This is a genomic window from uncultured Haliea sp. (genome assembly GCF_963973825.1).
Lineage (GTDB): Bacteria > Pseudomonadota > Gammaproteobacteria > Pseudomonadales > Halieaceae > Haliea.
This window is the reverse complement of the sequence record NZ_CAXBAE010000006.1, coordinates 1-113,691: the sequence shown is the minus strand read 5'-3', so window position 1 is coordinate 113,691 and position 113,691 is coordinate 1. Positions and strand designations below refer to the sequence as shown.

The window sequence follows — 113,691 nt, the reverse complement described above, 5'->3', positions numbered from 1 at the left end:
GCGCGGCTCCCTGGAAGCTATTCAGACCGCCCTGCTGGACCTCGGCAACGACGAAGTACAGGTGAACATTGTGTCAGGCGGCGTCGGCGGCCTCGCGGAAACCGACATCACCCTGGCCATCACGTCGGGCGCGGTGGTGTTTGGCTTCAACGTGCGCGCCGATGCGTCCGCCCGTCGTCTGGTGGAAAACGAGGGCGTGGATCTGCGTTACTACAACGTCATCTACGACCTTATCGACGATGTGAAGCAGGCCCTCACCGGGATGCTGGCGCCGGAAATGCGCGAGGAGATCCTCGGGATTGCCGAAGTGCGCGATGTATTCCGCTCGCCGAAATTCGGTGCGATCGCCGGCTGCATGGTCATCGAGGGCACGGTCTACCGTTCACGCCCGATTCGCGTGCTGCGTGACAACGTGGTCATCTACCAGGGCGAGCTGGAGTCATTGCGTCGCTTCAAGGACGATGCCAGTGAAGTGCGCAACGGCATGGAGTGCGGTATCGGCGTCAAGAACTACAACGACGTCAAGCCCGGCGACCTGATCGAAGTGTATGAAGTCAAGGAGTTTGCCCGCACTCTGTAGGCGGCCCTGTTATGGCGAAGGAATACAGTCGGACCCAGCGGGTTGCAGATTACCTGCAGCGCGAACTGGCACAGCAGATCCAGCAGGAACTGCGCGATCCGCGGATCGGGATGGTCAGCATCACGGGCGTGGACGTGAGCCGCGACCTGGGGCACGCGAAAGTGTATTTCACGCGCCTGGGGAGCGACTGTGCCGACGAGGCGCGTGAAGCCGCGGAGGTGCTGAACAAGGCGGCGGGGTATCTGCGCAGCCAACTGTCCCGCGACAGCAATATGCGCAGCGTGCCGCAGCTGCGCTTCTATTTCGACAGCAGCGTGGGCCGCGGACGGGATATGGAAGACCTCATTCGGCGTGCGGAGCAGGCGGACCGGGCCCTGGGTCTGCGCGACGACGAGCCGGGCGACGCATCCTAGTGGGCCGTCAGCGCAAAGGTCGCCCGCTGGATGGAATACTGTTGCTGGACAAGCCTGCGGGGCTGAGCTCCAACCAGGCATTGCAGCGTGCCAAGCGCCTGTACTTCGCCGCCAAGGCGGGGCACACCGGCAGCCTGGACCCGCTGGCGACCGGGGTGCTGCCCCTGTGCTTCGGCGAGGCGACGAAGTTCTCCCAGTATCTGCTGGACGCCGACAAGGCCTATGCCAGCACGTTTGTGCTCGGTGAGCAGCGCAGTACCGGCGATGCCGAGGGCGAGGTGCTGGCCGTGGCCGACGCCAGTGCCCTCACGCGTGAGCAGGTGGAGGAGGCGCTGGGCGCCTTTCGCGGCGCGATTGAGCAGGTGCCGTCGATGTATTCGGCGTTGAAGCGCGATGGACAGCCGCTCTACAAACTGGCGCGCAAAGGCCAGGAAGTGGAGCGCGCAGCGCGGCCGGTGATGATACACCGGTTGGAATTACTGGATTTCCGCCCGGGCGAACGGGCGGAGGTCGATGTGGCCCTCGAGTGCAGTAAAGGCACCTATGTGCGCTCGATTGCCGAGGACCTGGGCACCGCCCTGGGCTGCGGTGGCTATGTGAGTGCGCTGCGGCGCACCCGGGCAGGCCCCTTCGGGCTGGACCGATGCGTCACGCTGGCCGCGCTGGAGGCATTGAAAGACGCCGAGCGCCTGGCGGACATGGACGCCTTATTGCTGCCCGCGGATACGGCGCTGGACGCATTGCCGACGGTGCGACTGACCGAGTCCGGCGGGTATTACCTGCGCCAGGGGCAACCGGTCATGGTGCCAAATGCGCCCCACAATGGTATGGTGCGCGTCGCTCTGGAAACCGGCGAGTTTCTGGGGGTAGGCGAGATATTGGACGACGGGCGCGTTGCGCCGCGTCGCCTGATAGTCACCGGGAGGTGACGCGAACCTGTCTGTAAATCTGCACGGACAGGCTCTTTTTATTGATCTCCACCGGGCTGTGTAAAAGCGGGTGGAACACGCAGATTACTTGAGAGGAAACAGACATGGCTTTAGAAGCTGCAAAAAAGGCAGAAATCGTAAAAGAGTACCAGACCAGCGAGAGTGATACCGGATCGCCCGAAGTTCAGGTCGCGTTGCTGACAGCCAATATCATCCAGCTGCAGGACCACTTCCAGGCGCACAAGCACGATCACCACTCACGCCGCGGCCTGATCCGCATGGTAAACCAGCGTCGCAAGCTGCTGGATTACCTGAAGCGCAAGGATGTGACGCGCTACGCCGAGCTGATCAAGCGACTGGGTCTGCGTCGATAAGCGGTACCACATACCGGGGCCCTCTGCCCCGGTTGTCATATTCAGCATTGGAGAAATAATGTGAATCCAGTTAGAAAGACCTTCCAGTACGGTGGCCAGACAGTCACGCTGGAAACGGGTCGTATTGCCAGGCAGGCAACCGGCGCGGTTCTGGTTACCGTCGAAAACACCTCGGTTCTGGTTACGGTTGTGGCGGAAAAAAGCGCCAAGCCCGGCCAGCCCTTCTTCCCCCTTGCCGTGCACTACACGGAAAAGGCTTACGCGGTCGGCAAGATCCCCGGCGGCTTCTTCAAGCGCGAAGCACGCCCCAGCGAAAAGGAAACCCTCACCTCACGGCTCATCGACCGGCCCATCCGGCCGCTGTTTCCCGATGGCTTCATGAATGAAGTGCAGGTGATCTGCACGGTGATGTCTGCGGACAAGCACATCGATCCGGATATCCCTGCGATGATCGGCACCTCCGCGGCGCTGGCCATTTCCGGCTGCCCGTTCAATGGCCCGATTGGCGGCGCGCGCGTCGGCTTCAACGAGAGCACCGGTTACATGCTCAACCCCACCTACGACCAGCTGAAGGATAGCAAGCTGGACATGGTGGTGGCAGGTACCGAGCATGCGGTGTTGATGGTCGAGTCTGAAGCGAAGGAGCTGTCGGAAGACCAGATGCTGGGTGCCGTGCTGTTTGCCCACCAGGAAATGCAGGTGGTGATCCAGGCCATTCGCGATCTGGCTGCCGAAGCCGGCAAGCCGCGTTGGGACTGGCAGCCGCCGGCGGTGAATGAAGAGCTCACCGCTGCCGTTGAGGCACAGGTCAAGGCGGAGCTGGGCGAGGCCTACCGTATCACCGAAAAAGCGCTGCGTTACGAGCGCGTTGCCGAAGTGCGCAAGGCCTGTGTAGCGGCCCTGGCCGTTGAGGGCGGACCGTCCGAGGACGACATCAAGGATGTTTTCAAGACCGTCGAGAAAAACCTCGTGCGCAAGCGTATCCTCGCCGGCGAACCGCGTATTGACGGTCGCGATACACGCACCGTGCGGGCCATTGCCTGCGAAACCGATATCCTGCCCAAGGTGCACGGCTCTGCGCTGTTCACCCGTGGCGAGACCCAGGCTATCGGTGCGGTTACCCTGGGCTCAACCCGCGACTCACAGATCATCGATGCGCTGGAAGGCGAGCGGCGTGATCCCTTCATGCTGCACTATAACTTCCCTCCCTACTCGGTAGGTGAAGCGGGCCGCGTGGGCTTTACCAGCCGTCGCGAAATTGGCCACGGACGCCTGGCGCGCCGCGGCCTGGCCGCGGTGCTGCCGAACAGCGAGGACTTCCCCTACACCATCCGTGTGGTGTCGGAGATTACCGAATCCAACGGCTCCAGCTCGATGGCCTCGGTGTGCGTGGGCTCCATGGCCATGATGGCGGCAGGTGTGCCGCTGAGCGCGCCGGTGGCCGGTATCGCCATGGGCCTGGTCAAGGACGGTAACCAGTTCGCCGTACTGACCGATATCCTGGGCGACGAAGATCACCTGGGCGACATGGATTTCAAGGTTGCCGGCACCGCAGCGGGTATCACCGCCCTGCAAATGGATATCAAGATCGAAGGTATCAATGAGCAGATCATGGAGATTGCCCTGCAGCAGGCGCAGCAGGCTCGCCTGCATATCCTCGGCCAGATGAACGCTGTACTGGCCGAGCCGCGTCAGGTGCTCTCGGACAACGCGCCGAGCATGCTCACCCTGAAAGTCGATTCCGACAAGATCCGCGACATCATCGGCAAGGGCGGTGCGACCATTCGCGCCATCACCGAGGCCTCGGGTGCTACCGTGGATATCGACGATGACGGTACGGTCCGCGTCTTCGGTCAGGACAAGGCAGCCCGCGACAAGGCGGTGGCCATGATTGAAGAGATCACGGCCGAGGCCGAGGTAGGTGCTGTCTACAAGGGCACCGTGGCGCGCATCGTTGATTTCGGTGCCTTCGTCAACATCCTGCCGGGCAAGGACGGTCTGGTGCACATCTCGCAGATCGCCCACCAGCGTGTCGAGAACGTGTCCGACTACCTGAAGGAAGGCCAGGAGGTGGAAGTGAAGGTGCTGGATGTCGACCAGCGCGGTCGTATCAAGCTGTCCATCAAGGAACTGCTTGAAGACGATGCTGGTTCCGATGCTGAAAGCGGCACATCCTCAGACGAGGGCTGACCCGCAATCAACCAGACAAGGGCGCTTCGGCGCCCTTTTTTGTGCCCAGCGGTTTGCCCGGCCAGGTCTACCAGAGGCTGGCGACGGCCATACAGGTCAGCACCGCCAGCACCGGTATCACGACCGTGACAACACCCATGTCGCGGTAGGCTTCGCGGTGGGTCAGCCCGGTGATGGTGAGCGTGGCGACCACGGCTCCCGAGTGGGGCAGGGAGTCGAAGCCACCGGCGGCAATCGTAGCCAGCCGGTGCAGTGTCGCCGGCTCGATGCCCATGTTCAGGTAGCCCTCTGCCATGGTGGACATGAAGATCTGCAGGCCGCCCGAGGCAGACCCTGTGATGGCTGAGATCACGCTGATAGAGGTGAACATGGACAGCAGGGGAGGTAGGCTGGCGTCCAGCATGACGCCAGTGAACTGGGCAAAGCCCTGGGTTTGCGTGACCACGCCCGCGAAACCGATCACGGCGGCGGTGTTGATGAGCGGAATGATGGAATCCTGCGTGCCCTCGCCGATACTGTGCAGGGCGTGACGGCGCACTGCCGGGAACATGAGCACGGTCAGCAGTGTCCCGGCAAATAGCGCAAGGCTGGGCCATATCACGGGCTGTGCATTGGCGAAGGCCAGCAGCGTGTAGGCGGCGCTGTCGCCTTCCCCGAGGAATGCGGTAAGCACCCGCGGAAGCAGGATTGCCCCCAGGACCAGCACCGGTGGCAGCAGTGCCAGTGTCCAGTGCGGGTAGCTCGCTTCACCGGGGTCCTCGGCGATGTGTCGGTCACGCGGCCCGGCGACAAAGCCATCGCCCTTCGCGGCGGCCCGCAGGCGCTGACTTTCCAGATACCACATGCCCAGGCCGAACATCATGGCGCTAGCCAGAATGCCGAGCCAGCCGCCGGCGAACAGGTCGGTGCCCAGTGCGACAGAGGAGATGACGTTGTGGATGGACGGGGTGCCGGGCAGGGCGGTCAGTGTGAAAGTCCCCGCGCCGAGTGCGAGGGCGGCACAGAACAGTCTCTTTGGAATATTGGCCTGCTGCAGCAGTTTGATGCCCAGTGGATACATGGCGAAGATCACGACAAACACTACCACACCGCCGTAGGTGAGCAGTGCCGTTGACAGCACCGTAATCCACAGTGCGCGGTTTGGTCCCAGTTTGCGGACCATGGCGAGGGCGATACTGGACGCTGCGTGACTGTCTCCCATGACCCGGCCGAACATGGCGCCAGCCGCGAACAGCAGGAAAAACCTGCCCGCAAAGGTAAATGCGCCCAGTGGGCCGAAGGCGAAGTATTCCCCGAGACCCTCCGCCAGCGGCAGGCCATTGCTGACAATCACTACACCCGCGCTGAGCAACGCCGCGAATACGATATTGATACCGCGCAGGGCCAGCCAGATGAGCAGTGAAAGTGCGACGAGAAGCCCGGCGTAACCGAAAGCGCTGCTGAGAGCCATGCGAGAGGTCCCTTGTTATTATCGTTCGTGTCGCAGTATATCCCCACGCCCGCGCGGGGGGGAGTGTCGGCGTCAGTGGTTCGCGCGGGTGTTCAGGGTGAGGCGAGCATGCCCCAGTCGGAGACGGGGTTCAGGGTGAGCCTGACGTTGTCGATCAGGCGTGTGGAACCCAGCCGTGCGGCCGCGAGAATGGCGATCTCTTCGGTGTTTTCGTTCACCGCACGCAGTGTGCGAGCATCGCGAATGGCGAAGTAGTCCGGTTCGAACCCGGCCTGTAACAGTTGCATGCGGGCGTGGGACTCAAGCTGCAGGAAGTTGTCGAAGCCGCAGGCAACCGCATCGCGACAGCTGACCAGCGTGGCGTGGATCAACGGCGCCAGCTTGCGCTGCTCCTCCGACAGGTAGCCATTGCGCGAGCTCTTCGCCAGGCCGTCGGTATCGCGCGCGGTGGCAACACCTTCAATCTGGATCGGCATGCACAGGTCGGTGACCATCTTGCGGATGATGGTGAGTTGCTGGAAATCCTTTTCGCCGAACACCGCCACATCGGGCTGCACGATGTTGAACAGTTTGCTGACCACGGTGGTCACGCCGGTAAAGTGCCCGGGCCGGCTGCTGCCACACAGCGTTTCCGACAGGTCCGGTACCTGCACCTGGGTCTGCAGTGCCATGCCCTCGGGATACATTTCCTCGACATCGGGCAGAAACAGGTGCTGCACGCCCTCGCTGAACAGCTTTTCCTTGTCGGCGGCCAGCGTGCGCGGGTAAGCGTCGAGGTCCTCGTTGGGGCCAAACTGCAGCGGATTGACGAAGATGCTGACCACAACGATATCGGCGAGGGTGCGCGCGCGGCGCACCAGTTCGAGGTGGCCCTCATGCAGATTGCCCATGGTGGGCACGAAGGCAATGCGCTGGCCCTGTTGGCGGCAGCTCCGCAGGGCGGATTGCAGCGGTGCTATGGCAGTGTACGTTCGCATATCTACATAACCCCCGAAACACGGTAAAGGGTGACGCAAGACCGGAACTAGCTGGTCGTTATGGGCCGCGGATGGTGACCCATCGGCGAGCGGACGGGCAGTATGCCCCAAGCGCACACACCCGGCAATGGATCGAAATCAAAAGTCTGGACGATTTTGTTACCTGGGGAAGCAGGTTGTGGCGGGGGTAACACCGCTGTTACACAGGCCTGTGTTGGTGCGGCATGGCTCAGCTGTAGCTGTGCTCTTCACGCGGGTAGGCACCGGATTTGACGGCCTGCACAAAGGCGGCGAGCGCTTCCTGTATGCTGTTGCTGCCGGCCATGAAATTCTGCACGAAGCGCGCGCTGTGGCTGGAAAGTCCGAGCATGTCGTGCATGACCAGCACCTGCGCGTCCGTGCCTGCGCCGGCTCCGATACCGATCACCGGGATATCCAGCTTGTCGCTGATGTCCGTGGCCAGGTGGGAGGGCACGCATTCCAGCACCAGCAGGCTGGCGCCGGCGTCCTGGATTTCGACCGCATCGGCGAGAATGGACTTGGCTTCCTTGGGGGTCCGCCCCTGTACGCGGAAGCCGCCCAGCGCATTGACTGACTGTGGCGTCAGCCCCAGGTGTGCACAGACCGGTATGCCGCGCTCCACCAGCATGGATATGGTGTCGGAAAGCCAGGTGCCCCCCTCCAGCTTCACCATCTGCGCGCCAGCCTGCATCAGCCGGGTCGCATTGGCCATTGCCTGCGTGGGCGTGCTGTAGCTCATGAACGGCATGTCGGCGATCACCAGTGACTCCGGCGCACCGCGCACCACACATTCCGTGTGGTAGACCATGTGATCCACGGATACCGGGATGGTGCTGTCGTGGCCCTGCAGCACCATGCCCAGTGAGTCGCCCACCAGAATGGTTTCAGCGCCCGCCTCGGATACCAGCCGGGAGAAAGTGGCATCGTACGCGGTGATGCACACAAACTTTTCCCCGGCGGCCTTCATTTTGTCGAGGGTGCTGATGGTGATCTTGCCCATGCGCTGCACTATCCAAAGAACGTGGGATTGAAGTAATGGCGGCCGCTGCGGATGTCCAGCAGGTAGTCGACCAGGTGCCGGTAATCATCCTCGCCCTGGGCGAGGTCGATCTCGCTGGCGTTGACGATAAGTAAAGGAGCTTCATCGTAATACAGAAAAAACTCACTGTACACTTCGTTCAGGCGCTCCAGGTAGTCGCGTTCGATGGCTCTTTCGTGCTCGATACCGCGCTGGTGAATGCGGTCGAGAAGGATGTCCGTGGGTGCCTGCAGGTAGATGACGAGGTCTGGTGTGGGCGGTTCGATACGCAGTTGCTCGTAGACTCGCTGGTACAGCTGGAACTCGTCACTGTCGAGATTGACCCGCGCGAACAGCGGGTCCTTCTCGATCAGGAAATCAGACACCCGGGATTCCGCGAAAATGTCCCCCTGGCGCAGGTCGTTGATTTTCTGCGCGCGCTGAAACAGGAAGAAGAGCTGGGTGGCGAGCGCAGCGTGGCGCTGGTTGCCATAGAAACGTTCGAGGAACGGGTTCTGGTGTGCCTCCTCCAGCAGCATGGGATAGCCAAAGGTTGCCGCCAGGCGGCTTGCCAGGGTGGTTTTGCCAACGCCGATCGGCCCCTCGACGGCAATGTAGCCCGGTGGCGTGCGGCCCTTCAGGTCGACGCCAGTGGTGGGGGTGTCTGTGCTCAAGATCAGGGCTCCCGTGTGTCCTGCAAATGATAGTCCAGCGTGACCGCGCTGCGCGTCAGGCCGGTGGCCGGGCACTGGGCCACCAGGGTAGCCAGCGAGCCGAGCCCGGGCACCACAAGGTCGTCCGGGTAAATATCGAGGAGAGGATAAAGGACGAAGTGACGTTCCGCCATGCCCGGGTGGGGAACCTGTAGCCTCGGCAGGCGGATCTGCCCTGCATCGTACAGCAGGATATCCAGGTCCAGGGTACGTGGTCCCCAGCGTACGCTGCGTTCGCGGCCCTGTGCCTGTTCAATGCCCTGCAGCGCATCGAGCAGGGGGAGTGGGCCCAGCGCTGTGCGCACCGCGAGTACCGCGTTCAGGTAGTCGGGCTGCTGCCCCGGGCCCACTGCGGCACTGGCGTACACGCTGGAACCCGCAGTGATGTGGGTCCCCGGCAGCCTGCGAATGGCATCGACCGCCGTTTGCAGCTGCCGCGGAGGGTTGCCGAGGTTGCTGCCCAGCGCGATACAGGCGTCGGGCATCAGGGCGAGGGCGGGCGCCGTTTGCGCGGGCGCCGCCGGCGCGTACGGCCGCCGCTGTCGTCCCCCGCGTCGCTGGGCGTTTCCAGCATCGGCAGGTTCTGGTTCTCGGGGCGCTCCTGGAATTCGGTCCAGAATTCCCCCACGCCACCGGTGTCCTCTCCGGCCTCCTCACGCAACAGCAGGAAATCGTATGCGGCGCGAAAACGGCGGTTCTGCAGCAGCTCACGTGCCTTGCGGCTGTCGCCCCGCTGCAGGCGAAGCTGGAATTCCCAGATTTCCCGCATGGGCTGGCTGAAGCGCCGCGGAATGGCAATGGTGGCTACCGCGCCGGCGATCACCTGTTGCGCGGCGCTGTGCATGGCCGGCACGGGCGGCTCACCGCGCTCGCGCAGCTGTGCCGCAAGCTGGCTGGTCACCGGCCACAGCAGGGCGGCCAGCAGGAAGGCTGGTGTGACGGGCTTGTCCGCCTTGATTCGCGTATCGGTGCTGCGCATCGCGGCCCTGACCAGCGCCATGGCGGTCGGGTCGCGTCGCAGTGCCTCATCGCTTTCGGGGAACAGATACACCAGCAGGTCGTGCTCCAGCAATGCATCAAAGGTGCGCTCGGCGTAGCCGGACAGGAACAGCTTGAGAAACTCATCGAACAGTCGTGCGGAGGGAATTTCACGCAGCAGGGAGGCGCAGCGGGGGATGGCCGCAGCCGTCTCGCTGTCTACGCCGAATTCCAGCTTGGCGGCGAACCGCGCCACCCGCAGCATCCGCACCGGGTCTTCGCGGAAGCGCTGCTCCGGGTCGCCAATGATGCACACGCTGCGCCGCTCCAGGTCCTGCATGCCGTGCACGTGATCGTAGACGGCGAAGCTGGCGGCGTCGTAGTACAGCGCGTTCACCGTCAGGTCGCGGCGCACGGCGTCCTCTTCCAGCGTGCCGAACACGTTGTCGCGCAGCAGCAGACCCTGCTCGGAGCGGTGAGACGGACCCTTGACCTTGCCTGAGCGCGCTGGTGGCTCGCCATCGTGATGGCCGCGAAACGTGGTGACTTCAATGATTTCGCGGCCCATGCGCACGTGCACGATGCGGAACCGGCGGCCGATGATGCGCGAGCCGCGGAACAGTGCATGCACTTCTTCGGGGGTTGCATCGGTGGCGACATCGAAGTCTTTCGGATGCCCGCCGAGCAGCAGGTCGCGTACGGCGCCACCCACGAGGTAGGCCTCGTGGTCTGCCTGGCGCAGCCTCGCCATGACTTTCAGGGCGCCGTCGCTGATGTTCTTGCGGGATATGCAGTGTTGGTCCCTGGGAATGACCTTCAAGCGGGAGTTGCCTTTTGCGATAGAAAAACAGCGGCCAGTTTAGCACAGGCGAAAAGCTGTGGTCTTCAGGGTTTGAGGGGGCATGCAAGCGACGGGGAAGACAGTTGTCTTCCCCATCCAGGTCACAAGCGAATCGTTATTGTTATGCGGGCGCCGTTGTTCTTATCGCGGCTTTTGAGCCTGGAAATCGAAGGGGAAGAAACCTTCCCCATCCAGGTCCACAGTGTCTCTGTTATTGTTATTGGGGCAAGGGTGTTATTGTTATTGTTGTTGCCGGGCGGAACAATGCAGATGGCGTGCCAGAAAAATAAAAGTTCAATAAAAACAGTGTGTTAATAAAATCCGAAGGAGTTCCCCGGCACACAAAAATTTGTGTTTGTTACGCATCTACTCCGCTGCATGTTACAGCGGGCGATGCGGGTAACGCTCAGGAGCCCGTTTTCCGGCGCCGGGTGGACGCTGCGCCGCTCTTCTTGCGTGGAATCTCAAAGCGCTGGCGGCGTTCCCAGAGGCATTTGCGGCTGATGCCGAGCTTCTGGGCGAGTTCGGTCTCGCTCATCGAATCCTGGTGTTCGAGCACAAAGCGCTGGAAATAGTCCTCCAGCGACAGGTCTTCAGCAGGGTCCGAGGTGATATTGCGCGGGGCATGGTAGGCGTTCTGTATCGCCTGTCCGCCCTGACCCCGAATGCGGTTGACGTTGACCAGTTCCAGGTCGATGCCCAGGGCTTCGTTGTCGATTTCCGCATCTTCTGACAGCACCACAGCGCGCTCGATGGCGTGTTCCAGTTCGCGCACATTGCCCGGCCACTGGTAGGTGGTGATGGCCTGTATCGCTCGCGGCGAGAGCGTCATGTGGCCCTTGCCAAGGCGTTCGGACTGGATTTCCAGCATCCGCTCCGCCAGTTGCAGTATGTCCTTGCCGCGCTCGCGCAGTGCGGGGAGTTGCAGGCGCAGGACATTGATGCGGTAGTAGAGATCCTGTCGGAACAAGCCCTCTGCGGACAGGGCATGCAGGTTGCGGTGCGTGGCGCAGATCAGCCGCACGTTGACCTTGCGCGAGTGTACCGAGCCAATACGGCGGATTTCGCCCTCCTGGATAAAGCGCAGCAGTCGCGCCTGGGCTTCCATGGGCAACTCGCCAATTTCATCGAGAAACAGGGTGCCGCCGTCGGCTGCTTCAATCAGGCCCATGCGGCTGGCGTTGGCCCCGGTGAAGGCGCCCTTTTCATAGCCGAACAGCTCGGATTCAATCAGCGTATCGGGAATCGCCGCACAGTTGACGCAGATAAGGGTCTTGTCGGCGCGCTGGCTGTGCTGGTGCACACTGCGCGCCACCAGTTCCTTGCCGGTTCCGGTTTCCCCCTGCACCAGCACGGTGGAATCCGTGGGGGCCACCTTGCGGATATGCTCGGACAGGGTCACCATCGCGGGGCAGTTGCCGATAATCCCCGTTACCGGGTGACTGCTGTCCGCGCTGGCTGGCGCGGCGTCACCGCGCCGTGTGGGGTGGTCGGCAATGATGCGCTCTACCGCGGCAACCATGTCGCCGTGGTCGAAGGGCTTGGCGATGTAGTCCACCGCGCCCATGCGCATGGAGTCGACCGCCGAGCGCAGGCTCGCGTAGCTGGTCATGATCAGGACAGGGACGTCGCCAGCTTTCTTGATCAGGTCGGTGCCCGGCGCGCCGGGCAGGCGCAGGTCGGAAATGATCAGGTCGAAGTCGGTCAGGGTGTGCTTGGACTCCGCCTCCTGCACCGAGGCCGCTTCGGCAACGCCGTAGCCATTGCGTTCCAGCAGGCGCCGCAATGCCGTGCGAATGACCGACTCGTCCTCTACCACCAGAATCTGTTGCATGCGTTGTTACCTCCTGAACGCAAGCTACACAACATACCCTTGCCGCCTACTTTTTTCCAGTCGGTTCAGGCGCTTGGGTTGTCACCGCGTGTTACACCCTCGTGGGTATCGTAGTGCCCGCGAGGCAGTTGCAGGGTGAATCGTGTGCCCGGCCGCTCGGCGGGCCCGACCGGGCTCTGGATGTGAACAGAGCCCTGCATGTCTTCCATGATGCTGTAGACCAGGGCCAGCCCCAACCCGGTGCCTTCGCCGGGCTCCTTGGTGGTGAAGAAGGGCTCGAAGACCTGGCTCTGCAGAGACGCCGGGATACCGCTGCCCTCGTCCTCGACAGTGATCGCCACGCGCTCCGCCTGCGCAAGGGCGCTGACGGTGACCCTGGCGTCCGCCGGGCTTGCATCACGGGCATTCCCCAGCAGATTCACAAAGACCTGCAGCAGGCGCTGGGCATCGGCGTGCACCAGAATTTCGCGGTGACAGTGGTTCTCGAAGCGCATGGGCCTGGCCTGGTGGTCCAGTTGCAGCAGATGGATGGCCTCGTCCACGCAATCGGCGAGGTTGCAGGGCTCCAGGTGCAGATCGCCGGCGCCGGAACCAACGTGGGAGAAATTGACCAGGGAGTCGACGATACGGCTGATGCGGTCGGTCTGCCGCAGAATGTCCCGCGCCGCACTGCGGACCTCTGCGGGGTCATCCTCGTAGGCGAGATTCTGTGCCAGGCAGGCAATGCCGGTGACCGGATTGCCGATCTCGTGCGCGACGCCGGCGGCCAGGCGCCCGATCGAGGCCAGTCGCTCGCTGTGCAGCAGTTCCTGCTCCAGTCGCTCGTAGTCGGAAATGTCCTCGATCAACACCAGTTGGTCACCGTTGTGTGCACCGCCCGCGCTGGCCTTGTGCAGGCTGACCCAGCGCGTCGCGCCATCTTCCAGCACCACCTCGCGCTTCAACACCGTGTCGGCACCCTCGCTGAGAAATTGCCCGATGACCTGCCCCCAGGGGGGTGGCAGTGACTCCAGCAGAGAGCCGAGCACCGCGCTGGAAGCGATGCCGGTGATGCTTTGCATGCTGCGGTTCCAGAGCAGCAGCTCGCGGTCCGGTGCCAGCGAGCAGACTCCGATAGGCAGGTTGTCCAGTGTTTTCCGGTAGTGCAGGCGCAGGTTGTCGAGCTCTGCGGCGAGGCCTGTGAACTGCCCCCCCGCCCGGTCCAGCCGGCGTTCGATGAGGAACAGGTCCTCGCTGCTGCCGCCGGGGTTGTTGTCGAAGGGGATGCAGCGGCTGACGATGGAATGGGCCACGGCCGGCCCCAGCAGGCCCGACAGGTTGGCTTCGATGCGACCGCGCAGACGGCGCAGCGCGTAGGGCCTTGATTCGTTGTGATCAAACTGCAGCTCGCGCAGGGCCCGTGACACCTCCAGCTGCGCCGTTGCCTCACCCAGTGCCAGCGCAAGCTGCTCGGTGAATTCCTGCGCACTGCGCAGCGTCAGCGTGCGCCGCGGTGAGCGGCTCAACACATCCATGGAGCAGATTTCCGCAGCCACCCGCTCCTCATCCGAGGGTTGGCTGAGCAGTGATACCAGCACGAACAGCGCCACGTTGACGCCGAGTGCGGCAAGGCTCGCTGCGGCCCAGGCGGTGTCGGTGCCTGCAAACCAGCGCTCGGCCAGGGCAGCCATCCAGGCGGGCTGGTCGATCCCCAGCACGGGCAGCAGCAACAGGATGAACCACAGCAGCAGGCCGCCGGCGAGACCGCACACCAGCCCCTTGCGATTGGCGCCGGCCCAGTAGGGCGTGGCGACGATCCCGGGCAGGAAATGCAGCGTGCCGGAGAACGCCACCAGGCCCAGCTGCGCCAGGCTGTGCTTGCCATTGACGGCGACGAAGAAGCCGTAGCCGGCGAGGATCAGCAGCGCAATCAGCGAGCGGCGCAACCATTTCAGCTGGTCGTACAGCGACTGGTCGGTGCGAATCTGCAGCAGTTGCCGGGGCAGAATCAGGTGGTTCAGGCACATGTTGGCGAGTGCCAGTGTGGCGACAATGATCGCGGTACTGGCGGCAGACAGCCCCGCCACGAACGCCAGCGCGGCAAACCCTGGCGACTGCAGGCCGATGCCGATAGCGAGCCCGGTGTAGCCCGCTGGCAGGTCATGCGGCAGCCGCATGCCGGCCCAGGCCAGCGGCAGCACGGGCAGTGCGAGCAACAGCAGGTACAGGGGCAGGCCCCAGCTCGCGGCCCGCAGGTCCTGTGATTCCTTGTTCTCGGCAAAGGCCATGTGGAACAGGTGAGGCATGCACACGGCGCCGGCGAAGAACACCAGCAGCAGCACCCGCGCCGCGTCTCCGGCGACGGGCTGTTGGATCACCGCCTGCGCTGCCGGCGTGGCCGCGAGCCAGGCCTCCAGTCCTGCGAATCCGCCAAACACCTCCTTCACCGCAATGGCCATCATCAGCAGCATGGCGGCCAGCTTCACCAGCGACTCGAAGGCCACCGCGGTCACCAGGCCGATATTGCGCCGCTGCGAGGTGAGGTTGCGGGTGCCGAACAGGATGGCGAAGATGATAATGATGAGGCAGAACATCAGCGCCAGCGTGTCCTGTCGCTGGGCCGCAGGCATCAGCCGGTCCGGTGCGCCGGCAAGGATGTGTATGCTGTCGGCCACGGCCTGTATCTGCAGCGCGAGCAGGGGCATCAGGGTCAGGCACATCGCCAGCGTTACCGCGCCGCCCACGCGGTGACTGCGGAAGCGGAAGGTCAGCACGTCGGCCAGCGAGGCCAGCTGGTACACCCGGCACAGGCGCAGCAGCGGCAGCAGCAGGAGGGTCGCCATGAGAAACATCAGCACCACGCCCGTGTAGTAAAGAAGGAAGCCGTAACCGAAGCGGTAGGCGAGCTCGAAGATGGCATTGCTGGCGATGGCGCAGGCGATCACCGCCAGTGACAGGACATAGGTGGCCGGGTGGTGGGTGATGCGGCGCGGCAGGATGCCGCGGTCCGCGAGGTGCGCCACAAGGAACAGCACCAACAGGTAGCCGACAATGGCGAGCAAAATCTCCGGGAGGCTAAAGCTCATCGGTGTGGCGTCGGAACTGGTTGGACCAGGCGGCAACAATCGCCGCGAGCCAGAGCAGGAACGGCCGGTACCAGCCGGCATCCGCGGCCCACAGCCACTGCTCTATGGCAGGCATGAAGATGAAGGCCAGCCCCATGAGCAGGAGCAGGGCGCGGTTGATGTACATGTAAAGGCCCCGTCGTCGCCGTGGTCATGGATACTACGCAAGCTGCATCGCACGGTAAAGCGCGTGTCAGTGCGTGGCAGCTGCCGACACCACAGGCTGTGCGGGCACCGCCGCAGGTTCCCAGTGTGCCAGGGCAAACGCGAGCAGCGCCTCGACACTGGAGGCATGTGCCGGCGGCGTTGCCTGGCCGAGGGCGGCGAGGGCGGCACGCAGGTTGTGAGCCGGTGCCGTGGCCTCGAGTGCCGGGGCCAGGTTCTGCTTGCTCAGCTTCTGTCCGCTGCGGTCCGTGAGCACCGGGATGTGCGCGTAGCGCGGGGATGCGTAGCCCAGCAGCTGTTGCAGCAAGCGCTGCCGGGGCGTGGAATCGATCAGGTCGGCGCCGCGTACCACGTCGGTAATGCCCTGGGCCGCATCGTCAACGACCACGGCGAGCTGGTAGGCATAGAGCCCGTCCTTGCGTCGCACAACAAAGTCGTGCAGCGTCGCGCCCAGTGGCCAGTCCTGCATTCCTTGCCAGGTGTCCTGCCAGTGAGCCGAGAATGTGGCGGGTACCGCGACGCGCAGGGCATACGGTGAGGCGGGTCTTTCCGGCGCGCCCCCCCGCTGACGGCAGCCCCGCTGATGGCAGCCCCGCCTACAGTCACCCATGGGTCCGAGTTCACGGCGGCTGCAGGCGCAGGCGAACAGGTGTCCGTCCGCCTGCAGCGCGGCGAGCGCGCTGTCGTAGGCGGCACTGCGCTGGCTCTGCCAGAGCACGCTGTCGTCCCAGTGCAGTCCGTGGCGCTGCAGGCAGTGCAGTATCGCATCGGCCGCCCCCGCCTGTTCGCGTGGCGGGTCAATATCTTCAATGCGTAGCAACCAGCGGCCCCCGGCGTGACGCGCCTCCAGCCAGCTGGCGAGGGCGGCGAGCAGCGATCCCAGGTGCAGGGGGCCGGTAGGGGAGGGGGCGAAGCGGCCGCGGTAGGCGCTGTGGCCGGCGGTGGACATGAACTGGATGAAGCGTCGTCAGCGCAGGACGGCCGCTGGCGGCCCGCCTGCTGCGAGCCGCGCGGTGCCTGCGTTCGGGCTGTTAACCCTTTTCCTGCCTTTCCTTGATTTCATCAAGGGTCTTGCAGTCAATGCACAAGGTTGCCGTGGGCCGGGCCTCCAGCCGCTTGATGCCGATTTCCACACCGCAGGCATCGCAGAAGCCGTAGTCATCCTGGTTGATGCGCTCGATCGTGCTGTCGATTTTCTTGATCAGCTTGCGCTCGCGGTCCCGGGTGCGCAGTTCAAGGCTGAATTCCTCTTCCTGCGTGGCGCGGTCAGCGGGGTCCGGGAAGTTGGCGGCCTCGTCTTTCATGTGGCTGACGGTACGATCCACTTCCTGCATCAACTCCGACTTCCAGTTGAGCAGGATGCTGCGAAAATGCTCCAGCTGCTTGTCGCTCATGTACTCTTCGCCGCGCTTCGGCTTGTAGGGCTCGAAGTTCTTGAACTCCGTGCTCGCTGAGGTACTCGCGCTGGCGGTTTTTGCCGGCGCTTTCTTTGCTGCTTTGGGCATGGCTGGGTCCCCATATGGATCGGGTGGTTCGAAAACCCACCGGAGTGGGCACGTCGACGCGGGGCGCCGGCGATTAAGCGCCGAGAAACTACCAGATATCACCTCGCTTCGCCACAAAATTCGCAGCTGCGGGGCGCGTCTGCAGGTGCGACATTCCCGGCGCTAACACCGCGCGCCCGGCGTTGCTAGAATGGGGTCTTTGCCCAGCGTGGGGAGCCAATGACAACACCTTCCAGGGAATTTCGTTTCGCCGATCGCATAGCCGATATCGAGCCATTCCGTGTCGTGGAGGTACTCACACGCGCCTCCGAACTTGCCGCCGCCGGGCGCGACATCGTGCATCTGGCGGCGGGGGCACCGGATTTTGTGACCGCCGCACCCATCGTCGAGGCCGGTCGCCGGGCACTTGCCGATGGGCACACCCATTACTCGCCGTCGGGCGGTTTACCCGCGCTGCGGGAGGCGCTGTCCGCACACTATGCCCGTGACTACGGCCTCGATATCGACCCCCGGCGCATCATGGTGACGCCGGGCGCCTCGGGCGCACTGTTGCTGCTGAGTGCGCTGCTGCTCAACCCCGGTGACGGCATGCTGTTGACCGACCCCGGCTATCCCTGCAACCGGCATTTCATGCGTCTGGTCGAAGGGCGCGGACAGCTGGTGCCGGTGGATGCGACAACCCGGTTTCAACTCACCGGGGCCCTCGCCGCAGCACACTGGCGTGAGAACACCGTGGGCGCGATGGTCGCCTCGCCTGCCAACCCCACCGGCACTTCGCTTTCGCTGGCAGAGCTGGCGGACCTGTCTGCCGCGGTGCGCGCGCGCAACGGCCATCTGATTGTGGATGAGATCTACCACGGTCTGGGCTACGACGGCCCCACGCGCTCGGTGCTGGAGGTGGATCCGGACGCGTTCGTAGTCAACAGCTTTTCCAAGTACTTCGGCATGACCGGGTGGCGGTTGGGATGGCTGGTGGCGCCCGAAGCCGCTGTGCCCGGCCTGGAAAAGCTGGCCCAGAACCTGTTCATTTCCATGTCCACCATGGCCCAGCACGCGGCGCTGGCCTGTTTCCAGCCGGCTACCCGGGAAATTCTCGAGGCGCGGCGGGATATCTTCCGGCAGCGCCGCGACTTTCTGCTGCCTGCGCTGGAGAACCTGGGGCTCACCGTGCCCTGCCGACCTGACGGCGCCTTCTATATTTACGCCGATGCCGCGCGGTTTACCGACGACAGCGAAGCGTTCTGCTGGCGCCTGCTGGAAGAACACGGTATCGCGCTGACGCCGGGTGTCGATTTTGGCCACGTCCGGGCGCGGGAGCATATCCGGTTCTCCTACGCCACCAGCATGGAGCGTCTTGAAGAGGCGGTCGGCCGCCTGTCCCGGGTACTCGGCTAGTGCAGTTTCCGCCGTTGCTGCAGGGCCGCCTGCTGCGGCGCTACAAGCGCTTTCTGGCCGACGTTGAGCTGCCCTCGGGCGAGGTCCTCACCGCACACTGCCCGAACACCGGCGCCATGACCGGTTGCGCGGAGCCGGGTGCGCGGGTCTGGCTGTCGCAATCATCCAATGGCAAGCGCAAGTACCCGCACACCTGGGAACTGGTGGAGACGTCGCGTGGGTTGGCCTGTATTCATTCGGCGCTGGCCAACCGGGTGGTGAGGGCGGCACTGGAGGCCGGGGTTGTGCCCGGCTTCGAGGGCTACCCGGATATCGCGGCGGAAGTGCCCTACGCCGGTGGCAGCCGCGCCGATCTGTTGCTCAGCGGCCCCGCGGGGCGCGTCTTCGTCGAAGTGAAAGCCGTGACCCTGTGTGTCGAGGGTGGGCAGGGCCTGTTTCCCGACGCTGTCAGCGCACGCGGCCGCAAGCACCTCGATGCCCTGCGCGAGGTACTCGACCCGCGCACCCGCAGCGTGCTGCTGTTCTGCGTGTTGCACAGCGGCGTTGTCCGTGTGAGCAGCGCGGGCACTATTGATCCCGGCTACCGCGACGCGCTGCGGGACGCCGTGGCCGCCGGCGTGGAGGTGTTGGCCTGGCAGGCGGATGTATCCCCCCGGGGGCTGGCGCTGGCACGCCCGCTGCCGTTTTCGCTGGACCCACCGGGGTCGCCGCCATGCTGAGTATTGCCCAACTGACCGGTCGCGACGACAGCCATCTGGTCGAGGTCGACAGCGGACACCGGCTGCAGCCTGACGCGGCGGCCGCTTTCCAGCGCCTGCGGGTCGCGGCCCGCGCAGCGGGTTTTGAACTCGCCATTGCCAGCAGCTATCGCTCCTACGCGCGCCAGAGCCTGATCTGGAATGGCAAGGCCCGGGGGGAGCGCCCGGTCCACGATGAGGCGGGCGCCCCGCTCGATATTCGCAACCTGTCGGCGGCGGCGCGTCTGCACGCCATCCTGCGCTTCTCCGCCCTGCCTGGCACCTCGCGTCATCACTGGGGTACGGATCTCGATGTGTACGACGCGAAGGCCGTGCCGGCCGGGTACAGCGTGCAGCTGACGCCGGCCGAAGTGGCACCCGGTGGTCCCTTTGATGCGCTGCATCGCTGGCTCGATGAACGCATGGCCGCGCATGCCTCGGAGGGCTTCTACCGTCCCTACGCACGAGACCGCGGGGGGGTGGCGCCGGAACGCTGGCACCTGAGTTTCGCGCCGCTGTCACGTGAGCTGGCCGGGCGCGTTACCGCCGCGACCCTCTGTGAGTGCTGGGATTGCGCCGCCGAGCCACTGGCCCTGCGCGATGAGGTTGAAGCTGCATTGCCGGCGCTGTTGGCGCGCTATGTTGCCGTCGCGGACAACTGGTGTGAGTGAACCTGGTGTGCCGGGTTAGCGTCTGGCAGGCCGGGGCGCGGCACAGGGCCGGCCCCGGTGATCGCAATGGGATCAGCGGTCGATCTGGCTGGTCTCGTCGAAGTTGCGCACGGCATCGACGATCGCCTTGCGCGCCTCGTCGGCGGTGCCCCAGCCTTCGATCTTCACCCATTTGCCCTGTTCCAGATCCTTGTAGTGCTCGAAGAAATGCTGGATTTGCTGGATCAGCAGCGGGGGCAGATCCGTCGCTTCCTTGATGTCCTTGTAAGCCTTGCTGAGCTTGTCGGTCGGCACCGCAATCAGCTTGGCGTCGCCGCCGGCTTCGTCGGACATGTGCAGGATACCCACGGGGCGGCAGGGGATCACGCAGCCGCTGATCACGGTGTGCGGCGTGTGGACCAGCACGTCCAGCGGGTCGCCATCGTCTGCCAGCGTGTTCGGGATGTAGCCGTAGTTGCAGGGGTAGAACATCGCAGCGGTCATGAAGCGGTCCACCATGATGGCGCCACTGTCGTGGTCAACCTCGTATTTGACCGGGTCTGAATGTGCGGGGACTTCGATGATGACGTTGATTTCATCGGGAATGTTCTTCCCGGCGGGCACGAGGTGCAGGCTCATGGGCTTTCCTGTAGTGAGTGGTTGCTAATTGGGCTGCGGAGTATAGCAGGCTGTGTCTAAACCTTGAACGCCGACTTCAGCTTGCGTGGCACCGGCGTCAGGCGCAGCCGCACATAACGCGGCAAGCCGTTGCGGTAGTCCGGGTAGGCCTCGCCGGCGATCAGGGGCGCGAGGTAGGCCCGCGCCTCGTCGGTAATGCCGAAGCCGTCGCGACTGATGTAGCTTCGGGGCATTTTCTTTTCCCGATTGGCGACCGCCTCCAAGGGTGCTTCGCCGATGTGCCAGCTGTACTTCTTTCCCTTGCCACGCACGATGGCGGGCATGACGGCGTTGCGGCCCTGCAGGGCCAGTTCAACAGCGGCCCGGCCGACGGCGTACGCCTGGTCGAGATCGGTTTGTGAGGCGATGTGGCGGGCGGAGCGCTGCAGGTAGTCGGCGACCGCCCAGTGGTATTTGTAGCCCAGCTCCTGCTTGATCATGTCAGCGAGGGAGGGCGCCAGTCCGCCCAGCTGGCTGTGACCGAAGGCATCGGTGAGCCCCGACTCGGCAAGGAAGCGGCCCTCACGATCCTGCGTGCCTTCCGAGGCGACGATAACGCAGTGACCCCAGCGCTTGACCGTGCGCTGCACCCGCGCGAGGAACTTTGCACGGTCGAACGCCACCTCCGGGAACAGGATGATATGCGGGGCATCGCCCTCCTGCTCCGCGGCCAGGCCCGCGGCGGCGGCGATCCAGCCCGCGTGGCGGCCCATAACCTCCAGAATGAACACCTTGGTCGAGGTTGCACACATGGACGCCACGTCCAGCGCCGCTTCCCGCGTGGAGATGGCGACGTACTTGGCTACCGAGCCAAACCCGGGGCAGGTATCGGTCAGGGGCAGGTCGTTGTCGATGGTCTTGGGAATGTGAATCGCCTGCAGCGGATAGCCCATGGACTGGCTGAGCTGTGACACCTTGAGGCAGGTATCCGCGGAGTCACCGCCGCCGTTATAGAAGAAGTAGCCGATGTTGTGCGCTCGGAACACCTCGATCAGGCGCTCGTACTCGGCGCGGTTTTCTTCCAGGCTCTTGAGTTTGTGTCGACAGGAGCCGAAGGCGCCGGCTGGCGTGCTCAGCAGGCCGCGAATGGCTGTCGGCGTCTCCTTGCTGGTGTCAATCAGGTCCTCGCGCAGTGCGCCGATAATGCCATTGCGGCCAGCGTACACCTTGCCAATCTGTTTGCGGTTTGCCCGCGCGGTTTCGATAACGCCGCAGGCAGAGGCATTGATAACGGCGGTAACACCGCCAGACTGGGCGTAGAAGGCATTTTTGACAGGCATAGTGTGTCCGTAGTGTGGCGCGGGAAGTATCATTTTTTCGTCAGGTCGCGATGATACGGGAAACTGGCGCGCTTGTAGACCGTGCCTGTGACAGTTCCTGACGATGACTGCTGCGGCTGCCGGCTGCGTGCTAAACTGCGCCGCTTTACCAAAGGGAGCAGCGCTTGAGCGGGCACATTCATATTCTGGGTATTTGCGGCACGTTCATGGGGGGTATCGCCTTGTTGGCGCGGGAGCTCGGCTATCGGGTCACCGGTTCCGATGCCAACGTGTATCCGCCGATGAGCACACAGCTGCAGGCCGCGGGCATTGAACTCATGGAGGGCTACGCCCCCGAGCACCTGCAGCCGGCCCCCGACACCGTTGTCGTCGGGAATGCGATGCGTCGCGGCAACCCGGCGGTCGAGTACCTGCTGAACGCAGGGCTGAGCTACACCTCGGGGCCGCAGTGGCTGGCAGAGCACGTGCTGCAGGGGAAATGGGTGCTGGCGGTATCCGGCACCCACGGCAAAACCACCACCAGCAGCCTGCTGGCCTGGATTCTCGAAGACGCCGGCCTGGCCCCGGGCTTTCTCATCGGCGGCGTACCGGCGAACTTCGGCCAGTCGGCGCGCGGCACCGCCGGCAATTTCTTTGTGGTGGAGGCGGATGAATACGACACCGCGTTCTTCGACAAACGCTCCAAGTTCGTTCACTACCGGCCCCGCACGCTGACCATCAACAATCTCGAGTACGATCACGCCGATATCTTTCCCGACCTCGCGGCTATCCAGCGCCAGTTCCATCACCTGCTGCGCTGTGTGCCGGGTGAGGGCCTGGTGATTCACCCCCAGGGCGTGGGCGCGGTCGATGAAACGCTGGCAATGGGGTGTTGGACGCCGACCCAGGCGTTTGCCCTGGCCGAGTCGCCGGACTGGGCAGCGACGCTGCTGGCGGCCGATGGATCGCGTTTCTCGGTGCGCGACCCGTCCGGGGCGACAGAGGAGATTGCCTGGGGATTCCTTGGGCGACACAATGTGGAGAACGCGCTGGCGGCGCTGGCGGCGGCGCGTCATGTCGGTGTGCCGCTGCAGCAGGGTGCGCGGGCAGTATCCGCATTTCGCGGCGTTAAACGCCGGCTGGAACTGCTCGGCGAAGTGGGTGGCGTGACGGTCTACGACGATTTCGCCCACCACCCCACGGCGATTGCGACCACGCTGCAGGGGGTGCGGGCCAGCGCCACCGGGCGCGTGATTGCTGTGGTTGAACCGCGCTCGAATACCATGCGTATCGGTCAACACAGGGACGCCCTGGTCGCATGCACCCGCGATGCCGATGCCGTGTACTGGTTTCAGCCCCCGGGCATGGACTGGTCGCTTGACGCCCTTGCTGCCGAAAGTCCCGTGCCCGCTGCGGTGTCCAGTGATGTGGGCGAACTGGCCAGGCGGGTCGCCCGGGACACGCGACCGGGTGACCGGGTGGTGATAATGAGTAACGGCGGCTTTGGTGGCATCCACCAGCTTCTCCTCGACGAATTAAAGGCGGCAACCTCCTGATGCGCTCACACCCTCTGCTTCACGCCTACGATGCGCTGGTTCTGCGCAGGCCCTGGTTCTCCCTGGGCATGGTAGCACTGCTGCTGGCGCTCAGCGCTTCCCAGCTGGGCAAAATCAAGCTCGATGCCTCCGCCGATTCCTTGATGTTGCAGGGCGATCCGGCACTGGATTTCTTTCGCGAGGTCTCCGCCGAATATGGAGCCGAAGACTTCCTGCTGCTGACCTGGCAACCGGAGGCACCGCTGCTCAGCGACGCTTCGCTGGACCCGCTGCGGCGGATGGCGGACGAGCTGCGGGCGCTGCCGCGCGTGTCCTCGGTGGTGACGGTGTGGGATGTGCCCCTGCTGGAGAGTCCGCCGGTCAGCCTCTCGGACATCACCTCGGGTGACCCCCTGCCCAGTCTCAACGACCCGGCTGTGGATCGCGCGATGGCGCTGGAGGAGTTCACCACCAGCCCCATTTACGCCGAGTTGCTGGCCAGTCGCGCCGGGGACCTGACTGCGGTGCAGGTCAACCTGCAGCGCGACACGCGGTACTTCGACCTGCTGCAGCAGCGTGATGCCCTGCGCGCCAAGGCGGAGGCAGGCACCCTGAGCGCTGCCGAGCAGGAGGCCCTGCACGCCGTTGAGGTCGACTTCAAGGCGCATACGGCGCAAGCACTGGAGCAGCAGAGCGCGTTGGTGCAGTCGGTGCGCAGCATCGCCGACGGGTATCGGCAGCATGCCCGGATCTTCGTCGGCGGGGTGCCGATGATCACCGCGGACATGGTCAGTTTTGTGCGCAGCGACCTGGTGCTGTTCGGCAGCGCGATACTCGGGGTGATGCTGGTTGTGCTGGCTCTGATTTTCCGCCGCGTCCGCTGGACCGTGATTCCGCTGGCCACCTGTATCGCATCAGTGACCGTGATGCTGGGTCTGCTGGGCTGGCTGGACTGGCGCATGACGGTTATCTCGTCGAACTTCGTCGCCGTGTTGCTCATCATCAGCCTGGCGATTGCGATACACCTGGTGGTGCGCTACCGGGAGTTGCACGCGGAGGACCCGGAGGGGGATCTGCACGATCGCGTGCTGCAGACTGTGGCCCTGATGGCGGTGCCCTGCGTTTACACGGGCATCACCACCATTGTGGCGTTCATGTCGCTGGTGGTGTCCGGCATCCAGCCGGTGATCGACTTCGGCTGGATGATGACGGTGGGCATCCTGGTGGCCCTGTTCCTGGCTTTCGTTATGGTGCCCTGCCTGATCGAAGTGTGGCCCAGGGGACGTCCGTTCCGCTTTCGTCAGGAGGGCGAACCCCTGACCCTGCACTTTGCCCGGGCCACGGAGCACTTTGGCAAGACCATCCTGGTGGCCACCGCCGTGGTAATCGGCCTGACTGCCCTCGGCATCTCCCGCCTGCAGGTGGAGAACCGCTTCATCGATTATTTCAAGGAGACCACCGAGATCTACCAGGGCATGGAGCTGCTGGACTCCCGGCTCGGTGGCACCATTCCGCTGGATATCATTTTTTCCGGTCCGGAAGCCGGCGCCCCGCTGCCCGGCCTGGAGGATATGCAGCCGGCTCCCGAGCCGCCGGCGGAGGACGATCCGTTCCTCGATGACGAGATGGCAGATTTCGAGGCGGCCGGCGACCCGGGCGTCGACGAGTGGGGCGATGAGTTTGGCGGCGGCTTCGATGAGTTCAGTGGTGGCGGCGAAAGCTTCACCCCCAGCTACTGGTTCAGCCTGGAAGGCATGCGCCTGCTGGATGCCGCGCACCAGCATGTCGCCCGTCAGGAGGAGACCGGCAAGGTGCTTTCCCTCTCCACGACCTTCGCGGTGGTCAAGGACCTGCTGGGAGAGGATATCGGTAGCGTGGAGCTGGCGCTGGTGCAGAAAAGCCTGCCGGCGGATGTGGCCGAACTGATGGTCGACCCCTACTTTTCCGAAGCGAAGGAGCAGGCGCGGATTACGGTGCGGGTGAAGGAGACCAGTGAGGAACTGCGTCGGGATGCCTTCCTGTCGCGCCTGCACAGCGAACTGGTGGAGGTGACCGGCATGGCGCCGGAGCGCATCCGTTTCACCGGTATGCTGGTGCTCTACAACAACGTGTTGCAGAGCCTGTTCCAGTCACAGATTCTCACCCTCGGTGCGGTCTTTATTGCGATCATGCTGATGTTCCTGCTGCTGTTCCGCTCCCTGTCCCTCGCCTTTATCGCCCTGGCGCCCAATATCGTGGCGGCCGGCATGGTGCTCGGTGTGATGGGGCTTGCCGGCATTCCGCTGGATATCATGACCATTACCATCGCCGCCATCGTGGTGGGCATCGGCGTTGACGACTGCATCCACTATGTACACCGGTTCCAGCGTGAGTTCCCGTTAGACCGCAACTATGTAGCAGCCATGTACCGGTGCCACCGCAGCATCGGCCGTGCCATGTACTACACCACGGTCACCGTGGTGATCGGCTTCTCGATGCTGACGCTGTCCAATTTCAACCCGAGCATCTATTTCGGGCTGCTGACGGTGCTGGCCATGACCGTCGCGGTGATTGGCGCACTGCTGCTGCTGCCGAAACTGATTCTGCTGATGCGCCCGCTGGGGCCCGAGGCCGACACAGCGCCGGTGCCGGGGGGCGGCTGATGCAGTGTCGAGCCGGCTGCGGCGCCTGCTGTGTGGCGCCCTCCATCGTCACCCCGTTTTGGGGCATGCCCCGGGGTAAGCCTGCGGGGGTGGCCTGCGTCCATCTCACGCCGGAGCGTCTCTGCGCGTTGTTCGGGGACCCGAGGCGGCCTGACGTATGCAGCGCCTTTCAGGCCGACATCGCGGTGTGTGGTGACAGCCGTGCGGCCGCGCTGGCCAACCTGGAGCAGCTGGAAATCCTCAGCCGCCCTGACTGAACAGGAGTTCCTGATGTCCGCAACTGAACTGCCCCTCTTTCCGCTCTCCGCGGTGTTGTTGCCCTACGGCAAAATGCCCCTGCAGATTTTCGAGCAGCGCTATCTGGACCTGATTCGAGACTGTATGAAGAGCGGCACCGGCTTTGGTGTGGTCTGGCTGCGCCGGGGCGAGGAGGTGGCGCCCAAGGGGTCCCGCCAGCAGTTGGGCGACCTCGGTACGCTGGCCCGTATCGTTGACTTCGATCAGCTGCCCAACGGCTTGCTCGGGGTGACGATTGAGGGACGTGAGCGCTTTCACCTCAGCGGCACGCGGGTGGCCGCCAATGGCCTGGTGCTGGGTAATGTCGTGTTTGAGCCCATGCCGGAGCCGGCGGCACTCGATCAGGCCTGGCTGTCCCTGAGCGAAATCCTGGAGAACCTGAAGCAGCATCCACATGTGCGCCGGATGGGCCTGGAGATCGACTTCGAAGACGCCTGGCAGGTCGGCTATACCCTCGCCCAGCTGCTGCCGCTGGAGGAGTCGCTCAAGTACGCATTGCTCAACGCCGGCGATATAGCGGCGTTGATGGATCAGCTCGACCTGATCCTGAGCGACATCAGCGGCGAGGGTTGAACCGCGGTCTCTGTTCAGTCCGCTGACAGCTTGCTGAGCAGGGCCTCCGCCTCGGCCTTGCGAGTGGCATCGGCCGCGTCCCTGCCGGGCCGTGGCGCTGCGTTCAACACCCGCTGCAGGTGCGCCTTCGCGCGCTCGGTTTCGCCCTCGCTGACGAGAAACTCGGCGAGAAAGAAATTGCTGTCGATGCCCTCGGGGTTGGCCTCAAGGCCCGCTTCCAGGTATTGCAGGGCTTTTTTGCTGTTGCCAAAACCCACCGGCCAGCCGGGCACGCGGGCGTACAGGGTTCCCAGGCTGACCAGTGCGGCGCCTTCACTCACCGTTGGCTCGATTGCCACAGCGCGCTCAAAATCATCCCGCGCGGCCTTGGCGTAGCCCAGTGCGTCCAGACCACCGATTACACCAGCAAACGATGAGCGCACGATGCCACACCAGGTGAGTGCCTGCGGGTCATCCGGCTGTGCCGCCAGCAGCGTGTCGCAGCGCTCCAGCAGCTCGCCATAGGCGGCTTCCTGCTCCTGTGCGGCCAGCTCGAAGTTGACGTGCTCCCACTGTGTGCGCAGAGCCGCCACTTCCGCCTCCACCGAGCCAAGGCTCGGCAGTGCGGTGACGGCGAGAGCAAGAGCGCCGAACAGTGCGGTGCAGTGTTGTCGGATGTTCATGGCAGTGTGTCTCCATAGTCAGTAGCACTACTATACGAAGAAAACCTTAGCTTAGCCTTAGGGGTTTGCTGTCGGAGGGTTGCGGGGGCAGCGTGTCAATGCGCCAACTCGAGGCCGATGTGGGCCAGTGCCGTCCCCACGCACACCTGGAGCAGCCACAGGCTGGCGATGGCGGCCAGTAGTCCGGCGAGGTAGGTCGGGCGGTGGGGAGCCGCATTCAGCGCCCGTATGCGGTCCCGCGCAGCGTCAGCGGTGTTTTCTGCGCGTCCGTGATTGCCAGTCGCGGCGGGTTTTCCTTCGAGCCGGGCAATGACCCTCGCGACCAGGGTGGCATCGCCGCTGACCTGCAGCGCGGCCCTGTCGCAGGCCATCTCGGTGGCCGTGTGATAGTCGTGCAGCAACTGCTGTCGGAGACTCCCGGGCCAGAGGACAGTGGCGATGGCCAGGGCAGCGCGGCGCAGGTTATCCCTGCGCCGTTGGTGTGCGTATTCATGTGCCAGCACAACCCGCAGCTCCCGGGCGGAAAGGTCGTCCAGCATGCTGCGGGAGACGTACACCTGCGGTCGCCACCAGCCGACGCACCAGGCTGCGGGGGCCGCCCCGTCGATCACCTGGAAGCGTTGCGTGGCGGCGGCCCGTGACAGGGAAAACAAAGTTCTCAAGCGCCGCTGCACACGCCACGCCAGCAGCGCTACGGCGCCACACAGGGCCAGGGCAAGACCGCCGGTCACCGCCGCCACGCCGACGCGCAGGGCAGGGTGTGCCTCCGGCAGTGGTGGATGCGGCGCGCAGTTCAGGCCGTGACAGTGTACGGGTATCAGTGGCGCAGAAAGTGCGGGGTTAAGGACCAGCCAGGTCACCGCGCCTGCCGCAAGCGCTGGCAGTAGCCCCCACAGCAGGCGCAGGTCCGCCGCGCTAGCGGCGGAGACTGCTGCACTACGCCGCTGCAGCGGGGGATAGAGCAGGGCGTGCGTGATCGATGAAAGCGTGAACACGCCGCACCAGATCAGCACCGCGTCCGCCACTGGAGGCAGCAGTTCAGTCATCATCTGCAGCGTTTCCGTCGCCGCCACGCAGTGCCGCAATCGCCGATGCGGTCGCGGCGTCGTCGTCGGCAACATAGCGGGCAAAGCCGGCTATCACGGGTAGCAGGTCGCCACCGGCAATATCCTGCGTGATGTCGCGCAGCAGAATACGGATCAGTTCCTCGCGGTCGATGGTGTGGCGGTAAACGAAGGCGCGCGCCTCTTTCCTGCGGCTCACCAAACCCTTGCGGTGCAGCCGCTCCAGGGTGCTTTGCACGGTGCTCAGCCCAATGTCCGCGGCGGCCATGGCATCCAGTAGCTGCGCCGCCGACAGGCTTTTTCCGTGCCACAGCAGGCTCATCACGGCCAGTTCACGCTCCCCGAGGTGGGGTGCGCGACGCGGGCGAATGCCAAGGTGATGCAGCAGGCTGCGTTTCTGTTCGGTCATGAAAACCGACCTGTTATCGGTGTTGGGGGGCTGTGTTACACAATGCCACTGAATCAGGAAGGAGTGTAGCGTGATCGGGAGCATGACGGAATCCACAGGGTGGCGGGGGCGGGCCAGAGGTGCTGTGCGCTCGGCGGGGGTGCTGCCGGCGCTTCTGCTGGGCCTCAGTCCGGCTGCAGTGGGGCAGACACTGGAGACCGTGACCGTGGAGGGGCGGCGCGTCAGCCTGGTGGGCGAGGCGATAACGGCGTCGGAGGGCATTATCGGCCGCCAGGAGATTGCCCTGCGGCCGCTGCTGCGCACGGGCGAGGTGCTGGAGCTGGTGCCCGGCATGGTGGTCACGCAGCACAGCGGCACAGGCAAGGCGAACCAGTATTTCCTGCGGGGTTTCAACCTTGACCACGGCACTGACTTTGCCACCTTCATCGACGGCATGCCGCTGAACCTGCGTTCCCACGGTCACGGCCAGGGTTATACGGACCTGAATCCGGTGATTCCCGAGGCGCTTGCCACGATTGCCTACAAGAAAGGCCCCTATTACGCGGACGTCGGCGACTTCAGTGGCGCCGGCAGTGCAGACATGCGCACCGTGGACCGGGTGGACGAGGGACTCGCGGAAATCACCTGGGGTGAGGGCGGCTACCAGCGGCTGGTACTGGTGGACAGCCAGCGCGCCGCCGGTGGCGACTGGCTGTATGCCCTGGAGGGCAATCGCTACGACGGCCCCTGGCGAGGCATCGACGAGGACCTGTCGCGTGTGAATCTACTGATTAAGCATACGCGCGAGCTGGCCGGCGGCAGCCTCAGCCTGGCGGCGATGGCCTATGACAACAGCTGGAACAGTGCCGACCAGATTCCGGCCAGAGCTGTCACCCAGGGCATCATTGATGACCTCGGCGTCATCGACGACACCGTCGGCGGAGAATCCAGCCGCTACAGCCTGAGCGCCGGCTGGCGCAGTGCTGCCTGGCAGGCCGAGGCGTGGCTGGTGCGTTACGACCTGAACCTGTGGTCAAACTTTACCTATTTCCTCGATGACCCGGAGCGCGGCGACCAGTTTGAACAGGTCGACGAGCGTCTGCTCTACGGCGGTCGCTTGCGCTACAACCATGCCGCCACCCTTGCCGGGTTGCCCATGACACAAACGTTCGGCGTCGAACTGCGCGTGGATGACATCGATGAGGTGGGCCTCTATCGCAGCGTTGCGCGACAGCGCATCGGGCCAGTGCGCAGCGATGCCGTGGAGGAGTCCAGCCTTGGCCTGTTCTGGGAGCAAAAGCTGCAGTGGACCCAGCGCCTGCGCTCTGTCGTCGGGCTGCGGTACGATCACTTCGACTTCGATGTCAGCAGTGCCATTGAGCGCAACGTCAACGGCGTCGACCTGTCGGCGAATGGCGGCCACGCCAACGATGAGCTCTGGTCGCTCAAGGGCAGCCTGGTGTTCAGCGTGAACGACGCGTGGGAGACCTATGTGTCCGCCGGGCAGGGCTTTCACTCCAATGATGCCCGCGGTACCACCGCGCGTATCGATCCCGCCGATGGCTCAGCCATTGCTGCGGTTGACCCGCTGGTGCGCTCTCTGGGCTACGAGGCCGGAGTGCGGGGTTTCTGGCGCGAGCGCCTGAATACCTCGCTGGCCGTCTGGTACCTGGAGCTGGACAGTGAATTGCTGTTCGTGGGGGACGCGGGCAACACCGAGGCCAGCGGGCGCTCCGAGCGCAACGGGGTGGAACTCACTGCCTACTACGCGCTCTCGGAGGCCTGGACGCTGGATCTTGAATACGCCTGGACCGATGCGCGTTTCGCAGACGCGCCACCCGGAGAGCGGGCCATTCCCGGCGCGGTCGAGCATGTTGCACAGGCGGGCATCAGCCTGGACGATGGTGAGGACTGGTTCGGCAGCCTGCGCCTGCGCTACTTTGGCGAGCGGCCACTGGTGGAGGATGCGAGTGCCACGTCCGATGCCACCTTCTCGGTCAATCTCGGGCTGGGGCGACGCCTGGGTGACTGGACCCTGCGCGCCGATGTGCTGAACCTGCTGGATAGCGATGACCATGACATCGATTACTTCTACGCTTCACGACTGCCCGGGGAAGCGGAGGGTGGCGTCGAGGACCAGCATTACCACGTGCTGGAGCCACGTACTGTGCGTTTGACTGCTGCCTATCGCTTCTAGCGGCCGGTGCGGCCCCGGCGGCCGGCATCCGGCTCATCTTCCAGGGCGGCGCGCAGGGGTTCGAGCCACCGCTCGTAGTGGCGCCAACGCGCCTGTGCGCTGCGGAACAGCGGTTGTCGCACCTGCTCGGAGCTGGGTGTGCGCACCGCCCGGTCCGTGTCGTAGTAGCGCAGGCAGGCCGCTTCGAATTCCAGCCCGAGGAAGTCGAGCATACGTCGAATCTGGCCCTCGAGGTCGTCGAGCACATCCTCGTGCTGGACGCGCAGTACCTTGCCGGGCAGCACGCGGTCCCAGTGATCCATGAGCGCGACATAGTCCCGGTAGTACCTTCCCACATCCGTCAGATCGTAGGTGAATTCCTGGCCAGAGGCGAAGAGCTGGCGGTAATTGCCAAAACAGCAGTCCATGGGGTCGCGACGGGCATCGATGATGCGGGCGTTGGGCAATATGAGGTGAATTAGCCCGATATGGCGGAAATTGTTGGGCATCTTGTCGATGAAAAAGGGTGCGCCCTGGCGATGGATGCGGGTGGCGGCCAGAAATTGCTCGCCGTAATCGCGCAAGGTGGCCCCATCGAGGTTAGCCAGGCGTTCCGGATAGCCGTCGCCCTCGGCACGTGTGCCGTGCCCGTCCAGCCGCTGCGCCAGCGCCGGGATATGATTCAATTCCATGGTGCCATCAATGGCAGAGTGAGAGGACAGTATCTGCTCCAGCAGGGTGGAGCCGGCGCGCGGCATGCCCACAATGAAAATGGGGTCCGGGGCCGGGTGCCCACCACCGCCGCAGGCATCGAGACGTTCCCGGGTGAAGAACGCCTGTTGGCGCCGCAGGCGCCGCGCCATGCGTTCCGGCTGGTAGCCCAGCGTGGCATGCCGCAGGCGGTTGCCCCGCTCGTAGTAAGTCCAGGAGGCATCGTAGTCTGCGCGGTCCTCGCAGGCCTTGCCCAGGGCGAAACAGAGGTGAATCCGGTCTTCCTGCGCCGTGTTGGGCGCCGCCTCGCACGCCATCATCAACTCTCGGTCAGCGTCTGCAAAGCGGAAGGTCTTCAGGTTTGCCAGGCTCCACCAGGCGTCGCCGAAGTCCGGTCGCAGCTGCATGGCGGCGCGATAGGCGGCGATCGCCTGCTCCGCATCGCCGACGGTTTTCAGTGCATGTCCCAGTGTGAGTAGCAGTGACGGTTGGCCGGGGCTTTTTTCGAGCAGCCCGCGCAGGCGCGCGATGCCCTCGTCAAAACGGCCCACGGCGATGAGCTGATTGGCCAGGGTAGCTTCTATGGACGGGTTGCCCGGGAGTTTTTCCTGCAGCGCCTCGGCTGCGGCAAGCGCCTCCGTGAAACGTTGCTGCCGGTAGAGGACATTTACATGGTCCAGGCGCACCAGCAGGTTGGCCGGATTGAACTCGGCGGCGCTTTCCAGCAGAAATGCCGCCTCCTCCAGTTGGCCGTGCTGGACGGCAATGGCGGCGAGCAGGCGCATGCCTTCGGTATGCTGCGGATTGCGTCGCAAAAAGTGGCGGCACAGTGCTTCCGCGCGCTCCAGTCGGCCTTCATGCAGCATACTCTGGCCACTGAGTATCTCGGGCGGGAGTTGTGACAGTGCCCGCACCTGGATGTCGGCCTCACGTGCCAGCTCGCGCCAGGCCGGGTCGGTGCGGGTCAGCCTCGCGATGGCTTTCCAGCTGGCCAGCAGTGCCGGGTTGCGTGACACTGCGTCCCGATAGGCAGACAGCGCCGGCGCTTCATGCTGCAACGCCAGCAGGTTGTGGCCACGCTCCTGATAGAGGCGCGCGTGCCCGGCGTCGATACGCTGCAGCGCTTCCAGCGTTGACAACGCTTCGGTGTGCCTGTGCAGGTAGCGACGCGCCGTGGCCTGCAGATACAGCGCCTCGCTCGACGCGCCAGCGGCAAGTGCTGCGGTGGCAGCCTGCTCCGCGGCAGCAAACTCACCGCGTTGCAGGCAGGCCCTGGCAGCCTCGATGCTCACCTCAGAACAGGTCGTAGGCGAAACGCACACCAAACTCCAGCGGGCGGTTGGTCAGGATCTTGCGAGAGCCATCCTGCGTATTGATGTGTAACTGTGCGCGCTCATCCGTCAGGTTGTTGACGAAAAGCTCTGCACTCCAGGTGTCCTGCCGATAGCCCAGGGTGGCATCGGTGATGACGTAGTCGTCCTGCAGCTCGCGGCGTTGCGGTACATCGATGATCGAGCTGTAGGCCTCGTCGGAGTAGCGTGTGGCCAGCTGCACGTGCGCGGTGCCCTGCAGAACGTCCCACTCATAGCGCCCGCGCAGGCTGAACTGGAACTCCGGTGCCAGCGGCAACTGCGAGCCCACATCGGTCACCGCGAAGGCAAACGCGGGATTCAGGTCGACGATTTCCGTGTCGTTCCAGGAAAAAGCACCGAAGAGACTGAGATTGGCCGTGGCGAGCCACGAGACGTCACCCTCCAGGCCGCGTATCTCTGCATCACCGGCATTGTCCACGATGGTCAGGAAATCGATGTTCTGCGAGTCGATGTGGCCCACCTGCATGCCATCCCACTCGATATAGTAGGCCGCACCGTTGAAGCGCAGACGTCGATCCATGAACTCGCCCTTCCAGCCCAGTTCATAGTTGACCAGTTCGTCCGAGGCATAAATCAGCGGGATGCAGTACTCCGGAGTGCGCGAAACCTTGCAGGGTGCGCTGCCGTCTGCCTGCGGCTGTACCTCGCTGCCTGCCACTGCGCGATTGAAGCCCTGCGGCCGGAAGCCCTCGGACCAGGTCGCGTAGAACATCAGGTCATCGGACTGGCGCCAGCTCAGGGTCAGCCGGTGAATGGTGTCGTCAACCGAGGCGGGCTGGAAATCACCGATGTTCACCACGTAGTCGCGACCACCCGTGACATCGGGGCGCGTCACCACGTCCGGGTTGTTGGCGGCATTGCCGTTTGCGAGGTTTGGTACTGGCCGGTTGCCATATTTGAAGATGGAGAAGCCCTCAAAGCCGGCTTCCAGATCGTAGTAGCGGAAGCCGTAGGCGAGGGTGAAGTCCTGCAGGAAGTCGAAGGCCAGTTCGCCGAACACGGCAATCTGTTCCTCGGGGCGCGTGATGTCGTTGGAGAACTGGGTGGTGGCGCTGCGTTCGTTGGGATCGTTGGCGACCAGCGGGCCGCTGCCGCCATTGAGCTGCCCGGGGTCGGGGGCGTTCCAGTCCGGGTTGCCGTAATTGAAGTCGCCAACGTGCTGCAGCTCGACGTCCTCATAGAACACGCCCCCCTGGAAGCGTATCCAGCGCGCCGGATCGGTGTTGAAGCGCAATTCATGTGTGGTGCGCTCCATCTCGTTGCTGATGGCGGCGAAACCGGCACCGCTGTTGGAGCATTCAATGACGTCGGGGTCGCCAGAAAGCGTGGGGTCGAAGGTGTAACCCACGCCACCGCCGCCATGGTAGCCCGGGGTGTTGTACTCACACATGTAGCCGGCGATGTAGAAGCCCGTGTTGGCGTAGTTGGAATAGTCGATGATCTGGTCGGTTTCGCGTTTCAGGTAGGCGCCCGTGTAGAGAAGCTCCAGTTCCCCGAGCCGCCCCTGCAGGGTCCAGGCCGTCTGCGAGAAGTCTTCGGTGAGGCGGTCCGGGTGATAGCGCTCTACTTCCAGGTCGCCCACTTCCGGGTCGTAATCGAACACGCCATCAGCGTCCAGCTGCTGTTGGTGATGGGTGAGCAGAAGGTCCCAGTCGTGGTTGATCAGGTATTTGACCCCCGCACGGAAGCCCTGGTAGGTGGCGTCGTTGAAGTCCTCCTCGGCCAGCGCATCGTTGTTGCGGGATTCGTACTGCACCCCGTAGGCGCGCCCGGGCTCGGCATAGCTGCCGTCCGCGAACTGGTGCCCGGTGGGATCGCCCCCGCCGGGGGTAAAGACCACGCCGTCGGCAGAGGGCAGTGCGGGGTTGCGCGACGGATCCGGTGTGAACGTGCCGCGCACATTGTCGATGTAGCCGCCCTGGCGATCATTGAAGACCACGACCCGGGCGGCCAGACGGTTCTCGATCAGCGGAAAGTTGAACACGGCACTGGCATTGGCGCTGGGGTCGCCTTCGGGCATGAATGAGGTGCCGGCCTTGAAGGACGCCGAGAATTCGTCGATCACGGGCTTGTTGGTGATCAGGCGAACGGTGCCCGCCTGCGAGCTCGACCCGAAAACGGTACCCTGTGGTCCCGGCAGGACCTCGATACGCTCCATGTCGGCGATATAAACATCCAGATTGCGGCCCCCGGCGGTGACCGGCTGCTCATCCAGATACAGTGCGACGTTGGGGGCACTGCCGTTGGCTTCCTGTATGGTGGTGTTCATGGCCTGAATGGCCGCGCCGCGAATATAGATCTCGTTCTGTCCTGGACCGCGGCCACCGGCGGTGACGTTGGGTAGTGAGGCGATGTAGTCCGCAAAGTCAGTGATGCCCTGTTCTGCGATGGATTGCTCCGTGATGGCGGATACGGCGACCGGAACATCCTGCATGCTGGCGGTGCGCTTGGTGGCGGTTACCACCACCTCCTCAAGTTGCTGCGCCTGCGCCCCTGTCGCGGCGAGTGCTCCGCTCGTGACCGCGGTCATGACCGCTCGGGCCAGCGTGCGGAGTGGTGTGGCTGGCCTGGTGCGGATAGGTGTTGAATGCTGCATGCTGTTCTCCATTGCTGCCGACTTCCCCCTGTGAAAGTATTTAGACAAGTTATATTTAGACAACTAACTATAATACCGGCTTTACGGGGTCGCTTTGAAGTGGGCATTGTTCACATTGTGCGGCCGCAACGCTAAAATCTCCGCAAATACAAAGGTATTTCCATTAATCCAGCGAACCCGCACCGACTGGCAGCGGCGAGCTCTCACCTTGACAAGGTAGCGAATCATTACACAACAAAGTAATAGTCGGAGGCGCCGCGGCGTTCTGGACGTGGATGCCTGGGTATTCTGGCCCTCGCTGTTGCTGCTGGCCGCGCTGGTGGCCACAGCGGCTTTTGCGCCGCAGGCGAGCAGTGACGTGTTTCAGCAACTGCAGGACGCCATCATTCGCTATGCGAGCTGGTATTACGTGCTGGTGGTGGCGGTTATTCTGCTCAGTATCGTGATCCTCAGTGTCACGCGGTTCGGCGACATCAAGCTGGGGCCAGACCACTCTGTGCCGGATTATTCGTTGCCCTCCTGGTTTGCCATGCTGTTTGCTGCCGGCATGGGCATTGGCCTGATGTTCTTCGGGGTTGCCGAGCCGGTGATGCACTTTCTGCAGCCGCCACTGGGCGAGGGGGGCACAGTCGCCGCGGCCCGCCAGGCGATGCAGCTCACTTTCTTCCACTGGGGGCTGCACGCCTGGGGGATCTATGCGATCGTGGCGCTGGTATTGGCTTACTTTGCGTTTCGTCACGCACTGCCGCTGACGCTGCGTTCGGCGTTCTATCCCCTTGTCGGTGAGCGTATCCACGGGCCGTTTGGCGCCGCTGTCGATGTGTTCGCGATCCTCTGTACCAGCTGCGGTATCGCCACCAGCCTGGGTTATGGCGTCCTGCAGATCAACGGTGGCCTCGCCTACCTGACGGACATCGAGGTCAGCAGCGGTGTCCAGGTGGCGCTGATCTGCGGCATCATGGTGTTGGCCGGGATATCCGTGGCACTGGGTCTGGATACGGGCATTCGCCGCCTCTCCGAGTTGAATCTGCTGTTGGCGTTGTTGCTGCTCGGCGGAGTGTTGTTTGCCGGCCCGACCGTGACGCTGCTGCAGTCGAGCATCCAGAGCCTTGGCGTGTATGTGGGTGACCTGGTTGCCAAGACTTTCAATCTCTATGCCTATGAACCCACTGACTGGCTGGGGGGGTGGACCATTTTCTACTGGGGCTGGTGGTTGAGCTGGTCGCCGTTTGTCGGCCTGTTCATTGCGCGTATCTCCCGCGGTCGTACCATCAGGGAGTTTGTGCTCGGTGCCATGATCGTGCCCTGTGGTTTCACCCTGCTATGGATGGGGATCTTTGGCAACAGTGCCATCGAGCTGATTCTCCACGAGGGCCAGGCGGCGCTCGGCGAGGGCGTTTTGGCGAGCCAGTCCCAGGCCCTGTTCCAGTTCCTGGAGTATTTGCCGGGATCCCGCGTGCTGATCATCATGTCGCTGGTGATGGTGGTGGTGTTTTTCGTGACCTCGGCAGACAGTGGGGCGATGGTGCTGAATATGCTCAGCGCCCACGGTCGTGATGATACGCCGGTATTGCAGCGCCTGATCTGGGCAGCCGTCATCGGCGTGATCGCTATCGTATTGCTGCTGGCAGGCGGTCTCGCGGCCTTGCAGACGGCGGCGATTGCGAGTGCATTGCCGTTTTCCGTAGCGTTGCTGGGTGGTATCTGGGGGCTGGCGCGGGCGCTGCGACTGGATGTCGCACAGCGCGACCTGCACAACGTGGTTCCTGTCGTCCAGGAGCCGGGCAGTTGGCGTGGGCGCCTGAACGCACTGCTGGCCCAGCCCGGTGACGCGGAAGTGAATCGTTTTCAGCGCGACATTGTTGCACCGGCACTGCAGCAGTTCGCCGAGGCATTGCGCGAGCGCGGCGTCGGTGCGCGGGTCGATGCAGCCACCGGTGAGCGTGGCCGGGTGGGGTTGACCATTGCCGTTGCGGGTGAGCCCGAGTTTCGCTACGAAGTGGTATGCCGTCCACATGTGTCGTCGTCGGCTACGGTTGGTCAGGAGGCGGACAGGGTGTTTCATCGGGCCGAGGTGCACCTGCACCAGGGCGGGCAGGATTACGACGTCATGGGCTGGTCCCGCGAGCAGATCATTCACGACGCGCTGGGTCATTTCGAGCGCCATCAGCAGTTTTACCGCGCCCTGCACTAGGCCGTTGCTCGGCGTCGAACGCAGCGTTGGTGCATAATGGCCAACCCTGTATTGCCCCGTGCGGAGACCATGGTCCATGTTCGTGAATGATGTTCCCGTGATTGACCTCGCCGCTCCGCGCGGCGCGGTTGTTGCCCAGCTGGCGCAGGCCGCTGCAGATCCGGGATTCTTCCACGTGGTCAACAGCGGCCCGATCGCTGCATTGAAGCTCGATACCCTGGCCAGGGCGGCGGCCTTTTTCGCCTGCGACCCTGCGGTGAAGCGCGCCGTCTCACGCACGCGGGAGAATCCTTTCGGTTATTACGACCGGGAGCTCACCAAAAACCTGCGTGATCGCAAAGAGATTTTCGATTTCGCGCCGGGTGAGGAAACGCCCTGGCCGGTGGAGATGCCCGGCCTGCGCCCTGCACTGACGGCTTTCGCTGCGGAATGTCACTCACTGGCACTGCGCCTCACGGCCCTGCTCTGTGAAGGCTTGGGTCTGTCCCCCGACAGCATGCTGCAGCAACTCGAGCCGGACCACAGCAGCTTTCTGCGTCTGAACCACTACCCGGTTGACGACCTGCTGGCGGGGCAGGGTGTCCCGCCGGGGCCGCTCGGCATCAGTCCGCACACGGACGCCGGTGTGTTGACCGTGCTCCTGCAGGACAGCGTGGCCGGGCTGCAGATGCAGCAGAACGGTGTCTGGGTGGATGTGGTGCCGGTCGCGGACGCGTTGACGATCAACATCGGCGACATGCTGCAGGTGGCGGCCAACGACCGGTACCGGGCGCCGCTGCACCGGGTGCGTGCCAGTGAGGGCCAGTCGCGGCTGAGCATCGCCTACTTCCTCAACCCGGGCTATCACGCGCTGATCGAGCCGCTGCCCGGCCTGGTGTCGCCGGTCTCGCCGGCCTGCTATCGCGCCATCCCGTGGCAGGAGTTTCGCGGGTTGCGTGCGCTGGGCGATTTCGGGGATTACGGTGAGGAAGTGCAGATCAGCCACTACCGGTGTGACGGGGCACCGGCGGTGACGGCGGCGGAACATCCATGATGGATACCTTCACCCGCCGTTATGTGATGTTACTGCTCGCGCTGCTGGCCGCCGTGGCGGTGGCCTGGTGGCTGAACCGTGACGGGCGCGTGGCCGAGATTAATGCGTGGCTCGCCGCAGACCCGGAGTTGGCGGCCTACCCCTATCAGTTTACCGTCCGGGACATTAACAACGGAGTGGCGTTTGTCAGCAGCCCGCGCTCGGCGCAGGTGCCGGTCATGCGTTTCCTGCACAGTGCTTTTCCCGCCCTGCAGGGCAAGGATGTGCAGCACGCGGACATGATGGCGGCCCAGGACAGGCTGGTGGCGCTGCAGTCGCGGGCGGCGGAGCTGGTGCAGACCCATCCGGAGGTCAGTGCGGTGCGCTGGGTGCTGGACGAACGCTGGTTCGACGAGCGAGGTATCAACGTGGCGCCGTGAGGCGCCTGCCCTGACTGGGCGCGCAATGACAATATTGCGGCTGCCGCTTGCAGCCGAAGCAGGCCTTATGCTGTAATGCGAATCATTCGTATTATCAATTAAGGTGTGTTTCTATGTTTCGCCCACGCAATACCCTCGTCCTCGCCACCAGCGGAATCCTCTCATTCGCCGCGCCTGCCGCGCTTGCCGACAGCGAGCCAGCGCTGGAGACCGTGATTGTCACCGGTAAACTGTCGACCTTTGGGGCCACCAAGTCGAATATCCCCATTCTGGAAACCGCACGTTCGGTCGCCGTCATTCCCGCGGAGGAGTTTCTCGAGCGCGGCGCGCTGACGCTGGACGATACCCTCAACTATACCGCCGGCGTGGTGGGCGATACGTTCGGTTTCTCCACCCGGGGAGATTTCCCGCGTGTGCGCGGCCTGGATGTGCCCGAGTACCTGGATAACATCCAGGTACTGTTTGGCAACTACAACAACGCCCGCTCGGACATCTACACCCTGGAGCAGGTGGAAGTGCTGAAAGGGCCGGCGTCCGTGCTGTACGGGCAGGGCTCACCCGGCGGCGTCCTCAATACGGTGAGCAAGCGTGCCGGCCGGGATGCCATGGAGCGGGAACTGGTGCTGGACTACGGCAGCCATGATCGTATACAGGGCGCCGCCGACATCGGCGTGCGCCTCAGCGAGAGCGGTGACTGGAACGGGCGCCTGGTGGCTGTCTACCGCGACAGCGGCACCCAGCTGGATGTGGTGGATGACGACGCCCTGGTGCTGGCGCCGTCCATCACCTACGAGAATGACCGCGCGCGCTACAGTCTGCTGCTGAACTACACCGAGCGCGAGGGTGACACGGCGCACCAGTTCCTGCCGCTGTCGGTCAGCGGCTGCGCAAGTGGCAACGTGAGTATCTCGGAGCCGAATATCTGCGCGGGCAGTACCGGTGAAGAGGTACCCGCTTCGCGCTATGTCGGCGAGCCCGGGTTCAACCGCTATGACACCGAGTCGCTGTCGGTAACGCTGTTTGGCGAGCAGCGCATGAACGACTGGCTGGCACTCGAGGGCACCGCCCGCTACCGCGATAACGAGGCAGACTACCGGCAGACCTGGGTGTCTTTCCTGGGCGCGGGCAATCCGCGCACGGGGCCGGACGGCACGGCGCTGCAGCGCAGCTGGTACGATGCACCCGCGTCCTCCGAGCAGTTCGCGCTGGATGCCCGCGCGCGCCTCGACCTGCAGACCGGCCCTGTCGACCACGAGGTGCTGGTGGGTGTGAACTACCAGGATGTGAGCACCCTGCAGGAAGCCGCGTTTCTCTCCCGACCAACGACGTTCAATGTGCTGCGCCCCGTCTACGGTGCTGACCCGCTGCCTTCAGCCGCTGAGCTGGACGCGGCGCGCAGCCGGCGGAGCAGCGACATCGAGGCCATCGGCTATTACCTGAACACGCAATCCAGCGTGGGTAACTGGGTGTTTACCGCGGGGCTGCGCTACGACGATGTCGATACCGGTAATGGCGCCGTCACCCAGCGCGACGATGCCACCTCCTATGCGGTGGGTGCACTGTACAAGACGGCACTGGGGCTGAACCCGTATATCAGCTATGCGGAATCCTTCCAGCCTGTGGTGGGTACCGACGCGTTGACCAGCGCGCCCCTGCAGCCGCAGGAAGGCGAGCAGACGGAGCTCGGTATCAAGTTCCAGCCGCCGGGTACTCGCAGCTACCTGACTGCGGCCTATTTCGACATCGAGCAGTCGAACCTGCCCAATCCCGCCGCCCTGCCCAATGCCAGTACCCAGCAGGAGGGCGTCGCCACCATCACCGGCTTTGAGGTGCAGGCGCAGACTGTGGTCGGTGATGTGTATCTGGATCTGAGCTACAGCGTGCTGGACACCGAAAGCCCTGACGGAGCGCGATTCCCCAGCATACCGGAGGAGCAGGGTTCGGTCTGGGCCACCTGGCGCCCGGCTGCCGGCGCCCTGAGCGGGTTCAGTGTCGGTGCCGGCCTGCGCATGGCGGGCGGTAATGAGAGCAGTGGCACGGCATTCCTTGCCGCCAACGCGTTCGCACCCACCCCCGTGGTGGTCAGGACCGACGGCTACACGCTGGTGGATGCGATGCTGGCCTACGAATTCGCCCGCGCGTCGGTGTCCCTGAACCTGCGCAACCTGTTGCAGGAGGAGTACTACGGTACCTGCCTGGCCCGCGGCGACTGCTTCCCGGGTGAAGAGCGCACTGTGGTGGCGCGTGTGACTTACCGCTTCTGAGGCTGGCACAGGTGTTGCCCGACGTGCGTCCGGTGATGGGCGCTGCGCGGCAGGCAGCGAGCATTCAGCTGTAGCTGGGCATCCAGCCGCCGCAGTCTTTCCAGCGATTGACGATCTCGCAGAACAGGTCGGCGGTGCGCTCCGCATCGTAGGCCGCGGAGTGCGCTTCGGCGTTGTCGAAGGCGATGCCGGCTTCCTTGCAGGCCTTGGCCAGCACGGTCTGGCCGTAGGCGAGGCCCGCCAGGGTGGCGGTGTCGAAAAACGAGAAGGGGTGAAAGGGATTGCGCTTGATGCTGCAGCGCTCTACGGCCGCATTGACGAACCCGGCGTCGAAGTGTGCGTTGTGACCGACCAGGATGGCGCGGTTGCAGCCCTGGTCGCGAATCTCCTTGCGCACAATGCGGAACAATTCACCGAAGGCGTCCTCTTCGCTCATGGCCTCGCGAAACGGGTGCCAGGGGTCGATGCCGGTGAAGTCCAGTGCGGCCTGTTCGATGTTGGCGCCTTCAAAGGGTTTTACGTTGAAGCTCCAGGTGCGGTGTACCCCGAGGTTGCCGTCCTCATCCATGCGTACAATGGTTGCGGCGATTTCCAGCACGGCATCGGTGGCGGCGACGAAGCCGCCGGTCTCCACATCCACCACCACCGGTAGAAAGCCGCGGAAACGGTCGCAAATGCGATGTTCTCCCTCGTCGCTCAACGGCCTGTGGCCTCGCTGCACACCTGCCACTGTACCGATTCGCCTGCGCGCAGTGGGGTCAGGTGGGTGTCGGCGAGGGGAAGCTGGGTGGGTACGGTCCAGGCGGCCTTGCGCAGGGTGATGCGGTCCGTGTTGCGGGGCAGGCGGTAGAAGTCCGCGCCGAAGTGGCTGGCAAATCCCTCCAGCCGGTCCAGCGCGCCGGCGGCGTCGAAGGCCTCGGCATACAGTTCCAGGGCGGCGTGCGCCGTATAGCAGCCGGCGCAGCCACAGGCGGTTTCTTTGCGCCCGGTGGCGTGGGGCGCCGAGTCGGTGCCGAGAAAGAAGCGTGGGCTGCCGGAGGTGGCGGCGCGCAACAGGGCTTCCTGGTGCGTGTTGCGTTTCAGCACCGGCAGGCAGTAGTAGTGCGGGCGAATGCCGCCCACCAGCATGTCGTTGCGGTTGAGCAGCAGATGGTGCGCGGTGATGGTTGCCGCGACATTGCCCGGTGCCGAGCTGACAAAGTCGACTGCATCGGCGGTGGTGATGTGTTCCAGTACCACGCGCAGGCCTGGGAAGCGCTGCACAATCGGCGCCAGGTGACGATCGATGAACACCTTTTCCCGATCGAAGATATCCACGCTGTGGTCGGTGACCTCGCCGTGGATAAGCAGTGGCAGGTCTGCGTCCTGCATGGCTTCCAGCGTCGGGTACAGGGCGTCCAGTTCAGCGACGCCGGCCTCCGAGTTGGTGGTGGCACCGGCGGGGTACAGTTTTACCGCGTGTACGAAGTCGCTGTCTGCGGCGCGGCGAATTCCCCCAGCGTCCGTGGCATCGGTCAGGTAGAGGGTCATCAGCGGCTCGAAGCGGCGCGGCAGGTCGGCCATGGCGGCGAGGATGCGCTCCCGATAAGCGCTGGCGGCGGCCACCGTGGTCACCGGCGGGGTGAGGTTGGGCATCACGATAGCGCGGCCGAAATAGCGTGCCATGTCGGCACAGGTATGCGCCAGGGCGCTGTCGTCGCGCAGGTGGACGTGCCAGTCATCGGGGCGGAGAAGAGAGAGTTCAGTCACGGCAAACCACGGCAGGAAATGTCAGCGGAGATGGTAACGTAAAGGGCAGGCCACGGGAATACGGGCTGGGAATCCCGCCCTGCCACGCGTAAAATAGGCGTTTTGGCGCCTCAAAGCGGAGCAGTTTATGTCAGATGTGAAAAAGGTGGTTCTGGCCTATTCCGGCGGCCTCGACACTTCGGTGATCGTGCGCTGGCTGCAGGATCACTACGGTTGTGAGGTGGTCACGTTCACCGCCGATATCGGTCAGGGCGAGGAAGTCGCCCCCGCCCGTGCCAAGGCCGAGGCCCTGGGGGTCAAGGAAATCTACATCGACGACCTGCGTGAAGAGTTCGTGCGTGATTTTGTGTTTCCCATGTTCCGCGCCAATACCGTCTACGAAGGTGAGTACCTGCTCGGCACTTCCATCGCGCGCCCCCTGATCGCCAAGCGGTTGATCGAGATTGCCAATGAGACCGGCGCCGATGCCATTTCCCACGGCGCCACCGGCAAGGGCAATGACCAGGTGCGCTTTGAACTGGGTGCCTACGCGCTGAAGCCCGGCATCAAGGTGATTGCGCCCTGGCGGGAGTGGGATCTCACCTCCCGCGAAACGCTCATGGCCTATTGCGAAGAGCGAAATATCCCGGTGGATTACAGCAAGAGCAAAAAGAAGTCGCCCTACTCAATGGACGCCAACCTACTGCATATCTCCTACGAGGGCGGCATTCTGGAAGACCCCTGGTCCGAAGCGGAAGAGGACATGTGGCGCTGGAGCGTGAGCCCGGAAGCGGCGCCGGATACCCCCACCTATATCGAGCTGGATTTTGAGGGCGGCGATATTGTGGCCATCGACGGCGAGCGCCTGAGCCCGGCGACGGTGCTGGAGCGCCTGAATGTTGTCGGCGGCGCGAACGGGATCGGTCGCCTGGACCTGGTGGAAAACCGCTACGTGGGCATGAAGTCCCGCGGCTGCTACGAAACGCCCGGCGGCACCATCATTCTCAAGGCGCACCGTGCCATCGAGTCCCTGACGCTGGACCGCGAGGTCGCGCATCTCAAGGACGACCTGATGCCACGTTATGCCGAAATGATCTACAACGGCTACTGGTGGTCCCCCGAGCGGCGCATGCTGCAGGCCGCGATCGACCAGACCCAGGCCGTTGTGAACGGCAAGGTGCGCCTCAAGCTCTACAAGGGCAACGTGATCCTCGCCGGGCGTCAGTCGGCGGACAGTCTGTTCGACGCCAGCATTGCCACCTTTGAAGACGACGCCGGTGCCTACAACCAGAAAGACGCGGAGGGCTTTATCAAGCTCAACGCGCTGCGCATGCGCATCGCGGCCAACAAGGGGCGCAACCCGGCGTGAGTCCCGTGCGGGGAGAGTTCGTCGCATTGTTGCCGGACACCGACCTCGGCGGCGCTACCCGTCTGGCGGAGTAGTTGCGCGCGCCTGTTTGACTCTGGTGCTCGCCGCAACTCCGGGTTATAAAGCCAGGGGTATCTACCCGCCCTGTGCGGGTGTCTATCTGTCGCGGGTGCCGGTATGCGTGTTTTGCTGTTTTTCCTGATGTCTATGCTGTCCACCACTACGGCCTGGGCCGATGCCGATGCCGGTAGCAGTGGGGCCGCTTATTCGTCCGAGGTGTTCTTGCATGAGGCCGCGCGTGACGATGGCGTCATGACCGCGTCTGTGGTGCTGGATGGTGAAACCCTGTTCCGTGTGCGGGGCATCTCCGCGGCACCGGCGTCTGACCGGGCAGCGAGTATCCGTGAGGCGATAATCAATCTGGCGGATGATCCGACGCTGGACGCCCATGCAGGCGAGGTGGTGAGCGGCGGAGACAGGGTGGTCATCCGCATCGCAGGCCAGCGTATTGCAACGCTGTACCCGGCCGATGCCGCACTCGAGCAGGCCCCACTGGGCGTGCTGGCTGAGGCCAGCATGAACCGGATTGCGAATGCCGTCGTCCGTTACCGCGAAGAGCGCAGTCACCCGCGGCTGCTGGCCAGCACCGGCCTGCTACTGGTCATCACGCTGGCCGCCGGTGTATTGCTGTACGCCGTCAAAGCACTGTTCGGCTGGTTCAACCGCCTGATTGAAAAGGCCGTCAAGAAGCGTATCCAGGACATTGAGCGCGCGTCGCACCGGATTATCGACGCGGCACAGCTCTGGAGCTGGCTGGGTGGCGTGGTGCGCGGTACGCGCGCGCTGGCGCTGGTGGCCATCGTACTCGGCTGGCTGAATGCGTCGCTGGGGTTGTATCCGTGGACGCGCCCCTTCGCCAGCAATCTGTTCCATCTTATTCTCAACCCGCTGCAGAAAATGGGTACAGGGCTGCTGCAGTCGCTACCGGACCTCGTTTTCCTGGTGCTCCTGGTTATCGTGGTTCGTGCCGTGCTGCGCGCCACCAAGGTGTTCTTCGAGCGCGTTGATCGGGGCCGCATTCGCCTCGAGAATTTCGATCGCGACTGGGCCATGCCCACGTATCGCATCATGCGCATTCTGGTTATCGCCTTTGCGCTGGTGGTGGCCTACCCCTACATTCCCGGCTCGGACTCCGAGGCCTTCAAGGGCGTGAGTATATTTCTTGGTGTGGTGTTCTCCATCGGCTCGTCGTCGTTTATCGCCAACATGATTGCTGGCTACAGCCTGACCTATCGCGGCGCATTTCGCGAAGGCGACCGGGTGCGTATCGGTGACCACATGGGCGAAGTGGTGAACGTGCGGGCGCTGAGCACGCAGTTGCGGTCCCCCAAGAACGAGGACGTGAACATTCCCAACTCTGAAGTGCTTGGCTCCACCGTGGTCAACTACAGCAGTTTTGCCCGCGAGAAGGGCGTTATCCTGCACACCGATGTCGGCATCGGTTACGACGCACCCTGGCGGCAGGTGGAGGCCATGTTACTGATGGCGGCGGCGCGCACCGGCGGACTCGAAGCCGACCCCGCGCCCTTCGTGCTGCAAACGCAGATGGGCGATTTCACCGTCATCTACCAGCTCAATGCGTACTGCCGGGATGCCACGCGCATGCTGCAAACCTACAGCGACTTGCACGCGAACATCCAGGACGTGTTCAACGAGCACGGGGTGCAGATCATGTCGCCACACTACGAGCGGGACCCGGAAGTGCCCAAGGTGGTGGCCCCGGAAGACTGGTATCCGGCACCCGCGAGGGCACCGGAGCAGAGCTGAGGCGGGCCATGCCGGCCCGTCGGATCAGCGCAGGCTATAGCGCACCGGCATGGACTTGAGGCCGCCGACGAAAATGGCCTTGACCCACTCGGGTTCGCCGTTGAACTGCATGTCTTTCAGTCGCGGCAGTAACTCCCGGAAGAAACAGCTCACTTCCAGTGCGGCCAGGTGCTGCCCCAGGCACATGTGGGAGCCGTAGCCGAAGGCGAGTTGCTGCTTGGGGTCGCGCAACAGGTCGAGGCGGTTCGGGTGATCAAAGGCTTCCGGGTCGCGGTTGGCGGCCGGGTACCAGAGGGCGATGTTGTCACCGGCGTTGATCTGCTTGCCGTGCAACTCCAGCGACTCGGTAGCAGTGCGTACCATGTGCCGCACCGGTGATACCCAGCGGATAATCTCCTTGGCGGCGCCGATGTCCAGCTCCGGCTGTTCGCGCCACAGTTCAAGCTGGTCGGGATGTTCCAGCAGTGCCTTCATGCCGCCGCCGATCGCCGCGGACGTGGTGTCGTGGCCGGCCGTCGCGGTGATAATGAAGTAGCTGGCCTGGTCGAGCACGTTCATCGGCTCGCCATCCACCTGGGCGTTGGCGAGCACCGTCGCCAGGTCGTCTCGGGGGTTCTTCTTGCGGTCCTCGATGACCTCGCTGAAATAGGCGCCGAAATCGTTCAGCACGTCCAGCCCCGCGGTCTGGCTGTCAGCGCGCTGCAGGGACGGGTCCTGGCTGCCGAACATTTCCTGCGTCAGCTTGAGCATGGTGGCCTCGGACTCGCGTGGCAGGCCGAGGATGGAGAGGATGATGCGCAGCGGAAACAGCAGGGCGATGTCGCGGACGAAGTCGCATTCGCTCCCCATCTCCTGCATCTTGTCGACGAACTCTTTCGACAGCGCTTGCACTTCGGCACGCAGTGATTCGATGCTGCGGGGCAGGAACCACTCCCGGGTGACCTTGCGCAGCTTGAGGTGCTTGGGCCGATCCATGTGAATCAGCGTTTCCAGGCCGTTGCGCGTTCCAAAGCGGTCCAGCAGGGCCTCTTCAAACACCGTTGGAATCAGTACCGTGCGCGGCGCACTGAGGAAGCGGTCGTTCTCGCTGCCGATGCGCTTGATGTCGTCATAGCGCGACAGCGACCAGAAGGGAAGATAGTCGGGGTGTTCCACACGGGCCACGGGGTCGTTGGCCCGCAGATAATCGAACAGCGCGTACATGCTGCGCTCGTCGCCCATGATATGGGCATTGAGTACGTCGGCAGGCTTGAAGGGGGGCATTTGCTGCTGGCTGGCACCGGTCACGTTGAGCTCCTGTTGTTAGCGCAGTTGATGTTTGTGGATGTTGCCGCCTTTCATCACCAGGCCCACATCCAGCAGGCTCCTGATGTCCTCCAGTGGCGAGGCGGTGAGGGCGCGCGCGAATGCGGTTGGCATACAGTGCATGCGGGTGCTCTCCTGTGATGATTTGAAATTCAATGCGCGGCAGTATGCCAAAACACGGGGGGTTCGGAAGGGTCATTTATGGCCACAATACGGTTTGTCGGCCAAATGCACCGTTTACCCCGCGCACGCATGACAGCGGCCGGTGCGCTTGTCACAATCGAACACGAAAAACCTGCTGACGAGCGAGGTCGCGGGCCATGGCCGCATACAGTTCAAGCGTTGCACCAGGTCACTCGGCAATTGCCTGGTTGCCGCGGTGAGGGGGAATGATGGGGTGTTGACGCGCCTGTTCATTTCCCACGGTGGAGGGCCGCTGCCCTTACTCGGCGACCCCGGGCACGCAGAGCTGGTGCTTACCCTGCAGCGCATTGCCCGCGAGTTGCCGCGCCCGCGCGCGATCATTGTTGCAAGTGCGCACTGGGAAGCCGCGCAGCCTGCGGTGACGACAGCCGCTGCCCCCGACCTGTTCTACGATTACTACGGCTTTCCACCGGAATCCTACGCCATTGAGTACCCGGCCCCCGGGCATCCGGCGCTGGCGCAGGAGGTTCTGGCCGCGCTGCAAGGGGCGGGGCTGGTGGCGCGAGGGGATGCCAGCCGTGGTTTTGATCACGGCCTGTTCGTGCCGCTGAAAATCCTCTACCCGGACGCCGATATTCCCTGCATTCAGCTCTCCCTGCTGGCGTCGATGGACCCGGAAGCGCATTTGCGCATGGGGCGAGCGCTGGCGGCGCTGGACGGCGAAGGCGTGCTGCTGATTGGTTCAGGCTCGTCATTTCACAACGTGCAGGCCTTCTTCGGCCAGAGGGAGCCGGCACTCTACACCCGCAACCGTGCCTTTGAAGACTGGCTGGTCGACACACTGGCCGAGGCCCCGCTGGACGATGCGGAGCGCGAGGCGCGCCTGCTGCAGTGGGACAGTGCACCCCACGCCCGTTTCTGCCACCCGCGGGAAGAGCATCTGTTGCCGCTGCTGGTGTGTGCCGGGGTGGCGCCGGGGCCGGCGACGCGGGTCTGGCGATTCGGCGCCATGGGCATGCAGGGCAGTTGTTTTGCCTGGTAGTGTGGGGCAGGGGCAGGTAGGCACGGGGAGGCCGGTATGGTAACGCCTGAGGATATCCTCGCGTTCTGGTTTCAGGAGCTGGAGCCGCGTCAGTGGTGGGCGGTGGATGCCGCGCTGGACACCCGCATCGGCGAACGTTTTCTGCCGACGCTGGAGCAGGCCGCGCGCTGTGAGCTGGCGCCCTGGCGGGCCAGTGCAGCTGGGCGCCTTGCCGAGGTGATTGTGCTGGACCAGTTCTCCCGCAATATCTTTCGCAATACACCGGGTGCCTTTGCGCAGGATCCGCTCGCGCTGGGCCTGGCGCAGGAGGCAGTGGCCGGCGGCGCACTGGCACTGCTCGAGCCGGACCAGCGCAGTTTTCTCCTCATGCCCTACATGCACAGCGAATCACGACTGATCCACGAGGCCGCAGAGCCACTGTTCAAGGCCTGGGCGCCGGCCAACAACCACCACTTCGAGCTGCGGCACAAGGAGATCATCGACCGTTTCGGTCGCTACCCGCACCGCAATGCCATTCTGGGCCGCGAGTCCACGGCCGAGGAGCGGGAGTTCCTCACCCAACCCGGCTCCAGTTTCTAGCGCCCCGCAGGTGCGCTGCCAGCCTTTGTGCAGCGCGCGGCTCAATGGAAGTCACGGGATTGTGTGGGCAGCGACGCCAGCGCACTGCTGTGGTCCTCCAGCGCACCGGCGATGATGTGGGTGACACCGTCCCGGTGTTCCAGCGTGCCTTTTACCAGTAGCAGCCTGCCGTTCATCAGCGCCGCGCGAAAATGCGCCTGGGTGCGCGGCCACACCACGATATTGCTGTTACCGGTTTCATCCTCCAGCGTCAGGAACAACACACCAGAGGCAGTGCCTGGACGCTGGCGGCAGGTGACCAGGCCGGCAATCCGCACAAACCCCCGGTGACTGATGCGGCCCAGGTCCGCATAACGGCTGCAGCGATCAAAGGGCGGCTGCTGCCGCAACAGCGCCAGGGGGTGGGCGCGCAGGGTGAGGCCGGTGGCGCGGTAGTCCGCCAGTACCTCTTCCGCCACCCCTGGCGCGGCCAGCTGCACACCGTCATTGAACCAGGTGCCCGGCTGCCGCTGCTCCTCCTGCAGCAAGGGCCGGGGCTGCTCCAGCGCCATGATCTGCCACTGCGACTGGTGGCGGTTGCCGCTGAGCGAGGCCAGCGCATCGGCATCCGCCAGTGCCTCCATGTCCCCGCGCGTCAGCGCGGCCCGCTGGCGCAGCTGGCTGACCTGCTGAAACGGCGCCGGTCGGCGCGCCTCCATTACGCGCTGGGCAGCGTCACGGCTCAGACCCTTGACCAGCCGCAGCCCCAGCCGTATGGCCGGTTGGCTGCTGCCATCGCTGTCCAGCAGGCGGTGATCCCAGCTGCTGTGGTTTACATCGGCGGGCAACACCGTCACCCCGTGGCGTCGCGCATCCTGCACCAGCTGGGAGGGGGAGTAGAACCCCATCGGCTGGCTGTTCAGCAGGCCGACATAAAACGCAGCGGGGTGGTGGCATTTGAGCCAGGCCGACACCCACGCCAGCAGGGCAAAGCTCGCCGAGTGCGATTCCGGAAAGCCATAGCCGCCAAAGCCCTTGATCTGCTCAAACAGACGGTGAGCAAAATCCTGCGCGTAACCGCGGGCAATCATGCCCTGCACCAGCTTGTGCTCGAAGGTGAGCAACTGGCTGTTCTTGCCCCAGTTGGTGATGGCACGGCGCAGCTGGTCGGCCTCGCCACCTGAGAAGCCGGCGGCGACCATTGCCAGCCGAATCACCTGTTCCTGGAAGATGGGAACCCCCAGTGTGCGGTCCAGCACAGCGCGAATGGCTTCACTGGGGTAAGTGACCGCTTCCAGACCCTGCCGCCTGCGCAAATAGGGGTGCACCATGTCGCCCTGGATGGGGCCTGGGCGCACGATGGCGATCTGGATCACCAAGTCGTAAAAGCTCGCCGGCTTGAGCCGCGGCAGCATGGTCATCTGGGCGCGGGATTCTATCTGGAACACGCCGATGGAATCCGCCTGCTGCAACATGCGCCAGGTGGCTGCATCGTCGCGTGGTATATCGGCGACCCCGCGGATGTGGGGGTGATCGCGTGCGACCAGCGCCAGGCTTTTGCGAATCGCCGAGAGCATGCCCAGGGCGAGGATATCCACCTTCAACAGCCCGAGTGATTCAATGTCCTCTTTGTCCCACTGGATGACCGTGCGCTCCGCCATACTGGCGTTTTCCACCGGCACCATCTGGGAGATGGGCCCTCGACTGATCACAAAGCCGCCCACGTGCTGTGACAGGTGGCGTGGGAAGCCGAGGATCTGCTGCACCAGCGACTGAAACAGCGTCGCCACCTCGCCGTGACTGGCAACGCCCTGCTCCTGGAAGCGCTTGTGCAGGTCGGCGCTGCGGTCCCACCAGGCGAGGGACTTTGCCAGGTCCTCAACGAACACCGCATCCAGGCCCAGTGCCTTGCCCACATCGCGCACCGCGCTGCGTGCGCGATAGGTGATGACCGTAGCGGCGAGTGCTGCACGGCGCCTGCCGTACTTGCTGTAGATGTACTGGATAACCTCCTCACGGCGCTCGTGTTCGAAATCGACGTCGATATCCGGTGGCTCATCCCGTTCGCGAGAAATGAAGCGCTCAAACAGCAGTGACACCGCCTCTGGCGATACCTCGGTAATGAACAGGCAGTAGCACACCACCGAGTTGGCTGCCGAGCCGCGCCCCTGGCACAGAATGCCGCGTTCCCGGGCGAAGCGCACAATGTCGTACACGGTGAGGAAGTAGTACTCGTAGGACAGCTCATCAATAAGCTGCAATTCGTAGTCGATGCGCTGCTGTATGTCCGTGGGTACCCCTCTGGGCCAGCGCAGCGTGCAACCCGCCTCGACCAGCTGGCGCAGGTAGCTGCCCGCACTCTGCCCGGGTGGCACCACTTCCTCCGGATACTCATAGCGCAGCTCGTCCAGGCTGAACTGGCAGCGGCCGGCGATATCCAGCGTGGCGGCGAGCAGGGCGGGCGGGTACAGCTTGGCCAGTTGTTGCGGCCGGCGCAGGTGCTGCTGGCTGTTGGCCAGCCGCCGTCGGCCCAGCTGTGCCACGCTGGTGTTGTGGTAAAGCGCTGTGAACACATCGTGCAGCGGCTTGCGCGACGCAACGTGCATCCGCACCGCGCCGCAGGCAACCATCGGCAGGTTCAGCGTGTGAGCCAACGCGTGCAGACGGCTATAGCGGGCAACCTCGTCGTTGCCCAGCACGTGGGTGACTCCGAGCCAGACCCGCCCCCGGCACAGCCGCGCCAGCTGCTGCCCGTAGCCGAGCTCCGCCGTCGAGGGGTTGCTGCCTGTATCGTCCACGGCGGCGCCTGTGGGCTTCCAGATGATCAGGCAGCGCTTGAGGTGAAAAATGACATCCCGCAGCGCCACCCGGTACTCACCTTTCGGGCTGCGCCGCCGGGCCAGGCTGATCAGGCCGGACAGCTCGCTGTAGGCCGCACGGGAAGGTGCCAGCGCTACCAGCTGCAGCCCCTCCACCAGGTTCAGTTCACTGCCGATAATGAGCTGGATGCCCGCCTGCCTGGCAGCGATGTGAGCCTTTACTACCCCTGCGAGCGAGCATTCATCGGTGATGGCTATGGCCCGATACCCCAGTTCTGCCGCGCGCTCAACCAACTCCTGCGGGTGCGATGCCCCGCGCAGGAAACTGTAACAGGTGAGGGTGTGGAGTTCGGCGTAGGGCATGGGTTACGGACCATCCAGGGGGCTGACCACGCCCATGGCGCCTCGCCGAATCACATGGGTGTAGATCTCGGTGGTACGGACGTCACTGTGACCCAGCAACTTCTGGATGGTACGCAAGTCGTAGCCCTGCTGGAGCAGACGCGTAGCGAAGCTGTGCCGGAAGGTGTGGCATTTGATGGGCTTGTTGATACCCGAAGCTCGCCTGGCCTTACAGAGGGCCTTACGCAATGCGGATTCATGCAGGTGGTGACGCCGCAGGACCCCGGTTCGAGGGTCTTTGCCTATGCCTGTTGAAGGGAACAGGTATTGCCAGGCAAGCTCTTTGGCTGCATTCGGATACTTGCGGGCCAGCGCGTAAGGCATGTAGACATCGCCATAGCCCTCCCTCAGATCCTGCTCGTGTTGACAGGCTACACGCGTGATTTGTTCCTCCAGCAGTGGCTTCAACTGATCCGGGAGTATGGTGGTGCGATCCTTGTCGCCCTTTCCCGCGCGCACGGTGATTGTAGACAGCTCGAAATCAACATCCTTGATGCGCAGCGACAGCATTTCATTGAGCCGCATGCCGGTACCGTAAAGCAGCGCGACCATGGTGCGGTGCAAGCCATGAAGGTGCTCGATAACCAGCATGGCTTCCTGATGACTCAGCACTACAGGTAACCGAGGCTGGACCTTCGCCCGGGAGAAGCTCAGGGCATCAACAGGCACACCCATGAATTTCTTGTAGAAATAGACCAATGCGTTCAGCGCGATATGCTGTGTTGAAGGTGAGCAAGACCTTTCGTTGGCCAATGTGCTAAGAAATTGACTGATATGGGCGTCTGACAGACTGGCAGGGTGCTGCTTGCCGTGGAACAGAATATAGCGCCTGATCCAGTGGATGTAGGTCTTTTCGGTCTTCCAGGCATAACCGGCATCCCGCATGTGACGGCGGACCTGGTCGAGTAGCCTGGGCGGGTTGGCAGAGATGGCGGGTCTGATGTCATCCATGGGTTTTGCGGTCTAATACTGTATGTATATACAGTAGTCGGATGAGGGCGGATTGCAAGGGGCTTTTCACCGGAAGGGCGTGAGGTGGGTGAGGTGATTCTCTGTAACGCCCTGAATATTAATGAATATTTCTTGGCGTGATCGGGCGGATATGATGTCTTGCTAACTTCCAAATGGTCCGCCTAACAGGCGAGGTCAGTGAGGCAGGTATGCCAAGTTGTTGAATTTATGAGCGACGTCACTACCGGCGCCGCACGGCGTGCTGGAGTTAGCAAGCGGGGTGTTATACGGTCCGGTCTTTCTAATAAGCTGTTAAGTGAACAAGGAGATATACCCATGAAGAAAATTATTTCAATTGCATTTGTGATTTCAGTAGCTGCTTTCGCAGGGGAACAAAAAAGCACGGAGTCTGCTATTGAATGGCTTAATCTTATTGATTCAGGGAGCTACGAAAAAAGCTGGAATCAATCTGCGCCATTATTACAAAGTCAGGTAACGAAGGAGCAATGGATTCAAGCAATGAATCAAGTCAGGGCGCCACTTGGTGAAGCAATGTCTCGCGAAGTCAATAGCGCAGATGAGCATACATCGCTTCCGAATGTTCCGGATGGCGATTATGTAGTGATTACGCTGGTCACTAATTTTGAAAACAAGAAAGCGTCAATTGAAACGATTACAGTGAGTAAAATTGGCAATGAATGGAAGGCAGTGGGTTACTTTATTAAATAGTCCACTTAACAAGTCAATGGTGCATCGCCCAGCAAGCTGGGCTGGACAGCCTACGCGTTGCTTCGGCTGCCGCACATTGAGGCGTTATGTGTCCAAGTTACCCATGAAAAGTGGTAAGCAGCGAAAAGCTGAAATAAAAAAATCTAGATTAGAACGAATTGCAAAACGTGATAGCAAGGTAAATCCTTTCAAGGGACCGATACCTGAATGGGCGATTCCGGTTAATCCGGCGGAAGTAGTTCACCATTCAATGTTTCTTGATATACCACTGTTCTATATTGACAAAGAATTTGAGTGCAAAGATTGTGGCACTACCGAAGTTTGGACTGCTCGGCAACAAAAATGGTGGTACGAAATTGCAAAGGGCTACTTTGAAACCACCGCCGTAAGGTGTCGTTCATGTAGAGATCAACGCAAGAACGAAAAAGAAGCTCAAAGAAAGCATATGGAAGAAATGGCAAATAAGAAGCCATATCCAAATGAAGCATTTTTTAAAAACACATAACAAACCAAGCCAGCAGAAAGCGTGGGCAATGGCCTTGAAAAGCAGGCCATTAAGACGCCCACTTTTCTGCTGCTTGGAGCGTTAGGTGGCCTTGCATGGGTGCCAAAGAAGTAGTCGCGTTAGTGGTGCTACTGTTTTCCCTGCTAGCGTTCTCGGTGGGGTCAGCCGCTTTTCACGGTGCGCTTGCATTGACGATTTTTTCGACACCAATTGCGTTGGTTACGCTAATGTTGGGCGCCTGGCGGCTTTCTAGCTTAGCGATATATTTCGGCGGAATGGCCTGGTTAAGCTTGCCCCTTTCAAATCATTTGCAGTGGCGCATTGACTACATATTGTTATTCTCTTTTTTGGTTGGTTGTGTCCTAGGGGCAATATTCTATGCAAATTACCGCCGCACTGTATCGGCCACCTAACAAGTCGCCCAAGTTTGCTCCGGCCCTGCGGGCCTCTGCGGGACGGCGATACAGCGGCCGCCCCTTGGCTTGGCGTTATGCGCTCTGAGGCCTAGGAGAAGTCATGGAAGAAGAAAAATACATTGGCTACATCAAGTACGAGGGCGAGCTTGTTGACGACGGTTTGATGGATGCTCGTCGTCAAGCAAAGTCTCTCTTAGCTTTTGACTCTGCTCTCCGCTATTTCATCACTAAGCAGGCGCCAGATTTTCGAAACCTAGATTTTGAAATTCCTGTGCGCATACGGAAAGGTTCCTGGGAAGCGCTAATTCCAGAAACAGTTGCAGGTTGGGTCCAAGCTGGCCTGGGCGTTGTAGCTACGGCCTACTTCACCAAGGCCGCTCAGAAGATGGCGGAAAAGGACTTTGCAGATTTCGGCATAACCGATCTATTCAAAACCGCGATTGAATCTATCAAATGGTTCGCGCGCATCGGTAAACACATGGGTGATGTTGCCATCCGACAATTCAAAGATGTTCAGTTCTCAGATGACCGAGCGCTGGTCGGAATCGCTAATGCCGAAGGAAAAATCCTCTTTGTACCCAAAGACATCCTTGACCTATATGTTGCAACAAACCCTAGACTTCTAGAAGACCTCGCAGCAAACGTGCAGGCAGGCAGGACGTTGGCAATCGGTTCAGTAAAGAATGGAGAAATTGACGAAGAGATAGTCGGTCCAAATGAGAAAAACATATTCTGTGACGATGATGAAGAAATTGATGATGATGTTCTGTTCCCAGAACTTGTACACGGCGATTATGTTGTACTTGATGGTGAGGTAACTAGAGAAAACAAGACATCAAACTCAATGGGCTTCAAATATAATGAGCACATCCTCACATCTTATCCAGAAACAGGAAGTATTGTTCGATACAAGCCACTGTTATTTCTCAAGTGCAGACTCTTCGGCACTGTCGATCGAATCGACGAGAAAGGACGGATTGGAGCTAGGAGGCCAAAACTGTATTTTTCGAGCCTTGAACCTTTAGAAGACGATACTGGCAACGAGGAACTATTTGAGTGAATGCGCATAACAATTCAAGCCACGCGGACGTCAAAACCGCTGCGCGGTTTCGCCGCCCCTGCTTGAGGCGTTATATTTCGCTATGAGTATTCTGCTAGCAATTGCAGTTATGCTCTATGCCAGCCCTAGTCTGGCTAGTAGCATGATTGATATTTGGGAAATCCCTCAAACTAAAGTTTCCTACGAGATTAATGTACCTGCCCCTTTCGGTCTAACTAGAATCGAAATTGTATATGATGGAAGTGTTGATCAGTATATAGAGGTTGTGAAGGTAGTTTACGATGGTGAAACTTATCAAATCGGTAAAGATCAGTTGTCGTTTGGATTCTCTGCTGGTCTCGATGACAATAGATTTTACTACCGGAAGGGCGATATAGAGAGCGGCAAGCTAACGGAGTTCAATTTTACACTCCATTACGGCGCCCCAATAAAAGTTGAGTGCGGAATTGGTAACTTTGAATACGTTAGGCGGCATAAAAGAATTATAGTACGGCCTCGTTCGGAACTGCAGGTAGCCGATACTAACTGGTATATTAAATCTTGCGAAAAATACACCAAAGCTGAAAAACAGCAGGGAGAAAAATATTAACTTTGACGTGCGGCGAAAATATAACGAGGCGCTGTTGCCGCCATGCCTCGCATGGCTGGGACCAGCTTACGCTGGCCCCAAAGCTAGGCGTTAGCTGACAAGAAGCGATGGCATTCTCCGAAGCCAACTACTACCGTGAGTTCAAGCGAGTTCGAAACCGTTTTCGTCGGCACGCTCCGGTAGACCTAGTACTTCGAGCGATTCGATACGCCAATGGTGGCGAAAATAAATTAGAAAACTGCCGACGTGCCCCGTGGCTGATGATGCTCATGATCAAGTGGGTACTGACGGACGAAAATTTCGGGCATTGTGGACGTCCGAATGCAACAAACCAGCAAACGGACACGTTGTTCCAGGAGGCCTATGAGCTTTCCCGGTGGACGCGAATGCCCAATGAATATGAAAACCTTCACCTATTTATGCGGTCTGTTGCACATCAGCAGTTCATGTTCCAGAAGGACTTTTCATATGCCGACTTCGCTCGGCAGTTTGTGCTGTTCGCTGATCTGGACGATGGGCACCGGCTTAGTCGAGCTTTTTCTGATGCATACGGCCTGGAAATAGAGCAATTTCTGACTCTATCGCTCGGGCTTGTGGGCAAATATCTACGCGGAAATTTCGAACCCGTCAGGCAGCATTGGTTTTCTACTCTGGCAATTCCGGACGCTGCGCGGATTGTGCCTGTCTTTTTCAGCGCCCTCTCGGCAACGCCCGAACAGATGAGGGAATTCCTACTCGAAAACGGAACGAGGCAACGTGCGGCGGATGAATATGTCGAGCAGACCCCACTTACGGCCAAGCCATTTCTCCAAGTTGGCGAAGAATATTGGCCAGTTCACGTCGCCGTGCTGTTTCGAGCGCTTGAACATTACGTATACGACCAATTGAGGGCAATAGACCCTGAGTGGTTTATGCAGTCCTTTGGAAAAATCTTTGAACGGTACGTACACGAAGTTTTGGCACCTATCCACGCTCGCATATACATCGAGGACGAGCTGAAGCGCCTGCGCACTACCCCTGGCAAGGTGGTGGACTTCCTAGCCGATGAGGAGGGCGCAAATATCTTCATCGATGCCAAAGGAGTTGCCGGCACGCACGAAGCTATGGTTACTCACGCGTCTAGAACCCTGCGTAACAGAACCAAAGCCGCTGCATTGAAGGCAGTGGTTCAAGCAAACGAACTTCTTGGCGCAATGGTTGCCGGCGAAATGGCTGAGGGCGGACCTCCGCTGAAGGACCGAAACATTCTATTGGTAGTCACCTACAAAGACCTGCACCTCGGCAACGGAACGACCTTCGAGAAGGCAGTGGCACCTGCTGACATCGCAGAGATATATCAGGGGCGGTCAGCCGCCTCATCCATCCCATTGGATAACATCTACTTTATGGCAATCGATTCCTTTGAAGCGCTTTGCGGTGCCGTAATGTACGGTGAGCTGACTTTCTCGGATGCCATTGCCCAAGCACAGGCCGCAGATAGCGATGCTGCGACTAAAAAGTTTGACTTCCGCCAACATCTACAAGAAATGCAAGTAGCACAAAGGATTCCAGCGGTCGTTCGTGATCGGGTCGAGGAGGCCATGAACAGTTTGGCTGAGGGCTTAGGTGCAGATGTCAGCTAACAAATCGCTGCAGGTGACGTTTGACCCGCCACCCAGTTTTGCTATCGCAAAAACGGGCGTCGCCTCAAACGCACCTGATCTCAGGCGTTACATGCCATTCTGACCTTCGTGCCAATCTATGAGGAAAGGAGGTTCTGAGATGCCATATAGACCGATGCCAAGCTTGCGTCGCAATATTCGAGGAGTCATTTATCCACTTACTGAGGCCATTCGACGACTTTATGGCTGTCGTTCATCTGATGGAGCCTACCCCTTAGGTGCATTTTATCCAGTTAATGTTAGTACTTCCGTTTGGAGTGCTGCCGGAGGAATTTGGTATATACCAGAATCCGAATTCGACCTTAATGAAAGAAACCCGCGGGAAGAATCTGTCTTAGCATTTATGCAGAGCATTTTTACCGGAGAGCCAGTAGAGCTACCAAAGGGCGTTTTAGTCACTTGGGAAAACATTCCAGCATCGGCGGCGGGCTCCCTTCCGCCGGCTCAGGCATGAGTGGGCATGTAACAAGACAGGACTACGGACGCGCTAACAGCGCGCGCCGCAGCCTGCGGCGTTCGGCGTCAAGGAGGCCACGGTGAAGAAGGGGCTTTTTAAGGAAGGTGGACCTCTGGAGGTCAAGAACCTCGGCAATGACCAGTACCATCTGACAATTACGATTCCAAAGGACCGAGACGGCCGCATCGCTCGAGAATGTCCGAATAGCGAATGCTCGCCGGCCTACTTCAAGGTCACGCCGGGCACAGGGATTACCGGCGGACAAGATTCAGCCTTTTGCCCCTACTGTCGGCACGAGGCAGAGCCAAATGATTTCACTACGCAGGAACAGATTCGATACGCCAAGGACATGGCAATACGAGAAGCTCATGGCGGCGTTAACGAGATGGTAAAAGACGCGCTTGGGCTAGATTCACGCGGGAAGAGAAAATTCGGTGGCGGACTTCTTTCCATCGAAATGGATCTCAAACCTAGCCAACCTAAGCCGGTAAGACGACCGTTCGAAGATGAGGTGCGGAGGGATGTTGTTTGTCCACATTGCACCCTCGATCAAACTGTTTTCGGCTTGGCTGCATGGTGCTCTGATTGTGGTGAGGACATATTTCTAACCCACGTATCAGCCGAAATCGCAGTGATCCGCAGGATGCTCAATGATATTGGGCGTCGTGAGCAAGATTTAGGGCGGCGCGTGTCGGCTAAAGACCTCGAAAACTGCCTTGAGGACTCGGTTTCCTTGTTTGAAGCCGCATCAAAAGCCGTGACACGTCGCGCGTTAAAGCAACGTGGGGATGACTCCGAGGCCGTCGAGGTCAATCTCAAGAAAGTTGGCAATTCGTTTCAAAATGTAGATCGATCTAGGGAACAACTAAAGAAGCTGTTTGGCTACGAGCCGACTAATCGTGCAATCTGGGACCGGCTGGGAAGTTCTTTCGAGAAGCGACATCCCGTCACTCACAATCTCGGTGTTGTAGACAAAAAATACTTGGAACGTGCTCAGCAGGCTGAACGTGAGGGCCGCGAAGTCCGAATCACTGAAGCCGAGATTGAATCGTTGCTAAAAGATATTTTCCAGGTCATATCTGAATTGCATTCCGAGATCATTGGCAATGTCAGGTGAGTTGACGCCGAACAAATCGCTGCAGCGGACGTTTAACCCGCCGCCCATTTTTGCTTCCGCAAAAACGGGGGTCGCCTCAAACGCCTCTGAACTCAGGCGTTATGGGGCATCGTTACCCGGATGAGCTTTACTGCTAAGTTTATGTTCCTGGTGGTCATCACCGCGAGTATCGCCTGGGCTAAACCGGATGTTTTTCTGAAAACGAAAATGTACTTACCGTTTCTCCGATTTTCAGCATTGTACCCAATGGAAGCGGCGCGGAACCAGATAAGCGGATTCTGTACCTTGCAGTTCGATGTCGCGGAGAGTGGCGGTGTTGAGAATCCACAGGTTCTGGCTTGCAGCCCGGAAGGATACTTTGAAAGACCATCGATTGAAGCACTTTCCAGGTTCAGGTATCAGCCCTCGAGCTATAGAGTCGCTGGTGTAGTTGAAGCCTTTTGGTTCTCCGCCGAAATCAATTCAGAGTACAGCCACTGGAAAAACCTGGGCGTCTACAACAGGGTCAAGTGCAGAGAAGCCGTTCACGAGTGTCATGCAGTCTTGGCGGCCCCATAACAAGCAAAGGCAGCAAGGGCGCTTCGCGCCGGGACGCGCTAACGCGCGCCCCTGCTTGCGGCGTTAATTGCCCTCCTGAGCGTCAAAACGCTATAGCGCTATAATGTCTTAACGCTGTCTGGAGGTCATTATGAGTAATTTATCAAAGCGTTCAACTATCTATTTTGAGCCAGATATCCACCAAGCCCTGAAAGTACGGGCTGCTTCATCACATTTGTCCATGTCAGAGCTTGTTGACGAGGCAGTCCGCCTTCTTATGAATGAAGACCAAGAAGATTTGGCCGCATTTTCTGAGCGAGAGGGCGAAAAAGAGATCAGCTATGACGCCTTGCTTAATGATCTAAAGAAGCATGGCAAAATTTAAACTTACCTTTAAGAAGTCTGTTGCCAAAGACTTACGGAGCATCCCGTCAGCTGACGTTCAGCGCTTTCTACAGAGAGTCGAAATGCTGGCGGAGAACCCCAGAGGGGAAGGGTGCGTCAAGCTTTCAGTCCAGGAACGGTATAGGGTGCGCCAAGGCGTTTACCGTGTTGTCTACGAAATCCGTGACGAATCTCTCATTGTTTTGGTGGTAAAAGTTGCGCACCGTTCAGCCGTTTACAATGGCAATTAACAAGGCCATATTGCGGACAAATTCCAGTTGCCGCAAATGGCGGCGTTATGCAGTCGGGCGCGTCGCCTAATGCAAGAGATAAATTTCAGTATTGAAGTGAAAGAGCTCCTGGAATCCTATGGGCTTCCCGTAGCCGATATCCCAGGGAATGACCAAATTCGGCTTTTTGGTATTAAAGCGGATGGGGCGCTTACCGCAGTCGTTGGTATAGAGGTTTATGAGGAATATGCCTTAGTTCGGTCGCTTGCCGTTAAGCAGCAATTCCGGGGGAGCGGGATTGGACGAAACCTGATCGCTTCATTGGAGGACTGGGCGAGAACAAAGCGTGTGGCCAGGCTGTTTCTATTGACCGAAACAGCGGGCCGCTTCTTTGGGTATCAGGGATACAGGCCTATTCCGCGTTCCGAAACACCGCAAGTGATAAAAGATACATCTGAGTTCTCAGGTATATGCCCTGGTTCTGCGGAGCTAATGATCAAAGAGTTGATTGCTAGCAATGAGTCCACCGCGTACCAGGACAAAGCCGGCGCCAGTTAATTCGAGCGTTATGTGCCATTAAAGCTTCGGGGGCATCTTGAGTAAGATTCTGGTTTTTGGAAACTCTGGTTCTGGTAAGTCCACGTTTTCCAAGCAGATTGCACGGAAACTCGGTTTGGCTCACTTAGATTTGGATGTCTTGGCATGGCTTCCGACAGAGCCACCCAAAAGAATGCCTATTGAAGAATCCAAAGAAAAAATTAATGATTTCATAGCCGAGCATGAAAGTTGGGTGGTTGAGGGGTGCTATACCGATTTATTGGAACTCCTGAAACATGAGGCATCGGAAGTTGTATTTATGGATCTAACTGTTGAGCAATGTATCGCCAATGCCAAGAGTCGTCCATGGGAGCCGCATAAATACACGTCCAAAGAAGCGCAGGATGCCAACTTGGATATGCTGATAGATTGGATTAAGGACTATACATTCAGATCAGACTCATTTTCTTATGAATCGCATCGTAGATTGTATGAATCGTTCCATGGAAAAAAGATTGCTTATACGGAGAATCAAGCCCACACATGACGATGCGCTGTAGATCGAGGGCCAACTTCGTGCACTTTATGCGCTGTCGGTTAGCTCCGAATTTCGCGCACAAAGTTAACCGCGCCTAAGCGCGGCGTTAGGTGTAACCGGTGACCGCCGGTGAGAGTTGTCTCCACAGTTCGCAGAGGTTACGGAGTACTTCGACACCCACCTGGCGGGATCGGTCTTCGGCTTCGTATAGGATCCACGTTCCCGGTCAACTCTGCCTTGTCTATCAATCAACAGAGATAGGCGAAAGAGAAGGCTAGTTTGGCGTCGACCACGCGCAGTAGTCTAACGATCACGATCCAATATCGAGAGACAGAGGGACCAGATGATAACCGCCTACCAAATAGCCATCGTATCCGCCGGTGTATTCTTCCTCAACGGCCTGGTGACGGGTGTCTGGAAGTATTTGCAGATAGCCGCGAGCGACAACGCTCAGGCACATCCCTATGTGGATATCGCCCACAGGGCCTCATTGATGTACAGCTTCGCCACGATCCTGATTGCCGTGTTCGTGGACATCAGCCAGCTTCCAAACATGGTCGAGATTATGGCAACGCTTGCGCTCATTGTGTACTTCGCGCTGGCAATCGCCATCTACATGATCCACGGCTATCTCGGCGACACTGACAATCAGTTGCGCGAGATTAACGCTGTGACCCGCTGGTTCATGTGGACGCTAATAGCCGCCGAACTCGGCGGGTTTCTGATCTTGTTCTACGGCGTTCTGGTGGCCCTTTAAATCCGATTGATCGGCTGGTGATATCGCTCAATGCCGTAGGCGATGTTAATCTGCCCGCAGGCGATTGGCGGTTTCGGTACTACCTGATGAGACCAAAGGGAATGAATACAATTCAGAGACTGATGCGTTCGCTCTTGCTTGCCTCTGTCGCACTGAACATCAGTGCATGCGATCAAGTCTTCACTGAACCGCTCTTTGAAGCGGATGGCAAGCTTACCGTCGCCGAGCTGGACTATTTTCTCGGGGGAATGAAAGAAGCGGCCAACCTCAGTGAAGAGATGGACAGCTGTATCAAGGCGCAGGCAGAGCGTCGCGCGGAGATTGCGGGTGACCCGCAGACCATCGATCCAGAATCGCTGTCGCTGCCAGAGGAAAGTTGGGTGCCTTTGGGAAAGTCGGATAAGCGCATCATTCTGGCTCAGCTAGTCGTGACGGAGGCCAGTGTCTTCTGTTCGACAGGGCAAGAAATGTGAGTGCCTGGCAGCAGGACAAGCTGGCAGTGGACTAGCATCACTTTGATGGGCCATCGAATCACGGCGCTTTTTGGCTCTCGCCAGCTCACCTCAGAGTCCGCTGCAGGGCCTCAAAGGGAGATCCGCTCTTGACCTATCAAGCACTTGCCGATGCCGTTCTTCTGCTGCACTTCGGCATTGTCCTCTTTGTCGTGTTGGGGCTCCCCGCCGTCATCATCGGCAACCGGGCGGGGTGGGCCTGGGTAAATCAGTTCGCGTGGCGCCTGGCTCATCTTGTCGCTATCGTGGTGGTCGCTCTACAGGCCTGGCTTGGACAGTACTGCCCGCTCACGATTCTGGAGTCATGGCTTCGCGTTCAGGCGGGGGGCGCGGGCTACACTGGCAGCTTTATCGAGCACTGGCTGCAAAGCGTGCTGTATTACGAGGCACCTCTGTGGGTTTTTGCGACTATCTATACTGCCTTCGGCCTCATGGTGGCATGGGCGTGGTGGCGTTACCCACCTCGGTCGAGCAAATAGAAGGATCATCAAGCTTAGTTATGCGAACGTGACCGACAGCGTGTGTGGAACCCTTATCATTTTCAGACTATGAGTAGCGAACGCGTATGATGCCGTAATGATGCGGCGCTTCCTGGTTTGGCAAGCGTCCCGGAGACTCCCTGTGAAATTCGACATATCGAGTAATCTCAGAATCAGCCCCGAGGATATTTCCGGGCTGTTCACCATGGAGGGCGTGAACCGGGAGTTGCGTCCGCTCATCCGCATGACCGTCCCACGGGCGTGGGCCGGCAAGCCCATCGCCGAGTGGCCCACCGGCAGAGTGCTTTTCTCCAGTTGGATACTCCTGTTCGGAGTGCTTCCCGTCGATCGTCACACGTTCTTTTTCCAGCGCATCCACCCGCAGCAGGGCTTTGTCGAGGCATCGAGCTCTCTCGCCAACGCGGTGTGGCGGCACCAGCGGGAAATCACCTGGAGTGGCGCATTCTGCAGAGTCAAGGACACATTGGAGTTCCAGCCCAGATTGCCGTTCCTGGGCCGGGTTTTGGCACCGGTTTATCGATTCGTTTTCAGACACCGCCATCAGGTGCTAAGGTCGCACTATGACGTGGGCGACGGCTGATTCAGCCAATCGCCAGCGCGACGTTGCGGCAGTTCGACCGATGCGCCCCCGGACGTCATTTCCATATCAGAAGGTGGCGGGTGTTGAGTACACAGAATCAGGTTTCGCTCCGGGAGATTACGGCGGAAACGGTCCGGGCCGTGATGCAACTCGCAGTATCTGACGATCAGAACCGGTTTGTTGCACCGAATGCCTGGTCGCTGGGGCAGGCCTTGTTCTCACCGGAGGCGTGGTATCGGGCGATATATTGCGAAGAGGAGCCTGTGGGTTTCGTGATGCTTTCGGACCAGTCTCGGGTGGTTCCGGTACTTGAGGACCCGAAGGTGGAGGTGTGGCGATTCATGGTCGATGCGAAGCACCAGCACAAGGGTATTGGGCGGGCCGCGATGCGTCTGGTCATCGAGCATGTGCGACGCGCAGGTCTGTTCAGGGAATTGGGGATTTCCTATGTACCGGGTGAGGGAAGCCCCGAACAGTTCTACCGCTCCCTGGGCTTCAGGCCCACGGGCGAGGTGGAGGACGGGGAAATTGTCATGATGCTGTCACTCGGGAATGACGATGACTGAGCACGCCGGGTCTTGCCTGTGTGGCGCCGCGAAGTTCGTGGTGCACGGGGATTTCGACAGCTTTTACCTCTGTCACTGCCAGCGCTGCCAGAAGGACACGGGGTCTGCCCACGGGGCAAACCTCTTTTCGCAGTCAGCCACATTGACCTGGCTGGCCGGTGTGGATCAGGTGACGTCCTTCACCCTCCCCGGCACTCGACACAGCAGAAGCTTTTGCAGCCGCTGTGGTTCGGCTTTACCGGGCGTTCAGTCGGCGGGGTTGCTCGTCGTTCCGGCAGGGTGTCTGGACACGCCGCACCCGCTGTGGCCAACGGCGCACATCTTCACCTCCAGCAAAGCCGCCTGGGATAGCCTGTGCGATGACGTCCCCGCATTTGAAGGGCTCCCAACCCGTGTTTAGAGGCCAGGGGCTGACCAGGCCACGATGCATATCGTTACTCGGTGCGCCGGTGTTCGCCGTTGTGGTTGCACTCGGATCACATCTCTCTCCGGTGCTGGGCTATGTGTTTGCCCTGCTGGCGCTTGTCATGATTGTGGTTGCATTACACATGGAGTCTGTATGGCCCACACAATCGCGACAGGAGCATGCTCTGGTCTTCACGCTATTCTGGGGAACAATGCTCGGGGGTGTGGTACCGTTTATCGTGGCAGCCTTTCGGGAAGGCGGTTTGTCTGCGGTGATGAGCATCTTCACCTCATAGGCGCCACACCCACGGTGCTACGGAGAACACAATGAAGCAACAGGCGCTGCGAATCTGGCCGCTGCTCACGGGCACGCACCGTTATGAGAAGGTTGTATCGACCCGCAACCGGGGCCACGGCCAGTTCATCACCGCGCCCATTCTGGCCTACCTGATCGAGACTCCGAATGGCCGCATTCTGTACGATGTGGGCTGTGATTATCAGAAAATTGCCACCCCTGAACTGCGCTCGAAATACTACGACCCGATGCGTGATTTCTTCGACCCACCGGTGATGGACGACAGCCAGCGCATACCCAGCTACCTGCGGCGGCTCGGCCTGACCGCCCGGGATATCGACCTCGTGTTTCTCGGCCATCTGCACTTCGACCACGCGGGTGGTCTGTGTGATCTGCCGGGCTGTGAGGTTCACGTACATGCTGACGAGGTGCAGGCGGCCGCGACGCGGCTGGACAGCGGTGTTTTCGCCGACGAGGTGGCCGGCGCCAGTGGGTGGAACCTGCAGAGCGCGGAATACGAGGTTGCTCCCGGCGTCCATGCCCTGTGCACGCCGGGGCACACCGCCGGCCATATGTCGCTGTTTATCGAACTGCCCAAGGGTCGGCCGGTGATTTTGTGTGGCGACGCGGCGGACCTGACCGAAAACCTTATCGACGAGATTGCACCGGGCTATTGCTGGCAGGACAACGAGGCACTGGCCATCAGCAGTATCAGGCGCATGAAGTCGATCGCCGAGCATGAAGACGCGGAGCTGTGGCCAAATCACGATTTCGAGTTTTACCGCGGCCTGCCGGCGTTTCCTGCCTGGCGAGAGTAGGGGCAACGGCGCAACCCTGCGGGTGCCAAGCCGAAGATGCTGTTTCTGCGTATACCGATGACCCGTTGCCAAGCCTGGGGTAGGATAGGCGCACGGAGCAGGCGACAGGCCGGAACGGAACAGATTCCAGAACCTATACGGAGAATACACGATGCTGAATCATGTGATGATTGGCTCTGACGATATCGAAAAATCCAAGCGCTTCTACACTGCCGTCCTGGGTGTGCTTGGCGCAGGCGCACCCATTGAGCACAAGAACGACACCGGGCAGACGCGTCTGTTTTTCATGCACGATGGCTCCACCTTCAGTGTGAGCGAGCCCATCAACGGCAAGCCGGTCACCACCGCCAACGGCTCAACCATCGGCTTCGTCTGCAATTCGCCGGAACAACTCCAGAAGTTCCACGATGTCGCCGTTGCCAATGGCGGCACCAGTGTGGAGGATCCACCTGGTCCCCGCGAAAGCACCATGGGCGTTATGTATCTGTGCTACTTCCTGGACCCGGACGGCCACAAGATCTGTGGTATCCACCGGCCCAGCTGAACCCTTTCCAACAGCCATTCCCGGGAGGTGAGCATGGTAGAGCCCTGCGATGAAGGCGTTCTGGAAGCCTCGCTGGCGGCGCTTAACAAGCAGGCGTCGGCGGCATGGTGTCTGCAAGACGGCAAGCTGCACCGGGAATTCAAGTTTCCCGATTTCGTCTCGGCCTTTGCTTTCATGACACGGGTGGCACTGCTTGCCGAGCGGGCGAATCATCATCCCGAATGGTCCAACGTCTACAACACGGTTGTGATCGACCTGACCACGCACGATGCGGGCGGTATCTCCCCGAAAGATTTCGACCTGGCGCGCGAGATCTCGCTTGCTGTCTGAAGAGGAGACATCGCGCGTTATCGAGATGGCCTGGGAAGACCGCACGCCATTCGAGGCGATCGAGTCGCAATTCGGGTTGAACGAAGCCGGCGTGATTGCACTGATGCGCGTGAGCCTCAAGCCGGGCAGTTTCCGGCTTTGGCGAGCGCGTGTAACCGGCCGGGTGACCAAGCATGCCAGGTTGCGAGCGCCCGGTGTCTCTCGGGGGTACTGCCCTACGCAGTACAAGCCCCGGTAGTTGCTGCGGCGTCGGTGGTTTCACCGGTTCGCGGCCTGTACCATAGGCGATACCGCTTCCCGGGTGACGGCTCTTGACGACGACCAGACAGCAACCCAATAACCCACTGCATGGGATCACCCTTGAAAAGGCGCTGACCCGGCTCGTGGAGCATTACGGTTGGGACGGCCTCGCGCTGAGGATCGACGTGAACTGTTTCAAGAGCGATCCCTCTATCAGGTCATCGTTGAAGTTCCTGCGCAAGACCGAGTGGGCCCGCAACAAGGTTGAGCGCCTCTACGTTTCGACCTTCGATTCGCAATCTCCCTGGGGGCATTCCCAGCGCTGAAAGCAGGAGCCGTGTACTTATGAGGTTTATCACTACCTTGGCAGTGCTGGCGCTGTTGGCCGCTTGCAGTCATGAACAGATTTACTCCGCGGTACAGCAGAACCAGCAACTCGAGTGTGCCAAACTGCCGCAGAACGCGTACGAAGAATGCATGCGCGAAACCGGAACGTCCTACAGTGAGTACGAGCGCAAACGCCAGGAGCTACTCAAGGATGACTAACCCCCCGCCGACGCCGTCCGGCTGTTGAGCGCCGTCTATGGTGTCGAAAGCCAAGCTCTACGCCCAATTGGACCGTTTGGAGGACGAGCTGGAGGAGCGGCTGGTCGTGCATCTGGAGGCGGCAGCAACGGGTGCCAACGACTTTGCCTTCTGTGCAACGGATTTCAGGGCAGCCTCGCGACCCAACGATCGCATCGACGCGGAGGCCGACGCCCTGGTGCATCTCGGCCGACGTATCCTGACCCTGAGAGAGAAGCTGGGTGAGTCATCGGCGGGCACCCCGGCAGAACGTCTCTGCTGGTATTGCCGCAAATGGGGTGAGGCGGGAGATGACGGGCGGACAGCCGCGCGGGAACTCGCGAGCGATTTTCTGCAGGAGATCGGCCAGCGCCAGGCAGGCGAAGACTGAGTGCGGGTCGCAACGCGCAAGTGTGCACGCGCTGCGCAGTGGCTGCGACAGGGGTTCCGCCGTTCTACATGCTGCATATAGCGCTGCACTTTCTGGTTCCCCTGCTGGTGGCACGGCTGTTCTTCCGCCGCCGGTGGCAAACTGCGTTCCTGGTGATGGTCGCCACCATGCTGGTTGACCTCGATCATCTGCTGGCACAACCTATCTACGACCCCGGCCGCTGCAGTATCGGCTTTCATCCATTGCATCAGCTGTGGCTGATTGCTGTGTATGTGCTGCTCAGCCTGTTTCCCGCCAGCCGCCTGGTGGGCCTGGGTTTGTCGGTGCACATGCTGCTGGATGCAGCGGATTGTCAGGTGACCAGCGGGGTTTGGGTCCACCCGGGATGATCTCCCTGGGCCGTCCTCGTTGTCCGCCGCGGTCTGTCTGGTCTATTCTCTCCCTTTCGTTGGATGGATGTCGCACAGGGGCAGGGTATGGATTGGCGCGGCAGGCGGCGCAGTAGCAACGTGGAGGATCGGCGCGGTCAGCCGGTCCGCGCCGGCGGCGTGCCGGGCGCTATGCTCTTGCTGCGTATTCTGCCCTGGCTGCTGCGCAGTAAGGCCGGGCGCATCATGCTTGGGTTGGGTGTGGTCGCGTTTGTTGGTGCCCGGATGCTGGGTATTGACGTGTTGCAGGTTGCGCCAGACTCGGGCCCGGCGGCCACAGCGGCGCCCATCAGCGCACAGGAGCAGGAGCTGGCCGAGTTTGTTGCGGTTGTGCTGGCAGATACCGAAGCCACCTGGCAGGCAATATTCGACGCATCCGGCGCCACCTATGAAGAGCCGGTGCTGGTGCTCTTTCGCCAGCGGGTTGCCTCTGCCTGCGGTTCGGCCAGCGCCGCCGTCGGCCCTTTCTATTGCCCCGCGGATCGCAAGGTCTACCTGGATCTGAGTTTCTTCCGCGACCTCGATCGCCAGCTGGGGGCGCCCGGCGACTTCGCCCAGGCCTACGTGATTGCCCATGAGGTGGGGCATCACGTGCAGACCCTGCTGGGCATCAGCCAGCGGGTGCGCGCCAGTGGGCAGGGCAGGCCCGCCGCCGACGTGAATGCGCTGTCGGTGCGGCAGGAGCTGCAGGCGGATTGCTTTGCCGGAGTCTGGGGCTATGCGGCGCAGCAGTTCCGGCAGATGCTGGAGCCGGGTGACCTTGAGGAGGCGCTGCGCGCCGCGTCCGCCATTGGCGACGACCGTTTACAGCGCCGCAGCGGTGGTGACATTGTTCCCGACAGCTTCACCCACGGTACGTCGGCGCAACGGGTAGCGTGGTTCCGCCGCGGTTTCGAGACTGGCGATATGGTGCAGTGCGATACCTTTGCCGGCCCCGTGTAGCTGCGTCTACGCGATCATTCACGCATCAGGAGGGCCGGATGTCGGCTTTGCACCAACAGCACATAGACTGCCCGTATTGTGGCGAGTCCATCGAGGTGCTGATCGACGAAAGCGAGGCAGGCCAGCAGTATATCGAAGACTGCCAGGTCTGCTGTCGCCCGATTCTGTTCCACGTTGCCATGACCATGGATGGCGAGCTGTCGGTCTCAGTCCACGACGAGAACGAAGCGCTCTGAGCGCGTTGGTGTGTGGTGTGGTTAACCGCGTTATGATGGCCGGCCAGGCCGCAGGAGTGCGGCCGACTTGAGCGGTGCGGCTGCCCCTAAGGATCATTATGTTTGAAATTCTGCTGACGGAAGAGATTCAGGCCCCCCCTGAGGTGGTTTGGGAGGTGATCACGAATACCGCGGCCTACCCGCAGTGGAACACCTTTGTCGTTGCCTGCGAGTCCACGTTCCAGGTGGGAGACCCGATCCACATGAAGGTCCGGGTCCTGCCGTTCATGGTGCAGCCGCAAACGGAAACGATCTGGCGCAATGAGCCGGGCCGCTTGCTGGATTACGGTATCAAGGCTCCGCTCGGCGCACTCGCGAGTACCCGTCAGCATCGCCTGTCAGCAACACCCTCGGGGGGCACGCATTACGAGTCCCTGTTCCGGCTGGAGGGGTGGTTCTCGCCCGTGGTGGGGTTGCTCTTTGGCGCCCAGCTGCGCCGCGGCTTTGGTGAGATGACCCGCGGCATTGCGAACCGCGCAATGGACGTCAATGCCGCGGTCCGGGCCTGACGCTCAGGTGAAGAAAACACTGTGCAGCAGGCGCCCCGGCAGGGCGATCGCGCCAATCGCGGCGCCCACCGTACCCAGGTAGGCGCCGACGGCAAAACCGCGGTGGCGCCTGATGTTGCCGCGCCGAACCGCGATGACGGACACCACCACGCACACCAGCACCCAGATGGACAGCAGATGGATGGGCCCGTAGCCCATGAACAGGTTGCTGGGGCTGGTCAACCAGAATGATGAGAGGGCTGCGACGACCATCGCCAGCATCCAGGACCAGCCGATCCAGCGGTGGGTTGGCGTGCCTTTCGCAGAGGCCAGTTGCAGGCCCCCGACCGCCAGCACCCAGAGTGCCGCCGCAAGGTGTATGTAGACACTCATGGCGCGGCGGGAGTGCTTCCCGTTCTGTTGTGAACACGCATGATCTACGCCTCCTGATGATACGGTGAACTGCATGGTAGAGTGCGCGCGCCGACGCGGCAATGGCCTTGCTTGCGACCACCGAGCACCTCCCGCACAATGCAGGGCATTACGCTGCAACCCGATACCGCATCGCCGTGGCCACTGACGGAATTCTCTACATTGTTGTGCTGACCTTCGCCGCGGGCCTCTGCATGCCGTTGGGCGGCTGGATCGCCAGTTTCGAACGCATCCAGCGGCGCTGGCTGGAAAAGGAGGTGCGCCACTTTCTGATTGCCCTGGGTGGTGGCCTCTTGCTGGGTGCGGTGTACGAGGTGCTGCTGCCGGAGGGCCTGGCCCGGTTTGGCAATTCCGTTTCTGCGGTGCTGCTGTTTGTCGCGGGTGGCCTCGTGGTGTTTTTGCTGGAGCGGCTGCTGGCCGCGCGACGCCGCGAGGCGCCTCAGCTACTGGGTATGTTGCTGGACTATGTGCCGGAATCCATCGCACTCGGGGGGTTGATTGCGACTGATCCGTCGCTCGCACTGGTCCTGGCCATTGTGATCGGCCTGCAGAACCTGCCCGAGGGTTTCAATGCCTATCGGGAGCTTGCGGCGGCGGGGCGCGACTCCTCTGCGAAAGTGCTGAGCCTGATGTGCCTGTTGACCCTGCTGGGTCCTTTGGCCGGGCTTTCCGCGTATGTCTTTCTGGCCGATCTGCCGGCGGTGCTGGGGGCCATCATGCTGTCATCGGCCGGGGGTATCGTCTATCTGATGTTTCAGGACATCGCACCCCAGGCGCACCTGAACCGCCATTGGGCTCCACCGCTGGGCGCGGTGTTGGGGTTTGCGTTTACACTGTTAACGTCCCTCTGGTTGGGGCACGGTTAAGAGGTGATGCCATGTATCGTTTCCTGAGTTGTATGTCGCTGCTGCTTGTCACTACGGCCTGCACCGGTGCAGACAGCCCCGTGCCGTCAATGGCACTGTGCTCCGATGGCTGGGCACAGGGCGTCGAGTCGCAGTTGCAGACTGGCGATGGGCAGGGCCACGGGCCGGATATCGGCTCTGACGAGTGGCAGTCCGTTGTTGAGTTCCGGCTGGGTATACGCGATCTGCCCGGGCTGCCGGAGCGCGGCTCAGCGGCATGGTGTGCCTATGTCGACGCGCTGGCGATCAACAAGTCGCCGGTAATTTTCGTCTGTGAAGACGCAGCGGCGACGAAACTGGCCGTGCACTTCTTGCCCACCGAGCCGCGCACGCTAGTTGCCCGGAGCGGTGATCGCCTGGCATTGATGACACAGCAACGCAGTGCGAGCGGTGCGCAGTATGCGGGTGACGGTGCGGCACTCTGGGAGCATCACGGTGAGGCCACGGTAACCTGGGGAGCGGATGCGCCGGAGATGCGCTGTCAGGTGGTACGGTGATTTCGGGTGGCCGCTGTGCAGGTGTGAAGACCGCCTTCGCTAACCACCGTCCACCGCTTGGCGCACTGCTACGTGCGATGGCGCTCACGGTTCTGGGCCTGTTGACCGCCTGCAGCAACTACCCTGTGGGTAATCCGCAGGCGGACGTATCCTTTGACCGCTCCGGGGGCGCGCTGCCGCTCTCCCCGGTGCCCCTGTTCCCCGTGGTGGAAGTCACCGTCAACGGGGTGCCGGGTTTCCGCTTTATCGTCGATACCGGTGCAACGCCCACGGCCATATTCCTGCACCAGGGGACTCGTCGCCTGGGCCTGCGGGGCACGGAAACCATCGGTGTGGGCGGTTCCGGCGGTGATGCGGAGAGAGCCCAGGCCTTTCTGGCCACCGATGTCGACCTCGAGATCGGCCCCGTCGCCTTGCGGGGCATGACCGTCGCCGTCCTGCCCGCCGCCACCCTGCCGCCCCTGGGTACCGATGCCGATTTCGCAGTTGATGGCGTTATCGGCTACGACCTGTTCTCGCGCTTTGCGATCGAGGTGGATACCGCGGCCGGAACCCTGCGTTTCCTCGACTCCAGCGATGTGCAACGCCCGCCCTCCGCAGTTGAGCTGCCTTTGGCGGTTCGCGACTATGACGCCTACGTGCAACTCCCTGTTGTGCTGGAGAATCAGCAGGAGGAGGTGCTGTCTGACCTGCATCTGGATACCGGTATGACCGGCTGGATGTCGTTGATCCCGGATAGCACACCCGCCCTGAAGCGGCCCGAATCGGGTTGGCTGAACACCGGGCGCGGCGTACAGGGCGATATTCAGAGCCTGCAGCAGTTTGGCAATGCGGTTCGCGTCGGGGACAAGGTGCTTGGCCCGTTCCTCACCAGCTACTCCGATGATGGCACCAGCATGGGCCGCCAGGGCCGCCTCGGCTCGCGCCTGCTATCCCGTTTCACCTATACGGTGGATTATCCCGGTGAGCGTCTGCTACTCGTTCCGCGTGCCGACAGCTTTCGTGAACCAGAGCGCGGCTACCTTGGCCTCTGGGGTGTGCCGCACCAGGGCGGTATGCGGGTGTGGGTAGTGCAGCCCGGCTCCCCGGCAGACCTCGCCGGCATGCAGCCCGGACATTACCTCACTGTGAACGGCGAACCCTTTGCCGGAATGAGCTGGCCGGCGATGCATGACGCGCTGAACGGTGCACCGGACACGGTGGTCGAGCTTTGCCGAGCCACAGCTGCGGCGCCGGATTGCCGCACGGCGGTGTTGGCCGACGCGGCGGTGCCTCCGCCGCTGCTGCCCCGGCAGGCCACCGTCGTCCTGAGCGGCGTGTCGGTGCTGAAGTTCAGCGCGGAGGGGGCAGCGCTGGCGGCGGATCAGTCAGTGGTGATTGCCGCAGGCAAGATTCTGGCGGTCGGCGCTACGGGCAGTGTTGAGGTACCCCCGGGAGCGCAAGAGATCGCTGCCAACGGGCAGGTGCTGATGCCCGGGCTGGTCGATATGCACGTGCATGTGTGGGACGAGGCCGAATTGCCCGCCTATCTCGCCTATGGGGTCACCACCGTGCGCAATGCCTCGGGTATGCCCTTTCTGCTGGACCTGGCTGCCGCGGTGACGGTGGGTCGTCTCGCGGGGCCCGACATTGTGACAACCGGGCCGATTCTCAACGGCAGTGGCCCCAATGCGCAGCTCAATCACGTGATCGTGGAAACAGCGGCGGATGCGCGTGCCGCGGTGCTGCGCCAGCATGCACAGGGGTATCGGCATCTGAAGGTGTACTCCAATCTCGCCCCGGACGCCTACGCAGCCATCCTTGCCGCTGCGGCGGAGCTGGGCATGAGCGTCATGGGCCATACGCCCGAGGGGCCACGCCTCGACGGCATACCGGCACAGCGCCCTTTCGTGATTCCCTTCGCATCGGTGCTCGATGACGAGCTGGCCAGCATTGAGCATGTGGAAAGCATTGTCTGGCACGGACTCGGCGAGCGACTTGACGAAACCGCGATGTGTCAGCTTGCGGAAGACATCGCTACTGCCGGTGTACCCGTGACCCCGACGCTGGTGGCTCACCATAATCTCCTGCAGGTTGCACGCAGTGATGGCGCCTATCTGCAGCGTGAGGGTGCAGATACCCTGAACCCGTTCATCGCGCAGATGGAACAGCCGGTGTATCAGTTCTGGAGCGCCCAGCCTGCGGATTACCGGGTAGAACAGGATGCGTTTTACCTGCGGGCGACGAACTGCCTTTATCAGGCGGGTGTGACCCTGCTGGCGGGCTCCGACGCGGGTATTTTTGTCAACGTGCCGGGCCTGTCGCTGCTGGATGAACTGGAACTCCTGCAGGCATCCGGCCTGCCGCCGGCCGCGGTGCTGCGCACTGTCACGGTGAATCCCGCACTGGTGCTGGGTCGCGCCGACAGTCATGGCCGCGTGGCGGCCGGGTTCGAGGCCGATCTGCTGCTTTTGCCCGGCGACCCGTTGCAGGACCTGTCGGTGTTGCGCCAGCCGGTGGCTGTGATCAGCGATGGGCGTTGGTATGATCGCGATGCGCGCGCGCGTCTGCTGCAACACGCTGCGGCAGCGCGTTCCCTGCAGCGCAGCGAACAGCGTGTTCTGCAGGCGATGGCCGAGCAGGGCACATCACTGGAAGGTGTACCAATGCCATGAGTAATCTGCCGGCCTGCCCCGAATGCCATTCCCCCTACGCCTACGAACAGGGCGCCTTTCTCGTGTGCCCGGAATGCGGACATGAGTGGCATCCCGCCGACACCGCTGACCCGGCGGATGAGCCGCAGGTTGTCTGCGATGCCAACGGCAACCCGCTGGCGGATGGCGATACGGTTACGGTCATCAAAGACCTCAAGGTAAAAGGCTCTTCGCTGGTGGTGAAAGTCGGGACGCGAGTGAAGAATATTCGCCTGGTGGCGGGCGACCACGACATCGACTGTAAAATTGACGGAATAGGTGCAATGAAGCTGAAATCCGACTTCGTGAAGAAAGCATGACGGCCCCGGCTGATGCGGAGCGCTTCATGCGCCGCGCGCTTGAACTCGGTCGTCACGCGGCGGATACCGGGGAGGGCGGCCCTTTTGGCGCGGTGATCGTGCGTGACGGGGAGATCGTGGGCGAGGGCTGGAACCGGGTGATTGCGTCCAGCGACCCCACGGCTCACGGTGAGGTCATGGCCATTCGCGACGCCTGTGCACAAGCGGGCCTGTTCAGCCTGGAAGGCTGTGATATCTACACCAGCGGCGAACCCTGCCCGATGTGCCTTGGCGCCATTTACTGGGCCCGGCTGCGTCATGTGTATTTCGGATTTTCCATTGAGGACGCGGAACGCGTGGGTTTCGACGACAGGCGTTTCTACGCCGAGCTGGCACTGCCGCCTGCGCGGCGTGCTGTGGGCCAGACGCAGATTCTCGGCGAGGAGGCCTGCGAGGTACTGGACGCCTATCTGGGCCAGCCTGATCGCGCGCGCTATTGAGGGAACAGCCTGTGTCAGAACTTATCCTGCATCACTACGCACTGTCGCCCTTCAGCCAGAAGATTCGCAGCATGCTGGGTTACACCGGGCTGGCATGGCAGTCCGCCCTGACGCGAGAGATGCCACCGCGCCCCGGGCTGGCGCGCCTGGCGGGCGGCTACCGCAAGATTCCGGTGGCGCAATGTGGCGCCGATGTATTCTGCGATTCGCGGACCATCGCAGCTGAAATTGCCACACTGGCAGGCAACCCGGCACTGGCGCTGGAAAACCTCGATGAGGAAGCCGCGGCCTGGGCGGTGCGGGCAGATGGCGAGCTGTTTTTCCCCTGCGTGCTGACCGGCGGCACCCGAGCACTGCAACGCAAGGTGCGGGAGCAGATGTCCTGGCTGGATATCGGGCGCTTCATGCTCGATCGACTCTCCATGGGCCGCAAGGCGGCGGTCAGGATGCCCGGGCGCGGCGAAGCCCGGACGCTGGTGATGCAACACCTCGCCGCCATCGAGGCGCAGCTGCAGTCGCACTTCCTGTTCGGTGCCGAGCCCAATCACGCCGACTTTTCCACTTACCACGGCCTGTGGTTCATGCGGGAACTCGGTGAGTCGCCGTTGCTGGAGGACTTCCCGCGGACCCTTGCGTGGATGGCACGCATGGGGTGTTTCGGCGTTGGCAGCCCTCACGAGATTACCGTGGATGAGGCCCTGCTGGCTGCCGCAGCGGCGGAGCCGCGTCCGATCCCGGCGGCACAGCGGCGCGGCGCGGATGTGGGCAAGCCGGTGCGCATTGCGCCGCAGGATTACGGCCAGACGCCAACGGATGGCGTTCTGGTGGGTGTTGCGGCCCAGCGCTGGATTCTGGCGCGCGAGGTGCCTGGCCTCGGCACTTTGCATGTACACTTTCCACGACAGGGTTATACCCTCACCCGCGTGTAAGCACGGACAGACGAGCAGGCAATGGATGACAGGAATACAACCCGGCTGAAGCACAGCCGCGCCTACGCCCGCGCCAGCCGTCGGGCGCGGGTCGTTATGGAGCAGCCGGGTGGGTTGTCGGCGCTGGCGGCGTCCGCGGGCAAGAAAGCGGCGGCCCGCAGCGGTGCGCTTGCCGGGATCTGGCAGTCGGTTCAGGATGCCCTGCGGCTGGTGCGCGCCTATGCCAGCGGCACTTACCGGGAGATACCGTGGCAGTCACTGCTGATGCTGGTAGCCGCTGTGGTGTACTTCGTCATGCCGGTGGATGCCGTGCCCGACATACTGCTGGGCTTTGGTTTGCTGGATGATGCGGCGATCCTGGGCTGGACACTGCGCACGCTGGACGGTGACCTCAAACGCTTTCGCGCCTGGGAGGCACGCAACGAACCCGCGACGTCCGCTCCCGGCGCCGACCCAGGTGCGGCGGGGGATATCGATACCTGAAGCGCAGGCACGGTCGCGTGCTGCCAATCTATTGAACCAGCCGCCGGTGATGCGCCAGCCTGCGCGACATATTTGATCGCTGCTGGCTACCATGGGGGCTTCACGCCGACAGGACTCCACTATGACACTGGCCATGCTCCGCCCCGTTCGCCTCGGGGCGATAGACCTGAAAAACCGCATCCTCATGGCGCCCATGACCCGTGCTCGTGCGCCCTCCCGCGTGCCCACGCCGTCAATGGTCGAGTACTACCGCCAGCGAGCTGGCGCGGGCCTGATTATCACCGAGGCGACGCAGATCTCACAACAGGGCACGGGTACCCTGGCCACACCGGGGATTCACACGTCGGAGCAGATTGCCGGTTGGCGCGCGGTCACAGAGGCGGTGCATGGCGCTGGCGGCCGCATTGTCTGTCAGATATGGCACTGCGGGCGCGTGTCCCACAGCGTATTCCAGGAAGGGGGCGCAGCACCCGTGGCGCCCTCTGCGGTACGGGGAGCCATTCGCACCTTCACGGAAGAAGGTTTTGTGCCGACATCGCAACCGCGCGCGCTCTCACTGGATGAAATCCCTGCCGTGGTGAACGACTTTCGCCAGGCCGCTCGCAATGCCCTGGACGCAGGCTTTGATGGCGTACAGATCCACGGCGCCAACGGCTATCTCATCGACCAGTTTCTGCGCGATGGGGTTAACCAGCGCGAGGATCGTTACGGTGGCAGTATCGAGAACCGTTGCCGGTTTCTGCTGGAGGTCACGGACGCGGTCATCGACGAGGTGGGCGCGGACCGCACCGCGGTGCGCCTGTCGCCCTTCTCGACCACCTGGGATTGCCATGACAGCCAGCCGGCACCGCTGTTCCAGCATGCCATCGCGCAGCTTGGGCCGCGCGGTCTGGCGTTTCTGGAAATTGTTGAGCGTGTCTATGAATCCTCCGTCAGCGGCAGCGCTGTAGAAGCACAGGAGGGTTTCGGCATTGATGACCTGCGGGCGGGCTATCGCGGCCCGCTGGTGCTGAACGGTGGCTACAACCGCGAACGCAGCGAGGCGGTGCTGGCGGCGGGCGGTGCGGCGGCGGTGTCCATTGCGCGGCCCTATATGTTCACGCCCGACCTGGTGCAGCGCTTTGCGATCGACGCGCCGCTTAATCCCCCGGGGGACGACGCCGCGGTTTACGGCGGCGGCGATGCGGGTTATATCGATTTTCCGACCCTGCAGGGCTGAGTGCGGCCCTGTGGGCTCTGTCGCTACAGGGTGACCGTCGTTTGCGCTGGCGCGGCGCAGGGGAGCTGAATGGCAGCGGTGTTTGAGGTGTTCTGGCGCTTTCTGCTGCTCGGCTGTGTCAGCTTTGGCGGGCCGGCGGCGCACATCGGCTATTTCCAGCAGGTTTTTGTCCAGCGCCTACACTGGCTGAGCGCCGCTGATTACGCGCAGCTGGTCGCCCTGAGCCAGTTCCTGCCCGGCCCGGGGTCCAGCCAGGTTGGCTTTGCCCTGGGTCACCGGCGCGCCGGATTGCCGGGCGCACTGGCGGCATTCGTCGGATTCACGCTGCCGTCGTTTTTGCTCATGCTGAGTCTGGCGCTGTTTGCGGCGCAGTCTGCCGAAGCGCACTGGCTGGATGGCCTGGTGCGGGGCCTGAAGCTCCTGGCCGCGGTGGTGGTGGCGGAGGCGGTGCGCAGTATGGCGTTGATGTTCTGCCGTCACTGGCTGGGGGCCGCGCTCGCGGTTGCCACCGCGCTGTTGCTGCTGTGGAGTGCGGCGGGGTGGTTGCCGTATCTGGCGCTGCTGGTGGCAGCCCTGTTGGGGGCCGCAGTGCTGCCTGCGCAGGTCGACCCAACGGCGCCGGCACCCTCAACTGCAGGGCCGCGTTGGTCACCGCTGGTCGTGTTTTGCCTGCTCTTCGGGCTGCTGCCCGTGCTGGCCGATGTCAGCGCGGAGTGGCGGCTGTCCAGTCAGTTCTATCACAGCGGTAGCCTGGTGTTCGGCGGTGGCCACGTGGTGTTGCCCCTGCTGCAGCAGCAGGTGGGTGACGCGCTGGGCGAAGACCGCTTTCTGCTGGGGTATGCCGCAGCGCAGGCAGTGCCCGGGCCGATGTTTTCCCTGGCGGCATTCCTCGGCGCTGAGCTGCTCCCTGCGAGGCCGGTATGGGGTGCCCTGTTGGCCACCCTGGCGATTTTCCTGCCGGGATTTCTGCTGGTGTTGGGTTTGCAGACGGCCTGGCGCGCGGTGGCGGCACGCCCGCGCGTGCTGGGCCTGGTCGCGGGGGTCAATGCGGCAGTGGTGGGCCTGCTTGCTGCCGCCTGGGTGAACCCGATTGCCGGCAGTGCCCTGCACGGCTGGCTGGATGTGCTGCTGGTCACGGTGGGTTGGGCAGTGCTGCTGCGCTGGCGCCCGCCGATACTGGTGCTGGTGGCGGGGTTTGCCGCTATCGGTCTGCTGATGGGGGCCGCATGAGCCGCTGTCGCAAGCCGTGCTTTGGCACCGGCAACGTCCCGCGTTACACTGGCTGAATACGGTTGTAAGCAGCGTTTGCTGTTGTCTTTAACTTTACGGGAAGCCCATTATGTCCAACGAAGGTTATCACGAACCCATTGCTGAACTGAGCGACGAGACCCGCGATATGCACCGCGCCATTGTGTCCCTGATGGAAGAGCTGGAGGCGGTGGATTGGTACAACCAGCGTATGGACGCCTGCAAGGATCCAGAGCTCAAGGCAATACTGCGACACAATCGCGATGAGGAAAAAGAGCACGCGGCCATGGTGCTGGAGTGGATTCGCCGGCGTGACCCGGTCATGGATAAAGAGCTCAAAGACTACCTGTTTACCGACAAGACCATCGCGCACGAGTAAGCCGGCAGCGTCCCTGGCTGCCGGCGCGGCGGTCAGGGCATTGAAATGCCCATCAGCTGCCATTCACCCGCCTGGTCATCGTGTTCCGTGTAGCGGTACTTGACCTTCGCGCCATCGGGCGCGTTTTCGATCATGGCGTTTTTGGGTTCCTTGAACTGGATGCGGCTGCGGCGCTCAAGCTGGCACTTGCTGCCGGATTCAGCCCGTTGCGACGAATGGAACGCCACATAGACGTCGCGCCCCATCTGCTCGGCCTTTTTCTTGTCCACGGTCCCTTCCAGGATGCAGTCCTGTGTCACTTCCGCAACGCTGACTGCGGAAAACAGGGGCAGGCTGGCGATGATCAGTGCCTTGCTGATGAACCTCATGGTGTACCTCCTTGCGGCGTTTCCCAACGCCGTTGTTATAGTGGCAGGCAGTTGTGCTGCAACCTGCGTAATCTTGTCCTCAGCTTAGAGCGAATACTGCCTGCTCATCTATCGCTGTCACCTCAATGTCACAATAAATTCACATTTGTAGTGTAGGCGGTATTGCGCGGACGCGGGGGGGGTCAGGCAAACAGGCCGTGCAGGTACCAGCAGCGCTGGCGGCGGTCGTGGAAAAGCCAGTAATACTGGCCGCCATGGCCCCGTGCAATGTAGTAGTCGCGGCTGACAGGCTGCTGCCACCAGAGGTCCTCGATGCGCTCGGGGCCCCCCACCAGCTGCAGTCGCCCGCCCCAGTACAGTTCGCCGCCATTGCGGCGTGGCAGGGGCTGCGGTTCGGGCAGCAGCCAGAAAGGCCGGTGTGCACCCGTGGGTGCTGTTGTGGGCGCCTCGCCGGGTTCGGTGCCCACATGCAGGGCGCGTTCCGGCAGGTGTTCATCGCGACAGCCAATGGCGCATATCGCCTGCAGGCCCAGTCGGCTGCGCAATCGGTCCAGCAGGGCATGCAGGGGCTCGCGCTGGTTGCGCGGGCTGAACAGGTCGATGTCTGAGCTGTGCCCGGCGAGCAGCTCATGGCACTCCAGTACCAGCCCTTCGATGCCGGTGCGCAACGTGAGGGTGTCCAGCTGCAGGCGGGTGAGCTGGTACCAGGTGCTCCAATCGCTGTGGCGACTGCTGCTGCGCACTTGCAGGCTCCGGGACTGGCGGTCCACGGCCACCAGCCGCCAGTCGATGCACCCACTTTGCAGCTGTGTCTGGCGCAGGAAACCGCACAGTGCATGCAGTAACTGCTCCACGGCAGGCAGCAGTTCCGCCGTGGTTTTTACCTCATAGCCGAACCAGTACTGGTCGCTGAACTGCTGTGGCGGCTGATAATCCGGCTCAAGGTCGTTTTCCCGGCCGGTTAGCTGACGCAGGTAGTGTACGAATGGCTGCCCGCAGCGGCGCGTGAGCGCTGCCTCGGGCAGGGCCAGTATGTCGGCGAAACGGCGCAGCCCGGCGCGTTCCAGTGCTGCGACAGCTTTCGGGAATTCGTCCAGCAGGCCCAGGGGCAGGTGGCCGATGCGTTCCTGCCAGGCCTCGGTGTGGCGCGTGTCACAGCCTTCCTCATGAAACGATAGCAGCCAGGCGGCCTTGGGTGTGGGCGCGAGCCCGGCCTCGACCTGGTAGCCTCGGGCCTGCAGGGCGCGCTGTACCTCCTGCAGCAGGTTGTTCAGGCCACGGTGCAGGGTGAGGCAACTGCCAATTTCCAGTTGCAGGCAGTCGTCTCGCCAGATGTACAGGTGCGGGCTGACGCTGTAAGCCCAGCAGCACAGTTGTTGCAGGCAGTCCTGCTCAAGGGCACGGTTGCGGGTCAGGAGCTGCACAGGCAGGTCCTGCGCCAGTGCGCGCACGCTGGCGGTTGCCATACCGGCCCGCACACCCAGGCTGCTGGCGCAGTCGTTGGCGCGCAGCACACGCTGCTGCTCCAGCACCACGACGGGCTGTGTTTCGTCCAGTGTCTGGCACTGCAGCGGCAGCTGTGGAAAGCGCAGGCACAGCCAGAGGCTCACAGGGCCTCCGGGCGCAGGTGCAGAAACGGGAGGGGCAGATACCCCAGACTAATACTGTACATATATACAGTATTACGCCCCCCCGGGCCCCTGTCCAGCCCGAAGTATGTTTGGCCTTGGCGGCCATTTCCGTCATCATGGCGCCCATTTTCCGCACCCGGCGGGTCGCGGGAATCCCTTTTCACCATTATTGAGGTTGCAATGACACTACAGAAATACAAGCTAGCCGTGCTGCCCATGGCGCTTTCCACACTGTTGCTGGCCTGCTCGCGCGATGAGGCGCCTGAGCAGGCCGCCGCGCCGGAGGTTGCCGACGTCGCCGCCGCGACACAGGACGCCGTGCCCAAAGCCGCCGAGACGGCCGCATTTCGCACCTACCTTGAGGAAAACTATGCGGTGGATATGGCGCGCCTGCCGTATACCGCCAGCTACCGGGGAATCAAGACCAACCACGACCAGTGGGATCCCGTATCCGAGGAGTTTCTCGATGAAACCCTGGCGATCAACGAGGCCCGGTTGCAGCAGCTGGCTGACTTCGACCGCGCAGCGCTGTCACCCGCGGAGCAGATCTCCTACGACCTCTACAAGCTTGACCTGGAACGGCGCATTGCCGCGGATCGCTTCCGTCACCACCAGTTTGTGATTGACCAGTACCGCGGCCCCCATACCGAGGCGGCGAGCAGGTTGGTGAATATTCATCGCGTAGGTGACCTGGCGGACGCCGAAGCCTATATCGGGCGCCTGAATAACATCGCAGTCTGGTTTGACCAGGTGATCGAGCAGATGGCTATCCGCACCGAGAAGCAGCTGTTACTGGCCGACTGGCAGTATCCCCAGATCATTGAGGCAGCGCGCAATGTGATTCAGGGGGCGCCCTTTACCGAAGAAGGGGGTGACTCCACGCTGTGGGCCGACTTTCAGGGCAAGGTCAATGCGCTGGACATCACCCCGGAGCAGCGCGCGCGCCTGCTGGCCGAGGCACGCAAGGCCCTGCTGGAGTCAGTGCAGCCGGCCTACGAGCGCCTGATTGCTGCGGTCGAAGCGCAATCCGCACTGGCCAGCGGTGACGACGGGGTGTGGAAGTTCGATGAAGGCGAAGCCTTCTATGCGGAACGCCTGCGCTGGTTTACCACGACTGAGCTCAGCGCCGAGCAGGTGCACGCCATTGGCCTGCAGGAAGTTGCCCGCATTCATGACGCCATGCGCGAGGTGATGCAGGCGGTGGCGTTCGATGGCGACCTGCGGGCGTTCTTCGAGTTCATGCGCAATGACCCGCAGTTCTACTACCCGAACACAGAAGAGGGGCGCGCACAGTACCTGGCGCAGGCCGAGGCGGCGATTGATGCCATGTACAAGCGCCTACCGGAGCAGTTTGGCCTGCTGCCCCGGGCGGAGCTGGTGGTCAAGCGTGTGGAGGCCTTTCGCGAACGCTCGGCAGGCAAGGCTTTCTACAATGGCCCACCGGCTGATGGCTCGCGCCCCGGCATCTATTACGCCAATCTGTATGACATGAACAGCATGCCGATCTACCAGCTGGAGGCCTTGGCCTATCACGAAGGCGTGCCGGGCCACCACATGCAGCGCGCCCTGTCGGCTGAGCTGGAAAACCTGCCGGAATTCCAGCGTTATGCCAGCTTCACGGCCTTCACGGAAGGCTGGGCGCTGTACACGGAGGAGCTGGCCAGCGACATGAACATGTACTCGGATGCCTATTCCGAGTTTGGTCATCTGGCCATGGAGCTCTGGCGCGCCTGCCGCCTGGTCGTGGACACCGGCCTGCACAGCAAGCGCTGGACGCGGGAAGAGGCCATTGAGTATCTCGTTGAGAACACGCCGAATTCGCGTTACGACTCCACCAAGGCGATTGAGCGTTATATCGCCATGCCGGGCCAGGCCACGGCGTATATGATTGGCAAGCTGCGGATTCTGGAGCTACGGGAGAAAGCCCGTGCGGCGCTGGGTGAGCAGTTTGATATCCGCGCGTTTCATGACGAGGTGCTCAGGCATGGTCCGGTGTCCCTGTCCATTCTGGAGCAGAACATAGAGCGTCTGGTGGCCGATACGCTGGCCGCAAAAGCCTGATGCAGGCACCGTGTTCGCCGGCGTCGCTCAGACGCCGGCGTTCTCCAGCAGCCAGGTGATGATGACCTTGATCAGGAAGCCAAAGATTCCCATCGCCAGCCCCACGTACAGCATGATGGTGCCGAATTTGCCGGCGTTACTGCGTTTCGCCAGATCCCAGACGATAAAAACCATGAATGCGATGAGCGCGCCAACGCCCAGAGTGACGCCGTAGTCACTTAGCCACTGGTCCACGCCGGGCTACTCGCTGTGCACAACAGGCAAGCGTTCAGCGGCGCTGTTCAAGCGGCTGTGTCGACGCTGGCGTGCAAGTGCATGTTGCTGTTCAGGGAGTTGCTCACCAGGCAGTTGGCTTCCGCTTTTTCCAGCAGCTGTTTGGCCCGTTCGGCGTCGGTGCCCACGGGCACGGTGAGCTGTGCGGTGACGGTAATGTCGGTAAAGCGTGTGACGCGGTCAACCCGGTCCAGTGTGCCTTCGGCGCTGCACTGCAGTGCCACCCAATCCAGCTTGGACGCACGGGCAATGGCGCGAAACGTGAAAATAAAGCAGTCGGTCACGGCGCCGACCAGCAGGGCCTCCGGAGACCAGTTGCCACCCGGCCCACCAAACTCCTTGGGTGGCGCGGTGTCCAGCGCCGGGATGTCTTCGCCGGACAGTGTGACGCTGCCTTCAGCTGTGGCCGTAGCGGCAACCCGGTAGTGGTGAGGGAATTCCTGCATGCGCGTTCTCCGTGACAAGGCTGTACCAAGATGACCTCCCAAGGGCAGTTCATCCGCAGGACCCTATGCTAGCGGTCAGCCAGTCGGGAAACAATTGACCTGCCTCAACCGGCACTCATTGCGCTGCTGCCCGCCACGGTGGCCGGCCAGGCCGGCAATTCCCACAGCTGTGGCTGGTGCGGCAGTTCGTCGCTGGGTGACAGGTTCACATCCACCTGCTGCTGGCCGCCGCGCTGCTTGAGGATATGCACCTTGCGGTATTCGCGCATTTGCAGGCGCAGACCCACGGGCGAGCTTTCCGCAGCGGCCTGCTGTGAACGAAACAGTACACACAGGGTGTCGCTGTCCGCTGCGGCCAGCTGCAGTTTGCGCAGCTCGCTGTAGCGGTACTGGCTGTTGCCCAGCCAGCTGAAAACTGCGCTGCAGGTGCTGCTGCGCAAGGCCTGCTCAATGCTCCAGAGCAGATCCTCGCGGCTGCGGGGATGCACCAGCAGCACCTGCTGTGTGTCAATACCGCGAGCGGCCAGCAGGGGCGCATAGGGCGTCCAGGGGGGGGCGATAAACGCCTGCCAGCGCCCCTGCGCGCTGAGCCGCTCCATGGCGGGCAGGAACAGGCCCATGGCGCCCATGCCGGAGCTGTCGCTAAGCACTTCGACGGCAGTGGCTTCCGGCCACCCGCCCTGCAGCAGTGCAGCATCCAGCGCCCGGTAGCCTGTTTCCAGGCCACCGCTGTGGGCATCGCTGTTGGCGGAGTGTGGTAGCCCGCCGAAGTGGCCGCTGCGTCCGCGCCAGGTATCGCGGCGGAGAATAATCTGTTTCAGTGCTTCGTTCATGATGGCTTGCCTCCGAAGATTTTCATACTGTATGCATGTACAGTAGTTGCCCTCCGAAGGGAATGCAAGTGAATCTGCTGGCTGGTGACAGGGGGCAGCCTGAACCTGCCTGTCTGGGCGACAGGTCGACACGCTGTACTACTGTCTTCGCCAGACGGATGGCGACAGGCCAAACCAGCGGCGGAAGGCGCGGCCGAAATTGGCCTGTTCCCGGTAGCCCAGTATGTCTGCCACATCGGCCACACTGTAGCGCGCATCGCGCAACAGTTCTGCGGCGCAGTTCTGGCGCAGCTGTTCCAGAATGTCGCGATAGCTCGCCCCGTCCTGTTGCAGGTGGCGGATCAGGGTGCGTGGCGTGAGGTGCAGTTGGTCTGCCAGCTGCTCCAGTGTCGGCGGCGGGGCAGGCTGCAGGCGACTGGCCTCGAAGTGGCTGCGCAGCAGCATCTGTACGCGCTGTGACGCACCCATCTGGCTGGACCTGCCCGCCAGGGTATCCTGGCAGCGCGCGAGGTTACTGCGGTATACCGCTTCGTCGTACAGGGGCGAGGGCAGGGGCAACCAGGTGGCGGGCACCGACAACGAGGCGACGGGCGCAGCAAACTGCACCCGGGCCGCATAACAGGCCGCCAGCGCCTGTGGATCCCGTGGCGCTGCGCCGCTGAACGCCAGTATCACGTTGTCCCCCACCGGGTGACCGAGGATGGCGCTGAGCAATGACTCCAGCACTTTGAACACAATGGCCTCGATCCAGTGGGCAAACAGCGGGTCACCGGTTTCATCCTGCATCGTGAGCAGAAAGCGGTCTGCCTGTGTTGCGGTGGCCACTGTGACCGTGGTGATGCGCACGGCGGTGTAGCGCGCCATGACATCCAGCGCCGCACCCAGCGTCGGCGCGCTCAATGCGGCGAAGCCCAGTGGCCCGTGTGCCGCCATGCTGAACTGTTCGCCGAGTTCGGCAGGCCAAGCAGGTTGCGCCTGCTGGCGGGCGAAGTTGCGAAACAGGCGCGCCAGCAGGCGCCAGTCGATGTAGTCCTCACCTGCCAGCCGCGCTGCATTCAGGCCAGTGCCCTCCAGCAGCAGCGGCAGCGGGCAGCGGTCCGAGTGCAGCAGCAGGCGAGCGTAGGTGGCGGATACGTCCAGCGTGCGGGTCACAGGGCACCAGATGTCATTAAATGACTAATGATATGTCATTTAATGAAAGTCTGCCCGGGCCGCTCCCGTACTACACTGCGTGCAAATAACAGTAAGGATAGAGCAATGAGTGTCACCTACCGGCTGCAACACCCCGAGCAGGGGTTGATTGAATACACCGACCACAAGCGCTACCTGTGGATGTCGTCCCTCTTCATGCCGCTGTTCCCCCTGTTGGGCGTTGGCCTGTATTTTTACTGGGGCGCCGAATGGCTGCTGCTGGTGCCGCTGCTGTTCTCCTACCTGGTGATTCCCGTGCTGGATTACGCCCTCGGTTCCGACACCAACAACCCGCCCGAGGAGATCGTGCCGCAGCTGGAGGACGATCGCTATTACCGGCTGCTCACCTGGTTCACGGTGCCCATGCACTTTGTGGTACTCATCGTCATTGCCTGGTTCGTGGGCACCCAGCCACTCAGTGCCTGGTCGGTGATTGTGATGGCAATCACCGCCGGCAGTTACAGTGGCCTCGGCATCAACACTGCCCATGAGCTGGGGCACAAGAAGCCGGAACTGGAGCGGCTGCTGGCCAAGATTGTGCTGGCGGTGCCGGCCTATGGCCACTTCTGCATTGAGCACAACCGCGGCCATCACCGCGATGTGGCGACGCCTGAAGACCCTGCCAGCGCGCGCATGGGGGAATCCATCTACCGGTTTGTCTGGCGCGAGATCCCCGGTGCTTTCCGGCGCGGCTGGGCGGTTGAGAGCGAGCGCCTGCAACGCCTCGGCAAAAGCCCCTGGAGCCTGCACAACGATATCCTGCAGTCCTTCGCCATCAGCCTGGTGCTGCAGGGTGGACTGTTACTGGCCTTCGGCTGGGTGATGCTGCCGTTCCTGGCGGTACACAATGTCTGGGCCTGGTTTCAGCTGACCAGCGCCAACTACATCGAACACTACGGCCTGTTGCGCCAGCGGGAGGCCAATGGCCGCTACGAGCGCTGCCAGCCGCACCACAGCTGGAACGCGAATTACATCTTCAGCAATATTGTGCTGTTTCACCTCGAGCGCCACTCGGATCATCACGCGAATCCCACCCGGCGCTACCAGAGTCTGCGCAATTTCGCTGATATTCCCGAGTTGCCCAACGGCTATTACGGCATGTATCTGCTGGCCTACATTCCGTGGCTCTGGTACCGGGTCATGGACCCTCGCCTGCTGGCCCTGCCGCATATCCGCGGCGACCTGAGCAAGGTCAATATCGATCCTCGCCACCGGGCGGCTATCGAAGCCCGTTACGGCGATGCCTCCGCGGCGGTGGAGGTAGCCTCCGCGGGCTGAGCCTCCTGCAGCACATTGACTGTGCGGTCAGCCAGCCCGATGCCGGCCTGGTTCATGGTGAGGTAGGTGTGCGTCGCCCCGGCGTCGGTGATGCGCTCGACGTGATCTTCGTGCAGCGCGTGGGAGATGATTGGCCCGGTGAATCCCTTGGCGCGCAGGCTGCGCGCCGCCACCACCTTGGAGCCGATGTCATCCATGGCCAGTACCGCGGCCTTGATCTGGCTGATATCCACACCGCGCCAGAAGTTGCTGTCCTCGGCATCGGCAAACACCACGTTGCGGCCGGCCTCCGCGTGTGCCCGCGCCTTGTAGGTATCGCCATCCAGCCCGGCGGGTTGCAGCCCCTGTTTTTTCAGCTGGTCATAGGCGGCGGTGCCCGTGCGGCCCATGCCGAAAATCAACACGTCCGCGTCCCCCAGGCTGGTGGGTTGCTCGTCGGGGTGTATGGTGATGCGCTCAAAGGGCTGCAGACGGGGTTCCAGACGCGCGTAAAGGCGATGAGCCGTGCGGTTCAACGGCGCCGCGATGACAAAGGAGACCGACACGGCTATGGCCAGCGGCACGATCCACTCGGGCAGCAGTATCCCGGCGACGATGAGGCCGAACTCACTGTAGGCAGTCAGGCTGATGGCGGCGAGGAAGGAGGTGCGCGCGCGCAGGCGGAACGCCGTGAGCAACAGGAAGAACAGCAGGCCCTTCAGCGGCAGCATCAGGCCCACGCCCAGCGCAAACAGCAGCGCATCGACATCCGGCAGGCCAGACATGCCGATCTGCAGGAAGAAGCCGACGAGAAACACCTCGCGCAACCCCCACAGTGATTCGGCCAGTTCCTGTGAGCGGCGGTGGTTGGAGAGCAGGACACCCATCACCAGCGCACCGATCTCGGAGCTGAGGCCCATGGCGGTGAAGCCCATGCCGCCGATGACCAGTGCCAGCAGCATGCCCATCAGCACCAGCAATTCATCGTGGCCGGCGAAATCCAGCAGCCAGTACAGGAAAGGGCGTACGAAAGGCAGCAGGAAGATACCCAGTGCCCAGATATTGGGGCTCTGCCCGCTGAATACGGCGAGCACCACCAGTGCGATAATATCCTGCACAATGAGAATGCCGATGGCGGTTCGGCCGTGAAACACCGCCAGTTCCCGACGCGATTCGAGCAGCTTGGCGGCCAGTACCGTCGATGAAAAGGACAGCGCAATGCCCAGCAGCAGGGACGTCTGCCAGTCGGTTGCCAGCAGCAGGTGCAGGCCCGGGGTGAAAACCGCAACGCTGATACCGAAGTGCAGCAAGGCACCGCCGAGTACCTGGGGCTGGGCGATCTGGCGCAGCTTCAGCTTCAGGCCCACAGTGAACAGCAGGATCAGTACACCCAGGTGGGCAACGTGGTTGAGAATGTCGCCGCTTTTGCTCGGCATGCCGAGGCCGGGCCCCAGCAGGTTGATGGCAAAGCCGGCCGCGAGGAAGCCGACCAGCGGCGGCAGCCCCACCTGGCGCACGGCGAGGCCGAAAAAGAAGGCAAAGGAAATACAGACGACTTCGAACACGCAGTGGCCCCGGCGGCACTCTTCCGATGGTGAAGCCGATACTACCGCACTTTCAACAGCCCGTGTTCCTCCAGCTCCAGCATCAAGAGCTGCTGCACGATAAAGTCACGACTGCTGTCGGGGTGCATGAGATGGATGCGTTCCAGCCAGGGCCGCGCGGCCTCCTTGTCGCCGCGGTGCAGCAGCGCGCGCAGGACTTCCCGCAGGAATGTCGCCGGCTCATCGCTGAGGGCCTTGATGCGCCGCAGGCTGGCGCTCAGGGTGAGCTCCTCCGGGGTGAGGTCGGTGCCGAAGGGGTAGGCGGGCAGGCGTCCATCTGCGATGTGTGAACTGAGGGCCTTGGCGATGCGGTAGGGCGTGTTGTTGCGGGCGGCAGCCGGGACCTCGTAGTCTGCGGGCAGTTTGCCCTGTTCGATGGCCCAGTCGGCCAGTTCCTGCTGGAAACGGCTGTCGGCAATGGCGATCAGGCGTCGAATGACCTCGGCATCCGTCTGGCCACGCAGGTCTGCAATGCCGTACTCGGTGACGATGATGTCGCGCAGGTGACGGGGGATGGTGGTGTGCCCGTAGTGCGTCACAATGTTCGAGCGCAGTGCCTTGCCCTTGCCCCGGGTGCTGCGTATGCACAGCACCGAGCGTGCGCCGGGCAGGTCGTGGGCCATGGCAACAAAGTTGTACTGGCCGCCCACACCGCTGATCACGGTACCGTTCTCCAGCGCGTCGGAGGTGACGGCGCCGCTCAGGCTGACCATCATCCCGGTATTGATGAAGCGGGCGTGGCGCCTCTGGGCACAGTACAGCGGGTAGTCCAGCAACAGCTGGTTGGTGCGCAGTACGCTGGTCATGCAGATGCGTTCCTGTCCGGCGTCATCCAGGTCGCGCAGTTTCTGGTAGAAATCCCGCGGCCCGAGGAAGAAACCGCCGTGCAGCACCCGGCCGTGACGCAAGCGCCGCCCCTCACCGGCTTTCACGAGGGCGGCCCGCGTAGCCGGATCCTCCATGCTATTGGCCAGGGTAGCGCCCTCCAGTGACAGTCCGCCCTCGGCCAGTTCCAGTGTGTCTGGCAGAATGCCCCAGTACTGCAGGGTTTGCAGGCATTCGGGCGTCAGTTGTTCGGGCAGCACATTGCAGCGGCGCAGATAGTCCAGCAGGCGGGCATCGATCGCTTCTGAAATCAGCCCGTCATTCAGACCCTGTTGCAGCGCGAGCAGGTCGTAGACCCGGCGCTTCACGACCCCGGCCTCCATCAGGTGCAGCATGCCGTTGACGAACATCTCCGTGGAGACGTAGAGGCCCTGCTCGAACGGGCCGTGTTCGGTTTGGCAGCCGCTGTCGATACGGGTCAGCCTGTCGACCGCGTCCTGCCAGGCGGCGGGCTCTTGCTGGCGCAGGATAAGCGCATGGGCGACCGCATCGCCCAGGGCGCCGATACCGATTTGCAGGGTGCCGCCGTCCACCACCAGCGTGCTGGCATGTAGCGCGGTGGCGTAGTCGGCGGCGGGTACAGCGGCGTTGGGCACGGCAAACAGGGTGCGCTGGTACGCCGGGTTTTCTACAACGCCGTCAAACAGGGTGGCGGGCACTTCCGCGTCATGGCGCATGAAGGGGAGATCCCGGTGAACCTGGGCAAAGCAGAGGAAATCGTTCTGCCCTTGTGCGCGCTTGCTGCGAATGACATCCAGCGCCACGTCCGGGTTGCAGGACAGGCTGAGTGACAGCCCGTGGTCCGTATCGCGCGCGGCCACCAGTTGCAGCAGCACGTTCACCCCGGCGGCCATCATGTCGCGGGCAATGTGCGTGTAATTGCTGGAGATGTACTGCTGCTGCGCTGCGGGCATGTTTTTCATTGATCCGGCTTTGAAGTACAGCTCGCTCACCTGGATGTTGGGCGGCAGCCCGCCAGCGCGCTGGGCCTCCATATACGCCAGCGGTTCATAGTCGCCAAAAATACGCTCCACAATGGGGCCGGCCAGCTCCGCCTCAATGTGACTGGCGGGCTTGGGCACCTCCAGCGACAGAGCGGTGTAGATGTGCAGCTCAATGTCCGGATCCTGCTCGGCACGCCGGAAAAACGCATTGATCAGCTGCACCGGTTTGCCCAGGCCGAGTGGGGCACCCAGTCGAATTGTCTTACCCAGCCTGGCGATTGTGTAATCGACGCAGGCTTCCGCTGTTGCAAACCGCTCTGTCATGGTCATCTCGCTCTTTGCCAGTTTTTTTGGTGCAGGAACAAGACTATCAAAGCACAGGCGCCAGGGGGGTATCTTGATCTGGCGCAAGGCCGGCAGCCGCCGGGTGGCCGGAAGGGGAGATCAGCCGGCGAGGGTCAGCAGGAGGCGGTCCAGGCGATCCCAGGGGTTACCGTCGGCATAGCCCTTGACGCTGCCATCGACCTGCAATGCATCCTGCAGCAGAGCGCCCAGAGTGCGACTGCTGTGGCGTCGCAGGGCGCGGGTGACGGCAGCTTCGCGGCTCTTCCAGACCCGGTGACTGTTGAGCACGGTGCCCAGCGGCTGGCATGCCTCGACCTCGAGCTGCAGCGCATACAGCGTACGAATTTCCCGTGCCACCGCCCACAGCAGCGGCACGACATCGGTGCCCTCGGCCCGCAGGCCGTGCAGCATGCGCAAGGTCGCTTCGGGTTTGCCGGCCAGCGCGGTATCGACCATGGTGAAGAGGTTGTAGCGCGCGTTGTCCAGCACAGCGGTAGTGACTGTCTGCAGGGTGACGTTATCCCCGCCGGCCAGCAGTTTCAGCTTTTCGACTTCCTGTACGGCTGCATACAGATTGCCCTCGAGACGTTCGGCGAGCAGTTCCAGTGCATCCTCATCAATGCCCAGACCCGCCTGGCCCAGTCTCTGGCGCAGCCAGCGGGGCATGTCGCGCGCGGTTACGGGCCACACCTGGACCACGGCGCCGACTTTGTCCAGCGCCTTGAACCACTTGCTGTTCTGGGACTGGCGGTCGATTTTGCCGCTGATGACGAGGAGTACGTCGTCGCCGCTGGCCTGCTCCAGGTAGGCACAGAGCGCCTTGCTGCCCTCGGCGCCCGGCTTGCCGTCCGGGAGACGCAGCTCAATCACCTTGCGCTCCCCGAACAGGGACAATTCCGCGGCGCTGTGCAGCAGTGCTTCCCAGCTGAAGTCTTTGGGTGCTGTATCCAGCACCTCGCGCTCCGTGCATCCGGCGGCGCGAGCCGCGCTGCGTACGAGGTCGGCACACTCCTGCAGCAGCAGCGGCTCATCGCCCGTCAACAGGTAAACCGGCAGGCACTGGTCCTGCAGGTGTTTGGCGAGTTGCTCCGCCTTGAGCTGCATTATTGGGCTGCGGCGTGGAATCCGATCCGGCGCAGAATCTGTTGCGCCAGTTCGCCGCGCATCTCCGCCTGCAGGATGCGAATCTCTTCCGCTTTGCCCACCACATTGCTGGGATCGTTTTCCATCTGCTTGGTGACGACGGCCTCCGAGGGTTCCATAGCGATCGACCCGTCCGGTGCGCGTACCGTGAAGCGGGTTTGCAGGGTGAGTTCGAATTCCGCTGCCCGCGCCTCACTGGTGAGCGACAGGTTGCGCTGGCTGAAGCGCTCGGGCTCGAGCTGCAGGATATAGGCGGCGTCCTTGCGATCCACCCATTCGATACCGTTGGCAGAGAAACGGGAGCGCAGTTCCCGGGTGAATTCGCTGTTCGGGCTGCCGGTTTCCAGGTGCAGTTGCCGCCACTCGGCGGGGAGTCCGGTGGAGCTGGCAGCGCCCCGCAGCTGGAAGCCGCAGGCGCTCAGCAGGATGGCCAGAAACAGGGTCGATGCTATGCGTACCATGGGTAACGTCCCGGCCATCAGTTAGCCACTATGTTAACGAGTTTCCCCGGCACCACAATCACCTTGCGCACAGTCACCCCCTCCAGGAACCGCTGCACATTGTCCTGGGCCATGGCTTCTGCCTGCACGGCTGACTTGTCCGCATCTGCCGGCACGGAAATCTGCGCGCGCACCTTGCCATTGACCTGTACCGCCATGTCAATGCTGTCGCGCACCAGCGCTGACTCATCCACGGCGGGCCAGGGTGCGTCCAGCAGCGGGCCGGTGCCGTCCAGCAGCGGCCAGAGGTGGTGGCAGATATGCGGCACAATGGGGCTGAGCATCAGCACCACGGCCTGCAGGGCCTCGCGCACGACGCTGCGCGCCTCGGCGTGTGACTGGTCGAGTCGCGCGATGTCGTTGCACAGTTCCATGATGGCGGCGATCGCCGTGTTGAAAGTCTGTCTGCGACCGTAGTCATCGCTCACCTTGGCGATGGTTTCGTGGGTCTTGCGACGCAGCTGGCGCTCCGCGTCGCCGGAGGCCGCTGCGGGCTGCCCCGCTGCCGGGCCGGCTTCCAGGTGCGCATGCACCAGCTTCCACAGTTTGCGCAGAAAGCGGCTCGCGCCTTCGACACCGGCATCGTGCCACTCCAGTGTTTGCTCCGGCGGTGCAGCAAACATGGTGAACAGGCGTACCGTGTCCGCGCCGAAGGTCTCAACCGCGGAGTGCGGGTCGATACCATTGTTCTTGGACTTCGACATCTTGGTCACGCCACCGGAGATCACGGCCTCGCCGGTGTTGCGTTCAACGGCACGCACCACGCGCCCGCGGTCGTCGCGCTCCACGTCGACATCCGTCGGTGCCACCCAGACCCGGCTACCACCGGGGCCCTCCCGGTAAAACGATTCCGCCAGCACCATGCCCTGGCAGAGCAGGCGTTCAAAGGGCTCGCTCGAGGTGACCAGGCCTTCGTCACGCATCAGCTTGTGGAAGAACCGGGCATACAGCAGATGCAGAATGGCGTGTTCAATGCCGCCGACATACTGGTCAACCGGAAGCCAGTAATTGGCCAGCTCCGGGTCCAGCATGCCATCTTCGAAATCGGGGCAGGTATAGCGGGCGTAGTACCAGCTGGACTCCATGAAGGTGTCGAAGGTATCGGTTTCACGCTCCACGGGCCTGCCGTCGAGCTCGTCCTGACGCCATGCCGGGTCGGCCTTGATCGGTGAGATAACGCCGTCCATCTGCACGTCTTCGGGCAGCAATACCGGTAATTTATGCGCTGGTACCGGAATTTCCCCGCCCTCGGGCAGGTTGAGCATCGGGATGGGCGCGCCCCAGTACCGCTGTCGGGAGACGCCCCAGTCACGTAACCGGTAATTCGTGGTGACCCGACCGCGCCCGGCTTGTTCCAGCCGGTCGGCGATGGCGGTAAACGCTTCCTCCGACGTCAGACCGTCAAACGCGCCGGAGTTGATCAAGGTGCCCTTGACGGTGGCCGCGGCCTGGCTGAGGTCGGCTTCGGCGCCGTCTTCTGCGGCTATCACGGGCCGTATCGGCAGCTTGTAGGTGCGGGCAAACTCCCAGTCGCGCTGGTCGTGCGCCGGTACCGCCATGATCGCACCCGAGCCATAGTCCATCAGCACGTAGTTGGCCACCCACACGGGCACCTGCTCACCGTTGAGCGGGTTGATGGCGCGCAGCCCCGTATCCAGTCCGCGCTTTTCCATGGTGGCCATATCGGCCTCTGCCGAGGACTGGGTCTTGCAGGCTTCGATAAAGGCCTGTAACTGCGGATTGTTCTCTGCCAGGGCGCGGGTGACCGGGTGCTCGGCGGCGAGGCACATGTAGGTGACGCCGAACAGCGTGTCGGGCCGCGTGGTGTATACCTCGATGCGTTCCATGCCGGCGACCGGGGTGGTGAGGTCAAAGCCCAGGTCAACCCCGCGGCTCTTGCCGATCCAGTTGCGCTGCATGGTACGGACCTGTTCCGGCCAGTGCGGCAGCTGCTCAAGGTCCGCCAGCAGTTCCTCGGCGTAGGCGGTGATGCGAATGAACCACTGGGGAATTTCCCGGCGCTCCACCAGCGCGCCGGAGCGCCACCCGCGGCCGTCGATCACCTGCTCGTTGGCGAGCACGGTCTGGTCCACCGGGTCCCAGTTGACCGTGGCCATTTTCTTGTACACCAGCCCTTTTTCGTAGAGCCGGGTGAAGAACCATTGCTCCCAGCGGTAGTAGGCTGGCTGGCAGGTGGCGAGCTCGCGCGACCAGTCGAAGCCGAATCCCAGGCTCTGCAGCTGGCCCTTCATGTAGGCGATGTTCTTGTAGGTCCAGGCGGCGGGAGCCGTCTTGTTCTGCACGGCCGCATTTTCGGCCGGCAGCCCGAAGGCATCCCAGCCCATCGGGTGTAGTACGTTCTTGCCGAGCATGCGCTGGTAGCGGGAAATGACATCGGTGATGGTGTAGTTGCGCACATGGCCCATGTGCAGTTTGCCACTGGGGTAGGGGAACATGGCGAGACAGTAGAATTTCTCCCGGCTGTCGTCCTTGTGCACGGCAAAACTCTGCTCGGTCTGCCAGTATTCCTGGGCCGCCTGTTCGAGGATTTTGGGCTGGTAATGGGGGTCCATTGCTTCGGTGTACTCAACTGGTCCGGGCACGGACCTCTGGCAACCGACATGCGGCGGCTGCGGGTCCGGTGCAAAAAAACGCGATTCTATCAGTATTCAGTGCGGGCGGCGAAGGCCGCGGTGCGGGGTGTGCAGCCCGCGCCGCACATCAGGCGAGGTGCAGCAGTGGCAGTCGGTCGCGCAGTGCAGCCCCATCGCCGACAAGATCAGCGAGACTTGTATCATCAAGCTCCCGGTAGAACGCCTCCACGCCCCGGTGGAAAAGCCCCGTTAACTTGCAGGCTCCTGCCAGCGGGCAGCTGTTGGTGGCGGGGTTGAAGCACTCTACAAAGTCGCCGCTGTCCTCGAGTTTCCGCACCACCTCGCCAACTCGTATCCGCTCCGGGGCCATCCCCAGTTGAATGCCACCATGTCGTCCGCGCATGGTCGACAGGTAGCCCAGTTGCCCCAGATGCCGTGCGGACTTCAGCAGATGGGCTCTGGAGATATCGAAGGCGGCTGCGATGTCGGCGATGCGCACCAGCCGCCCTGGGTGGCTGGCACAATACATGAGAATGCGCAGGGAATAGTTGGTGTAGGCAGTGAGGCGGATAGCGGCGACTCCTGAAAAATTTATATTAGTGGTTGCTTATATCGGCCGAATTATAAATACTATATTAGATATCACTTAATGCCGAAGCAAGGGGTTAACCGTGTTTGAATTTTTCGACGCATCGATGCTTGCGCGAATCCAGTTTGCCTTTACTGTGTCTTTTCACATCATTTTTCCTTCGTTTTCCATTGGCCTTGCCAGCTATCTGCTGGTGCTGGAGGCCCTGTGGTTGAAGACGGACAACCCCGTGTATCTGAACCTGTACAAATACTGGCTGCGGATATTTGCCGTGGCATTTGGCATGGGCGTGGTGTCCGGTCTGGTGATGTCCTACCAGTTCGGGACCAACTGGAGTGTATTTTCTGACAAGGCAGGGCCGGTCATTGGCCCGCTGCTTGCCTATGAAGTGCTGACAGCGTTTTTCCTTGAGGCGGGATTTCTGGGCATCATGCTGTTTGGCATGGAGCGCGTAGGTCGGCGGCTGCATTTCCTCGCCACAGCCATGGTCGCGTTTGGCACGCTGTTGTCAGCAACCTGGATCCTGTCGGTCAACAGCTGGATGCAAACGCCCACGGGCCATGCCATGAATGCGCTCGGGCAGTTTGTGCCCGAAGACTGGCTGGCGATAATCTTCAATCCCAGCTTTCCGTATCGCCTGGTCCACATGACGCTGGCTTCGTACCTGACCGTCTCGTTCGTGGTGGGTGGTGTTGGGGCGTGGCACCTGTTGCGGGACACGGCTAACCCGGAGGCGCGCAAGATGTTCTCAATGGCCATGTGGATGGCGACTTTCGTCGCACCGATGCAGATTTTTGCCGGCGACCTGCACGGTCTCAACACACTTGAGCATCAGCCCATCAAGGTAGCCGCCATGGAAGGGCATTGGCAGCGACAGACCGGTGCACCGTTTCTCCTGCTGGCCTGGCCTGATGCGGCGGCAGAGGAAAACACGTTTGAGCTCGGCATTCCCTACGCGTCTGCACTGGTGCTCACCCACGATATCAACGGTGAGACTCCGGGCCTGACTGACGTACCGGCAGCGGACAGGCCTCCGATCGGGATGGTGTTCTGGTCTTTCAGGGTCATGCTGTTGATTGGCACGCTGATGGCACTGATCGGCGTGTATTCCGCCTGGCTGCGCTTGCGTGGCCGACTGTACGACACGCGGTGGTTGCAGCGCGCTGCCGTGTGGATGGGCCCTTCCGGCTTTGTCGCTGTGTTGGCGGGTTGGATTGTAACTGAGGTCGGGCGGCAGCCCTTCACCGTGTATGGGCTTCTGCGCACCAGCGAATCCCTCGCACCTGTGGATGCACCTGCGGTAGCGGCCTCGCTGTTGGCCTTCATCGTCGTGTATTTCGCCCTGTTCGGGGCCGGTACCTATTACATTATTCGCATGATGCATGCACCGCCTGATGGTCAGGGGCCCGAGGCGGGGGCTCCGCTGCGTGCTGCGGGCACAACCCCCGTGGCCTCCCTGAAAACAGCTGCCAGCAAAGGAGGCGCCTGATATGTTGGATTTACCCGTGATCTGGGCCGGGCTGCTGGCCCTGGGCATCTTTATCTACGTGGCGCTGGATGGTTTCGATCTGGGAATTGGTCTGCTATTTCCATTCCTTGCCACGGACCAGGACCGGGATACTGCGATGAACACGGTTGCGCCGGTCTGGGACGGGAATGAGACCTGGCTGATCCTTGGCGGTGGCGGCCTGTTTGCCGCGTTCCCACTGGCCTACGCGGTTGTCATGCCCGCGTTGTACGCGCCATTTATCGTCATGTTGCTGGCACTGGTGTTTCGCGGCGTGGCGTTCGAATACCGCTGGCGCGACAAGGCGCATGAGCGGATATGGGACGCCAGCTTTGTCTTCGGTTCCGTCGTCGCAACCTTTATGCAGGGTGTTGTTCTGGGCGCATTTGTCCAGGGCATTGAAGTTGAAGGGCGCGCCTATGCCGGCGGCTGGTGGGACTGGTTGACCCCCTTTACACTCACGGTTGGTGTGGCGCTGTGTGCGGGTTACGCCCTTCTGGGGGCTGGCTGGCTGGTGTTGAAAACGGATGGAGCGCTGCGCCAGCAGGCGTACCGTCTGGTTAAAAGAGCCGCCATGGGCACGTTCTTCTTTGTCGGCGTGGTCAGTCTGTGGACGCCGTTTCTGTCTCCTGACATCTTTGCGCGCTGGTTCACATTGCCCCATTTTTATTGGTTGGCACCCGTGCCATTGCTCACGATCGGCATCGCGGGCCTCGTGGCCTGGGGCATCCAGCGGCAGCGGGATGCGGTGATCTACCCGGCGACCCTGGGGCTTCTGGGGCTGTGTTTTATCGGCCTCGGTGTAGGCTTCACACCCTATATTGTGCCCCGCGCGATTACCGTCCACGAAGCCGCTGCACCTGATTCCAGCCTGCTCTTCATGCTGGTGGGCGCAGTGATCATGTTGCCGCTCATACTCGGTTACACCGCGTATTCCTACTGGATTTTCCGCGGCAAAGTGCGTCATGGCGACGGAGGCTATCACTGATGCGCGACATTGAAACGCGGCCTGAAGAGGGCAGCCTGGGCAGAAAATGGGCCTGGTTTATAGGCCTCTGGCTCTGCGGTGTGCTGGTGGTGGGCACTGTATCGGCTCTGTTACGCTGGATTTTGCTGCCGTGAGCACACGGAAGAAGGAGGCAATGTGAATATGAGGCTTTGCGTGATGGTGTTTCTGGGTGCCTGCGTCGTACCCCTGGCAAGCGCTGCACAGAACACTGTGGAGGTCGCCGGGCGGTCGGCCGACGCGGCGCTGGATCAGGCCCGACTAACAGCGGGCTTTCAGGCGCTGGAGTCAGCGTGCTTCAGTTGTCATAGCCCTGATGCGTCTGCGGGAAACCGCGTGGCGCCGCCCATGGCGGCGATCAAGAAGCATTACATTCAGCCGGGAACCTCCTACGAGGCTTTCCGGGATCGTCTGGTGAGTTTCGTGCAGGATCCCTCCGCGGAGAATGCGCGCATGCCCGGTGCCATCGACCGGTTTGGCCTGATGCCCAAGATGCCTTTTGACCAGGTGATGGTGGAGGAGATTGCCTACTACATCTACCACAGTGCGTTGGAGGCCCCGGGCTGGTTCGAACAGCATTTTCAGGCCGAACAGCAGCAGCGTCGGCGCCTGGGGCAACCGACGCTGGTGACAGACGCGGATTACCTGCGCCGCGGCAGAGAGGTTGCGATGAGCGCCAAGTCGACTCTCGGCAGTAACCTCCAGCAGGCCATCAGCGCCGGCGGTCCGGTCGCGGCCATCGATTTCTGTCACGACAGTGCGATTCCGCTGACCGAGGGGGCTGCGGCGGAACAGGGCGTTGCGGTTCGACGCGTCAGTGATCGCCCACGCAACCCCGCGAATGCGGCCACTGCCGCGGAGCTGGCCTACATGGCAACGGCGCGGTCTGCGCTTGCGGCAGGCACCGAACCGGCACCCGCCGTGCAGCGAGTGAAGCAGGAGGTTGTGGCGTATTATCCAATCGTCACCAACGGCCTGTGTCTGCAATGTCACGGTAGGCCGGGAGTGGAGTTGCAGGCCGAGACACAGGCCGCGCTGCGGGCGCGTTACCCCGACGATCAGGCAGTCGGTTACGGGGTCAACGAGTTGCGCGGTATTTTTGTCGTGTCCATGCCAGCGCAGTAGCTAGGGGCGGGAATCGCGGGTGGCCTGGCCACCCGCAGGGGCTGCCGGTCTCAGTGCGTGTAGGCTCGGGGCAGCGATGTGGCGGTTGGCAGGTAGCGATCGCGCAGCTCCGTCTGCCGGCTGCGCATTGGCTGCAGGCGGCCGCCGAGGATCACCTGCTCGGCCGATTCCACCAGCTCCAGCGGGTCTCCACTCCAGAGTACCAGGTCGGCCGGGGCGCCGCGTTCGAGGCGGCCGCCGGGAAACCCGAATATCTCCGCCGGATTGCGTGTCAGTGCGGCCAGCGCGGCTTCGGGCCCGAGGCCATTGGCCGCGGCAACGCCGGCCAGCTGTCGCTGCTTGCGCGCATGGTGGGTGCCGGCGCCGGAAAAGCTGACTGTCACCCCAGCTGCGTGCAGCCTTGCGGCGTTGTCCAGCCGTGCGCCCAGCATGTCGAAACTGTCGGGCAGATTCTGCAGGGGATCCAGCAGCACCGGCACCTGCGCCTCGGCCAGGGCGTCTGCCACCATCCAGGCTTCGGCACCGCCTTCAATGACGGCGCGCAAACCGTGGCGCTCGGCAAACGCGATGACCTGCAGAATATCGCTGGCGCGATGTGCGCTGAACACCACGGTCCCGCTGCGCTGGAATGCGTGCAGCGCGGCGCGGCCTTCTCGGGTCAGCAGCGTGTGGTCGCCGTGACGCGGCGTCGATTCGCTCTCGGCGATGGCCTGTTCCAGCACCATCCATTGCGCGGCGCGTGAACCGCCAGCGAGAGTGGACGCGCTTTCGCCCAGCGCGATGAAGAGCACGGGCTCGCCAACGAAGCTCCGGTAGCCGCCGTCCAGAACCACGGTGCGTCCCTGGCCGCCGATGATCGACCCACCGGCCATTGCGCCGAGGAGGCTGTAGCCGAAGCCCTCGATGCGGGTAATCGGAATCGGGCTGGAGTGCGGGTTGTAGGCACTGACCACGTTGAATTCGGGGCGCATGGGTGGTGAGCCCACCTGAGTGACCGCGGAGTCTACAGAGGGCCAGACCATATCGATTTCGTTCAGCCCCAGCGCCGTGATGCCGGCAAACAGGGCGGGGGTCACTGGTCGTCCGGCGGCGTCGAGCTCGGTGCTGTCTGCGGGCGCCCGCAGATGATTGCCAAGTTCCGCAATGCGCCCGTCGCGAATCAGGATGTCCGTAGCGGGCAGCGTACCGGCATCGGTCATCGTGTGTACCAGGGCATTGCGAATCAGTAAGGTGTTGCCGGCGGCCGCGGCCTGGCAGCAGAGCAGCAGTGTGGCGACGATCCATTTGAATCCATTCATGGCTGCACCTCCTGCAGCTGCCCCAACTCAAAGTCGGACACCGGTTGCCGGGCGGGGTCCTTGCGGTCATACAGCAGGGCCCCATCGATGAACACCAGGTCTGCCTTGCTGTAGATACTGAAAGGGTTGTCGCTCCACACAACCACATCGGCCATCTTTCCCGGGGTCAGGCTGCCGGTCATGTGCTCAATACCCAGTGAGCGTGCGGCGTTGGAGGTGATCCAGGCAATCGCGTGTTCAGGAGCGATATCCATGCCGGCGCGGCGGCCCTTGCCCATGGCCTTGGCCGCCTCCTGGTTAAGCCGCTGGATACCTTCAGGAGAATCCGAGTGCACGATCGCGCACCCCCCCGGCGGGCGGTCCACCAGGGCGATGTTCTCCTGAATGCCGTCATAGGCTTCCATCTTGAAGCCCCACCAGTCGGCCCAGAGCGCGCCGCAGACCTGCTGCTGTGCCAGTTCGTCGGCAATCTTGTAGGCTTCGACAGCGTGGTGGAAGGTGCCGATGCGGTACTCGAACTCCTCGGCCAGGGCCAGGATGGTCATCATTTCATCCGCGCGGTAGCAGTGCATGTGGACAATGATCTCGCCCTGCAGCACCCCGGCCAGGGTTTCCAACTTGAGGTCGCGCAATGGTGCGGTCGCTTCCTCGTCACCGGCGGCGAGCTGCGCTTCGTAGCGAGCCCAACGATCGATATAGTCCTGCGCGGCGATCCACTCGGTGCGGTAGTGGGCGACGTTGCCCATGCGGGTGGAGGGCAGCTTGTTGCGCTGCCCATACACGCGTTTGGGGTTTTCGCCGCAGGCCATCTTCAGGCCATGGGGTGCCCCGGGGAACTTCATGCCCTGGTAGCTGGTGCTGTAGACATTCTTCAGCGTGACGCCCCGGCCGCCGAACAGGTTGGCCGAACCGGGAAGGATTTGCAGGGCAGTGACCCCGCCGGCGAGAGCCTTGCCGAAACCCGGGTCCTGCGGCCAGATACTGTGTTCGGCCCAGATGTTCGCGGTCACGGGGTCGCTCATTTCGTTGCCGTCCTGGTGTGCATCGACAGAGGGGCTGGGATAAACACCGAGGTGGGAATGCACGTCAATCAGCCCCGGTGTGATCCAGCGCCCAGAGGCATCGATTTCCCGGGTGCCGGGTGGGACATCACCGTTGCCTACCCAGGCGATTCTGCCGTTCTCGAGCAACAGATCGGTCTGTTCGAGCCGCTGCCCATCACCCGTGAGCAGGGTGGCGTTACGCAGTAGCGTGGGAGCTGAGATGAGCGGGGTGTAGGTGGAAGGGAAAGCGCTTTCTGCCTGCAGGGTGCCGCTGGCACCGAGCAAAAGCAGCGCTGCACAGGCCTGTTTCAGCATGCAGTGGGCTCCGGTTTGGCGAAAAGGTGCGCTTTTTACCAAACCGAAGACGAATATTCCAGTGTCAGTGGCGCTTTCTGTCTGCGGTGTTCAGTCCCGCTCGCGCCACACCGTGTGGTACACAACCAGCATCAACAACAACAGCAGCACGCAACCGCCAAGCACGGGTCGCGGACCGTAGATGGCTGCCGGCGTGCTGCCCAGCATGATGTGGGCCTCGCCGCTGAGCAGCGCTTCCTCAAACTGGGGGCTGCGCTGCAGGACCCTGCCCTGATGATCGATAATGGCGGACACACCGTTGTTGGTGCCGCGCAGCAGGTAGCGCCCGCTCTCCAGTGCACGCATGCGCGCCATCTGCAGGTGCTGCAGCGGGCCGATGGAGGCGCCGAACCAGCTGTCGTTGCTGATCGTCACCAGTACGTCCGCATTGCGTGCGCCCCGAGCGACGAGCCCTGGGTAGACGATTTCGTAGCAGATAAAGGGCGCCACCCGCACGCCATCCGCCAACAGCAGGCTCTGTCCCGGTGGCCCGGCGGAAAAACTCGACATGGGCATGTCGAAGAAGGCGATCAGGCCGCGCAGCCAGTGCTCCAGCGGCACGTATTCGCCGAAGGGCACCAGGCGCTGCTTGTGATAGACGCCGCTGCCGGCACCGAGTGCGACGATGCTGTTGAAGTAGTCTGTACTGCCCGGCTCCCGCCAGGGAATGCCGGTGATCAGGGTACTGTTGCGGCTGGCAAAGCCCGCGGCTACCGGATCCAGGTAGTCGCGGGCCTGCTGGTAGAAGCGTGGCAGTGCAGATTCCGGCCAGACCACAATGTCGTGGTCGGCCTGCGCCGCAATAGCGCTGCTGTACTGCTCCAGAATGCGCGGGTAATAACCCGGCTGCCACTTCAGCGCCTGCGGGATATTGGGCTGGTACAGCGCGACGCGCAGGGGTTGTTCGGTGGCGGGAACCACCCACTCCACACTGCCCAGCGTGCGCCCGCCGAGCCACAGGATGGCCACCACGGTGAGGTAGGTGAGCAGGCCTGCAGGCTTCGGGTTGCGCCAGGCCAGGAACAGGCAGGAACCGCTCACCGCCACCGCGAAGGACAGACCGTACACGCCCACCGCGGGCGCCCAGCCTGCCAGCCAGGTATCGATATGGCCGTAGCCCAGGTAAAGCCAGGGGAAGCCCGTCAGCAGCCAGCTGCGCAAGCCCTCGAACAGCACCCACAGCGCGCCGAAGCCGGCCAGCATGCCGCCGGGCAGGGGGCGCACCCAGCGCACGTAGCACCAGGCAAAGAGGCTGTGCAAAAGCGCGAGCCCGGCACAGAACAGCACCGTGAGAAAGACAGCGAGCGGTACGCTGGCATAACCGTAGACGTGAATGCTGACGTAAACCCAGGACACACCGCTGCCGAACAGGCCCAGGCCGAACAGCCAGCCGCGCCACAGGGCCTGGCGTGGCGTGCAGGTGCTGAGCAGGTAGCAGTAGAGCGCGCAACTGGCGATGCCCGCAGGCCACAGGTTGAAGGGGGCAAATGAGAGGGTGACGAGGCCGCCGGCCAGCAGTGTCAGCAGGGCTATCCAGGCCGGGCGCAGGCCGTGTTCAGGCATGGTTCAACTGCTCAGTGGCCGCATGCGCAGGCTGTGGATCTTGCGCTGGTCCGCGTTGATCACCTTGAATTCGAAGTTTTCGATGCAGGTGACCTCATTGCGCGCCGGCATGTGCCCGAACGCCTGTATCACCAGGCCGCCGATGGTGTCGAACTCTTCATCGCTGAAGGTCGTGCGGAAATGTTCGTTGAATTCCTCGATCGGGGTCAGCGCCTTGATGAAGTAGTCGCCGTCGTCGATGGTGCGAATGAAGTGGTCCTCGTCGACATCGGTTTCATCCTCGATATCGCCGACGATCTCCTCCAGCACGTCCTCAATGGTGACCAGGCCCGCAACGCCGCCGTACTCGTCGATCACGATAGCCATATGGTTGCGGTTCTCCCGGAACTCCCGCAGCAGCACGTTCAGTCGCTTGCTTTCCGGCACCACAACCGTGGGGCGCAGCAGCGTTTCCATGCGGAACTCGCTGTGATCCTTGTTGAGGATTTCCGGCAGCAGGTCCTTGGCCAGCAGTATGCCCTGGATGTCATCGGGGCTCTCGCCCACAACCGGGTAGCGTGAGTGGGCAGAGCGGATGATCTGCGGCAGGATCTCTTCCAGCGTCGAGTCTGCCTTGATCACCACCATCTGGGCGCGCGGAATCATGATGTCGCGGGCCTGCATGTCGCTGACCTTCATGGCGCCTTCCATGATGCTGCGCGCGTCCTGGTCGATCACTTCGTTTTCGGCGGCGATCGCAAGAACGCCCTCCAGATCGCGGCGATTGTGCGGCTCTGACGAGAACAGCAAGGCTATTTTCTCGAGCCAGGAGCGGTCTCCTGACTCGCTGCCAAATCGATCTTCGCTCATGGGGTTACGGGCTCCTCGGAGACGGTGTCTGGGTAGGGGCAGGGAAATCCAAGCGTGGCCAGGATGGCAGTTTCAAGGGCTTCCATTTCGGCGGCCTCGGCCGCTGCAATGTGGTCGTAGCCCAACAGGTGCAGCGCCCCATGTACCGCCATATGGGCCCAGTGCGCCTGCAGGGACTTGCCCTGCGCGGCGGCCTCCCGGGCTACCACCGGGGCACAGATCACGATGTCTCCGAGCAGTGCCAACCCCAACCCTTCCGGCAGGTCAGCGGGAAAGGAAAGCACGTTGGTCGGGCCCTGCTTGCCACGGTAGCTCTGGTTCAGGTGGGCCATTTCGTCTTCGCCCACCAGGCGCAGGCAAAGCTCCGGTGATGGGCTGGGCGCGCGGCCCTGGAGGGTGGTGTGCAGCCAGTTCCTTAAGTCGTCTTCCTCGGGAACCGGCTCGCTACAGGCCGTCTGGATGTCGATGTGGCTGTTCATGGCCGGGTCTTGTCGAGGGTGGTCGCCCTGTCCTCAAACGCGTCATAGGCCTCGACAATGCGCTGCACCATGGGGTGGCGCACCACGTCCTTGTTGCCGAACCAGGTGAAGCCGATGCCTTCGACCTCGGCGAGAATATTGCCCGCGTGGGTGAGTCCGGACTGGATGCCCTTGGGCAGGTCGATCTGCGTGGCATCGCCCGTAATCACGGCCGTGGAACCGAAGCCGATGCGGGTGAGGAACATCTTCATCTGTTCGCGGGTGGTGTTCTGCGCCTCGTCGAGAATGATGAAGGAGTTGTTCAGCGTGCGCCCGCGCATGAAGGCCAGCGGGGCCACTTCGATGATGTTGCGCTCGATAAACTTGTTGACGGTTTCGAAACCCAGCATCTCGTACAGGGCATCGTACAGGGGGCGCAGGTACGGATCGATCTTCTGGCTCAGGTCGCCGGGCAGAAAGCCGAGCTTCTCGCCGGCCTCTACGGCAGGGCGCACCAGCAGGATACGCCGCACACGCTCCTCCAGCAGGGCCTCCACAGCGCAGGCCACGGCGAGATAGGTCTTGCCGGTGCCCGCGGGGCCGATGCCGAAATTGATGTCGTGCTGCTTGATAGTGCGCACGTAACCCTGCTGGTTCTTGCCGCGGGGCTTCACCGATGCGCGCTTGGTGCGGATCACCTGAATGGCTTCGACGGGGGCACCACCGGGCTCTTCGCTGAGCACTTCAATGCCCGCCTGCTGCAATTGCAGGTGCAGTGACTCCGGACTCAGGCCCACGCCCTGGCAGAGCTCGGCGTAGAGGCTTTGCAGCAGTCGCTCGCCCGCGGTCACGGCGGCCGCTGGGCCGCTGAGCAGGAACTGGTTGCCGCGCGCGGCGATGCTGATGCCGAGACGGGACTCGATCTGGCGCAGATGGCCGTCGAACTGGCCGCAGAGCATGGCCAGATGGCGGGTGTCATTCGGTTCCAGGGTGAGGCTTGACTGTGTCGACTCGGGGGTCGGAGATTCGCTGTTCAAATCGCTCGCGGGCCGCTAGGGCATGTGATCATGGGGTTAAGGATATACGCCTTGGCCGACTAGTCAACCGCACGCATCCGGGGTGATTGTGCCAGCTGGCCGCGCAGGGAATTGGGCAAAGCATCGACAATCTCCAAATCGGCGAATTCGCCGATCAGGCTCTGGTCGGTGCAGTGGAAGTTCACAACACGGTTGTTTTCGGTGCGACCCTGCAGTTCACCGGGGTCTTTCTTCGAGACGCCCGTGACCAGAACCCGCTGCACTGTGCCGACCATGCGGCGGCTGATCGCCTGTGCTTCCTGCAGGATGCGCGCCTGCAGGATCTGCAGGCGCTGCTTCTTGACGCTTTCATCCGTGGTGTCCGGCAGCTCCGCCGCGGGGGTGCCGGGGCGCGCGCTGTAGACAAAACTGAACGAGGTATCGAACCCGATCTCCTCCACCAGCTTCATGGTGGCCGCAAAGTCGGTATCCGTCTCGCCGGGGAAGCCGATAATGAAGTCGGAAGAGATACTGATGTTCGGGCGTATGCGGCGCAAACGCCGAATCTTCGATTTGTACTCCAGCGCCGTGTGCCCGCGCTTCATGGCCATCAGGATGCGGTCCGAGCCACTTTGTACCGGCAGGTGCAGGTGGTCGACCAGCTGCGGGATCTCGGCATAGGCATCGATCAGGGCGTCGCTGAATTCCACCGGGTGTGAGGTGGTGTAGCGGATACGGTCGATCCCCGGAATGCGCGCCACCAGGTGCAGGAGTTCGGCGAAGTCCACGATCTCACCGAGGTGGTTGGCGCCCCGGTAGGCGTTCACATTCTGCCCCAGCAGGTTGACTTCGCGCACGCCCTCTCCCGCCAGGTGCGCCACTTCAGCGATCACGTCATCCACCGGGCGTGAGACTTCTTCCCCGCGGGTGTAGGGCACAACACAGAAGGTGCAGTACTTGCTGCAGCCTTCCATCACGGAAACAAAGGCCGTGGGCCCCTCGACACTGGGTTCCGGCAATCGATCGAATTTCTCGATTTCCGGGAAGCTGACGTCGACCACCAGCGTACCCCCCGGGCCGCGCTGCTCCATCATCTCCGGCAGGCGGTGCAGGGTCTGTGGCCCGAAGACCAGGTCGACATAGGGTGCGCGTTTGCCGATTTCGGCCCCTTCCTGACTGGCGACACAGCCACCCACCCCGATGATCAGGTCGGGGTTCTTCTGCTTCAGGTGTTTCCAGCGGCCGAGCTGGTGGAAGACCTTTTCCTGGGCTTTTTCACGGATCGAGCAGGTGTTGAGCAGCAGAACATCGGCGTCCTCGGGGTTGTCCGTCGGGGTCAGCCCATGGCTGGCCTGCAACAGATCGCGCATGCGCGCCGAGTCGTACTCGTTCATCTGGCAGCCGTGGGTCTTGATGTACAGCTTTTTGCTCACTGGGCCTCGTCGGCGCACCGCAGTGGGTGCCTCGCCGGTTGCTGGAAAAAGGGTGGGAATTATACAGAGTTGGCCGCGGGAAACATAGCATTGCGCGGATCCCGGTAGTGGTAATTTATGATGGGAGTGTTAACATTGCGCCCCCCCGGATTCCGCGCAACCCCAGCGGGACCGCCCGGCGCAACGCCCCACGAGGACAGCATGGCCAACCAACCGGTGTACAAGGTGATATTCCACAACGCCAACCAGGTGTTCGAGGTGTTCGCGCGCCAGATCTACCAGAGCGATATGTGGGGTTTCATCGAGATCGAGGAATTCGTCTTCGGCGAACGCTCGCAGATACTCGTAGACCCCGGCGAGGAGAAGCTCAAGCACGAGTTCAGCGGGGTCAAGCGCAGCTATATTCCGTTGCAGGCGATCATCCGCATCGATGAAGTCGACAAGGAAGGGACCGGCAAGATTTCCGAGGCCACGCCCGGCTCGCGCAGCAACGTGGCCACATTCCCCGTGCCCGGTATGCAGCCGCACCACAGCAGCGACGACTGACCTCGCCGGCGGGCGCGGAGCCCGCTGCTGCGGGCCCCCGCCGCCTTTCTTCAGCTATCCAGCCGCTGCTTGATCGAGGCGATTTTCACGCACAACACAAACACGTCCACGCTCGCCTGCACATCGTCCAGTGCCGGGAAACTCGGTGACAGACGGATATTGCTGTCTTCCGGGTCCTTGCCGTAGGGGAAGGTGGCGCCGGCCGGTGTCAGCTTGACTCCCACGTTGGCCGCAAGTTCGACGATTTTGGACGCAAGCCCCGGCAAAGTGTTGAACGATACGAAGTAGCCGCCCTGTGGCGTCGTCCAGTGGCCCATGCCACTGGCTCCCAGTTCGCGCTGCAGGGTGTCGAGCACCGCGTCAAAGCGTGGCTTGAGAATTGCCGCGTGCCCGGCCATGTGCGTGTGCAGCGTGGCCTCGTCCTGCAGGAAGCGCACATGACGCAACTGGTTCACTTTGTCGGGGCCGATGGTCTGGAAAGCCAGGTGTGCCTTGAAGGTGTTGAGATTGCGCTCGCTGGTGCCAAGGAATGCGACACCTGCACCGGCGAAGGTGATCTTGGACGTGGAGCCGAACTGGAAGATACCGTCCATGGTGCCGAACGCCCGCGCGTGGGTCGTGATGCTGTCCAGCGCAGGTGCGTCATCCTGCAGGGTGTGGACCGCATAGGCGTTGTCCCACATCACGACAAAGTCGTCTGACGCGGTTTGCGGCAGCCGTGCCAGACGTTTGACAGTGTCCGGGCTGTAGACGCAGCCGGTGGGGTTTGAGAAGCGGGGCACGCACCAGATGCCCTTGATGTCCGCATCAGTGCTGACCAGCGCCTCTACCTGGTCCATGTCCGGGCCGGAGTCCAGCAGGGGCACGGGGATCATCTCGATGCCCAGGTATTCACAGACGGAAAAGTGGCGATCGTAACCTGGTACCGGGCACAGGAACTTCACCTGGGCACGGTTGCCCCAGGCTGATTCGGCGCCTCGCAGACCCTCGCGCAGGGCAAAATCCATCACCTGGTACATCAGCGTCAGGCTGCTGTTGCCGCCGACCAGAGTCTCTTGCGGTGCTGTCCCCAGAACGTCGGCGAACAGCGCGCGCGCTTCGGGCAGGCCCTCCAGACCACCGTAGTTGCGGGCATCGGTGCCGTCCGCGGCCCGATAATTGCCCTGCAGAATGCCGTCCAGAGCGTCGGACAGTGCGACTTGCGCGGCGCTGGGTTTGCCCCGGGTCAGGTCGAGGTTCAGTTTCTTCGCTGCCAGTGCATCATACTGTTCATGCAGGTCGGCAAGCGCGGCGCGCAGTTCGGCTTCAGTGGCCTTTTCAATATGCACTGTGGACTCCTGTGTCGGACGTGCGGTAGACGGGTCGGGCTCAGCCGCCAAGTATACTCCGCGTGCCGGTCACTGAAAAATGCTGCGGGGTCAATCTCTTGAAATACGCGCCCGCGCGCCCATATCTGGCGGATACCCACAGCATTGGACACAGGCAGCCATGAGCAAGCCCCAGCAATTTGCCGAGGATGAGCGCGACGCGAACGCGTCGGGCAACCAGGCCCCGGCGGTGGCAAACGATATTCTCCCGGATACACTGTACGTGATTCCGGTACCGCAGCGACCCTTCTTTCCCGGGCAGATACAGCCGGTCGCGATCAATCCGCAGGAATGGGCCCCGACACTGGAGGCGATTGCCGCCGAGGGCCACGGGTTGGTGGGCCTCAGTTATGTTGACCAGCAGGGCCCGGACAGCGTGGGGCCCCGCCAGTTCCCCGAGATCGGCTGCGTCGCACGCCTGCACAGGCCGCCGGGCACCACCGGCCCCGGTCAGTTCCTGGTGCAGGGCGTGAAGCGCTTTCGCATCCTGCGCTGGCTCACCGACAAGGCGCCCTACCGGGTTCAGGTTGAATACCCGCGCAGCACGGGAGACCGCGACAGCGACGAAGTGAAGGCCTACGCGATGGCTCTGATCCAGCAGATCAAGGAGCTGTTGCCGCTCAACCCGCTGTACAGCGAAGAGCTTAAGCACTACATGGCAAACTTCAGTCCCAACCAGCCCAGCCTGCTGGCGGACTTCTCGGCTGCGCTCACGACGGCCAAGGGTGACCAGTTGCAGGAAATCCTCGACACGCTGCCCTTGCTGGCCCGCATGGAGAAGGTTCTGCTGCTGCTGCGCAAAGAGCGCGAAGTGGCCGAGATGCAGACCCGCATCACCAGCCAGGTCAATGAAAAAGTCTCCGAGCAGCAGCGGCAGTTCTTCCTGCGCGAGCAGCTGAAAGTCATCCAGAAGGAGCTTGGGTTGTCCAAGGACGACCGCAGCACCGACCTTGAGCTGTTCGAGGAGCGCATGGCGGCCCTCAAGCCACCAGAGCCCGTGCGTGCGCGCATCGCCGAGGAAATACACAAGCTATCGGTGCTGGAGACGGGGTCACCTGAATACGGCGTGACGCGCAATTACCTCGACTGGGCTACACAACTGCCCTGGGGTATCACCTCGGCGGACAAGCTGGAGCTTGCCCATGCTCGGGAGACACTGGACGCGCATCACGACGGGCTGGACGACGTGAAGCGGCGCATACTCGAGTTTCTCGCCGTCGGGGCATTCAAGGGCGAGATCAGCGGGTCCATTCTACTGCTGGTAGGGCCGCCCGGGGTGGGCAAAACCAGCATCGGGCGCTCCGTGGCAGACGCACTGGGGCGCGAATTCTACCGTTTCAGCCTGGGTGGCATGCGCGACGAAGCGGAAATCAAGGGCCACCGCCGCACCTATATCGGCGCCATGCCCGGCAAGTTTGTGCAGGCGCTGAAGGATGTGAAGGTGGCCAACCCGGTGATCATGCTCGACGAAATCGACAAGATCGGATCGTCGTTCCGGGGCGACCCCGCTTCGGCACTGCTCGAGGTGCTGGACCCGGAGCAGAACGCGGAGTTTCTGGACCATTACCTGGATATGCGGGTAGACCTGTCCAAGGTCCTGTTCATCTGCACCGCCAACCAGCTGGACAGCATTCCCGGGCCGCTGCTGGACCGGATGGAGGTGCTGCGGCTCGCGGGGTACATCGCCGAGGAGAAGCTGGCCATCGCGCGCAACCACCTGTGGCCGCGGCTGTTGCAGCGTCACGGTGTCAGCGCTGACCAGCTCAAGATCAACGACGCCGCGCTCAAGACCGTAATCGAGAGTTATTGCCGGGAGGCCGGTGTGCGCAACCTGGAAAAGCAGCTGGCGCGTATCATCCGCAAGTCCATCGTCAATCTGCTGGAGGGCGGTGAACAGCGCCTGCGCATCGGCAAGAAGGATATCGAAACACTGCTTGGCCAACCGGTGTTCCACAGCGAGAAGCTGCTGCGCGGCCCCGGTGTGGCTACCGGGCTGGCCTGGACCGCGATGGGCGGTGCAACCCTGGCGATTGAATCCTCCAAGGTGCACACCCTGAACAGGGGGTTCAAGCTCACCGGACGCCTGGGGGAGACCATGCGGGAATCCGCGGAGATTGCCTACAGCTATGTGGTGTCGCACCTGCGTGATTTCGACTGTGACTACGATTTCTTCGACACCAGCCTTGTGCATCTACACGTGCCGGAGGGTGCCACACCCAAGGATGGCCCCAGTGCGGGTATCACCATGGCGACGGCACTGATTTCCCTGGCGCGCGATGAGCGGATCAAGCGCCCGCTGGCGATGACCGGTGAGCTGACCCTGACGGGCCAGGTGCTGCCGGTGGGTGGCATCCGCGAGAAGGTGATTGCGGCGCGGCGCATGAAGATTCCGGAGTTGATTCTGCCCGCGGCCAACCGGCGTGATTTCGACGAGTTGCCGGCCTATTTGCGGGAAGGGCTGGAGGTGCGCTTTGCGCGCAACTACCGGGAGGTCTTTGAGTATGTGTTTCATGAGCATCGGTTAGAGAAGGCGTTGCATTGAGCACAGGGCTGGGCTGTGCTCTGGCTTCCGGGCTTCCGGGCTTCCGGGCTTCCGGGCTTCCGGGCTTCCGGGCTTCCGG

113 protein-coding genes (1 of these 113 only partly in view) are annotated in these 113,691 nt (G+C 62.3%); 68 read left to right on the top strand and 45 right to left on the bottom strand.

What is annotated here, in order from left to right; genetic code table 11:
- From infB to pnp, 5 genes are all read left to right on the top strand, one after another.
- Nucleotides 1–580, top strand: partial view of a translation initiation factor IF-2 gene (gene infB / locus AACZ17_RS09230; protein WP_290737779.1) — the 3' end only. The gene continues 2,102 nt to the left of window position 1, outside the view; the window shows 580 of its 2,682 coding nt (coding positions 2,103–2,682); the start codon falls outside the window, past its left edge; the stop codon is at nt 578–580.
- Nucleotides 581–591: 11 nt separating this feature from the next.
- Nucleotides 592–993 carry a 30S ribosome-binding factor RbfA gene (rbfA, locus tag AACZ17_RS09225; RefSeq protein WP_290737776.1) on the top strand — a complete coding sequence of 134 codons (402 nt, stop codon included), beginning with the start codon at nt 592–594 and terminating at the stop codon, nt 991–993.
- On the top strand, nt 993–1,922 hold the full coding sequence (truB, locus tag AACZ17_RS09220; protein WP_290737773.1) for a tRNA pseudouridine(55) synthase TruB: 930 nt from the start codon (nt 993–995) through the stop codon (nt 1,920–1,922). The genes rbfA and truB overlap by 1 nt, the downstream gene beginning before the upstream one ends.
- Before the next feature lie 104 nt (nt 1,923–2,026).
- Nucleotides 2,027–2,296 carry a 30S ribosomal protein S15 gene (gene rpsO, locus AACZ17_RS09215; RefSeq protein WP_027950504.1) on the top strand — a complete coding sequence of 90 codons (270 nt, stop codon included), beginning with the start codon at nt 2,027–2,029 and terminating at the stop codon, nt 2,294–2,296.
- A 60-nt stretch (nt 2,297–2,356) separates the two neighbouring features.
- Complete coding sequence (pnp, locus tag AACZ17_RS09210; RefSeq protein WP_290737767.1) at nt 2,357–4,486, top strand: polyribonucleotide nucleotidyltransferase; 2,130 nt, start codon at nt 2,357–2,359, stop codon at nt 4,484–4,486.
- A 67-nt stretch (nt 4,487–4,553) separates the two neighbouring features.
- Here pnp and AACZ17_RS09205 read toward each other — a convergent pair whose 3' ends face one another.
- The 11 genes from AACZ17_RS09205 to dksA all read right to left on the bottom strand — a co-directional run bounded on the left by AACZ17_RS09205 (nt 4,554) and on the right by dksA (nt 17,092).
- On the bottom strand, nt 4,554–5,936 hold the full coding sequence (locus AACZ17_RS09205) for a GntP family permease (protein ID WP_290737765.1): 1,383 nt from the start codon (nt 5,934–5,936) through the stop codon (nt 4,554–4,556).
- 92 nt (nt 5,937–6,028) lie between these two features.
- A complete protein-coding gene (gene panC, locus AACZ17_RS09200; RefSeq protein WP_290737763.1) occupies nt 6,029–6,913 on the bottom strand; it encodes a pantoate--beta-alanine ligase in 885 nt (294 codons plus the stop codon).
- A gap of 229 nt (nt 6,914–7,142) precedes the next feature.
- Entirely contained in the window at nt 7,143–7,934 is a 792-nt protein-coding gene (gene panB / locus AACZ17_RS09195; protein WP_290737760.1) for a 3-methyl-2-oxobutanoate hydroxymethyltransferase, read from the bottom strand.
- Nucleotides 7,935–7,942: 8 nt separating this feature from the next.
- The gene (locus AACZ17_RS09190) at nt 7,943–8,626 is read right to left on the bottom strand and encodes a deoxynucleoside kinase (protein WP_290737757.1); all 684 of its coding nucleotides are present in this window, start codon (nt 8,624–8,626) and stop codon (nt 7,943–7,945) included.
- Nucleotides 8,627–8,628: 2 nt separating this feature from the next.
- The gene (gene folK / locus AACZ17_RS09185; RefSeq protein WP_290737754.1) at nt 8,629–9,150 is read right to left on the bottom strand and encodes a 2-amino-4-hydroxy-6-hydroxymethyldihydropteridine diphosphokinase; all 522 of its coding nucleotides are present in this window, start codon (nt 9,148–9,150) and stop codon (nt 8,629–8,631) included.
- On the bottom strand, nt 9,150–10,463 hold the full coding sequence (pcnB, locus tag AACZ17_RS09180; RefSeq protein WP_290737752.1) for a polynucleotide adenylyltransferase PcnB: 1,314 nt from the start codon (nt 10,461–10,463) through the stop codon (nt 9,150–9,152). The genes folK and pcnB overlap by 1 nt, the downstream gene beginning before the upstream one ends.
- A 427-nt stretch (nt 10,464–10,890) precedes the next feature.
- Nucleotides 10,891–12,318 carry a sigma-54 dependent transcriptional regulator gene (locus AACZ17_RS09175; RefSeq protein ID WP_290737749.1) on the bottom strand — a complete coding sequence of 476 codons (1,428 nt, stop codon included), beginning with the start codon at nt 12,316–12,318 and terminating at the stop codon, nt 10,891–10,893.
- 65 nt (nt 12,319–12,383) lie between these two features.
- A complete protein-coding gene (locus AACZ17_RS09170) occupies nt 12,384–15,383 on the bottom strand; it encodes an ATP-binding protein (RefSeq protein ID WP_290737746.1) in 3,000 nt (999 codons plus the stop codon).
- Nucleotides 15,373–15,549: a hypothetical protein gene (locus AACZ17_RS09165; RefSeq protein ID WP_290737743.1), complete on the bottom strand. Its 177-nt coding sequence runs from the start codon at nt 15,547–15,549 to the stop codon at nt 15,373–15,375. Before AACZ17_RS09165 ends, AACZ17_RS09170 begins: the two co-directional genes overlap by 11 nt.
- Before the next feature lie 66 nt (nt 15,550–15,615).
- On the bottom strand, nt 15,616–16,536 hold the full coding sequence (gene gluQRS, locus AACZ17_RS09160) for a tRNA glutamyl-Q(34) synthetase GluQRS (RefSeq protein WP_290737740.1): 921 nt from the start codon (nt 16,534–16,536) through the stop codon (nt 15,616–15,618).
- Between the two features lie 82 nt (nt 16,537–16,618).
- Nucleotides 16,619–17,092, bottom strand: coding sequence for an RNA polymerase-binding protein DksA (gene dksA, locus AACZ17_RS09155; RefSeq protein ID WP_290737737.1), 474 nt, complete (start codon nt 17,090–17,092; stop codon nt 16,619–16,621).
- Nucleotides 17,093–17,311: 219 nt separating this feature from the next.
- On the opposite strand from dksA, the gene AACZ17_RS09150 reads away from it, so the two are divergent.
- From AACZ17_RS09150 to AACZ17_RS09140, 3 genes are read left to right on the top strand one after another with little or no spacing between them, the layout of a single operon-like run.
- On the top strand, nt 17,312–18,487 hold the full coding sequence (locus AACZ17_RS09150; RefSeq protein WP_290737734.1) for a pyridoxal phosphate-dependent aminotransferase: 1,176 nt from the start codon (nt 17,312–17,314) through the stop codon (nt 18,485–18,487).
- A complete protein-coding gene (gene sfsA, locus AACZ17_RS09145) occupies nt 18,487–19,206 on the top strand; it encodes a DNA/RNA nuclease SfsA (RefSeq protein ID WP_290737731.1) in 720 nt (239 codons plus the stop codon). Before AACZ17_RS09150 ends, sfsA begins: the two co-directional genes overlap by 1 nt.
- Nucleotides 19,200–19,895 (top strand): M15 family metallopeptidase, encoded by a 696-nt coding sequence (locus tag AACZ17_RS09140; RefSeq protein ID WP_290737728.1) that lies wholly within the window; start codon nt 19,200–19,202, stop codon nt 19,893–19,895. Before sfsA ends, AACZ17_RS09140 begins: the two co-directional genes overlap by 7 nt.
- Before the next feature lie 72 nt (nt 19,896–19,967).
- Here AACZ17_RS09140 and ppa read toward each other — a convergent pair whose 3' ends face one another.
- Together ppa and AACZ17_RS09130 are read right to left on the bottom strand one after the other, a co-directional pair.
- Complete coding sequence (gene ppa / locus AACZ17_RS09135; protein ID WP_290737725.1) at nt 19,968–20,513, bottom strand: inorganic diphosphatase; 546 nt, start codon at nt 20,511–20,513, stop codon at nt 19,968–19,970.
- Nucleotides 20,514–20,569: 56 nt separating this feature from the next.
- The gene (locus AACZ17_RS09130) at nt 20,570–21,832 is read right to left on the bottom strand and encodes a 6-phosphofructokinase (protein ID WP_290737722.1); all 1,263 of its coding nucleotides are present in this window, start codon (nt 21,830–21,832) and stop codon (nt 20,570–20,572) included.
- Between the two features lie 164 nt (nt 21,833–21,996).
- Here AACZ17_RS09130 and mpl point away from each other — a divergent pair, with 164 nt between their 5' ends.
- Genes mpl through AACZ17_RS09110 form a run of 4 tightly spaced genes read left to right on the top strand, consistent with a single transcriptional unit; the run spans nt 21,997 to nt 26,858 of the window.
- Nucleotides 21,997–23,367 carry a UDP-N-acetylmuramate:L-alanyl-gamma-D-glutamyl-meso-diaminopimelate ligase gene (gene mpl / locus AACZ17_RS09125; RefSeq protein ID WP_290737719.1) on the top strand — a complete coding sequence of 457 codons (1,371 nt, stop codon included), beginning with the start codon at nt 21,997–21,999 and terminating at the stop codon, nt 23,365–23,367.
- Nucleotides 23,367–25,988, top strand: a complete 2,622-nt coding sequence (locus AACZ17_RS09120) for an MMPL family transporter (protein WP_290737716.1) — start codon at nt 23,367–23,369, stop codon at nt 25,986–25,988. Before mpl ends, AACZ17_RS09120 begins: the two co-directional genes overlap by 1 nt.
- Complete coding sequence (locus AACZ17_RS09115; RefSeq protein WP_290737713.1) at nt 25,988–26,245, top strand: YkgJ family cysteine cluster protein; 258 nt, start codon at nt 25,988–25,990, stop codon at nt 26,243–26,245. The genes AACZ17_RS09120 and AACZ17_RS09115 overlap by 1 nt, the downstream gene beginning before the upstream one ends.
- A 13-nt stretch (nt 26,246–26,258) precedes the next feature.
- Entirely contained in the window at nt 26,259–26,858 is a 600-nt protein-coding gene (locus tag AACZ17_RS09110; RefSeq protein ID WP_290737712.1) for an LON peptidase substrate-binding domain-containing protein, read from the top strand.
- Between the two features lie 14 nt (nt 26,859–26,872).
- On the opposite strand, the gene AACZ17_RS09105 is transcribed toward AACZ17_RS09110, so the two are convergent.
- From AACZ17_RS09105 to AACZ17_RS09095, 3 genes are all read right to left on the bottom strand, one after another.
- The gene (locus AACZ17_RS09105; RefSeq protein WP_290737709.1) at nt 26,873–27,520 is read right to left on the bottom strand and encodes a tetratricopeptide repeat protein; all 648 of its coding nucleotides are present in this window, start codon (nt 27,518–27,520) and stop codon (nt 26,873–26,875) included.
- A 95-nt stretch (nt 27,521–27,615) separates the two neighbouring features.
- Nucleotides 27,616–28,569, bottom strand: a complete 954-nt coding sequence (locus tag AACZ17_RS09100) for a M56 family metallopeptidase (RefSeq protein ID WP_290737706.1) — start codon at nt 28,567–28,569, stop codon at nt 27,616–27,618.
- Complete coding sequence (locus tag AACZ17_RS09095; protein WP_290737703.1) at nt 28,559–28,993, bottom strand: BlaI/MecI/CopY family transcriptional regulator; 435 nt, start codon at nt 28,991–28,993, stop codon at nt 28,559–28,561. The genes AACZ17_RS09100 and AACZ17_RS09095 overlap by 11 nt, the downstream gene beginning before the upstream one ends.
- 70 nt (nt 28,994–29,063) lie before the next feature.
- On the opposite strand from AACZ17_RS09095, the gene AACZ17_RS09090 reads away from it, so the two are divergent.
- Entirely contained in the window at nt 29,064–31,169 is a 2,106-nt protein-coding gene (locus tag AACZ17_RS09090; protein WP_290737700.1) for a TonB-dependent receptor, read from the top strand.
- Here AACZ17_RS09090 and AACZ17_RS09085 read toward each other — a convergent pair.
- Nucleotides 31,166–33,151: a tetratricopeptide repeat-containing sulfotransferase family protein gene (locus tag AACZ17_RS09085; protein WP_290737697.1), complete on the bottom strand. Its 1,986-nt coding sequence runs from the start codon at nt 33,149–33,151 to the stop codon at nt 31,166–31,168. The two genes, AACZ17_RS09090 and AACZ17_RS09085, sit on opposite strands and share 4 nt — an antisense overlap.
- Nucleotide 33,152: 1 nt before the next feature.
- Complete coding sequence (locus AACZ17_RS09080) at nt 33,153–35,828, bottom strand: TonB-dependent receptor (RefSeq protein ID WP_290737694.1); 2,676 nt, start codon at nt 35,826–35,828, stop codon at nt 33,153–33,155.
- Nucleotides 35,829–36,099: 271 nt separating this feature from the next.
- Here AACZ17_RS09080 and AACZ17_RS09075 point away from each other — a divergent pair, with 271 nt between their 5' ends.
- The 4 genes from AACZ17_RS09075 (at nt 36,100) to AACZ17_RS09060 (ending at nt 41,738) form a co-directional block, all read left to right on the top strand.
- The gene (locus AACZ17_RS09075; RefSeq protein WP_290737691.1) at nt 36,100–38,022 is read left to right on the top strand and encodes a BCCT family transporter; all 1,923 of its coding nucleotides are present in this window, start codon (nt 36,100–36,102) and stop codon (nt 38,020–38,022) included.
- A 76-nt stretch (nt 38,023–38,098) separates the two neighbouring features.
- Nucleotides 38,099–39,055 carry a 2OG-Fe(II) oxygenase family protein gene (locus tag AACZ17_RS09070; RefSeq protein ID WP_290737688.1) on the top strand — a complete coding sequence of 319 codons (957 nt, stop codon included), beginning with the start codon at nt 38,099–38,101 and terminating at the stop codon, nt 39,053–39,055.
- Nucleotides 39,052–39,474 carry a hypothetical protein gene (locus AACZ17_RS09065; RefSeq protein ID WP_290737685.1) on the top strand — a complete coding sequence of 141 codons (423 nt, stop codon included), beginning with the start codon at nt 39,052–39,054 and terminating at the stop codon, nt 39,472–39,474. The genes AACZ17_RS09070 and AACZ17_RS09065 overlap by 4 nt, the downstream gene beginning before the upstream one ends.
- Nucleotides 39,475–39,587: 113 nt before the next feature.
- Nucleotides 39,588–41,738, top strand: a complete 2,151-nt coding sequence (locus AACZ17_RS09060; RefSeq protein WP_290737682.1) for a TonB-dependent siderophore receptor — start codon at nt 39,588–39,590, stop codon at nt 41,736–41,738.
- Between the two features lie 64 nt (nt 41,739–41,802).
- On the opposite strand, the gene rnt is transcribed toward AACZ17_RS09060, so the two are convergent.
- Nucleotides 41,803–42,438, bottom strand: a complete 636-nt coding sequence (gene rnt / locus AACZ17_RS09055) for a ribonuclease T (RefSeq protein WP_290737679.1) — start codon at nt 42,436–42,438, stop codon at nt 41,803–41,805.
- Nucleotides 42,435–43,487, bottom strand: coding sequence for a dihydroorotase (gene pyrC / locus AACZ17_RS09050; RefSeq protein ID WP_290737676.1), 1,053 nt, complete (start codon nt 43,485–43,487; stop codon nt 42,435–42,437). Before pyrC ends, rnt begins: the two co-directional genes overlap by 4 nt.
- 127 nt (nt 43,488–43,614) lie before the next feature.
- Between pyrC and AACZ17_RS09045 the strand changes: the two genes are divergently transcribed.
- Nucleotides 43,615–44,835, top strand: coding sequence for an argininosuccinate synthase (locus AACZ17_RS09045; protein ID WP_290737673.1), 1,221 nt, complete (start codon nt 43,615–43,617; stop codon nt 44,833–44,835).
- 177 nt (nt 44,836–45,012) lie between these two features.
- Nucleotides 45,013–46,662 carry a mechanosensitive ion channel family protein gene (locus AACZ17_RS09040; RefSeq protein WP_290737670.1) on the top strand — a complete coding sequence of 550 codons (1,650 nt, stop codon included), beginning with the start codon at nt 45,013–45,015 and terminating at the stop codon, nt 46,660–46,662.
- A gap of 24 nt (nt 46,663–46,686) precedes the next feature.
- On the opposite strand, the gene AACZ17_RS09035 is transcribed toward AACZ17_RS09040, so the two are convergent.
- Both AACZ17_RS09035 and AACZ17_RS09030 read right to left on the bottom strand, forming a co-directional pair.
- Nucleotides 46,687–47,949, bottom strand: a complete 1,263-nt coding sequence (locus AACZ17_RS09035) for a cytochrome P450 (protein WP_290737667.1) — start codon at nt 47,947–47,949, stop codon at nt 46,687–46,689.
- Nucleotides 47,950–47,964: 15 nt separating this feature from the next.
- Nucleotides 47,965–48,090: a hypothetical protein gene (locus tag AACZ17_RS09030; protein ID WP_290737664.1), complete on the bottom strand. Its 126-nt coding sequence runs from the start codon at nt 48,088–48,090 to the stop codon at nt 47,965–47,967.
- A 274-nt stretch (nt 48,091–48,364) separates the two neighbouring features.
- Between AACZ17_RS09030 and AACZ17_RS09025 the strand changes: the two genes are divergently transcribed.
- Both AACZ17_RS09025 and AACZ17_RS09020 read left to right on the top strand, forming a co-directional pair.
- Entirely contained in the window at nt 48,365–49,153 is a 789-nt protein-coding gene (locus AACZ17_RS09025) for a class III extradiol ring-cleavage dioxygenase (RefSeq protein ID WP_290737661.1), read from the top strand.
- 36 nt (nt 49,154–49,189) lie between these two features.
- Entirely contained in the window at nt 49,190–49,732 is a 543-nt protein-coding gene (locus tag AACZ17_RS09020) for a DUF924 family protein (RefSeq protein ID WP_290737659.1), read from the top strand.
- Nucleotides 49,733–49,773: 41 nt separating this feature from the next.
- Here AACZ17_RS09020 and AACZ17_RS09015 read toward each other — a convergent pair whose 3' ends face one another.
- A complete protein-coding gene (locus AACZ17_RS09015; RefSeq protein ID WP_290737656.1) occupies nt 49,774–52,893 on the bottom strand; it encodes an error-prone DNA polymerase in 3,120 nt (1,039 codons plus the stop codon).
- Between the two features lie 3 nt (nt 52,894–52,896).
- A complete protein-coding gene (locus AACZ17_RS09010; RefSeq protein WP_290737653.1) occupies nt 52,897–53,883 on the bottom strand; it encodes an integron integrase in 987 nt (328 codons plus the stop codon).
- Nucleotides 53,884–54,219: 336 nt separating this feature from the next.
- Here AACZ17_RS09010 and AACZ17_RS09005 point away from each other — a divergent pair, with 336 nt between their 5' ends.
- The 29 genes from AACZ17_RS09005 to AACZ17_RS08865 all read left to right on the top strand — a co-directional run bounded on the left by AACZ17_RS09005 (nt 54,220) and on the right by AACZ17_RS08865 (nt 71,299).
- The gene (locus AACZ17_RS09005) at nt 54,220–54,612 is read left to right on the top strand and encodes a DUF4019 domain-containing protein (RefSeq protein ID WP_290737651.1); all 393 of its coding nucleotides are present in this window, start codon (nt 54,220–54,222) and stop codon (nt 54,610–54,612) included.
- A gap of 88 nt (nt 54,613–54,700) precedes the next feature.
- Nucleotides 54,701–55,117, top strand: coding sequence for a zinc-ribbon domain-containing protein (locus tag AACZ17_RS09000; RefSeq protein ID WP_290737648.1), 417 nt, complete (start codon nt 54,701–54,703; stop codon nt 55,115–55,117).
- Between the two features lie 95 nt (nt 55,118–55,212).
- Nucleotides 55,213–55,530, top strand: coding sequence for a hypothetical protein (locus AACZ17_RS08995; RefSeq protein WP_290737646.1), 318 nt, complete (start codon nt 55,213–55,215; stop codon nt 55,528–55,530).
- A gap of 103 nt (nt 55,531–55,633) precedes the next feature.
- Nucleotides 55,634–56,593, top strand: a complete 960-nt coding sequence (locus tag AACZ17_RS08990; protein ID WP_290737643.1) for a hypothetical protein — start codon at nt 55,634–55,636, stop codon at nt 56,591–56,593.
- An 82-nt stretch (nt 56,594–56,675) separates the two neighbouring features.
- Nucleotides 56,676–57,182, top strand: a complete 507-nt coding sequence (locus tag AACZ17_RS08985) for a hypothetical protein (RefSeq protein ID WP_290737639.1) — start codon at nt 56,676–56,678, stop codon at nt 57,180–57,182.
- 107 nt (nt 57,183–57,289) lie between these two features.
- Nucleotides 57,290–58,804 carry a hypothetical protein gene (locus tag AACZ17_RS08980; protein WP_290737636.1) on the top strand — a complete coding sequence of 505 codons (1,515 nt, stop codon included), beginning with the start codon at nt 57,290–57,292 and terminating at the stop codon, nt 58,802–58,804.
- A gap of 575 nt (nt 58,805–59,379) precedes the next feature.
- Entirely contained in the window at nt 59,380–60,417 is a 1,038-nt protein-coding gene (locus AACZ17_RS08975; RefSeq protein ID WP_290737633.1) for a hypothetical protein, read from the top strand.
- A gap of 120 nt (nt 60,418–60,537) precedes the next feature.
- Complete coding sequence (locus AACZ17_RS08970; RefSeq protein WP_290737631.1) at nt 60,538–60,975, top strand: energy transducer TonB; 438 nt, start codon at nt 60,538–60,540, stop codon at nt 60,973–60,975.
- A gap of 130 nt (nt 60,976–61,105) precedes the next feature.
- Complete coding sequence (locus AACZ17_RS08965) at nt 61,106–61,339, top strand: CopG family transcriptional regulator (protein ID WP_290737629.1); 234 nt, start codon at nt 61,106–61,108, stop codon at nt 61,337–61,339.
- Entirely contained in the window at nt 61,326–61,589 is a 264-nt protein-coding gene (locus AACZ17_RS08960) for a type II toxin-antitoxin system RelE/ParE family toxin (RefSeq protein ID WP_290737626.1), read from the top strand. The genes AACZ17_RS08965 and AACZ17_RS08960 overlap by 14 nt, the downstream gene beginning before the upstream one ends.
- 69 nt (nt 61,590–61,658) lie before the next feature.
- Complete coding sequence (gene arsN2 / locus AACZ17_RS08955) at nt 61,659–62,126, top strand: arsenic resistance N-acetyltransferase ArsN2 (RefSeq protein WP_290737623.1); 468 nt, start codon at nt 61,659–61,661, stop codon at nt 62,124–62,126.
- Nucleotides 62,127–62,163: 37 nt separating this feature from the next.
- Nucleotides 62,164–62,652, top strand: a complete 489-nt coding sequence (locus AACZ17_RS08950; protein WP_290737620.1) for an AAA family ATPase — start codon at nt 62,164–62,166, stop codon at nt 62,650–62,652.
- A gap of 334 nt (nt 62,653–62,986) precedes the next feature.
- Complete coding sequence (locus AACZ17_RS08945; protein WP_290737617.1) at nt 62,987–63,400, top strand: hypothetical protein; 414 nt, start codon at nt 62,987–62,989, stop codon at nt 63,398–63,400.
- Between the two features lie 101 nt (nt 63,401–63,501).
- Nucleotides 63,502–63,873, top strand: coding sequence for a hypothetical protein (locus tag AACZ17_RS08940; RefSeq protein WP_290737614.1), 372 nt, complete (start codon nt 63,502–63,504; stop codon nt 63,871–63,873).
- A 128-nt stretch (nt 63,874–64,001) separates the two neighbouring features.
- A complete protein-coding gene (locus AACZ17_RS08935) occupies nt 64,002–64,391 on the top strand; it encodes a DUF2784 domain-containing protein (RefSeq protein ID WP_290737611.1) in 390 nt (129 codons plus the stop codon).
- Between the two features lie 142 nt (nt 64,392–64,533).
- Nucleotides 64,534–64,992, top strand: coding sequence for a hypothetical protein (locus AACZ17_RS08930; RefSeq protein ID WP_290737610.1), 459 nt, complete (start codon nt 64,534–64,536; stop codon nt 64,990–64,992).
- Nucleotides 64,993–65,135: 143 nt separating this feature from the next.
- Nucleotides 65,136–65,558: a GNAT family N-acetyltransferase gene (locus tag AACZ17_RS08925; protein WP_290738017.1), complete on the top strand. Its 423-nt coding sequence runs from the start codon at nt 65,136–65,138 to the stop codon at nt 65,556–65,558.
- Nucleotides 65,545–65,958, top strand: a complete 414-nt coding sequence (locus AACZ17_RS08920) for a GFA family protein (protein ID WP_339638152.1) — start codon at nt 65,545–65,547, stop codon at nt 65,956–65,958. The genes AACZ17_RS08925 and AACZ17_RS08920 overlap by 14 nt, the downstream gene beginning before the upstream one ends.
- A gap of 332 nt (nt 65,959–66,290) precedes the next feature.
- Complete coding sequence (locus tag AACZ17_RS08915) at nt 66,291–67,076, top strand: N-acyl homoserine lactonase family protein (protein WP_290737605.1); 786 nt, start codon at nt 66,291–66,293, stop codon at nt 67,074–67,076.
- Between the two features lie 151 nt (nt 67,077–67,227).
- On the top strand, nt 67,228–67,620 hold the full coding sequence (locus tag AACZ17_RS08910; RefSeq protein WP_290737602.1) for a VOC family protein: 393 nt from the start codon (nt 67,228–67,230) through the stop codon (nt 67,618–67,620).
- A 33-nt stretch (nt 67,621–67,653) separates the two neighbouring features.
- A complete protein-coding gene (locus tag AACZ17_RS08905) occupies nt 67,654–67,950 on the top strand; it encodes a 4a-hydroxytetrahydrobiopterin dehydratase (protein ID WP_290737599.1) in 297 nt (98 codons plus the stop codon).
- On the top strand, nt 67,889–68,188 hold the full coding sequence (locus AACZ17_RS08900) for a TIGR03643 family protein (RefSeq protein WP_290737596.1): 300 nt from the start codon (nt 67,889–67,891) through the stop codon (nt 68,186–68,188). The genes AACZ17_RS08905 and AACZ17_RS08900 overlap by 62 nt, the downstream gene beginning before the upstream one ends.
- 73 nt (nt 68,189–68,261) lie before the next feature.
- On the top strand, nt 68,262–68,516 hold the full coding sequence (locus tag AACZ17_RS08895; protein WP_290737593.1) for a VF530 family protein: 255 nt from the start codon (nt 68,262–68,264) through the stop codon (nt 68,514–68,516).
- A 19-nt stretch (nt 68,517–68,535) separates the two neighbouring features.
- Nucleotides 68,536–68,736, top strand: a complete 201-nt coding sequence (locus AACZ17_RS08890) for a hypothetical protein (protein ID WP_290737590.1) — start codon at nt 68,536–68,538, stop codon at nt 68,734–68,736.
- Between the two features lie 37 nt (nt 68,737–68,773).
- Entirely contained in the window at nt 68,774–69,145 is a 372-nt protein-coding gene (locus tag AACZ17_RS08885; RefSeq protein ID WP_290737587.1) for a hypothetical protein, read from the top strand.
- A gap of 68 nt (nt 69,146–69,213) precedes the next feature.
- Nucleotides 69,214–69,534 (top strand): DUF6122 family protein, encoded by a 321-nt coding sequence (locus tag AACZ17_RS08880; protein WP_290737584.1) that lies wholly within the window; start codon nt 69,214–69,216, stop codon nt 69,532–69,534.
- Nucleotides 69,535–69,621: 87 nt separating this feature from the next.
- The gene (locus AACZ17_RS08875; RefSeq protein WP_290737581.1) at nt 69,622–70,515 is read left to right on the top strand and encodes a neutral zinc metallopeptidase; all 894 of its coding nucleotides are present in this window, start codon (nt 69,622–69,624) and stop codon (nt 70,513–70,515) included.
- A 38-nt stretch (nt 70,516–70,553) separates the two neighbouring features.
- Nucleotides 70,554–70,751: a CPXCG motif-containing cysteine-rich protein gene (locus AACZ17_RS08870; RefSeq protein WP_290737578.1), complete on the top strand. Its 198-nt coding sequence runs from the start codon at nt 70,554–70,556 to the stop codon at nt 70,749–70,751.
- Between the two features lie 98 nt (nt 70,752–70,849).
- A complete protein-coding gene (locus AACZ17_RS08865; protein WP_290737576.1) occupies nt 70,850–71,299 on the top strand; it encodes an SRPBCC domain-containing protein in 450 nt (149 codons plus the stop codon).
- 3 nt (nt 71,300–71,302) lie between these two features.
- On the opposite strand, the gene AACZ17_RS08860 is transcribed toward AACZ17_RS08865, so the two are convergent.
- On the bottom strand, nt 71,303–71,671 hold the full coding sequence (locus AACZ17_RS08860; protein WP_290737573.1) for a DUF2306 domain-containing protein: 369 nt from the start codon (nt 71,669–71,671) through the stop codon (nt 71,303–71,305).
- A 101-nt stretch (nt 71,672–71,772) separates the two neighbouring features.
- Between AACZ17_RS08860 and AACZ17_RS08855 the strand changes: the two genes are divergently transcribed.
- From AACZ17_RS08855 to AACZ17_RS08810, 10 genes are all read left to right on the top strand, one after another.
- The gene (locus AACZ17_RS08855) at nt 71,773–72,576 is read left to right on the top strand and encodes a divalent cation transporter (RefSeq protein WP_339638150.1); all 804 of its coding nucleotides are present in this window, start codon (nt 71,773–71,775) and stop codon (nt 72,574–72,576) included.
- Nucleotides 72,577–72,587: 11 nt separating this feature from the next.
- A complete protein-coding gene (locus AACZ17_RS08850; RefSeq protein WP_290737568.1) occupies nt 72,588–73,112 on the top strand; it encodes an MliC family protein in 525 nt (174 codons plus the stop codon).
- 23 nt (nt 73,113–73,135) lie between these two features.
- Nucleotides 73,136–75,766 carry an amidohydrolase family protein gene (locus AACZ17_RS08845; RefSeq protein ID WP_290737565.1) on the top strand — a complete coding sequence of 877 codons (2,631 nt, stop codon included), beginning with the start codon at nt 73,136–73,138 and terminating at the stop codon, nt 75,764–75,766.
- Nucleotides 75,763–76,104, top strand: coding sequence for a zinc ribbon domain-containing protein YjdM (locus AACZ17_RS08840; RefSeq protein ID WP_290737562.1), 342 nt, complete (start codon nt 75,763–75,765; stop codon nt 76,102–76,104). Before AACZ17_RS08845 ends, AACZ17_RS08840 begins: the two co-directional genes overlap by 4 nt.
- Nucleotides 76,101–76,583: a nucleoside deaminase gene (locus AACZ17_RS08835; protein ID WP_290737559.1), complete on the top strand. Its 483-nt coding sequence runs from the start codon at nt 76,101–76,103 to the stop codon at nt 76,581–76,583. The genes AACZ17_RS08840 and AACZ17_RS08835 overlap by 4 nt, the downstream gene beginning before the upstream one ends.
- Nucleotides 76,584–76,594: 11 nt before the next feature.
- Nucleotides 76,595–77,512 carry a glutathione S-transferase family protein gene (locus AACZ17_RS08830; protein ID WP_290737556.1) on the top strand — a complete coding sequence of 306 codons (918 nt, stop codon included), beginning with the start codon at nt 76,595–76,597 and terminating at the stop codon, nt 77,510–77,512.
- A 21-nt stretch (nt 77,513–77,533) separates the two neighbouring features.
- The gene (locus AACZ17_RS08825) at nt 77,534–77,995 is read left to right on the top strand and encodes a YkvA family protein (protein ID WP_290737554.1); all 462 of its coding nucleotides are present in this window, start codon (nt 77,534–77,536) and stop codon (nt 77,993–77,995) included.
- 121 nt (nt 77,996–78,116) lie between these two features.
- Complete coding sequence (locus tag AACZ17_RS08820; protein WP_290737551.1) at nt 78,117–79,214, top strand: alkene reductase; 1,098 nt, start codon at nt 78,117–78,119, stop codon at nt 79,212–79,214.
- Between the two features lie 69 nt (nt 79,215–79,283).
- On the top strand, nt 79,284–80,444 hold the full coding sequence (gene chrA / locus AACZ17_RS08815; protein WP_290737548.1) for a chromate efflux transporter: 1,161 nt from the start codon (nt 79,284–79,286) through the stop codon (nt 80,442–80,444).
- Between the two features lie 109 nt (nt 80,445–80,553).
- Entirely contained in the window at nt 80,554–80,841 is a 288-nt protein-coding gene (locus AACZ17_RS08810) for a ferritin-like domain-containing protein (RefSeq protein ID WP_290737545.1), read from the top strand.
- A 32-nt stretch (nt 80,842–80,873) separates the two neighbouring features.
- Here the strand turns inward: AACZ17_RS08810 and AACZ17_RS08805 are convergent, their stop codons facing one another.
- Together AACZ17_RS08805 and AACZ17_RS08800 are read right to left on the bottom strand one after the other, a co-directional pair.
- A complete protein-coding gene (locus tag AACZ17_RS08805) occupies nt 80,874–81,209 on the bottom strand; it encodes a hypothetical protein (RefSeq protein ID WP_290737542.1) in 336 nt (111 codons plus the stop codon).
- Between the two features lie 182 nt (nt 81,210–81,391).
- Nucleotides 81,392–82,819, bottom strand: coding sequence for a DNA polymerase Y family protein (locus tag AACZ17_RS08800; protein WP_290737539.1), 1,428 nt, complete (start codon nt 82,817–82,819; stop codon nt 81,392–81,394).
- Between the two features lie 201 nt (nt 82,820–83,020).
- Here AACZ17_RS08800 and AACZ17_RS08795 point away from each other — a divergent pair, with 201 nt between their 5' ends.
- Nucleotides 83,021–84,901, top strand: a complete 1,881-nt coding sequence (locus tag AACZ17_RS08795; protein ID WP_290737536.1) for a DUF885 domain-containing protein — start codon at nt 83,021–83,023, stop codon at nt 84,899–84,901.
- A 27-nt stretch (nt 84,902–84,928) separates the two neighbouring features.
- Here AACZ17_RS08795 and AACZ17_RS08790 read toward each other — a convergent pair whose 3' ends face one another.
- From AACZ17_RS08790 to AACZ17_RS08775, 4 genes are all read right to left on the bottom strand, one after another.
- A complete protein-coding gene (locus AACZ17_RS08790) occupies nt 84,929–85,135 on the bottom strand; it encodes a DUF2788 domain-containing protein (protein ID WP_290737534.1) in 207 nt (68 codons plus the stop codon).
- 47 nt (nt 85,136–85,182) lie between these two features.
- A complete protein-coding gene (locus AACZ17_RS08785) occupies nt 85,183–85,620 on the bottom strand; it encodes an OsmC family protein (RefSeq protein WP_290737531.1) in 438 nt (145 codons plus the stop codon).
- A gap of 104 nt (nt 85,621–85,724) precedes the next feature.
- Nucleotides 85,725–86,453, bottom strand: coding sequence for a translesion DNA synthesis-associated protein ImuA (gene imuA / locus AACZ17_RS08780; protein WP_290737529.1), 729 nt, complete (start codon nt 86,451–86,453; stop codon nt 85,725–85,727).
- A 138-nt stretch (nt 86,454–86,591) separates the two neighbouring features.
- On the bottom strand, nt 86,592–87,605 hold the full coding sequence (locus tag AACZ17_RS08775; RefSeq protein ID WP_290737526.1) for an AraC family transcriptional regulator: 1,014 nt from the start codon (nt 87,603–87,605) through the stop codon (nt 86,592–86,594).
- A gap of 105 nt (nt 87,606–87,710) precedes the next feature.
- Here AACZ17_RS08775 and AACZ17_RS08770 point away from each other — a divergent pair, with 105 nt between their 5' ends.
- Entirely contained in the window at nt 87,711–88,922 is a 1,212-nt protein-coding gene (locus AACZ17_RS08770; RefSeq protein WP_290737523.1) for an alkane 1-monooxygenase, read from the top strand.
- Here the strand turns inward: AACZ17_RS08770 and AACZ17_RS08765 are convergent.
- From AACZ17_RS08765 to AACZ17_RS08740, 6 genes are all read right to left on the bottom strand, one after another.
- Nucleotides 88,877–90,466: a cation:proton antiporter gene (locus AACZ17_RS08765; RefSeq protein WP_290737520.1), complete on the bottom strand. Its 1,590-nt coding sequence runs from the start codon at nt 90,464–90,466 to the stop codon at nt 88,877–88,879. The genes AACZ17_RS08770 and AACZ17_RS08765 overlap by 46 nt on opposite strands.
- 41 nt (nt 90,467–90,507) lie before the next feature.
- A complete protein-coding gene (locus AACZ17_RS08760; protein WP_290737515.1) occupies nt 90,508–92,658 on the bottom strand; it encodes an acetyl-CoA hydrolase/transferase C-terminal domain-containing protein in 2,151 nt (716 codons plus the stop codon).
- A gap of 120 nt (nt 92,659–92,778) precedes the next feature.
- On the bottom strand, nt 92,779–93,783 hold the full coding sequence (gene holA / locus AACZ17_RS08755) for a DNA polymerase III subunit delta (RefSeq protein ID WP_290737513.1): 1,005 nt from the start codon (nt 93,781–93,783) through the stop codon (nt 92,779–92,781).
- Nucleotides 93,783–94,283, bottom strand: a complete 501-nt coding sequence (lptE, locus tag AACZ17_RS08750; RefSeq protein ID WP_290737510.1) for an LPS assembly lipoprotein LptE — start codon at nt 94,281–94,283, stop codon at nt 93,783–93,785. Before lptE ends, holA begins: the two co-directional genes overlap by 1 nt.
- Before the next feature lie 17 nt (nt 94,284–94,300).
- Nucleotides 94,301–96,895, bottom strand: a complete 2,595-nt coding sequence (gene leuS, locus AACZ17_RS08745; protein ID WP_290738014.1) for a leucine--tRNA ligase — start codon at nt 96,893–96,895, stop codon at nt 94,301–94,303.
- A 148-nt stretch (nt 96,896–97,043) separates the two neighbouring features.
- Nucleotides 97,044–97,487 (bottom strand): Rrf2 family transcriptional regulator, encoded by a 444-nt coding sequence (locus AACZ17_RS08740; RefSeq protein ID WP_290738012.1) that lies wholly within the window; start codon nt 97,485–97,487, stop codon nt 97,044–97,046.
- A 100-nt stretch (nt 97,488–97,587) separates the two neighbouring features.
- Between AACZ17_RS08740 and AACZ17_RS08735 the strand changes: the two genes are divergently transcribed.
- The 4 genes from AACZ17_RS08735 to AACZ17_RS08720 are packed head-to-tail and all read left to right on the top strand — an operon-like array spanning nt 97,588 to nt 101,143.
- Complete coding sequence (locus tag AACZ17_RS08735) at nt 97,588–98,994, top strand: cytochrome ubiquinol oxidase subunit I (protein ID WP_290737507.1); 1,407 nt, start codon at nt 97,588–97,590, stop codon at nt 98,992–98,994.
- Between the two features lies 1 nt (nt 98,995).
- On the top strand, nt 98,996–100,000 hold the full coding sequence (gene cydB / locus AACZ17_RS08730; RefSeq protein WP_290737504.1) for a cytochrome d ubiquinol oxidase subunit II: 1,005 nt from the start codon (nt 98,996–98,998) through the stop codon (nt 99,998–100,000).
- Complete coding sequence (locus AACZ17_RS08725) at nt 100,000–100,134, top strand: hypothetical protein (RefSeq protein WP_339638142.1); 135 nt, start codon at nt 100,000–100,002, stop codon at nt 100,132–100,134. Before cydB ends, AACZ17_RS08725 begins: the two co-directional genes overlap by 1 nt.
- A 28-nt stretch (nt 100,135–100,162) precedes the next feature.
- Entirely contained in the window at nt 100,163–101,143 is a 981-nt protein-coding gene (locus AACZ17_RS08720) for a DUF3365 domain-containing protein (protein WP_290738009.1), read from the top strand.
- 50 nt (nt 101,144–101,193) lie between these two features.
- Here AACZ17_RS08720 and AACZ17_RS08715 read toward each other — a convergent pair whose 3' ends face one another.
- The 7 genes from AACZ17_RS08715 to miaB all read right to left on the bottom strand — a co-directional run bounded on the left by AACZ17_RS08715 (nt 101,194) and on the right by miaB (nt 109,157).
- Nucleotides 101,194–102,441 (bottom strand): amidohydrolase family protein, encoded by a 1,248-nt coding sequence (locus tag AACZ17_RS08715; protein ID WP_290737501.1) that lies wholly within the window; start codon nt 102,439–102,441, stop codon nt 101,194–101,196.
- Nucleotides 102,438–103,799, bottom strand: coding sequence for an amidohydrolase (locus AACZ17_RS08710; protein ID WP_290737498.1), 1,362 nt, complete (start codon nt 103,797–103,799; stop codon nt 102,438–102,440). Before AACZ17_RS08710 ends, AACZ17_RS08715 begins: the two co-directional genes overlap by 4 nt.
- Before the next feature lie 90 nt (nt 103,800–103,889).
- Entirely contained in the window at nt 103,890–105,401 is a 1,512-nt protein-coding gene (gene lnt / locus AACZ17_RS08705) for an apolipoprotein N-acyltransferase (RefSeq protein ID WP_290737495.1), read from the bottom strand.
- A gap of 3 nt (nt 105,402–105,404) precedes the next feature.
- Nucleotides 105,405–106,250 (bottom strand): transporter associated domain-containing protein, encoded by an 846-nt coding sequence (locus AACZ17_RS08700; protein ID WP_290737492.1) that lies wholly within the window; start codon nt 106,248–106,250, stop codon nt 105,405–105,407.
- Nucleotides 106,247–106,729, bottom strand: a complete 483-nt coding sequence (gene ybeY / locus AACZ17_RS08695; protein ID WP_290737489.1) for an rRNA maturation RNase YbeY — start codon at nt 106,727–106,729, stop codon at nt 106,247–106,249. The genes AACZ17_RS08700 and ybeY overlap by 4 nt, the downstream gene beginning before the upstream one ends.
- A complete protein-coding gene (locus tag AACZ17_RS08690; protein WP_290737486.1) occupies nt 106,726–107,745 on the bottom strand; it encodes a PhoH family protein in 1,020 nt (339 codons plus the stop codon). Before AACZ17_RS08690 ends, ybeY begins: the two co-directional genes overlap by 4 nt.
- Nucleotides 107,746–107,804: 59 nt before the next feature.
- Nucleotides 107,805–109,157 carry a tRNA (N6-isopentenyl adenosine(37)-C2)-methylthiotransferase MiaB gene (gene miaB / locus AACZ17_RS08685; RefSeq protein WP_290737483.1) on the bottom strand — a complete coding sequence of 451 codons (1,353 nt, stop codon included), beginning with the start codon at nt 109,155–109,157 and terminating at the stop codon, nt 107,805–107,807.
- Nucleotides 109,158–109,358: 201 nt separating this feature from the next.
- Between miaB and AACZ17_RS08680 the strand changes: the two genes are divergently transcribed.
- Nucleotides 109,359–109,703: a DUF1820 family protein gene (locus AACZ17_RS08680; RefSeq protein ID WP_290737479.1), complete on the top strand. Its 345-nt coding sequence runs from the start codon at nt 109,359–109,361 to the stop codon at nt 109,701–109,703.
- 50 nt (nt 109,704–109,753) lie between these two features.
- On the opposite strand, the gene AACZ17_RS08675 is transcribed toward AACZ17_RS08680, so the two are convergent.
- Complete coding sequence (locus AACZ17_RS08675; RefSeq protein ID WP_290737476.1) at nt 109,754–111,031, bottom strand: aminotransferase class I/II-fold pyridoxal phosphate-dependent enzyme; 1,278 nt, start codon at nt 111,029–111,031, stop codon at nt 109,754–109,756.
- A gap of 160 nt (nt 111,032–111,191) precedes the next feature.
- On the opposite strand from AACZ17_RS08675, the gene lon reads away from it, so the two are divergent.
- Complete coding sequence (gene lon, locus AACZ17_RS08670) at nt 111,192–113,612, top strand: endopeptidase La (protein WP_290737473.1); 2,421 nt, start codon at nt 111,192–111,194, stop codon at nt 113,610–113,612.
- Nucleotides 113,613–113,691 lie beyond the last annotated feature (79 nt).

Coding starts and splice junctions, on each gene's coding strand:
- rbfA (WP_290737776.1), top strand. CDS start 592: ATGGCGAAGGAATACAGTCGGACCCAGCGGGTTGCAGATTACCTGCAG.
- rpsO (WP_027950504.1), top strand. CDS start 2,027: ATGGCTTTAGAAGCTGCAAAAAAGGCAGAAATCGTAAAAGAGTACCAG.
- AACZ17_RS09205 (WP_290737765.1), bottom strand. CDS start 5,936: ATGGCTCTCAGCAGCGCTTTCGGTTACGCCGGGCTTCTCGTCGCACTT.
- panC (WP_290737763.1), bottom strand. CDS start 6,913: ATGCGAACGTACACTGCCATAGCACCGCTGCAATCCGCCCTGCGGAGC.
- panB (WP_290737760.1), bottom strand. CDS start 7,934: ATGGGCAAGATCACCATCAGCACCCTCGACAAAATGAAGGCCGCCGGG.
- folK (WP_290737754.1), bottom strand. CDS start 9,150: ATGCCCGACGCCTGTATCGCGCTGGGCAGCAACCTCGGCAACCCTCCG.
- AACZ17_RS09175 (WP_290737749.1), bottom strand. CDS start 12,318: ATGCAACAGATTCTGGTGGTAGAGGACGAGTCGGTCATTCGCACGGCA.
- AACZ17_RS09170 (WP_290737746.1), bottom strand. CDS start 15,383: ATGAGCTTTAGCCTCCCGGAGATTTTGCTCGCCATTGTCGGCTACCTG.
- AACZ17_RS09165 (WP_290737743.1), bottom strand. CDS start 15,549: ATGTACATCAACCGCGCCCTGCTCCTGCTCATGGGGCTGGCCTTCATC.
- gluQRS (WP_290737740.1), bottom strand. CDS start 16,536: ATGTCCACCGCCGGCCACAGCGCCTACCGCGGCCGCTTCGCCCCCTCC.
- dksA (WP_290737737.1), bottom strand. CDS start 17,092: ATGCCCAAAGCAGCAAAGAAAGCGCCGGCAAAAACCGCCAGCGCGAGT.
- AACZ17_RS09150 (WP_290737734.1), top strand. CDS start 17,312: ATGACAACACCTTCCAGGGAATTTCGTTTCGCCGATCGCATAGCCGAT.
- AACZ17_RS09140 (WP_290737728.1), top strand. CDS start 19,200: ATGCTGAGTATTGCCCAACTGACCGGTCGCGACGACAGCCATCTGGTC.
- ppa (WP_290737725.1), bottom strand. CDS start 20,513: ATGAGCCTGCACCTCGTGCCCGCCGGGAAGAACATTCCCGATGAAATC.
- AACZ17_RS09130 (WP_290737722.1), bottom strand. CDS start 21,832: ATGCCTGTCAAAAATGCCTTCTACGCCCAGTCTGGCGGTGTTACCGCC.
- AACZ17_RS09120 (WP_290737716.1), top strand. CDS start 23,367: ATGCGCTCACACCCTCTGCTTCACGCCTACGATGCGCTGGTTCTGCGC.
- AACZ17_RS09115 (WP_290737713.1), top strand. CDS start 25,988: ATGCAGTGTCGAGCCGGCTGCGGCGCCTGCTGTGTGGCGCCCTCCATC.
- AACZ17_RS09110 (WP_290737712.1), top strand. CDS start 26,259: ATGTCCGCAACTGAACTGCCCCTCTTTCCGCTCTCCGCGGTGTTGTTG.
- AACZ17_RS09105 (WP_290737709.1), bottom strand. CDS start 27,520: ATGAACATCCGACAACACTGCACCGCACTGTTCGGCGCTCTTGCTCTC.
- AACZ17_RS09100 (WP_290737706.1), bottom strand. CDS start 28,569: ATGATGACTGAACTGCTGCCTCCAGTGGCGGACGCGGTGCTGATCTGG.
- AACZ17_RS09095 (WP_290737703.1), bottom strand. CDS start 28,993: ATGACCGAACAGAAACGCAGCCTGCTGCATCACCTTGGCATTCGCCCG.
- AACZ17_RS09080 (WP_290737694.1), bottom strand. CDS start 35,828: ATGCAGCATTCAACACCTATCCGCACCAGGCCAGCCACACCACTCCGC.
- AACZ17_RS09070 (WP_290737688.1), top strand. CDS start 38,099: ATGTTCGTGAATGATGTTCCCGTGATTGACCTCGCCGCTCCGCGCGGC.
- AACZ17_RS09065 (WP_290737685.1), top strand. CDS start 39,052: ATGATGGATACCTTCACCCGCCGTTATGTGATGTTACTGCTCGCGCTG.
- AACZ17_RS09060 (WP_290737682.1), top strand. CDS start 39,588: ATGTTTCGCCCACGCAATACCCTCGTCCTCGCCACCAGCGGAATCCTC.
- AACZ17_RS09045 (WP_290737673.1), top strand. CDS start 43,615: ATGTCAGATGTGAAAAAGGTGGTTCTGGCCTATTCCGGCGGCCTCGAC.
- AACZ17_RS09040 (WP_290737670.1), top strand. CDS start 45,013: ATGCGTGTTTTGCTGTTTTTCCTGATGTCTATGCTGTCCACCACTACG.
- AACZ17_RS09030 (WP_290737664.1), bottom strand. CDS start 48,090: ATGCACTGTATGCCAACCGCATTCGCGCGCGCCCTCACCGCCTCGCCA.
- AACZ17_RS09020 (WP_290737659.1), top strand. CDS start 49,190: ATGGTAACGCCTGAGGATATCCTCGCGTTCTGGTTTCAGGAGCTGGAG.
- AACZ17_RS09015 (WP_290737656.1), bottom strand. CDS start 52,893: ATGCCCTACGCCGAACTCCACACCCTCACCTGTTACAGTTTCCTGCGC.
- AACZ17_RS09010 (WP_290737653.1), bottom strand. CDS start 53,883: ATGGATGACATCAGACCCGCCATCTCTGCCAACCCGCCCAGGCTACTC.
- AACZ17_RS09005 (WP_290737651.1), top strand. CDS start 54,220: ATGAAGAAAATTATTTCAATTGCATTTGTGATTTCAGTAGCTGCTTTC.
- AACZ17_RS08995 (WP_290737646.1), top strand. CDS start 55,213: ATGGGTGCCAAAGAAGTAGTCGCGTTAGTGGTGCTACTGTTTTCCCTG.
- AACZ17_RS08990 (WP_290737643.1), top strand. CDS start 55,634: ATGGAAGAAGAAAAATACATTGGCTACATCAAGTACGAGGGCGAGCTT.
- AACZ17_RS08985 (WP_290737639.1), top strand. CDS start 56,676: ATGAGTATTCTGCTAGCAATTGCAGTTATGCTCTATGCCAGCCCTAGT.
- AACZ17_RS08980 (WP_290737636.1), top strand. CDS start 57,290: ATGGCATTCTCCGAAGCCAACTACTACCGTGAGTTCAAGCGAGTTCGA.
- AACZ17_RS08970 (WP_290737631.1), top strand. CDS start 60,538: ATGAGCTTTACTGCTAAGTTTATGTTCCTGGTGGTCATCACCGCGAGT.
- AACZ17_RS08965 (WP_290737629.1), top strand. CDS start 61,106: ATGAGTAATTTATCAAAGCGTTCAACTATCTATTTTGAGCCAGATATC.
- AACZ17_RS08960 (WP_290737626.1), top strand. CDS start 61,326: ATGGCAAAATTTAAACTTACCTTTAAGAAGTCTGTTGCCAAAGACTTA.
- arsN2 (WP_290737623.1), top strand. CDS start 61,659: ATGCAAGAGATAAATTTCAGTATTGAAGTGAAAGAGCTCCTGGAATCC.
- AACZ17_RS08945 (WP_290737617.1), top strand. CDS start 62,987: ATGATAACCGCCTACCAAATAGCCATCGTATCCGCCGGTGTATTCTTC.
- AACZ17_RS08940 (WP_290737614.1), top strand. CDS start 63,502: ATGAATACAATTCAGAGACTGATGCGTTCGCTCTTGCTTGCCTCTGTC.
- AACZ17_RS08925 (WP_290738017.1), top strand. CDS start 65,136: ATGCAACTCGCAGTATCTGACGATCAGAACCGGTTTGTTGCACCGAAT.
- AACZ17_RS08920 (WP_339638152.1), top strand. CDS start 65,545: ATGACGATGACTGAGCACGCCGGGTCTTGCCTGTGTGGCGCCGCGAAG.
- AACZ17_RS08915 (WP_290737605.1), top strand. CDS start 66,291: ATGAAGCAACAGGCGCTGCGAATCTGGCCGCTGCTCACGGGCACGCAC.
- AACZ17_RS08910 (WP_290737602.1), top strand. CDS start 67,228: ATGCTGAATCATGTGATGATTGGCTCTGACGATATCGAAAAATCCAAG.
- AACZ17_RS08905 (WP_290737599.1), top strand. CDS start 67,654: ATGGTAGAGCCCTGCGATGAAGGCGTTCTGGAAGCCTCGCTGGCGGCG.
- AACZ17_RS08900 (WP_290737596.1), top strand. CDS start 67,889: ATGCGGGCGGTATCTCCCCGAAAGATTTCGACCTGGCGCGCGAGATCT.
- AACZ17_RS08890 (WP_290737590.1), top strand. CDS start 68,536: ATGAGGTTTATCACTACCTTGGCAGTGCTGGCGCTGTTGGCCGCTTGC.
- AACZ17_RS08885 (WP_290737587.1), top strand. CDS start 68,774: ATGGTGTCGAAAGCCAAGCTCTACGCCCAATTGGACCGTTTGGAGGAC.
- AACZ17_RS08880 (WP_290737584.1), top strand. CDS start 69,214: ATGCTGCATATAGCGCTGCACTTTCTGGTTCCCCTGCTGGTGGCACGG.
- AACZ17_RS08875 (WP_290737581.1), top strand. CDS start 69,622: ATGGATTGGCGCGGCAGGCGGCGCAGTAGCAACGTGGAGGATCGGCGC.
- AACZ17_RS08870 (WP_290737578.1), top strand. CDS start 70,554: ATGTCGGCTTTGCACCAACAGCACATAGACTGCCCGTATTGTGGCGAG.
- AACZ17_RS08865 (WP_290737576.1), top strand. CDS start 70,850: ATGTTTGAAATTCTGCTGACGGAAGAGATTCAGGCCCCCCCTGAGGTG.
- AACZ17_RS08860 (WP_290737573.1), bottom strand. CDS start 71,671: ATGAGTGTCTACATACACCTTGCGGCGGCACTCTGGGTGCTGGCGGTC.
- AACZ17_RS08855 (WP_339638150.1), top strand. CDS start 71,773: ATGGCCTTGCTTGCGACCACCGAGCACCTCCCGCACAATGCAGGGCAT.
- AACZ17_RS08850 (WP_290737568.1), top strand. CDS start 72,588: ATGTATCGTTTCCTGAGTTGTATGTCGCTGCTGCTTGTCACTACGGCC.
- AACZ17_RS08840 (WP_290737562.1), top strand. CDS start 75,763: ATGAGTAATCTGCCGGCCTGCCCCGAATGCCATTCCCCCTACGCCTAC.
- AACZ17_RS08835 (WP_290737559.1), top strand. CDS start 76,101: ATGACGGCCCCGGCTGATGCGGAGCGCTTCATGCGCCGCGCGCTTGAA.
- AACZ17_RS08825 (WP_290737554.1), top strand. CDS start 77,534: ATGGATGACAGGAATACAACCCGGCTGAAGCACAGCCGCGCCTACGCC.
- AACZ17_RS08820 (WP_290737551.1), top strand. CDS start 78,117: ATGACACTGGCCATGCTCCGCCCCGTTCGCCTCGGGGCGATAGACCTG.
- chrA (WP_290737548.1), top strand. CDS start 79,284: ATGGCAGCGGTGTTTGAGGTGTTCTGGCGCTTTCTGCTGCTCGGCTGT.
- AACZ17_RS08810 (WP_290737545.1), top strand. CDS start 80,554: ATGTCCAACGAAGGTTATCACGAACCCATTGCTGAACTGAGCGACGAG.
- AACZ17_RS08805 (WP_290737542.1), bottom strand. CDS start 81,209: ATGAGGTTCATCAGCAAGGCACTGATCATCGCCAGCCTGCCCCTGTTT.
- AACZ17_RS08795 (WP_290737536.1), top strand. CDS start 83,021: ATGACACTACAGAAATACAAGCTAGCCGTGCTGCCCATGGCGCTTTCC.
- AACZ17_RS08785 (WP_290737531.1), bottom strand. CDS start 85,620: ATGCAGGAATTCCCTCACCACTACCGGGTTGCCGCTACGGCCACAGCT.
- imuA (WP_290737529.1), bottom strand. CDS start 86,453: ATGAACGAAGCACTGAAACAGATTATTCTCCGCCGCGATACCTGGCGC.
- AACZ17_RS08770 (WP_290737523.1), top strand. CDS start 87,711: ATGAGTGTCACCTACCGGCTGCAACACCCCGAGCAGGGGTTGATTGAA.
- AACZ17_RS08760 (WP_290737515.1), bottom strand. CDS start 92,658: ATGACAGAGCGGTTTGCAACAGCGGAAGCCTGCGTCGATTACACAATC.
- holA (WP_290737513.1), bottom strand. CDS start 93,783: ATGCAGCTCAAGGCGGAGCAACTCGCCAAACACCTGCAGGACCAGTGC.
- lptE (WP_290737510.1), bottom strand. CDS start 94,283: ATGGTACGCATAGCATCGACCCTGTTTCTGGCCATCCTGCTGAGCGCC.
- leuS (WP_290738014.1), bottom strand. CDS start 96,895: ATGGACCCCCATTACCAGCCCAAAATCCTCGAACAGGCGGCCCAGGAA.
- cydB (WP_290737504.1), top strand. CDS start 98,996: ATGTTGGATTTACCCGTGATCTGGGCCGGGCTGCTGGCCCTGGGCATC.
- AACZ17_RS08725 (WP_339638142.1), top strand. CDS start 100,000: ATGCGCGACATTGAAACGCGGCCTGAAGAGGGCAGCCTGGGCAGAAAA.
- AACZ17_RS08720 (WP_290738009.1), top strand. CDS start 100,163: ATGAGGCTTTGCGTGATGGTGTTTCTGGGTGCCTGCGTCGTACCCCTG.
- AACZ17_RS08715 (WP_290737501.1), bottom strand. CDS start 102,441: ATGAATGGATTCAAATGGATCGTCGCCACACTGCTGCTCTGCTGCCAG.
- AACZ17_RS08710 (WP_290737498.1), bottom strand. CDS start 103,799: ATGCTGAAACAGGCCTGTGCAGCGCTGCTTTTGCTCGGTGCCAGCGGC.
- lnt (WP_290737495.1), bottom strand. CDS start 105,401: ATGCCTGAACACGGCCTGCGCCCGGCCTGGATAGCCCTGCTGACACTG.
- AACZ17_RS08700 (WP_290737492.1), bottom strand. CDS start 106,250: ATGAGCGAAGATCGATTTGGCAGCGAGTCAGGAGACCGCTCCTGGCTC.
- ybeY (WP_290737489.1), bottom strand. CDS start 106,729: ATGAACAGCCACATCGACATCCAGACGGCCTGTAGCGAGCCGGTTCCC.
- AACZ17_RS08680 (WP_290737479.1), top strand. CDS start 109,359: ATGGCCAACCAACCGGTGTACAAGGTGATATTCCACAACGCCAACCAG.
- lon (WP_290737473.1), top strand. CDS start 111,192: ATGAGCAAGCCCCAGCAATTTGCCGAGGATGAGCGCGACGCGAACGCG.